The sequence below is a fragment of the Clostridium beijerinckii HUN142 genome, assembly GCF_000621745.1.
GTDB classification, from domain to species: domain Bacteria; phylum Bacillota; class Clostridia; order Clostridiales; family Clostridiaceae; genus Clostridium; species Clostridium beijerinckii_A.
In genome coordinates this window covers 57,672-173,014 of record NZ_JHXK01000008.1, presented here as the reverse complement: position 1 = coordinate 173,014, position 115,343 = coordinate 57,672, and the positions used below count along the sequence as shown (strand labels likewise).

100 protein-coding genes, 1 pseudogene and 1 riboswitch (2 of these 102 cut by a window edge) are annotated in these 115,343 nt (G+C 29.5%); of the genes and pseudogenes, 82 read left to right on the top strand and 19 right to left on the bottom strand.

Annotated elements, in window-relative coordinates; translation table 11 throughout:
* The 29 genes from T483_RS0102425 to T483_RS0102290 all read left to right on the top strand — a co-directional run.
* On the top strand, positions 1-680 hold the 3' portion of the coding sequence (locus T483_RS0102425) for a terminase large subunit (RefSeq protein WP_026885393.1). 985 nt of this gene lie to the left of the window's left edge; the window shows 680 of its 1,665 coding nt (coding positions 986-1,665); its start codon lies off the left edge, out of view; its stop codon occupies positions 678-680.
* A gap of 17 nt (positions 681-697) precedes the next feature.
* On the top strand, positions 698-1,906 hold the full coding sequence (locus T483_RS0102420; RefSeq protein WP_026885392.1) for a phage portal protein: 1,209 nt from the start codon (positions 698-700) through the stop codon (positions 1,904-1,906).
* Positions 1,872-2,465, top strand: a complete 594-nt coding sequence (locus T483_RS0102415; protein WP_026885391.1) for an HK97 family phage prohead protease — start codon at positions 1,872-1,874, stop codon at positions 2,463-2,465. The genes T483_RS0102420 and T483_RS0102415 overlap by 35 nt, the downstream gene beginning before the upstream one ends.
* Before the next feature lie 18 nt (positions 2,466-2,483).
* Positions 2,484-3,686: a phage major capsid protein gene (locus T483_RS0102410; protein ID WP_026885390.1), complete on the top strand. Its 1,203-nt coding sequence runs from the start codon at positions 2,484-2,486 to the stop codon at positions 3,684-3,686.
* Between the two features lie 129 nt (positions 3,687-3,815).
* Positions 3,816-4,706, top strand: a complete 891-nt coding sequence (locus T483_RS0102405; protein ID WP_155268446.1) for a hypothetical protein — start codon at positions 3,816-3,818, stop codon at positions 4,704-4,706.
* A 129-nt stretch (positions 4,707-4,835) separates the two neighbouring features.
* Entirely contained in the window at positions 4,836-5,120 is a 285-nt protein-coding gene (locus T483_RS0102400; protein WP_026885388.1) for a head-tail connector protein, read from the top strand.
* A complete protein-coding gene (locus T483_RS0102395) occupies positions 5,117-5,455 on the top strand; it encodes a phage head closure protein (protein WP_011968254.1) in 339 nt (112 codons plus the stop codon). Before T483_RS0102400 ends, T483_RS0102395 begins: the two co-directional genes overlap by 4 nt.
* Positions 5,456-5,459: 4 nt before the next feature.
* A complete protein-coding gene (locus tag T483_RS0102390; protein WP_026885387.1) occupies positions 5,460-5,915 on the top strand; it encodes an HK97 gp10 family phage protein in 456 nt (151 codons plus the stop codon).
* Position 5,916: 1 nt separating this feature from the next.
* Positions 5,917-6,408 (top strand): phage tail terminator family protein, encoded by a 492-nt coding sequence (locus T483_RS0102385; protein ID WP_026885386.1) that lies wholly within the window; start codon positions 5,917-5,919, stop codon positions 6,406-6,408.
* A gap of 10 nt (positions 6,409-6,418) precedes the next feature.
* Positions 6,419-7,510: a phage tail sheath C-terminal domain-containing protein gene (locus T483_RS0102380; RefSeq protein WP_026885385.1), complete on the top strand. Its 1,092-nt coding sequence runs from the start codon at positions 6,419-6,421 to the stop codon at positions 7,508-7,510.
* A 19-nt stretch (positions 7,511-7,529) separates the two neighbouring features.
* Entirely contained in the window at positions 7,530-7,961 is a 432-nt protein-coding gene (locus tag T483_RS0102375; protein ID WP_026885384.1) for a phage tail tube protein, read from the top strand.
* Between the two features lie 61 nt (positions 7,962-8,022).
* A complete protein-coding gene (locus T483_RS0102370; protein ID WP_011968259.1) occupies positions 8,023-8,433 on the top strand; it encodes a hypothetical protein in 411 nt (136 codons plus the stop codon).
* Positions 8,434-8,621: 188 nt separating this feature from the next.
* The gene (locus T483_RS0102365; RefSeq protein WP_026885383.1) at positions 8,622-10,730 is read left to right on the top strand and encodes a phage tail tape measure protein; all 2,109 of its coding nucleotides are present in this window, start codon (positions 8,622-8,624) and stop codon (positions 10,728-10,730) included.
* A gap of 15 nt (positions 10,731-10,745) precedes the next feature.
* A complete protein-coding gene (locus tag T483_RS0102360; protein ID WP_026885382.1) occupies positions 10,746-11,513 on the top strand; it encodes a cell wall-binding protein in 768 nt (255 codons plus the stop codon).
* 8 nt (positions 11,514-11,521) lie between these two features.
* A complete protein-coding gene (locus T483_RS0102355; protein ID WP_026885381.1) occupies positions 11,522-12,433 on the top strand; it encodes an XkdQ/YqbQ family protein in 912 nt (303 codons plus the stop codon).
* Between the two features lie 8 nt (positions 12,434-12,441).
* Entirely contained in the window at positions 12,442-12,762 is a 321-nt protein-coding gene (locus tag T483_RS0102350) for a DUF2577 family protein (RefSeq protein ID WP_026885380.1), read from the top strand.
* A 16-nt stretch (positions 12,763-12,778) separates the two neighbouring features.
* Positions 12,779-13,225, top strand: coding sequence for a DUF2634 domain-containing protein (locus T483_RS0102345; protein WP_026885379.1), 447 nt, complete (start codon positions 12,779-12,781; stop codon positions 13,223-13,225).
* A 1-nt stretch (position 13,226) separates the two neighbouring features.
* Positions 13,227-14,294: a baseplate J/gp47 family protein gene (locus T483_RS0102340; protein ID WP_026885378.1), complete on the top strand. Its 1,068-nt coding sequence runs from the start codon at positions 13,227-13,229 to the stop codon at positions 14,292-14,294.
* Between the two features lies 1 nt (position 14,295).
* The gene (locus T483_RS0102335; RefSeq protein WP_026885377.1) at positions 14,296-16,047 is read left to right on the top strand and encodes a pyocin knob domain-containing protein; all 1,752 of its coding nucleotides are present in this window, start codon (positions 14,296-14,298) and stop codon (positions 16,045-16,047) included.
* 1 nt (position 16,048) lies between these two features.
* The gene (locus T483_RS0102330) at positions 16,049-16,654 is read left to right on the top strand and encodes a YmfQ family protein (protein ID WP_026885376.1); all 606 of its coding nucleotides are present in this window, start codon (positions 16,049-16,051) and stop codon (positions 16,652-16,654) included.
* 13 nt (positions 16,655-16,667) lie between these two features.
* The gene (locus tag T483_RS28640; RefSeq protein WP_051560273.1) at positions 16,668-17,750 is read left to right on the top strand and encodes a hypothetical protein; all 1,083 of its coding nucleotides are present in this window, start codon (positions 16,668-16,670) and stop codon (positions 17,748-17,750) included.
* A 10-nt stretch (positions 17,751-17,760) separates the two neighbouring features.
* Entirely contained in the window at positions 17,761-18,195 is a 435-nt protein-coding gene (locus tag T483_RS0102320; RefSeq protein WP_026885375.1) for a hypothetical protein, read from the top strand.
* A gap of 2 nt (positions 18,196-18,197) precedes the next feature.
* Complete coding sequence (locus tag T483_RS0102315) at positions 18,198-18,404, top strand: hypothetical protein (RefSeq protein WP_026885374.1); 207 nt, start codon at positions 18,198-18,200, stop codon at positions 18,402-18,404.
* Between the two features lie 191 nt (positions 18,405-18,595).
* Entirely contained in the window at positions 18,596-19,489 is an 894-nt protein-coding gene (locus tag T483_RS28635; protein ID WP_035789944.1) for a right-handed parallel beta-helix repeat-containing protein, read from the top strand.
* 55 nt (positions 19,490-19,544) lie between these two features.
* A complete protein-coding gene (locus tag T483_RS0102305) occupies positions 19,545-20,066 on the top strand; it encodes a hypothetical protein (RefSeq protein ID WP_026885373.1) in 522 nt (173 codons plus the stop codon).
* 37 nt (positions 20,067-20,103) lie between these two features.
* Positions 20,104-20,295 carry a hypothetical protein gene (locus tag T483_RS30865; RefSeq protein WP_155268445.1) on the top strand — a complete coding sequence of 64 codons (192 nt, stop codon included), beginning with the start codon at positions 20,104-20,106 and terminating at the stop codon, positions 20,293-20,295.
* 180 nt (positions 20,296-20,475) lie between these two features.
* Entirely contained in the window at positions 20,476-20,712 is a 237-nt protein-coding gene (locus T483_RS0102300; RefSeq protein WP_026885372.1) for a hemolysin XhlA family protein, read from the top strand.
* A gap of 15 nt (positions 20,713-20,727) precedes the next feature.
* Positions 20,728-21,129, top strand: coding sequence for a hypothetical protein (locus T483_RS0102295; RefSeq protein ID WP_026885371.1), 402 nt, complete (start codon positions 20,728-20,730; stop codon positions 21,127-21,129).
* Between the two features lie 57 nt (positions 21,130-21,186).
* Positions 21,187-21,972, top strand: a complete 786-nt coding sequence (locus T483_RS0102290; RefSeq protein ID WP_026885370.1) for a GH25 family lysozyme — start codon at positions 21,187-21,189, stop codon at positions 21,970-21,972.
* A gap of 455 nt (positions 21,973-22,427) precedes the next feature.
* Here T483_RS0102290 and T483_RS28630 read toward each other — a convergent pair whose 3' ends face one another.
* Complete coding sequence (locus tag T483_RS28630; RefSeq protein ID WP_051560270.1) at positions 22,428-22,850, bottom strand: helix-turn-helix domain-containing protein; 423 nt, start codon at positions 22,848-22,850, stop codon at positions 22,428-22,430.
* A 36-nt stretch (positions 22,851-22,886) separates the two neighbouring features.
* On the opposite strand from T483_RS28630, the pseudogene T483_RS0102280 reads away from it, so the two are divergent.
* The 6 genes and pseudogenes from T483_RS0102280 to T483_RS0102255 form a co-directional block, all read left to right on the top strand.
* A pseudogene (locus tag T483_RS0102280) lies at positions 22,887-23,354 on the top strand (ABC transporter substrate-binding protein); the annotation flags it as partial.
* 34 nt (positions 23,355-23,388) lie between these two features.
* Positions 23,389-24,156, top strand: coding sequence for an ABC transporter ATP-binding protein (locus T483_RS0102275; RefSeq protein ID WP_026885368.1), 768 nt, complete (start codon positions 23,389-23,391; stop codon positions 24,154-24,156).
* 31 nt (positions 24,157-24,187) lie between these two features.
* Positions 24,188-24,979 (top strand): ABC transporter permease, encoded by a 792-nt coding sequence (locus T483_RS0102270; RefSeq protein ID WP_026885367.1) that lies wholly within the window; start codon positions 24,188-24,190, stop codon positions 24,977-24,979.
* 303 nt (positions 24,980-25,282) lie between these two features.
* Complete coding sequence (locus T483_RS0102265; RefSeq protein WP_026885366.1) at positions 25,283-25,639, top strand: CidA/LrgA family protein; 357 nt, start codon at positions 25,283-25,285, stop codon at positions 25,637-25,639.
* A 39-nt stretch (positions 25,640-25,678) separates the two neighbouring features.
* Complete coding sequence (locus T483_RS0102260) at positions 25,679-26,392, top strand: LrgB family protein (RefSeq protein ID WP_026885365.1); 714 nt, start codon at positions 25,679-25,681, stop codon at positions 26,390-26,392.
* Between the two features lie 312 nt (positions 26,393-26,704).
* On the top strand, positions 26,705-27,841 hold the full coding sequence (locus T483_RS0102255; RefSeq protein ID WP_026885364.1) for a hypothetical protein: 1,137 nt from the start codon (positions 26,705-26,707) through the stop codon (positions 27,839-27,841).
* Positions 27,842-28,016: 175 nt separating this feature from the next.
* On the opposite strand, the gene T483_RS0102250 is transcribed toward T483_RS0102255, so the two are convergent.
* The 5 genes from T483_RS0102250 to T483_RS0102230 all read right to left on the bottom strand — a co-directional run bounded on the left by T483_RS0102250 (position 28,017) and on the right by T483_RS0102230 (position 33,521).
* On the bottom strand, positions 28,017-29,066 hold the full coding sequence (locus T483_RS0102250; protein ID WP_026885363.1) for a galactose ABC transporter substrate-binding protein: 1,050 nt from the start codon (positions 29,064-29,066) through the stop codon (positions 28,017-28,019).
* Positions 29,067-29,240: 174 nt separating this feature from the next.
* Positions 29,241-29,825, bottom strand: coding sequence for a flavin reductase family protein (locus T483_RS0102245; RefSeq protein WP_026885362.1), 585 nt, complete (start codon positions 29,823-29,825; stop codon positions 29,241-29,243).
* A 109-nt stretch (positions 29,826-29,934) separates the two neighbouring features.
* On the bottom strand, positions 29,935-31,257 hold the full coding sequence (locus tag T483_RS0102240) for a D-alanyl-D-alanine carboxypeptidase family protein (RefSeq protein WP_026885361.1): 1,323 nt from the start codon (positions 31,255-31,257) through the stop codon (positions 29,935-29,937).
* A gap of 164 nt (positions 31,258-31,421) precedes the next feature.
* Positions 31,422-32,144 (bottom strand): type 1 glutamine amidotransferase, encoded by a 723-nt coding sequence (locus tag T483_RS0102235; RefSeq protein WP_026885360.1) that lies wholly within the window; start codon positions 32,142-32,144, stop codon positions 31,422-31,424.
* A gap of 18 nt (positions 32,145-32,162) precedes the next feature.
* On the bottom strand, positions 32,163-33,521 hold the full coding sequence (locus tag T483_RS0102230) for a Mur ligase family protein (RefSeq protein ID WP_026885359.1): 1,359 nt from the start codon (positions 33,519-33,521) through the stop codon (positions 32,163-32,165).
* Positions 33,522-33,795: 274 nt separating this feature from the next.
* Here T483_RS0102230 and zapA point away from each other — a divergent pair, with 274 nt between their 5' ends.
* The 4 genes from zapA to T483_RS0102210 all read left to right on the top strand — a co-directional run bounded on the left by zapA (position 33,796) and on the right by T483_RS0102210 (position 41,535).
* Positions 33,796-35,760: a cell division protein ZapA gene (gene zapA, locus T483_RS0102225; RefSeq protein WP_026885358.1), complete on the top strand. Its 1,965-nt coding sequence runs from the start codon at positions 33,796-33,798 to the stop codon at positions 35,758-35,760.
* Between the two features lie 14 nt (positions 35,761-35,774).
* On the top strand, positions 35,775-38,135 hold the full coding sequence (locus T483_RS0102220) for a DUF3656 domain-containing U32 family peptidase (RefSeq protein ID WP_026885357.1): 2,361 nt from the start codon (positions 35,775-35,777) through the stop codon (positions 38,133-38,135).
* A 153-nt stretch (positions 38,136-38,288) separates the two neighbouring features.
* Entirely contained in the window at positions 38,289-40,649 is a 2,361-nt protein-coding gene (locus T483_RS0102215) for an endonuclease MutS2 (protein WP_026885356.1), read from the top strand.
* A 157-nt stretch (positions 40,650-40,806) separates the two neighbouring features.
* Positions 40,807-41,535, top strand: coding sequence for a DUF523 domain-containing protein (locus T483_RS0102210; protein WP_026885355.1), 729 nt, complete (start codon positions 40,807-40,809; stop codon positions 41,533-41,535).
* Between the two features lie 288 nt (positions 41,536-41,823).
* Here T483_RS0102210 and T483_RS0102205 read toward each other — a convergent pair whose 3' ends face one another.
* Entirely contained in the window at positions 41,824-42,459 is a 636-nt protein-coding gene (locus tag T483_RS0102205; protein WP_026885354.1) for a hypothetical protein, read from the bottom strand.
* Between the two features lie 458 nt (positions 42,460-42,917).
* Between T483_RS0102205 and T483_RS0102200 the strand changes: the two genes are divergently transcribed.
* The 6 genes from T483_RS0102200 (at position 42,918) to T483_RS0102175 (ending at position 50,615) form a co-directional block, all read left to right on the top strand.
* Positions 42,918-43,823: a chitosanase gene (locus T483_RS0102200; RefSeq protein ID WP_051560268.1), complete on the top strand. Its 906-nt coding sequence runs from the start codon at positions 42,918-42,920 to the stop codon at positions 43,821-43,823.
* Between the two features lie 46 nt (positions 43,824-43,869).
* On the top strand, positions 43,870-44,670 hold the full coding sequence (locus tag T483_RS0102195) for a chitosanase (RefSeq protein WP_026885352.1): 801 nt from the start codon (positions 43,870-43,872) through the stop codon (positions 44,668-44,670).
* A gap of 1,081 nt (positions 44,671-45,751) precedes the next feature.
* On the top strand, positions 45,752-47,008 hold the full coding sequence (locus T483_RS0102190) for a PTS sugar transporter subunit IIC (protein ID WP_026885351.1): 1,257 nt from the start codon (positions 45,752-45,754) through the stop codon (positions 47,006-47,008).
* A gap of 49 nt (positions 47,009-47,057) precedes the next feature.
* Positions 47,058-47,366 carry a PTS sugar transporter subunit IIB gene (locus tag T483_RS0102185; protein WP_026885350.1) on the top strand — a complete coding sequence of 103 codons (309 nt, stop codon included), beginning with the start codon at positions 47,058-47,060 and terminating at the stop codon, positions 47,364-47,366.
* 13 nt (positions 47,367-47,379) lie between these two features.
* Complete coding sequence (locus tag T483_RS0102180; RefSeq protein WP_080696884.1) at positions 47,380-47,718, top strand: PTS lactose/cellobiose transporter subunit IIA; 339 nt, start codon at positions 47,380-47,382, stop codon at positions 47,716-47,718.
* 197 nt (positions 47,719-47,915) lie between these two features.
* Complete coding sequence (locus tag T483_RS0102175; protein ID WP_026885348.1) at positions 47,916-50,615, top strand: sigma 54-interacting transcriptional regulator; 2,700 nt, start codon at positions 47,916-47,918, stop codon at positions 50,613-50,615.
* Positions 50,616-50,818: 203 nt separating this feature from the next.
* On the opposite strand, the gene T483_RS0102170 is transcribed toward T483_RS0102175, so the two are convergent.
* Positions 50,819-52,297, bottom strand: a complete 1,479-nt coding sequence (locus T483_RS0102170) for an oligosaccharide flippase family protein (RefSeq protein WP_026885347.1) — start codon at positions 52,295-52,297, stop codon at positions 50,819-50,821.
* A gap of 180 nt (positions 52,298-52,477) precedes the next feature.
* On the opposite strand from T483_RS0102170, the gene T483_RS0102165 reads away from it, so the two are divergent.
* Positions 52,478-53,344 (top strand): helix-turn-helix domain-containing protein, encoded by an 867-nt coding sequence (locus T483_RS0102165; protein ID WP_026885346.1) that lies wholly within the window; start codon positions 52,478-52,480, stop codon positions 53,342-53,344.
* 173 nt (positions 53,345-53,517) lie between these two features.
* Here the strand turns inward: T483_RS0102165 and T483_RS0102160 are convergent, their stop codons facing one another.
* Together T483_RS0102160 and T483_RS0102155 are read right to left on the bottom strand one after the other, a co-directional pair.
* A complete protein-coding gene (locus T483_RS0102160; protein WP_026885345.1) occupies positions 53,518-55,734 on the bottom strand; it encodes a M56 family metallopeptidase in 2,217 nt (738 codons plus the stop codon).
* 146 nt (positions 55,735-55,880) lie between these two features.
* Entirely contained in the window at positions 55,881-56,276 is a 396-nt protein-coding gene (locus T483_RS0102155; protein WP_026885344.1) for a BlaI/MecI/CopY family transcriptional regulator, read from the bottom strand.
* Positions 56,277-56,578: 302 nt separating this feature from the next.
* Here T483_RS0102155 and T483_RS0102150 point away from each other — a divergent pair, with 302 nt between their 5' ends.
* Positions 56,579-59,518, top strand: a complete 2,940-nt coding sequence (locus T483_RS0102150; RefSeq protein ID WP_026885343.1) for a DEAD/DEAH box helicase — start codon at positions 56,579-56,581, stop codon at positions 59,516-59,518.
* Positions 59,519-59,702: 184 nt separating this feature from the next.
* Here T483_RS0102150 and T483_RS0102145 read toward each other — a convergent pair whose 3' ends face one another.
* Positions 59,703-60,569 carry a MurR/RpiR family transcriptional regulator gene (locus T483_RS0102145; RefSeq protein ID WP_026885342.1) on the bottom strand — a complete coding sequence of 289 codons (867 nt, stop codon included), beginning with the start codon at positions 60,567-60,569 and terminating at the stop codon, positions 59,703-59,705.
* 577 nt (positions 60,570-61,146) lie between these two features.
* Here T483_RS0102145 and T483_RS0102140 point away from each other — a divergent pair.
* The 3 genes from T483_RS0102140 (at position 61,147) to T483_RS0102130 (ending at position 63,547) form a co-directional block, all read left to right on the top strand.
* Complete coding sequence (locus T483_RS0102140; protein ID WP_026885341.1) at positions 61,147-61,974, top strand: Cof-type HAD-IIB family hydrolase; 828 nt, start codon at positions 61,147-61,149, stop codon at positions 61,972-61,974.
* Positions 61,975-62,014: 40 nt separating this feature from the next.
* The gene (locus tag T483_RS0102135; protein ID WP_023975260.1) at positions 62,015-62,800 is read left to right on the top strand and encodes a histidinol-phosphatase HisJ family protein; all 786 of its coding nucleotides are present in this window, start codon (positions 62,015-62,017) and stop codon (positions 62,798-62,800) included.
* A gap of 234 nt (positions 62,801-63,034) precedes the next feature.
* Positions 63,035-63,547 (top strand): GNAT family N-acetyltransferase, encoded by a 513-nt coding sequence (locus T483_RS0102130; protein WP_026885340.1) that lies wholly within the window; start codon positions 63,035-63,037, stop codon positions 63,545-63,547.
* Between the two features lie 99 nt (positions 63,548-63,646).
* Here the strand turns inward: T483_RS0102130 and T483_RS0102125 are convergent, their stop codons facing one another.
* Positions 63,647-64,879: an MFS transporter gene (locus tag T483_RS0102125; protein ID WP_026885339.1), complete on the bottom strand. Its 1,233-nt coding sequence runs from the start codon at positions 64,877-64,879 to the stop codon at positions 63,647-63,649.
* Positions 64,880-65,049: 170 nt separating this feature from the next.
* Here T483_RS0102125 and T483_RS0102120 point away from each other — a divergent pair, with 170 nt between their 5' ends.
* Positions 65,050-66,504: an MDR family MFS transporter gene (locus T483_RS0102120; RefSeq protein ID WP_026885338.1), complete on the top strand. Its 1,455-nt coding sequence runs from the start codon at positions 65,050-65,052 to the stop codon at positions 66,502-66,504.
* Between the two features lie 340 nt (positions 66,505-66,844).
* On the opposite strand, the gene T483_RS0102115 is transcribed toward T483_RS0102120, so the two are convergent.
* Positions 66,845-67,393, bottom strand: coding sequence for an ECF transporter S component (locus tag T483_RS0102115; RefSeq protein ID WP_026885337.1), 549 nt, complete (start codon positions 67,391-67,393; stop codon positions 66,845-66,847).
* A gap of 281 nt (positions 67,394-67,674) precedes the next feature.
* Between T483_RS0102115 and T483_RS0102110 the strand changes: the two genes are divergently transcribed.
* From T483_RS0102110 to T483_RS0102060, 11 genes are all read left to right on the top strand, one after another.
* Positions 67,675-68,904: an exonuclease SbcCD subunit D gene (locus T483_RS0102110; protein WP_026885336.1), complete on the top strand. Its 1,230-nt coding sequence runs from the start codon at positions 67,675-67,677 to the stop codon at positions 68,902-68,904.
* Positions 68,879-72,370 (top strand): AAA family ATPase, encoded by a 3,492-nt coding sequence (locus T483_RS0102105; RefSeq protein ID WP_026885335.1) that lies wholly within the window; start codon positions 68,879-68,881, stop codon positions 72,368-72,370. Before T483_RS0102110 ends, T483_RS0102105 begins: the two co-directional genes overlap by 26 nt.
* Positions 72,371-72,699: 329 nt before the next feature.
* Positions 72,700-73,269, top strand: a complete 570-nt coding sequence (locus T483_RS0102100) for a 50S ribosomal protein L25 (RefSeq protein WP_026885334.1) — start codon at positions 72,700-72,702, stop codon at positions 73,267-73,269.
* 311 nt (positions 73,270-73,580) lie between these two features.
* Positions 73,581-75,308 (top strand): phospho-sugar mutase, encoded by a 1,728-nt coding sequence (locus T483_RS0102095; RefSeq protein WP_026885333.1) that lies wholly within the window; start codon positions 73,581-73,583, stop codon positions 75,306-75,308.
* Positions 75,309-75,795: 487 nt separating this feature from the next.
* On the top strand, positions 75,796-76,896 hold the full coding sequence (locus tag T483_RS0102090; protein WP_026885332.1) for a tetratricopeptide repeat protein: 1,101 nt from the start codon (positions 75,796-75,798) through the stop codon (positions 76,894-76,896).
* Positions 76,897-77,017: 121 nt separating this feature from the next.
* Entirely contained in the window at positions 77,018-77,743 is a 726-nt protein-coding gene (locus T483_RS0102085; protein ID WP_026885331.1) for a WecB/TagA/CpsF family glycosyltransferase, read from the top strand.
* Positions 77,744-77,787: 44 nt separating this feature from the next.
* Positions 77,788-79,314 (top strand): murein biosynthesis integral membrane protein MurJ, encoded by a 1,527-nt coding sequence (murJ, locus tag T483_RS0102080; protein ID WP_026885330.1) that lies wholly within the window; start codon positions 77,788-77,790, stop codon positions 79,312-79,314.
* A gap of 11 nt (positions 79,315-79,325) precedes the next feature.
* Positions 79,326-80,615, top strand: a complete 1,290-nt coding sequence (locus T483_RS0102075) for a hypothetical protein (RefSeq protein WP_026885329.1) — start codon at positions 79,326-79,328, stop codon at positions 80,613-80,615.
* Positions 80,616-81,779, top strand: a complete 1,164-nt coding sequence (locus T483_RS0102070; protein WP_026885328.1) for a glycosyltransferase — start codon at positions 80,616-80,618, stop codon at positions 81,777-81,779. It abuts the gene before it with no gap.
* On the top strand, positions 81,763-82,986 hold the full coding sequence (locus T483_RS0102065) for an O-antigen ligase family protein (RefSeq protein WP_026885327.1): 1,224 nt from the start codon (positions 81,763-81,765) through the stop codon (positions 82,984-82,986). Before T483_RS0102070 ends, T483_RS0102065 begins: the two co-directional genes overlap by 17 nt.
* Before the next feature lie 55 nt (positions 82,987-83,041).
* Complete coding sequence (locus T483_RS0102060) at positions 83,042-83,692, top strand: cyclodeaminase/cyclohydrolase family protein (RefSeq protein WP_026885326.1); 651 nt, start codon at positions 83,042-83,044, stop codon at positions 83,690-83,692.
* Between the two features lie 235 nt (positions 83,693-83,927).
* Here the strand turns inward: T483_RS0102060 and T483_RS31455 are convergent, their stop codons facing one another.
* Entirely contained in the window at positions 83,928-84,080 is a 153-nt protein-coding gene (locus T483_RS31455; protein WP_011968334.1) for a clostri-philic family protein, read from the bottom strand.
* Between the two features lie 288 nt (positions 84,081-84,368).
* Here T483_RS31455 and T483_RS0102050 point away from each other — a divergent pair, with 288 nt between their 5' ends.
* On the top strand, positions 84,369-84,866 hold the full coding sequence (locus T483_RS0102050; protein WP_026885325.1) for a hypothetical protein: 498 nt from the start codon (positions 84,369-84,371) through the stop codon (positions 84,864-84,866).
* Positions 84,867-85,131: 265 nt separating this feature from the next.
* On the opposite strand, the gene pdaA is transcribed toward T483_RS0102050, so the two are convergent.
* On the bottom strand, positions 85,132-86,019 hold the full coding sequence (pdaA, locus tag T483_RS0102045) for a delta-lactam-biosynthetic de-N-acetylase (RefSeq protein WP_026885324.1): 888 nt from the start codon (positions 86,017-86,019) through the stop codon (positions 85,132-85,134).
* A 616-nt stretch (positions 86,020-86,635) separates the two neighbouring features.
* On the opposite strand from pdaA, the gene ychF reads away from it, so the two are divergent.
* The 14 genes from ychF (at position 86,636) to surE (ending at position 102,563) form a co-directional block, all read left to right on the top strand.
* A complete protein-coding gene (gene ychF / locus T483_RS0102040) occupies positions 86,636-87,733 on the top strand; it encodes a redox-regulated ATPase YchF (RefSeq protein WP_026885323.1) in 1,098 nt (365 codons plus the stop codon).
* Between the two features lie 353 nt (positions 87,734-88,086).
* Complete coding sequence (locus T483_RS0102035) at positions 88,087-89,901, top strand: tetratricopeptide repeat protein (RefSeq protein ID WP_026885322.1); 1,815 nt, start codon at positions 88,087-88,089, stop codon at positions 89,899-89,901.
* A 69-nt stretch (positions 89,902-89,970) separates the two neighbouring features.
* The gene (locus tag T483_RS0102030; protein ID WP_026885321.1) at positions 89,971-90,948 is read left to right on the top strand and encodes a type I phosphomannose isomerase catalytic subunit; all 978 of its coding nucleotides are present in this window, start codon (positions 89,971-89,973) and stop codon (positions 90,946-90,948) included.
* 500 nt (positions 90,949-91,448) lie between these two features.
* Positions 91,449-92,309 (top strand): undecaprenyl-diphosphate phosphatase, encoded by an 861-nt coding sequence (locus T483_RS0102025; RefSeq protein WP_026885320.1) that lies wholly within the window; start codon positions 91,449-91,451, stop codon positions 92,307-92,309.
* Positions 92,310-92,900: 591 nt separating this feature from the next.
* On the top strand, positions 92,901-93,998 hold the full coding sequence (locus T483_RS0102020) for an ATP-dependent 6-phosphofructokinase (protein WP_026885319.1): 1,098 nt from the start codon (positions 92,901-92,903) through the stop codon (positions 93,996-93,998).
* A 94-nt stretch (positions 93,999-94,092) separates the two neighbouring features.
* Complete coding sequence (locus T483_RS0102015; RefSeq protein ID WP_026885318.1) at positions 94,093-94,869, top strand: serine hydrolase; 777 nt, start codon at positions 94,093-94,095, stop codon at positions 94,867-94,869.
* Between the two features lie 532 nt (positions 94,870-95,401).
* Positions 95,402-96,328, top strand: coding sequence for an aspartate carbamoyltransferase (pyrB, locus tag T483_RS0102010; RefSeq protein WP_026885317.1), 927 nt, complete (start codon positions 95,402-95,404; stop codon positions 96,326-96,328).
* A 1-nt stretch (position 96,329) separates the two neighbouring features.
* Positions 96,330-96,761 (top strand): aspartate carbamoyltransferase regulatory subunit, encoded by a 432-nt coding sequence (locus tag T483_RS0102005; RefSeq protein WP_026885316.1) that lies wholly within the window; start codon positions 96,330-96,332, stop codon positions 96,759-96,761.
* Positions 96,762-96,780: 19 nt separating this feature from the next.
* Positions 96,781-97,977 (top strand): dihydroorotase, encoded by a 1,197-nt coding sequence (locus T483_RS0102000; protein ID WP_026885315.1) that lies wholly within the window; start codon positions 96,781-96,783, stop codon positions 97,975-97,977.
* 219 nt (positions 97,978-98,196) lie between these two features.
* Positions 98,197-99,069, top strand: a complete 873-nt coding sequence (gene pyrF / locus T483_RS0101995) for an orotidine-5'-phosphate decarboxylase (RefSeq protein WP_026885314.1) — start codon at positions 98,197-98,199, stop codon at positions 99,067-99,069.
* 35 nt (positions 99,070-99,104) lie between these two features.
* The gene (locus T483_RS0101990) at positions 99,105-99,848 is read left to right on the top strand and encodes a dihydroorotate dehydrogenase electron transfer subunit (protein WP_026885313.1); all 744 of its coding nucleotides are present in this window, start codon (positions 99,105-99,107) and stop codon (positions 99,846-99,848) included.
* 21 nt (positions 99,849-99,869) lie between these two features.
* The gene (locus tag T483_RS0101985) at positions 99,870-100,766 is read left to right on the top strand and encodes a dihydroorotate dehydrogenase (RefSeq protein ID WP_026885312.1); all 897 of its coding nucleotides are present in this window, start codon (positions 99,870-99,872) and stop codon (positions 100,764-100,766) included.
* Between the two features lie 99 nt (positions 100,767-100,865).
* Positions 100,866-101,540, top strand: coding sequence for an orotate phosphoribosyltransferase (gene pyrE, locus T483_RS0101980; protein ID WP_026885311.1), 675 nt, complete (start codon positions 100,866-100,868; stop codon positions 101,538-101,540).
* Positions 101,541-101,801: 261 nt separating this feature from the next.
* Positions 101,802-102,563: a 5'/3'-nucleotidase SurE gene (gene surE / locus T483_RS0101975; protein ID WP_026885310.1), complete on the top strand. Its 762-nt coding sequence runs from the start codon at positions 101,802-101,804 to the stop codon at positions 102,561-102,563.
* Positions 102,564-102,600: 37 nt separating this feature from the next.
* On the opposite strand, the gene T483_RS0101970 is transcribed toward surE, so the two are convergent.
* Positions 102,601-103,983: a DUF2334 domain-containing protein gene (locus T483_RS0101970; protein ID WP_026885309.1), complete on the bottom strand. Its 1,383-nt coding sequence runs from the start codon at positions 103,981-103,983 to the stop codon at positions 102,601-102,603.
* 542 nt (positions 103,984-104,525) lie between these two features.
* Here T483_RS0101970 and pflB (T483_RS0101965) point away from each other — a divergent pair.
* The 3 genes from pflB (T483_RS0101965) to pflB (T483_RS0101955) all read left to right on the top strand — a co-directional run bounded on the left by pflB (T483_RS0101965) (position 104,526) and on the right by pflB (T483_RS0101955) (position 110,345).
* Complete coding sequence (gene pflB / locus T483_RS0101965) at positions 104,526-106,757, top strand: formate C-acetyltransferase (RefSeq protein ID WP_026885308.1); 2,232 nt, start codon at positions 104,526-104,528, stop codon at positions 106,755-106,757.
* A 348-nt stretch (positions 106,758-107,105) separates the two neighbouring features.
* Positions 107,106-107,831 (top strand): pyruvate formate-lyase-activating protein, encoded by a 726-nt coding sequence (gene pflA, locus T483_RS0101960; protein WP_026885307.1) that lies wholly within the window; start codon positions 107,106-107,108, stop codon positions 107,829-107,831.
* A gap of 115 nt (positions 107,832-107,946) precedes the next feature.
* A riboswitch (ZMP/ZTP riboswitch) is annotated at positions 107,947-108,044 on the top strand.
* Positions 108,045-108,113: 69 nt separating this feature from the next.
* Positions 108,114-110,345, top strand: a complete 2,232-nt coding sequence (pflB, locus tag T483_RS0101955) for a formate C-acetyltransferase (RefSeq protein ID WP_026885306.1) — start codon at positions 108,114-108,116, stop codon at positions 110,343-110,345.
* A 239-nt stretch (positions 110,346-110,584) separates the two neighbouring features.
* Here the strand turns inward: pflB (T483_RS0101955) and T483_RS0101950 are convergent, their stop codons facing one another.
* Positions 110,585-110,746: a rubredoxin gene (locus tag T483_RS0101950; RefSeq protein ID WP_026885305.1), complete on the bottom strand. Its 162-nt coding sequence runs from the start codon at positions 110,744-110,746 to the stop codon at positions 110,585-110,587.
* Positions 110,747-110,906: 160 nt separating this feature from the next.
* Positions 110,907-111,536, bottom strand: coding sequence for a 3'-5' exonuclease (locus T483_RS0101945; protein ID WP_026885304.1), 630 nt, complete (start codon positions 111,534-111,536; stop codon positions 110,907-110,909).
* 535 nt (positions 111,537-112,071) lie between these two features.
* On the opposite strand from T483_RS0101945, the gene T483_RS0101940 reads away from it, so the two are divergent.
* The gene (locus T483_RS0101940; RefSeq protein ID WP_026885303.1) at positions 112,072-113,022 is read left to right on the top strand and encodes an L-lactate dehydrogenase; all 951 of its coding nucleotides are present in this window, start codon (positions 112,072-112,074) and stop codon (positions 113,020-113,022) included.
* 458 nt (positions 113,023-113,480) lie between these two features.
* On the opposite strand, the gene T483_RS0101935 is transcribed toward T483_RS0101940, so the two are convergent.
* Entirely contained in the window at positions 113,481-114,452 is a 972-nt protein-coding gene (locus T483_RS0101935) for a biotin--[acetyl-CoA-carboxylase] ligase (protein WP_026885302.1), read from the bottom strand.
* Positions 114,453-114,637: 185 nt separating this feature from the next.
* Between T483_RS0101935 and T483_RS0101930 the strand changes: the two genes are divergently transcribed.
* Positions 114,638-115,343, top strand: the 5' portion of a protein-coding gene (locus tag T483_RS0101930; RefSeq protein ID WP_026885301.1) for a phosphodiester glycosidase family protein. The gene runs 329 nt beyond the window's last position; only the first 706 of its 1,035 coding nucleotides appear in the window; it begins with the start codon at positions 114,638-114,640; its stop codon lies beyond the right edge, outside the window.

Here is a 115,343-nt window from a genome sequence, read left to right as displayed (position 1 = left end):
GTTGGGATGAGCTTAACAATGAAGCTATTTTTAGTCTTAAAGAAATGGGATTCAGATATGGAATTGGATGCTTTGACTTAGCAGAAACAACAGATTTAGCATCAGCTAAAGTTTTATGTATGAGACGCGATGATCCTAAGATTTATGTTATTCAAATGTACTTTGTACCAGAAGAAAAATTAAATCAAGAAGAAACTAATAAAGAGGATGATAATGTTCCATATAAGTTATGGGAGCAGCAAGGGTTAATAAGAGTTTGTCCAGGTAATAAAGTAAATAAGTATGACATGCTTGAATGGTTTAAGGAAGTAAGGGACCTTTATGATATTTATATACCTTGGATTGGCTACGATCCTTGGCATGTGGATGATAGTTTGCTTCAAGCATATGAAGATGAATTTGGAAAAGATGCAATGATTTCAGTTAGGCAAGGAGCTTATACATTAAGCTTTCCAATGAAGGAATTAAAAGCAGATTTAATTGCTGATAGAATTATTTATAATAATAATCCAATAGATAAATGGTGTTTATCTAATATGGAAATTAAAACTGATATAAATAACAATATTCAGCCAATAAAAGGTACTGATAATAGAAAGCGTATTGATGGAGGCGTTTCTCTTATTATTGGATATGTAGTACTTTTGGATAAAATGAGTGAATATGAAAATATGGTTTAAAAGAGAGGTGAAAATATTTGGGCCTATTTCAAAATATCTTTGGAAATAAAAGCTCTCCACAGCCTACTACGAGATTTGAAATGATTACTGATTCAGGAAATGGGTTTTATGCCTGGGATGGAAATTTATATAAAAGTGATTTAGTTAGATCAGCAATAAGGCCAAAGGCACAGGCTATAGGGAAACTGAATCCTAAACATATACTAGATTTTAATGGTAACTTTAAAATTAATCCGCAGCCATATATTAGGTTTATTCTTGAGGAACCTAATCCATATATGACTATGCAAATGATGTTAGAAAAGGTAACAACTCAGTTGATGCTTAACCACAATGCTTTTATTTATATTAAGCGTGATGAACTTGGATATGCAACTGAATTGTATCCAATTCCAGCAACGTCTGTGGAATTAATAGAAGGGAAAGAAGGAGATCTGTTCTTAAGATATACATTTATGACAGGTAAGAGAATGACAGTCCCTTATTCAGATATAATTCATTTAAGAAGAGATTTTAATGAAAGTGACTTTTTTGGCGATACACCACAAGAGACATTAAAGAATCTTATGGAAGTAGTAAATACTACTGATCAAGGAATGGTAAAGGCTATAAAAAATTCTATGGTTATTAAGTGGATTATGAAATTTAAATCTACTTTAAGGCCAGAAGATAGAGATATAGAAGTAAGTAAATTTGTTGATACATTCTTAAGCATTAATAAAGGAAAAGGTGTAGCAGCAACAGATCCAAGATATGATTTAGAGCAAATAAAGAATGAAAGCTATGTACCTAATGCAGCTCAAATGGATAGAGCAGTATTGAGGATATATAGCTTTTTTAATACCAATGAAAATATAATTCAAAGCAAATATACAGAAGATGAATGGAATGCTTATTATGAAGCTGAAATAGAACCTTTATCAAAGCAACTAAGTGGAGAGTTTACGAGGCGTCTATTTAGTAAAAAAGAAAGAGGATTTGGCAATTATATAATCTTTGAAGCTAATAGTCTGCAATATGCATCCATGGCAACGAAGCTTAATTTAGTACAAATGGTGGACAGAAGTGCAATGACTCCTAATGAATGGAGAGATGTTATGAATCTTGGACCAATTGAAGGTGGAGATAAACCTTTAAGAAGGTTAGATACAACAACAGTTGGTGATGACTTGGGAGGAGGTGAAGATATAGATGAAGGAGAAGGAAGTAAGGCAACTGACGACTGAAAAGATAGAAATTAGATCAGTTTCAGAAGGGCAAAAAAAGACTATTGGAGGCTATGCAGTAAAGTATAATTCACCAACATTAATGAGAGATAGATGGGGAGATGAATTTCTTGAAGAAATAGCTTCAGGAGCTTTTGATAAATCACTTCAAAATAGAAATCAAAAAGCATTATGGAATCATGATACTTCAAAGCCACTAGGAAGTGTTTCAGCAGGAACACTAAGATTTAATTCGGATATGAGTGGATTAAATTATGATATTGATTTGCCTAATAATACTTATGGAAATGATGCATATGAAAGCGTACAGCGTGGAGATGTTGATGGTTCATCCTTTGGATTCAGATGTAATGATGATGTATGGTCAAAGGTTCAGTATGAAGGTAAAGAAATATATAAGAGAAGCATTGTGGAAGCAGATTTATTTGAAGTAAGTCCATGTACATTCCCTGCGTATGACAGCAGTGATATGTGTTGTAGGAGTTTAGAAACATTTAAGGAAAGCTTAAATCAAAAAGAAGATCTAAGAAAAAAGTTAGTTATTGAAACTTTATTATAAAGAAGGAAGTGTTTATAAATGAAAACATTAAAAGAAATAGCATCAAGAAAAGCAGAATTAAGAACAATGTTAGAAGATCCTAAAGCTGATTTAGTAGCAATAGAAAAGGAATTAAGAGAATTAAATGAAGTTCAAAGCCAAATCGAAACAAGGGAAAGATTAATTAAGGAAGCAGGACAAATAAATGCAGGTAAAGCTGGAGAAAAGAGAGAAACTTTTATTCCAGGAGTTAAAAGAGAAGAAGTTGAAGAAAGAGAAGATAAATATTCTACTCTTGAATATAGAAAAGCATTTATGAATTATGCAAGAACTGGAGTTATATCAGAGGAATTAAGAGCAGATTCAACAACTATGACTACTGATATAGGAGCTGTTATTCCAACTACTATAATGAATGAGGTTGTTCAGAAGTTAAAATCTTATGGCCAAATTTATAGCAGAATTAGAAAAACTGCATTTAAAGGTGGAGTTAAAATTCCTACTGCGAGTGTTAAGCCAAAAGCAACTTGGAAATCAGAGGGCGCTTTATCAGAGAAGCAAAAGAAAGAAATAAAAACATACATTGAGTTTAGTTACTATAAGCTACAATGCAGAGTTGCCACAAGTTTAGAAGCTGATACAGTATCATTACCAGTATTTGAAGCAACTATAGCATCAGATATGGCAGAAGCAATAGTTGTAGCAATAGAAATCTCAGTTATTAAAGGGGATGGAGTTGGAGAGCCTAAAGGAATCTTAGCACATACAACAGAAATACCTGAAGCTCAACAAATAACAATCTCATCAACTGATATTGGTAAGTGGGATAAATGGAAAAAGAACATTTTTGCTAAAATCCCACTTGCATATGAAGGTAATGGAATTTGGATTATGACAAAAGCAACTTTTGAAGGATATATTGATGGAATGGTTGATAACAATGGACAACCTATAGCAAGAACTAACTATGGAATAACAGGATCACCAGTAAGAAGATTTGGAGGATATGATGTGCTATGTGTTGAAGCTGATTATTTGCCAAACTATGAAAATGCAGATGCAGATGCCGTTTTTGCTTTATTCGTAGATTTAAATGAGTATATATTTAACTCTAATTTACAAATGACAATGAAAAGATATTTTGATGAAAACACAGATGAATGGATAGATAAGGCTACTTTAATTGGTGATGGAAAGTTAAGAGATGCAAATGGAGTTCTTTTAATTAAGAAGGGGGCTTAAAAGAATAAGGGGATTTTTTATTAAAGTTTTAATTATTAGAACAGATAATGTGCAGAATATGTGTATAAAAATGGAATGGAGAACTTATTATGTGCATAAAGGAAAATTATTGAATGACGATAATTAAATATGGTTATATATGAAGGAGTTGTTAGGGGAGTGAAAGTAGATAATTTCAATATGCACATATCTAATAATATTTTATTAGGTTCAACAAACGCTAAAGCAAAAGGCATTAAAGCAGGAAATACAAGTTTAGGATCGAATGATAAAAAAAATAATCATATTACATCTATGATTGAGCAAAAACAGCAAATGGAAAAAAGATTGGATGAGATGAAAGATAATCAGAGGAAACATATTTTGGATTTGGAAAATCAAATTTCAGGTATTCAAAGTCAAATTTCCGATGTAAAAAAACAAATTACGGATATAAGTGTTCAAATCCAAGGTGTGGATGGAGAAATTTATGGTACAAATAATAAAATTGATAATTTAACAAATAAAATTGAAGATTCACAAAGTAACGATGAAAATTCAACTAATTCAGAAGAAAATACAGTTACAGAATCTAAAGGGGATTTGAAAAAAGGTGATAAAGTTACATCAACTAAAGAAGCGTTTTGTGATGACGATAAAGTAACATCTATAGATGGAGACGTAGAGGATGAAAAAGCTAAATCTATCAATAAGAAATCTAAAGAAGATTCATTAGAAGGTAGCAAGGCTGCATCTTCTAATGTAGATCCAGAGTTATCTAAAGCTTTAGAGGATCTTAAAAAAACTAAATCTTCGTTAGAAGCTACTAAATCTTCTTTAGAGAATACTAGAGATTCATTAAATTCCATTTTAAAAATGTTATGTGGGAATTTAGATATGTATAAAGCACGACTTGAAGAGTACAGAAAAACAAGTGAAGAAGAAATTGAAGATTATAAAAAGGAAATTGAAGAAAAAAATAAAAAAAATGGGGAGTTAAAAACTGACACTGATGGTCAAATTGTAGATTTATATGCCTAATATTATTAAATGCTCAATTAAAATAAAAAATATTTAACATAATTAAAAGAACCAGTATATAATATGCTGGTTTTTTGTGTTTAAATTTCAGAATTATAAGATAGAAATCAATTATAAGGGGGAGAGTGTATGATATTAGATAAAATCAAGTTAGCATTAAGAATAGATGATGACGATCTAGATGAAGAAATACAAGATTCCATTGATGCAGCTAAGGCAGATTTAAAGTTAAGTGGAATATTAGAAAGTAAGATAGTTGAAACTGATCCTTTAATAATTAGAGCTATTAAAACTTTTTGTAAATGTGAATTTAGCACAGATGATAAAGAAGCCGAAAGGTATAGAGATTCTTATGAAATGATAAGAGCTCACTTATCTTTATCTAATGAACATACAACAGAGGACACGCTATGAGTATAGAGGCTTTAAATAAAAGAATAGAAGTCTGGGGAAATGTAGAATTTGAAAATGAACTTGAGGAAAAAGATTTTAGACCAGGTAAAGTTAAGGATAAGCCTATATGGGCATCAATCATACCACAAACAGGTTCATTGCAAAAACAACAAGCTAATACAATGTTATCCAATGTAACACATAAAATTAAGGTTAGATATAGTGCGGGTAAGGATATTACCCAAGACATGTGGCTAATACATCAAGGGCGTAGGTTTGATATTAAATATATATTAGATCCTTATTTTGCTCACCAGTTTCTTGAAATATTCTGTGAAGAAATCATAGGAGGATAGATATATGAGTAATGATGGATTTGATTTCAGTGAATTAACTAAATTTGAGAAAAAACTAACTGAAAAAGTTAATGATACTATGCCAAAAGAGAGTAGAAAATTCATAAAAAAAGAAGCTAATAATCTTAACAAAAAAAATAAAGCGGTTTTTAAAAGTAAAGGAATAGGGCAAGAAACAGGAAATTTACTTAAAGGATTCAAGGCAGGTAAAGCTTATAAATATAGAGGTGTGTGGTCTGCAAGAGCTTTTAATAATAGTCCACATGCTCATTTACTTAATGATGGCTTTATGTGGGAACCTCATAAAAATGTTGCTAAAGGACAATCGAATAAGCAAAATGGTGAAGAAAAATTTATTCCTGGATTTCATTTTATGGAAGAGGCAGCAAAAGCATTTGAAAGTGGTTTTTATTCAGATGTTGAAGAATGGTTACATGAAGTATTTATAAAGGGGCTGTAATATGGTTACATTGAAACAAATAAATAAGACTATAAATAATACAGTAAAATCTGCATTAGTAGATACTGAGTTTGTTGATGTTGAAATTGTATCAGAAGATACCACAGAAGCATTAAAAAAAGAGACAGATGGATCATATATAAATGTTATAAGACCCTCTATAAAAGTTACATTTGATACTACACAATCAGGAAAATTTAATAGTCAATTAAAAGAAAGAACCCTTCCAGTGAGGGTTTATTTTTTTGCAAAAGATAAGAATAAACCTAAACTAGATAATTTGGCAATGCAGGATTTATTAGAGAATGCATTTCTAGAGGATGTAAAAGTCACAGATACATTTTATATGCCGATTGCTGAAGATATAGAATGCAGCACAACTGATGGAGTATTACAAGTTACTTTTGATTTATATTCTCTTGAGGAAATATATGATGATTCTAACTTAGAACCAATAGAAGAATTAAACTTCAATTTAAATTTAGAAGAGTAGGAGTGATGATATGACAGTTACAATGCCAAATATTGATGTGTCATTCAGTCAAAAGGCAGCTTCGCTTCCTGAGAGAAGTGAAAGAGGTTATGCAATATTAATAGTTAAAGATGATACAAGCGCAATGTTTAATTATAAAGAATATTCCGATATAACTGAGATAGACACTGATAAAGAATTATATACGGAAGATAATTTACAATATTTAAAAGATATATTTACATTTGCTCCATATAAGGCTTGTGTAGTAAAAATTGGTGGATCTGCAACTATTTCTGATGCATTAAAGATTGTTATCGAGAATGTAAAAACAGGATGGATAACAATGGCAGATGGTGAAACAGAAGATTTTACAACTTTATCAAGTTGGATAAAATCGCAAGTAGCTAATAAAAAAACTTATAAAGCGGTAGTATACAATGTAACTTCACCAGATGAAAAACATGTAGTTAATTTTGTTAATACAAAGATAACTTTTAGTGATAGCAGGCGCGAACAAACAGGAGAAAAATATTGTCCAAGTCTTATTGGGATTTTAGCGAAATGTAATATTACACAAGGATGCAATAACTTTAAATGTACAAATCTTAGTAAGGTTTCAGAGGTTGATGATAGAAATGAGGCTCTAGGTGCTGGTAAGTTTATTTTAATTAATGATGGTGCAGATGTTAGAATTGCACGTGGAATTAACAGTTTAACTACTACAAATGGGAAATCAGCTACAGAAGATATGAAAGAGATAGAAGTGGTTGAAGCAATGGATCTTATGCAAGATGATATTTCAACTACATTTAAAGAAGATTATCTAGGAGGTGGATATAAGAATAAATATGATAATCAAATTTTATTTATAAGTGCTGTTAATGGGTATTTCAAGAACTTGGCTAGTATTGATGTACTTGATATGGAATACGAAAATAAAAGCGATATAAATGTTGAAGCACAAAGAGCAGCATGGATAGATGCGGGAACAACTGAAGCTAAGGATTGGACAGATCTTCAAGTCAAAAAAAATACATTTAAGAGAAGTTTATTTAGCAAAGCAAATGTAAAAATACTACAAAGCATGGTTGATTTAGACTTTGAAATAAATTTAGCGTAATAAGGAGGCTGAATAAATTATGGGAAATCAAGCGTTAGCAAATAAAGTTTTGACAGGTAGCAGCGGTAATCTTTGGTTTAATGGACAACTTTTAGCTAATTTAAGCAAGATTGAAGCTAAAGTAAAAGGTAATTTTGAAACGGTTGAGTTTTGCGGAGATAATGCAACATATAGTAGATATAATGGGTGGTCAGGAGAAGGTACGCTTACAGTAAAAAAAGTTGATAGTACAATATGGAAGATTTGTGCTGATGCATATAAAAGTGGGGTCATGCCAGATATAAAATTAATATCAAGCTTAACTGATAAAGCAACAGGAAAAAGTGAAAAGGCAAGTATAGAGGGAGTGGTAATAACTGAATTCTTACTTGCTGGATTTGAATCTAAAAAAATAATTGAAGAGGAGTTTCCGTTTAACTTTGGAGACTTCGATGCCATTGAAACTATTTAATATTAAGATGCTTTTAATTAAGCATCTTTTCAATTTTAAAATAAAATTTTGGAGGAATATTATGAACAAAATGTCATTAGAGGATTTTATTAAAAAGGGATTAGAGAAAAGTGAAGGAATAAGGAAAGAAGCTGATATAGAGATAGAAGGATATGGACCTATAACCTTTATAAGACCTACAGAAGATAATATTTTAGAGTATTTAGATGCACAGGCAAATGCAATTAAAATGAATAAAAATGAAGAGATAATAGGTACAGATTATAAATTATTGGCCAATGCGTCTAAAGAATTTATTTATTTTTCTTGCCCATTTTTACAAAATCCAGAACTGCATAAAGCATGGGGAATAAAAGATCCTTTAGATGCACCAGTTAAGGCTTTTGGAGTTGAAAATTTAGCTGGTATAGCTAAAAAGATAAAGGAAGCTTTTGGTGATGGCAAAAAGACTAAAGAAAAATTAAAAAACTAATAAGAGGGAATGGCAAAGGAGAAATAGGACCATTATTTTGGCTAGGTTATTTCTTTGAATGTGGTCATTCCCTCGAATATTTATGGAGTTTACCTAAGTCTCAAAAAGAGCTTTTAATGGAATATGTTATTTATAAAAATGAATTAATGAATACTAAACCACAGAAAAATTAATATGGGGGTGATAATTTGTCATCAAAAGTAATTAATACCATATTAAATTTGAAAGATAATTTTAGTGATACTATTCAAAATGTTGCTAAAAATACTCAGGGATTTAAGTCTGGTATGAAGGATACAGAAGACCAGGCTGTTAAAATGAAAAAAACTGTTAGTGAAGCTTTTAATACTGTTAAAGAATCTATGCTCAGGGGAATTGGATTTGGTGCTGGTATGGATATATGGGAGTTTATGAAAGAAGGTATAGTTGAAACTGTTACTTTCGGAAATGAACTTCAAAAATCTCTAAATGGAGTTATGACATCTAGCGGACTTGCTGAAACTGGCATGGATAGAATGAAGAATGTCATGCTGGATATATACAATGATAATTTTGGAGAGAATTTCGAAGAGATAGGTGAAGCGTTAAAAGCAGTAGGAGAGCAGACAGGATATACTGGTGATGATTTAAAAGGACTAACTGAAAATGCAATAGCATTAAAAGACACTTTTGGATATGAGGTAAAAGAATCTGTTAGATCAGCATCAACTTTAATGAAACAATTTGGAATAGATGGTGATGAAGCATTTAATTTAATTGCACAAGGAAAACAAGGGGGATTAGATTTTAGTGGAGAAATGTTAGATTCTATCAATGAATACAGTGTGCAATTCAAAAAACTCGGATTAAATGCTGAAGATATGTTTAATATTCTTTCGGCCGGATCAGCAGAAGGTGCATTCAATTTAGATAAAGTCGGTGATGCAATTAAAGAATTCTCCATTAGAGCAATAGATGGAAGCAAAACAACAGCAGATGGATTCACTCAGCTTGGATTTAACGCTGATGATTTAGCATCTAAATTTGCTCAAGGTGGTGACAGTGCAAAAGATACTTTTGAGGATGTTATTACAGCTTTATCAAATATGAAAGATCCTTTAAAACAAAGCCAAATAGGTGTTGAATTATTTGGTACTCAGTTTGAAGATTTAGGTATAAACGTAATTGAAAGTTTAGGAAATGTTGATGGAGAGATAAGCAACACATATGATGCATTAGCACAAATAAATAAAATAAAATATAACGATGTAGGTAGTGCATTTGAGGGAATTAAACGTAATATTCAAACAAGCGTATTAATTCCAATTTCGGATGCTGCATTACCTCGTTTAAATGATTTTGCAAATTGGTTTAGAAATAATATTCCTGAAATAAAAGAAGATGTAAGTGGAGTAACTGACACTTTTTTAAGTGTTGGAGGTTCAATTATAGATAAAGTCGTGCCTTCACTTGGCGATTTAATAGGCTCTGCATCTAATTTGGAAAGAACCATTTATAATAGTGTTGTACCATCATTTTCAGCTGTAACACCTGATAGTTGGGATTCTGTAAGTGATGCAATTAAAGATATAATTGACGGAGCTACAGGAGTAGTTAATTTCGTAAATGATAATTGGCCAACAATTGAACCTATTGTATATAGCATAATTGGAGCAATTGCTGCATGGCAGTTAGCTATTGTTGGAGTTAATACTTGGATTGGGATTACAACATTCGCGACTAGTGCATGGGGAACAATAGAACTTATGATTTGGGGAATACAAAATGCTACTACAGCGTGGGAAGGAGCACAGTGGCTGTTAAATGTGGCGATGGATGCAAATCCAATTGGAGTTGTAACACTTGCAATAGCTGGTTTAGGATTTGCTATCTATGAAGTTGTAAAGCATTTTCAAGAAATATGTGATTGGGCAGAAAATGCATGGGGGAAGCTTAAAAAATTCCTTGGTTTAGATGGAGCTACAGTTGATATAACAACAAATGAAACAGTTACATCTGTAACTAATGAAAGTGGAAATACAGTATATTCAAGAACACCTATGAATGCAACAGGAACACATTATTGGTCTGGTGGCCCTACTAGAATGAATGAGTTTGGTAATGGTGAAATGGCAATACTTCCAAGTGGATCAAAAGTTATTCCAGCAGGTCAAACAGATAAGATATTGAATAATAGTGGTGCTTCAATAATTGTGCAATTGACAGTTCAAGGAAATATGATAGGTAATGAAGAGTTTGCAGATCAAGTAGGACAACATATTTTTAATAAATTATACTATCAAATGGTTAATTCTTAGAAAGGAAAGTAGGCTATGAGTAATTATAATATCTATATAAGTGATTACAACAGAACAAAAGTGTTGCAATTCCCAACAATACCAAGCAAACTGCCTGCATTTTCTAGTGAGAGTAAGAATGAAGAGTTTGAAACGTATTGGGATATTCCATATAACTTCATAGAGAAAAAGGGACTGCTTCAAGGATCATGGAGTGATTGGCTCCCAAGAGATGCGAGCAAGTATTATTTTTCTAAAAGTAAAGTTAATGCAAAGGAAATAATCGACTTAATTGAAAATGCTAAAACAAATACTGAGCCTATTCGCTTAGTTATAAATACTCCAGATGGTTACAATGTGAATGATACTTTTAGTATTGAAAAATTTGAACCTCAAATAATGAAAAATGGAGATTATGAATATACTTTAGGACTTAAACAATGGAGAGATTACAATACTACTATTGCTAAAGTTTATGCGGTTGGTTGGCAACAAGATTCAACTGGATGGTATTACTACACGGATACATCAGGAAATTATTATAAAGACTCTTGGCAGTTAATAGATAATGAGTGGTATAGCTTCAATACTGCCGGTTATGCTAGGCAATCTAGTTGGTTGCAAGACGGAGGATATTGGTACTATCTAAAAGATAATTGTATGATGGCTAGGAATGAGTGGATTAAATACAATGATAAATGGTATTACTTTGGTTCAGATGGCGCGATGTATTTTAGTGGAACGGCTACAATAGATGATGTTCAATATACATTTGGTGATGATGGTGCTTGGATTGAAAGTTAGGTGGTGTTATGTATAGACTTGTTGTTAATAATCAAGACATAATAAAAGATAGCAATACTATTTCATGGGGTGGAGACACTGATAATATAGGTAGTCAATTAACTTTTGATAGCATAAAAGAAATTCCAACAGGGACAGTCATACAACTGTTTAATGATTCATTAGAAATATTTAGAGGAATTGCATTCAAGCCAGTTCAAAGGAGATGGGCATGGAGCTATACATGCCAGGATTATAGTTTTTATTTAAAAAATAATAAGATATCAGTTAAGCAGTTTTATAATATAAGAGCAGATGAAGCAATGAAATCATTAGCTGGCGAAGCTTATTTAACTTGCGTTATAGCAGATATTCCTACTCAGATAAGTAAAACATATGTTAATACTACTATGGCACAAATAATTGATGATATTTTAGATCAAGCACAAAGTGACCAAGGAACAACATATTTTAAAGAAATTGAAGGTAATGTTTTATATGTTAGAAAACTTTCAGAAATGAAAATAACTCCTAGATTAATTTTACCTAAAGATATAGATATAGAAATGTCTATGGAGAATATGAAAAATAAAATAACTGTTACTAGCGGAAATGATGATAATGCAAAAGTAGAAGCAGTCGCAGAAGATACAAGTAAACAAGGCTTTTATGGTATTTTAAGCGATAATTTAACTGTAGATGATAAGAATGTTGCTCAGGCTCAAAATATTGCAAATAACACATTAGCTAATAGTAATAAAATAGAGTATTCATGTTCTTTAAATGATATGTTTGTTGTTGAAAATGGTGACTTAGTAAAACCAAATAGAATGATTTATTTAACTGCTGGTAAGAGATTAAATGGGTACTATAAAATAAAAAATGTAAATCATAAATTAGAAAATGGGATTCACAAAGTTAGTATTACAGTTGTTTGGTAGGTGATAAAATGGATAGATATGATACAGGCTTAATGAAATTATTAAGGGAAAGAGACAATAGAGATCCTAATGAGGCGAGGATTGGAAAAATAATTGCTTTAGATCCTATTAAAGTTTCTTTATTTGGCGGTGCTGCTATATTTACAGAAGATGATATTAATGCGCAGCTATATATATGTGAAAGCTTAAAAGGTATAGAAGGAAAAATCACTATAGAGGATCAGGTGCAAAAAAGTTTTTCTATTAATAGAGATTTAGGTGTAAATGATAAAGTTTTATGTATTCCTATTTCGAACGGTCAAGCTTATGTGGCAGTGGATAAAGTTTAAAGGCAGGTGATATCATTTGTTTCCAAATCAAGAGGCGGTTACTACAATAACTCAATTAAACAATGAAAATATAATAAATAGTGGTGGTAAATCTCCTAGTTTCAATTTTGAGCTAGGAGATTTTAATGTTAAAGATGGAAAAGTCGAAACAGTAAGCAAATATGAAGCTTTAAAGCAATGGATACAAAAAACTATAAGAACTGATAAGAATAAATACAAAATATATAATACAAATGGTTCTGAAAAATATGGCGTTGATTCATTACTAGATCTAATAATGAGTGAATATCCTTTGCCTTATAAGCAAGCACAGATTCAAACAATAATTACAGAAGCATTACTAAGAAATTCTGATATAAAATCTGTAAATAATTTTGTATTTAAAAAAGATAAAACGTTACTTAATTGTAATTTTGATGTTATAAGTGTTTATGGTACGAGCACGGAAAGTGTGGTGACGTAAAATGAGTGATAGCAGAGCTGTTATACAAGCTAGATTACTTAGCAATATAAGTGATGAATATAACAAAAGCGAAGGCGAGTTCATGTATGATGCTGAGAAACCAGTTGCTATTGAATTAGAAAATGCATATACAGAAATTGAAGGCGTATTAGATAAGAGATTTGCAGAAACAGCGACTGGAAAGGATCTTGATAAAGTAGTAAAAGATGTTGGATTAACACGTAAATTAACAACTCAATCTATTGGGAAAGTTACAATTATTGGAGTAGTCGGCTCCCCTATAAATAAAGGTGAACTCGTAGCCAGCGATAGTGTTAGCTTTGAATTTACAGAAACATTGGTTGTACCTGAAAGTGGGATTATAGATGTTTCAGTAAAATGTGTAAAGTACGGTGAAGTAGGTAATATACCAGTTGGAGCCATTAAATATTTTCCAAAGACACTTTCAGGACTACAAAAAGTAATTAATAAAGAAGCTATTTCTAATGGATATAATGAAGAGACAGATGAAGAGTTAAGAAAAAGATATTATGCCAAAATTCAGACTCCTGCAACGTCTGGAAATAAATATCATTATAGAAATTGGGCATTAGAGGTAACAGGCGTTGGAGATGCAAGAGTTGTACCACTTTGGGCAGGAAACGGAACTGTAAGAGTCGTTATTATAAATGCTAATAAGACTGGAGCTGATAAAACATTAGTGGATAGTGTTAAAAAGTATATCGATCCAGTTGATGGAATGGGTGAAGGACAAGCACCGATTGGGGCAACTGTAACAGTTGTTTCAGCGATTGAAAAAGCAATAAATATAACTGCAAATGTGAGTATAACTAATGGATTTAATCTTGGAATAATACAAACAACTTTTAAGACATTGGTACTAGAGCATTTACAAAGTATTTCATTCAATGCTTCATATATAAGTATAGCAAAGATAGGAAAAATATTATTAAGCACTGAAGGAGTTATGGATTATTCTGATTTAAAAATTAATGGTGCAACATCAAATATTAATTTAGCTGATGAAGAAATTGCAGTAATGGGAAATTTAAATTTGGGGGTGATGTGATTTGAATGTAACTCAATTTCATGAGAAGCTCAATAAACTTGAAAATAATATATATGTAATTGAAGAAGTTGTTAAAGTATTAAACGGCGTTTATGAATCAGAGCTACAACATGATAATGTAAATCTAAAGACTTTGAATGTTTATACAGGAAGTAAACTTACAGGAAATAAGATTGAAGCATATTTTACATCAACTCCATCATTAACTCCATGGAAAACAATAATTAAAATTTACTCTAATGTAAGCCCGATTTATATAAGCTATGAAACATTAGGAGATCAAGTTGAGGCAGAAGATGTTAATAAACTTCAGGATGCAGTCGTTGAGACTCAAGAAAATCTTAATAGTGAAATTAATAGAGCTACTGGGGCCGAAAAAGTTCTGACTGATAATTTAAATACAGAAATATCAAGAGCAAAAAGCGCTGAGTCTATTTTAACAACAAATCTGGATTTTGAGATAAATAGAGCTAAAACCAAAGAAAGCTCTATAGATGCAGAATTATCTAATAGATATACAAAGGATGAAGTATTACAAAAGATATCAGAATTAATAAATAACGCGCCTAATGTTTTAGATACATTTAAAGAAATTGCAGATGCACTTGGAAATGATCCTAATTTTGCTACGACTATGACTACAATGTTAGCTGGTAAAGTTGATAAAGTTTCAGGAAAGGGACTTAGCACCAATGATTATACAGATACAGAAAAAGCAAATTTAGCAGATACAAATAATAAGAAGCATGAGCATGGAAATAAATCTGTAATAGATGGAATAACAGCCACATTAATTGGATATTGGAATGCTGCTTACACTCATATTAGTGATAGTGTTAAACATATTACAAGTGATGAGAGAACCTTATGGAATACTGTGAGTAATAAGGTAGATAAAATGACTGGAAAGAGTTTATCTACAAATGATTTTGATAATAACTATAAAGGCAAAATTGATGGGATTAGTAGTAATGCTAACAAAGTTGAAGTAAGCACAACTAACGGAAATATAAAGATAGATGGTGCTGAAAAAACAGTTTATATACATCCCAGTGGAACTAATCCACATGGCACAACTAAAACTGATGTTGGATTGGGGAATGTAACTAACGACCCTCAAGTAAAAAGAAGTGAAATGGGAGCTGCTAGTGGAGTGGCCACTCTTGATAGTTATGGTGTAAATAGTCAAGCTCCAAAGCCTCATACTCATGATGATAGATATTATACAGAATCAGAAGCAAATTCAAAATTTGCAACTAAGGACGAAATATCTAATGCTGGATATGGTGATATGCTTAAAAGCATATATGATACTAATAGCGATGGGATCATAGATAATGCAGATAAATTAGATGGAAAACATTCCAGTGATTTTGCACCTAGTGGATATGGATTAGGAGGAAAAGGTCAAAGACTAAATACAAGTACTGATTTGAATAATATAGTAGCTAATGGATGGTATGATGTACAAAATCCTGTAAATGGACCTTATTCGAGTGGGTGGTTTAATTTTATGGTTATATGTAGCGGTGATGAAAGCTATTTAACACAATTAGGTTTTGGAATGACAGTGAATGTAGGTCATGTTTATATACGAACTAAAAGTGGAAGTTCGTGGTCAACATGGATAGAACTATACTCTAACTCAGTGAAGCCAACTCCATTTGATATTGGAGCAAGTCCAAGCACACATAATCATGATTCGGTTTATCTAAAAAAAGGATTGTCGTGGAATGATTTAGAGGGGGTATAGCATGAATTATGGTACAACCCAATATGGAATTAATGAAGAAGATAACATAGATGAAATAAAACTAATATCTCCTGATCTTATGCGATATATGCCTGATTATTATATTACATCTAAAGTTATGAAGGAATTAGAACATTCTAATTCGCTGGAGCTTGGAAGATTAAATTATAAAATTAATGATATAAAGAATCAACTTTGGATAGATACTGCAACATGGGGGCTTACCTATTGGGAAAATGAATATGGAATTGAAACTAATCTGAATCAAAGCTATGAACAAAGAAGAGAAGTTTTAAAAGCTAAAAAACGTGGACAGGGAACAGCAACGAAAGTAATGTTAAAAAATGCAGCTGAAGCCTTTAGTGGTGGAGAAGTAAATATACTAGAAGATAATGCTAATTATTCTTTTACAGTGCAGTTCATAGGAGTTAAAGGAATTCCGCGTAATATGCAAGCTTTCATCAATATGTTAGAGGATATTAAACCAGCTCATTTAGGATATGTATTTAAGTATACTTATACATCTTGGGATTATTTAGATAACAAAAGCCTATCTTATAACAATGCTGAAAGTATTAAGTGGGATGAAATAGAAGTATACGATTAAGGAGGAGGATTAAATGCAATTATCAACTAATTATGGCTTAAAATTGCCTGAAGGAACTGATAATGTAAAAAGGCAAGATTTTATAGATAATTTTTCAAAAATTGATTCTGTAATGAAAGAACATGATACGCACTTGTCAGATATGGTGTATCAAACAGCAGGAGGTTCAGCTACAGCAATAACACTTGCAATCAAAGGAACGTTAGTAAATGGATATCCAATAACTTTTATATCAAGTGCAAACAATGGGGGAGCTGCAACCACTATAAGTGGAAAAAAATTATATAAACCAGGAACGACAACATCACCAAGTTTAATATCAGGAAAGGCGTATACAGTTTGGTATAACTCAACTGGTGACTGTTTTTTTATCAAAGCTAGTGCGGAAGGAACTGCACTAGCGAAAGATGTGCGTAAGAATACGACCTTTAGTAATGATAATGATACTGGTATAACTGGAGGTCTTGATTTATCTTTATTAGTTCCAGGAAATATAAGAGCTGGCATTACTGTAGATGGAGTTACTGGTAAATCTTCAGTTGTAGATACAGTTGATGCATTAGCTACAACGTCTCAGTTATTGTCTGGTACAACTGCTTATGTTAATGGTATTAAAGTAACTGGAAACCTACCTGATTTAGGGGCATCACAGCACGCACCTGATACGTGGACAGATGGTAATGGGACATTGGTTTTTAGGGTTCCATCAATTGGAGCTTTTACCAGTGCGGTAAATGGCTATAAGCCTGAGCTATCTACCTGGGATGGAAATTTTGTGGCGAGTAATATTATCAGCGGAAAAAGTATATTGGGGGTAGCTGGGACAACGCAACAATTACATATTGCAGACGGTTCTTTTAGCAATGCCTGGTCTAATAATTATGCAACAGTAAATTTAGGATTTCAGCCTAAGGCTTTAGTTATTAAAACTTCAGATGGTGGCTGTTATATGTACACAGATAAATATGGTTGGATGTGGACTGTATATGCTGGAGATAAGTTGACAATAGGCTCTCAAAATATTTTTGGTATAACATCAACTGGGTTTAATTACCTTCAAAATGTTACATCAGGCACTTATTTTGCTGTAGGATAGGAGGGAAAATATGACTAAATTTAATCAAATATGTTCGAAGGTATATTATCAAATAGTAACAGGAGAAGTTCTGGTAATTACAACAGAATGTGAAAGTACTGAGTTGGAGACAACTAAAGAACAGGACGTTAATATTTACAATGAACTTAAAGATAAACAAATCAGTGACATTGATTTTATAAAATTAGAATATGGAACTTTGGCTAGTACATTAAATAATTCTAAATCTTATAAAGTTAATGTCACTGCAAAGAAACTCGAAGTAATCTATTATGCACAAGAAGAATTGAATGCAATACAGCAACAAGCCCAGCGAAATGATGATTTAAATGCTAGGGTTTCTGATATATCAACATATTTGGGCAACAATGTAACAACAATAGCTGATGTAGAAGATTTAATTCTACAATCAGAACAAAATAAAATTATAAACGGGGGAATGTAAAAATGAACGAAATAATAGTGAGAATTTTAAAAAGCAAAATAACAAGGGACAAAGCTAATAATACACTAAAGGTAGATGAGACTACAGCTAGGATAAAGATATTTTTAGCAGGCGGAGATATCACAGCAGAACAATATGGAGAATTTGTGGAAATGATAACACCAGTAACTGAAGACAATAAGTTGAATACAGAGAGTACCGCATCATAGGAAAAATATGCGGAATAAAATATTTTTGTCATAATTATTAAATACTGTGGATGTGATGTAGAAACTAATAAAAAGTATTTAAAATAACAAAAAAAAATGTTACCATAATATTGATATAAAGTATAATGTATGAAAAAATTAAAATTAAGTTAAATATAACTAAGCGATATAACATTTTAGGAGGCGATTTTATGAAAAAAATAAAGAAATTATTCTTAATTGCAGTTTTAGGAGTAATGGCTGCATCGGGAAGTTTATTTTTTAACAATTTACCCGTTTATGCAAGTAACACTATAGATGTTAGTAATTCAGGAACTTCTTTATCAAATGCATTAGCTTCAGCTAAATCTGGAGATATTATTAATATTATTGGAACTGTAAAATCAAATTCAGTAGATGTACCTGCAGGAGTAACAATAACAGGAAAGTCAGGTAATGGGAAAATAGATTTTTCTCAAACTTCTGAAGGCTGTGGGAAGGGATTTACAATTAAAACCGATGGTTCTACTATTATAGATTTAGAGATCTATGATGCTGTAGGTAATGGAATCTACATTGAAGGTTCAAATAATAATCTTGCAAACTTAAAGGTGCATAATAACCAAGATTCAGGAGTACAATTATCAAATGGAGCAGCTAATAATACCTTAACAAATGTTTCTTCTTATGGCAATGTAGACATAAGAAGAAATAGTGCTGATGGATTTGCAATTATCTCCTATGCAAGTGTATTAAATAAGTTAATAGACTGCACAGCAGAGGGAAATGCAAATGATGGATATGATTTAACTAATGCAGGTGGCGCTGTAACATTTACAAGATGCAAGGCTATAAATAATGGGATTTCAAACGGAATAAGAGGTGAGGGTGATGGATTTAAACTTGGAGGTAGAGGAACTGATGATGGTAAACTAAGCGTATCTCCATTAAGTCATGTACTTAATAATTGTACAGCAGAAGGAAATACCGAGATTGGATTTGATGGAAGATGGCAGACAGCGGATATTACATTAACAGAATGTATTAGCAGAAAAAATGATCAAGGGAATTATAGTTTCCCTAATGACAATGTTGTAATAAATTAATTACATTATAAAAGAGATATATGAATTTTTGTATTAAAATGAGGAGACGATAGTTTTGAATAAAAAGCTTAAACGAACAATGACCTTTGCATTTGCAGTAGGAATGCTTTTTACCATGAGGCCAGCAACAAAGCATACTAATTTATTTACTACAGAAGCATATGCTGCGTCAGAAAATGCTGATAAATTAAAAAGTTTGGAATTAGAAACTTTAGATGCAGATAGTTTAGATCTTTACGAAGATAGTAATTATAATGATAAATTATCTGATAATTTATATGTTGGAGATATATATTTTGTAAAAACTTCAGCAGATGATATTAAAATTACTGGTATAAGAGGAGCAAATACTAGTAATGTAAGAATCTTTGTGGGAAATTCTGATAAAGCGTATAATATAGGTAGTGATATTAGTCTTTCAAAAGGAACAACAACTATACTAAAGGTAAGAGTATATGATGAGAAGTATTATAAAGATCAATACCATTCTAAGTCTAATTATAATCCATATACAATCATTGTAAAAAATACTAATGCTGAAGTAGTACAACAAGCTAATCAGTTTAGCAGAAATTAGAAACTCAGCAATAATAATAGTAATGTAAAAAACAAGTTTGGCAGTAAATGTATGGATTGTGGTATTTATAAGCATAAGAAGCTATATGGTTTCAAATACAATGACAGGTGGCTATAAGTTAAGAACTGATGGGCTTAGATTTACATTAAATATGAAAAATACAAATTTAAATATCGTATTATTCAATAAAATGAATTTACGGTATTTTTGCTACGCCCTAGGAAACTAGGCGGTAATAACTAAGCAAAAAGGCCAGTAATGTATTTATATTAAAATTTTAGAAATCCTAAATAATAACTATAAAAAATTAATATTAGAATGATTTATAATATTAAGTGGGGTAAAAGACATCTACAACAATGTAGGTGTCTTTTGCTATATGAAAATAACTAATAAAAAGAGGTGTAATATGAATGAAGAATTAGTAAAAGACAAAATTGAAACTCACGAAAGAAGGCTTAATAATCATGGGGATAGGATTGATAAGCTTGAACAGGATGGGAGAGAACTAAAGACAGAGCTTAAAAATCTATGTGAAAATCTTAAAAACTTAACTAGCATGATGAAGTGGTTTATAACTGCAATGGGAGGATCTTTAATAAGCTTCTTTTTTTATGCAGTTCAAACAGGAATATTTAATAAATAATTGGAGGTATGTAAAATGATAAAACAAATTTTAGGACTAGTAATAAGTATATTAAAAAATAAAACATACATGACAGCAGCTAGAGAGGCATGGAGCATTGTAGATGAGAACTTTAGGATTACAGAAAAAATTGAAGATACATTTAGAAGTAAAACTGAAGAATTCGATAAATTATTGCTTGCTAAATTTCCAGAACTAACTAAGGAAGATGTTATATATTTTAGGCAAGCAGTTGCAGGAAGCGTTAATGTGGGGAAGGAAGCAGTATTAGATAATTCCGTAATTATGAAGGAATTGCAAGAATCAAATACTAAATTACAAGCAGAAAACGCAAGTCTAAAAGATCAATTAAGCAAATTTCAATCGCTTGCAGCAGCAACAGTAAACGTAGATGTGCAGCAAACAGTGCAAGCGTAATTTTGGAGTAGCCTTTAAGGTTGTTCTTATTTTTTTATTATAGAAAGGAAGATATAAATGAAAGGTATAGATATAAGTAATCATAACGGAAATATAAATTTTAACCAAGTAAAAACAGCAGGAGTAGAAGCTGTTTATATTAAAGCTACAGGAGGAACAACGTTTAAAGATAGCTATTTAGATACAAATTATTCTAACGCACATTACGCAGGATTAAAAACAGGGTTCTACCATTTCTTAGTTGGAACTAGTGAGCCAGAAACTCAAGCCAATAGTTTTTATAATGCTATAAAAGATAAAACCAGTGATCTCATTCCGATGCTAGATATAGAAACTAATTTTGATGGACCAGTGGATTATATTTTAAGATTTATTTCTAGATTTAAAGAGCTATCTAATATGCAAATAGGTATTTATACTTATACTAGTTTTATGGATAACTTAGATAATAGAATTGCTGATTATCCATTATGGGAAGCAAACTATAATAATGATCCATGGAAATTAAATTCTAATTTATTCACTAATAGAGTAGGACACCAATATAGCGAAACAGGATCTGTAAGCGGAATAAATACCGACTGCGATATGAATGAGTTTAATGAAGGAATATTTAATAAAAACACTGGATATGTTGTTACAAACTATTTACCTAATGGCTATCAAGGAGATAATAGTTTTAATGGTGTTGATGCTGATTATGTGCTCCAATATTTTAAAGGAGTTAGATGTTATTTTAGGGGAAACGAAAAAGGGGTATGGATTGAAACTCAGAATCTATCTATGAGCAAATGCCTAGAGCTAAAAGAAACTTTGGGAAGCTGGTTTTATGATATAAAGTAATATGGTATAATGATTATTACTAAATTGCATATACTCTGTTTAGTAAAGGTAGAATACTTAGTCTACCTTTTTGTTTTAATATAATAATTCTTATAAATCAGATAAAAATAGTCTTGTATAATTTATGAAATTATGGTATTATAATGTTACACACAAAGCTAACAGCGATAGTAGATAGCGTTAGACTCCCAAGATAATTACAAGATTCTTTTTTAAGCATTAAGTCTTGTAGGGTAGTAAAGAGAAATCTTTATTACCCTTATTTTTTGCACAAAAAAAGAGATAGCAAAAAAATATTAGGAGAGTAATGTCCAAAGCTATCTCTTTATTTATTAAAAAATAGGAAATCGTATCTTAATTCTTAACACTATTAAGATAAAATATACATGAAGTTATAAAAATATATTCCAATAAAATAATTGATTAACACGATTTTAAGAGAATAAATATTAATTTTAAGTATTCAAATAACTCCTCATCTTTTCAAATACATTTCTAGATGGCACATTATTTTCATAACAATATCTATATAAAGTTCTTTTAGATATACCCAAAGATTTACACAGCTTATACTTATTAATGTGGATATTTTTATTAAGTAAAGTGGATAAATATTGATGAAAGTTATCCATAGATTCTAGATACGGATCATAAAAATATTTACTATTAATATTGAAATAACTGGCTAGCCTCATTGATTGTTCTTTTGTGGGGAACAGCTCTCCACGCTCATATTTTGATATACTTGATTTGCTAATACCTATAATTAGTGACAATTCTTTTTGAGTTAAATTATTTAACTTTCTTAATCTAATCAAATTTTCAGCAATCGTATTTGCTGGCAGATCTTTAAATTCATTTTTTAAATCAATTCTCAAAATACAGTTTTCTAAAATCGCTTTTTCATGTACCGAGCATTTAAAGGTGGTACAGGAGATTATGTGGCTCTCTTTGAACCTACAGCTTCTGCTATTCAAAAAGAAGGAACTGGATATATTCTTACATCAGTTGGTGAAGAATCAGGTTTAATTCCTTATACTTGTTATTTTACAACAAAATCTTATATGGATAAAAATCCACAAGTAATACAAGGCTTTACAAATGCTATTTATAAAGGTCAACAGTGGTTTTTTAGTCATAGTACAGAAGAAGTTGCAAATAGCATAATTGACTACTTCCCAGGTACAGATAAAGACACAATTATGACAGTTATAGATAACTATAAAAAGATTGACGCTATAGCTCATACACCAGAAATTAAAGAAGAAAATCTAAATAGACTTATGGATATTATTACTGATTACGATTCAAGCTTAATGCCGCAAAGACCTGAATTTAGCAAGATTGTAGATAATTCTTTTGCTGAAAAAGCAGCTAAATAAAGGTCACATAAAGATGAAAAGGTGGTGATTTTATTTGAGCTTGTTAGAAATATTAAATATATCAATGAATTATCATTCTATTAAAGGAGAAACACAAGCTTTAAATAATGTTAATTTTCAAGTGGATGATGGCAAGTTTATTTCTATTTTAGGACCGTCAGGATGTGGAAAATCTACATTATTAAATATAATGAGTGGACTGTTAGAACCATCAAATGGTGGCGTGTTATACAAGGGGGAAGATGTAAAGAAGAACTTAGATAAAATAGGATATATGTTTCAAAAAGATCATTTATTCGAATGGAATACGGTTTGGGAAAATGTAATCTTGGGGCTAAAGATAAAAAAGCAGCTAAATAATGAATCAAAGGAAAGAGTAAGCGGATTATTAGATGCTTATGGGTTAACGAGATTTAAGAACCATCATCCGAGTGAACTCTCGGGTGGTATGCGGCAAAGAGTTGCACTTATAAGAACTTTAGCATTAAATCCAGAGATACTATTTTTAGATGAACCATTTTCAGCACTAGATTATCAGTCAAGGCTTTTAGTATGTGACGATGTTTATAAGATAATAAAAACAGAAAAAAAGACAGCAATAATGGTTACACATGATATAGCAGAGGCGATTTCTTTATCTGAAAAAGTAATAGTATTATCTAAGAGGCCGTCTAGTGTGAAAGTAGAAATTCCTATACATTTTAATGGTGAAGAATTAACTCCTTTTCAAAAGAGAAGAGCTCCAGAGTTTAGTGAGTATTTTAATAGATTATGGAAGGAGTTGAATGATGGAAATGGTTAAAAAACGCGTGAATGCGAATGAAGTAAGTAAGATGTCCAAGGAACATGAAATATATTTAAATAAGGTAAAGAGAACAAAAAGAAAAATTGTAATTACTAGAATTCTCATATTAGTTATCTTTATAGCCTTGTGGCAAATAGCTGCAAATCTAAAGTGGATTGATCCGTTTCTTACTTCTAGTCCAGTTAGAGTAATTGAATCTCTTGTATCTTTATATGAAAGTGGAGGCTTAATTAAGCATATTGCAGTCACTTGCTATGAAACTATATTAGGATTTTCCTTAGGAACAATAATGGGTTCGCTAATTGCAGTAATTTTATGGTGGAGTCCTTTGGTATCAAAAATACTAGATCCATATTTAGTAGTGTTAAATGCACTTCCTAAAGTTGCTTTGGCTCCAATAATAATATTTTGGATTGGAAATGGTATTCCAGCAATAATAGTGATTGCTCTTTTAATTTCAGTAATAACAACAATTATAAGCGTATTAACTGGATTTAATGAAATAGATAAAGAGAAAATTATGCTTATGAGAACTTTTAGAGCGACAAAGATACAGATATTAAGATATTTAATATTCCCGTACTCCATTCCTATCCTTATATCAGCTCTAAAGATAAATGTTGGTCTATCTTGGGTCGGAGTAATAATGGGAGAATTTTTAGTAGCTAAGAATGGACTCGGATTTTTGATAGTATATGGAGGACAAGTGGCTCAGTTAGATATGGTAATGATGAGCATTGTAATTTTATCAGCAATTGCATTTATCATGTATGAGGTGGTTGCAATAGTAGAAAATAAGCTTGTAAAGGATAGAAGTTGAAAATATACTATTAAAATCTACAAGTACCATCTTAAAACGACTTATTTATTAAAAAAATAAGTCGTTTTAATTTTTATAATGAATAAATTTAAACATATTTCTAGAAACTTATATTTAAAGTGCAATTGATATATAATACTGAAAATATAAGGATGTTTAACAAAAAGGTAACCTTTACTTAAAGTATAAGGGAATTTTACTTATCCATGTAATGATGGTAAATTAAATTGTAAAGGGCATATTAAGAATAGAGAGAAGTTGGTTTTTAAACAAATATGATTAAATAATTGGAGTGTGATGAAATTGAAGTTATTTAGAGAAGCATTAATTATATTTGGAATTTATCTGTTAGGAGAATTTATATCATCAATGCTTCATCTACCGATACCGGGAAACATATTAGGAATGATAATATTATTTATATTATTATATATAAAGGTAATTAAGGTGGATAGTATTTCAAATATAACGAATTTTTTACTGGACCATTTGGCTTTTTTCTTTATTCCGGCAGGAGTGGGTCTAATGACGTCACTTGGTATAATAAAATCGACATGGTGGCAATTATTATTAGTATGTATATTGACGACTACGATAGTAATTGGAGTGACTGGTATTGTCGTTCAGGCTATTTCAAGAAAGCCAAAGAAAAATATTTAGTTTACGTAAAGATAAAGTGATAAGAAAAGAGGAAGATATATGCAAATATTAATAAACAATGTTTTATTTGGACTAGTACTTTCACTTGCGGCTTTTGAAGTTGGTATATTTATTAACAGAAATACAAGAGTACCAATTTTAAATCCACTTCTAATTGCAATAGGAATTATAATATGTTTTTTGTTTGCATTTCATATTGATTTTGATACATATAATAAAGGTGGCCAATTTATAAATATGTTTCTTGGACCATCAACTGTCGTACTGGCAGTACCTTTATATAAACAGCTAGATCTTTTAAAAAAGAATGCTAAGGCTATTTTGACAGGTATATTTGTTGGAAGTGCTATAGGGATAATTTCTATAATAGGAATATCATATCTAGTTGGACTTAATGCAAGTGTAATAAAATCATTAGTGCCAAAATCAGTGACAACTCCTATAGGAATATCAATAAGTAGCCAATTAGGAGGAGTTGTTCCAATAACGGTCCTTGCAATTATAGTTACAGGTATAATTGGTGCTGTGTTTGGACCTACAATATGTAAGATTTTTAGGATAAAAGATAAGGTTGCAGTTGGCGTATCCATAGGAACGGCATCTCATGCTGTTGGAACTAGTAAGGCTTTAGAACTTGGAGAAGTAGAAGGGGCAATGAGTAGTCTTTCAATTGGCATTGCGGGAATAATGACAGTGATAATTGCTCCGCTAGCATATAATTTAGCATTATACATATATCATATAGTAAAATAGAAGCTTATAAATACTGCCAAAAGTATATATTAAAAGTAACGGATTATTTCGAAGAAATTATTTAGAAATAATCCGTTATTTTCTTATAAGTGGCAATATATGAACTAGAATAGGTAGATTATAAGGTAAATATAAGTATTAGAATTTACAAAAAATATATTTATACATGTATATTATAAATAATGGGACTATAAAAGAGGTTTAGCAATATTTACTTGTTGATTATGAGAAGAGAAGCAAATTATAATTAGGTAAGATAGAGTAATTATGAATAATTTAAAAAATTAATGCTGGTGTAGGAGAAGAATAAATATGGCTCACGATGATGAAGTACTTATAACTTATGGACTGGGGTATGCTTTTGAAAGAAGTAAATTGCTGATTATATCTGAAGTTGAAGAAAAGATTGTATCCAAAAAAGAAGTGGATATTATGGAAGAAATAAATATAGTTAACAAATTTAAAGAAAAGTTAGATAATAAATGTGCTTTGAAGTTTCCCAAAAGCTACTTAACTAATGTGGAAGAAGTTTTAGAGGAAAAAGTATCAAAGACTATACCTATAATTACATCAATAAAAGCTAAAGATATTGACAAACAGGATCATCTTATGGATGAGTATATAAAAAAAGATTTAAGCCAAATGAGGCTTAGAAAAGAAGGGTATATTCAAAAGGATTCAACTTTGATTAAAGAATATTTAGATAGTTGTAGTGAAAATACATATGCTAAGAATATTAAAGAAAAATCCTTAAAGTATAACAAAATGATTCTTAAGATAATTTTAACAAGCAGTTTCGGAGATGAATTTGGAGATTTTTTGAATAAACAAGGACAAGCTGCTATTTTAGAAGAAATAGATAAGAATGTGGGTGAGCAGTTAGAGAATTTGCTTAAGAATGACTATTTAGTAAAAAAGAAGTACGGTGAACTAGATTTTTTGAATATGTTATTATTTCTTGAGGAATGGCAAAGGAAATATTTTAAATGGAATGGAAAGTATACAGATTTAATGTTCTCAATAAACAAGGATGGAAGAAAATATAAGGGGAGAAAAGATGAAATAAAGGATTCTGTTATTTCATTCATTAAGGAAAAAAGATACTTATATCTTCCATTTGGAAAATATAACGATGATAATATTTTTATAAATTTAAGTGATGAAAGATATTGCAATATCACTGAAAGTAATGAGGATAGATTACAATATGTTGTCTTAGAAAAAAAGAAAGCTAATTTATATCAAATAGTATCTAATGAGTATAAAAAAATAGATTTGGAAGACAATTCAGAACTAGGATACTTACTTTCTTATAACAATGATACTGTTTATATTTCATTAGCTGTATACGACAAAAAAAATGAAAAAGTAATTTGTAAAAATAACAATAAGTTTGATACTTTTAAATCGAAAATGATTGAGGAATTAGAAAAACATTTTATATTATAAATAAGTTCATTAGTTCATATTAACTAGTTGCTCAGCGAACGCATGTGGTGAGTTGAGTTTAATTTAATTATCGAAATTTATAAGTTTTAAGTTACATAATTAGACTGCTTTAAAATAATTAAGATATATTCCTAATTATTTTAAAGCAGTCTTGCTAATTTAATAGAATAAGCCATTATTTTTGAGGAGTATATTCTTGATAGGGCATTTGGATTGTAACTCCTGTTTCGTCGAATTTATAATTTGTATTTTCAAGAGGATTTTTATTAGAAACTAAGTTCATTCCTACTGAATAAAGAGCTTCAGCTGTTTGGTCAGGATCTTGAAAAACAGTACCTGCCATAACACCTTTATTAATTAAGTCCTTAGCAGCTGGTATTCCGTCAATTCCGAAAACAGGTATATACTTTGACTTATCTTCTTTATTGTATCCATATTTCTGCAATGCTTCAATGGCACCTATAGCCATTGCATCATTATTTGAAATTATTGCTTCGATTTTATCTCCATACCTCAAAAATAGTAATTCAGTAGAATCTTTAGCGCATATTTGATCCCAATAGCAGAATTTAGATAAAATTTCTTGTGTTTTAATTCCAGCATTATTAATAGTTGATATAGAGTATGTGCTTCTTGCATTTGTTACAGTACTATTATTGGGGCCTTTTAACATGAAATATTGCAATACGTTATCACCATTTCTATCCATAGTTTTTTTATTAGAAGTCCATTCGCTAACAATTAAGTTTCCCTGTAAAATGCCTGATTGATCAGCATTTGTTGATATGACAAGAGATCTATTATAAGATTTAATAGGCTCAGTTTCAAATGGTACTGTATTAAATAGAATAACAGGGATATTTTTTTGTTTGGATTTTCTAACAACTGATTCCACAGTATTTTTATCTAAGCTGACTAAATTTATCAATAAAAGATCATAGTCACTTTGGAGAGCTGAATCTAATAGAGCATTTTGTATGCCTTGATTTCTTCTGCCATCCAGAAACGTAAAGTTAACAGAATCTTTATTTTTATTTTGAATCTCTTCTAAGCTATTTCTCACTAAAGAAATATATGGATCATCGAAAGTAAATAAAAGTGTGGCTACTTTTACTGGCTTTTTTGGAAGGACCTGTGCGCTTGTATATACAGTAGTTTTAATGTTATAAGTAGGTATAATAACTAATAAAATTATAAACGATAATATCTTTTTTAATATTCTCATTGCAATCCTCCATATGACAATTTCAAGTTGTAACATTTATTATTAGGTTGCCTTTTTATATTAAATTTATTCTACATTGAAAATATATTACACAAATAAGAAAGCAGTTACATAGCAAAAGACAATGTAACTGCTTTAAATTTAATGATATATATGAAAATAAATTGAAGATGATTATTTTTTATATGTCTTCTTTTTCTTTTTTACTGAATAACCAAATGTGCCTAAAGGCTTAGCGTTTAAGCCATAATACTCACCATGGCTATAACAAATCAAGTTAGCCTTATTAAAACATATCTTACCGTTTGAATCTATTAAGTCTTCATCAACCTTTACATTTATTACTTCAAGCAGGAATAGATCATGTGTACCTAGAGGTGTAATTGATTTTACTTTACATTCTAACGCTATTGGTGATCTTTCCAATGAAGGCGTGGATATAAGCTCGCCTTTATTAAGCTGTAAACCAAAATGTTTGATTTTATCTTCTTTCTTTCCAGAGCGAACTCCGCAATAATCAACAATCTTAACCATTTCTCTTGTTGGTAAATTGATAACGCATTCGCCACTTTCTTTTATGTAATCATAAGATAATCTCTCAGGGCGTATTCCCATAGCTATCATAGGTTCTTTAGTACAAACAGTGCTTACCCAGCCAACTGTAAATGCATTCACTTTATCATCTTTGTTTTTTGACGTAACAAGTACTACAGGTGTAGGATTAAGCATAACACTGCCTTTAAAATTTAATTTATTCATGTTAATTACTCCTTAAACAAAAGCATCTTCAAATATCTAGGAAGAATACAACCTATTTTTGAAGATGCTTAGATATATTATAGAAATTAAATAAGTTAAAGTTATTTAATTATCTTCTTCTTCTGTTAGAACGGCTATAGTAATTTTTATTCTTGCGTCTTGAATTAGATGCAGCATTTTTAATAAGAGCAATAAGAGTTACGATAATAGCCAAACCTACTAAAGTAGAAATGTAGATAATTAAATTATCTTTAATTATTGAACCTAGTGAAATATCAACTGAACCTGTAACTTCTTCAGAATGATTTCTTGTACTATAAGTAAGTTTAGTATTTTTATTGAATAGTAAACTCCATGCAGTAGAATCTGTTCCTTTATAAGCAATCTGAGATTCAGAATCGTTTATAGCATTTTTATAATAGTTCACATCTTGAGTCAATTTAATTGGAACAGAGATAGTTTTTGTAGGCCCAAATAATATAAATGGTTTATATTTTACATCAGCGGTTCCAACACTTTCACCATTTGCTTTATAAACTTCTTTTTTAGCACCATAGCTATAATCCATAATAGCATCCATATCATTAAATTTTGTCATATCTGCATTATCAATTTGTCTACTTTTAAGAACAATACCAATTAACTGACGCCCATCTCTGTCATAAACAGTCGCTAAACAACCGCCAGCTTCATTAGTTGTACCAGTTTTACCAGCAAGGTTACCATTTTTACCAAGTGTTAAGTTTCTATTTTCTAAAATTATTCTAGAATTCTTTAAAGTTATAGGAGCTTTTTCAAGTTCCATTGTTTCGCGTTCCCAAGGATTCGCAAAAGCTGCTTTCATGATTAATGAAAGGTCATATGCTGTAGTGTAATGATTTGGATCATGGAGTCCATTAGGAGTAACAAAGTTACTATTAGTAGCTCCAAGTTCCTTTGCCTTTTTATTCATTAATTCAGCAAATGATTTAACATCTCCGGAAATATTGTCTGCTATTACATATGCAGTATCATTACCAGAAAAAAGTAGCAAACCTTTCATTATATCGTCAGCAGTTACTTTGTCACCAGGCTGCATAGTATTATGCATATAATTTAAATTTAAAGAATATTCAGGTTGTTCCTTTGCAGATTTAGTATATTCAAGCTGATCTGCTTTATCTTTGCTTTCAGCTAATAATAAGCCAGTTAAAAGTTTTGTTGTACTAGCAGGATATCTCTTGCCATCAGCATCTTTGCAATAAATTATCTCTCCAGTTTCTAAATCCATAGTTAAAGCAGCTTCAGCTTTAATGTTTGGTAAGTTCTCTGATGAAGTTTCAGTCTTAGGTTTTGCAGAATTGCTTGCTGCATAACTTGCCATACTTAATGGACTAAATAAAGAAAGAGAAAGGGTTAATGCAAATGCTTTTAAAATTAAATTTTTTTTCAAGTCAAATCTCTCCACTTCTTTTAAGCATATAAAAAAATAATCGTTTTTAGACATGCCTTAAGTATAATAAAACATTTTAAGTATAACATTTATGTAATGCTATAACAATAAATGTTATGTAAAAAGTTACAAACAATATATGACAATTTACAATATTGCAATATTTACTTTAATCTTTGTATTATAGAACTTTTTGCTTTTAATTCAAAATTATCATTTAAGTTTTCTAATTTTACATCTTCTCCATACTTGTTCTTCAAAGCTAAAGTTAGAAGTCTATCTGCAAATTCTGGATTTTTTGAAAGGAAAGAACCATGAAAATATGAACCAAATGTATTTTTATAGATACATCCTTCATATCCATCTTCACCATTATTGCCATATCCGTGAATGCATTTTCCAAGGGGAGTATGGTCATTTATATATGTTCTTCCTGAATGATTTTCAAATCCCACATAAGTTTCATTAAATTCTTCGTTAAATATTTCTGTGTTTCCAATAAATCTAGTATCGCCACCTTCAGTATAGAGGTTTAAAATACCAAGTCCATCTATTTTTTCTCCATTTGGGGCAGTGTAGTATTTACCTAATAATTGATATCCACCGCATATAGCTAGCATAACTTTCCCATCTTCAATATAACTTGTTAAAGCATCTTTCTTTATCTCATTTAAATCAGTAGAGACTATAGATTGTTCATAATCCTGACCACCACCGAAAAAGATGATGTCCACATTTTCTTTATCTATATTTTCACCTATTGAAGTGTTTATTATATCTACATCAATTCCTCTAAGGGCTGCTCTATGTTTTAAAATGAGTACATTACCTACGTCACCATATACATTTAATAAATCCGGATATAAATGACAGATAGTTAATTCCATAATCTTATTCTCCTTATCTTACCAAAGTTTTTTAATATAACCTTTTGAATGAAGATATTTTCTATAGTTAATCATTGCAGTATAAGTGGCTAATATATATACTTTTTTAGAAGTAGATCCCTTAATTTTATCTGTAAGTTCTTCATAATCTTCTTTTAAAATAAATTTATCTACATTTAATCCAGCAACCTTTAATCTTACAGCCATATCATACATTCTAATTCCAGATACAAAAATATCTTCTATCTTTAAAGTAGATATTTTTTCGAAGTCTACATCCCAAATCCAAGAAACATCACGTCCGTCAGCGTAATTATCATTTAACATGAAAACTGCAGAAAATTCACTTGTATTAAGAGCGAGAGTGTCTAAAGCTTGGTTATATCCAGCAGGATTTTTTACTAATATAATTTGTACATCTTTATTGTCAATAGATATTTGCTCCTGTCTTCCGAAGCTTGAACTTTGATTTTGAAGAGAGGCTTTAATTATTGAGTCTTCTACTCCAAGTTCTTTTGAGATTGCAAATGCACATAAAGCATTGTAAATATTATAAGCACCTGATTGACTTATGAAAACTTCAGTGTCATTAATTAATACAGAAGAGTTTTCAGGTGTTAAGTCAAAAATTTTATTTACAGCATAATCAAGTTCGGAACGCTTGTAACCACATTCGGGACAGTAAAAATCTCCTAAGTGATTATAAGTAACTAGGTTATATGAATAAGGTGCCTTACAGAACTTGCAGAATTTTGCATCAGCATTTATTTCTAATTTAGTATCTTCTTTAATAGGTGTATTAAAACCATAATATACTACTGGATTTCTAACATCTAGCTTTCCAAGTAAAGATTCATCACCATTCAAAACCAGCTTTGACTCAGGAACTTTAGCTACACCTTCTAAAATTTTAACGAGAGTTGTATAAACTTCTCCATATCTATCTAGCTGGTCCCTAAATAAATTAGTTACAGTTATTATTTCAGGGGTTATATGTTCTGTAATGAATTTTACATTAGCTTCATCGACTTCTATTACAGCGTAAGGATTTTCTTTTTTCTTAAAAAAAGAATAGTTGGAAATAAAACAAGCTACGATACCTGGATACAAATTGGCCCCAGTACTATTTGTTATAACATGTAATTTATTTTCCTTTAGGATATTGTAAATCATGCTTGTAGTTGTTGTTTTTCCGTTAGTTCCGGTAACTAAAATTACTTTGTATCCCTTACTAACATGTTTTAAGATTGATTTATCAATTTTTAAAGCTATTTTACCAGGAAAATTACTCCCACCTTTTACAATATGTTTTGCAGAAAATGCAGTAATTTTTGATAGTAATATGCTTAAAATAGATTTAATATTAATTTCACTCACCGCCCAATTCTAGTTATATATAAGAATGATTAACACAATAAAGTAATATTAATCATTTTTATACAATTAAACAATAAAATAATCAAAATAAGTATAGCATAAAATTTAAGAAGTACGAAAACTTTTTTAGCAATTGAATAGATACAGGTTTTTTTTCGTAAATTTGAAGAAAAAGTGCAAGAATTCAAGGTTCAGTTAGTCTAACATAATTGTTTTATTGATGAATATACCCTATAATTAGAAGTAATAAAGAATTTTACGAGGTGCTATTATTATGATTAGGGTAACAGTTAATATAAATGGTATGAATTATAACTTAAAAGGGGAAAAAGACGAAAAATATTTGCTTGGGGTAGCAAATTTTGTTGATACAAGAATTAAAGAAATTCTGTCTAAGAAAGCTAGTTTTAGTACAACAGATGCTTCTGTTTTAGCAGCAGTAAATATAGCCGATGAACTTTACGAGTGTGATTTGCAATTAGACAAAGCGATTAAAGTCAAAGAAACTATTAGTAATGAAAATTCTTCATTAAAGAAGAAAGTGGACGAACTCAGTCTGAAGTTAGAAAATATAAATAAGGAAAAATCGGAACTTCAAAATAATTTCCAGAAGAAAGAAGAAGAACTGCATGGAAAATATAATAATGTAGAAGTAAGATTTAGTTCATTAAGTGATGAAATTAATAAACTTAAAATTGAGAATGAAAATCTGAAAAAAGAAAATAAATTAATAAATGATGAGAATAAGAGAAATAAGAATAGTAATGAGACTTTAACTAAAGACATTGCAGATTATAAAGAGAAGAGCAAAATACTTTATAAGAAGATAGATGAGGCTAAAAATAAGGAGCATAGATTAAACAAGCAAGTGCAACAAGCTAATGAACAAATAAGTAGTTTAACTAGTGATATTACTAAAGCTAATAAAGAAAAGGATATGGTAACTGAGCAATTAAATGAAATGACTGCTGTAAATTTTGAGTTAGATAAACAAATCAAAGAACTTACTCAAGCTAAGTTGAATTTAGATAATAAGATGCTTTTATTACAAGAAAAGAATATTTCATTAGAAGCTGATTATAACAATGTTTGTGAAGAATTGAAAAAAGTAGGCGAGAGTTTAAAATATGAAATTAATAATAAAGAAGTTATAAGTAAAGAATATACTTTATGTAAAGCAAATTTAGAAAAAATAAATGAAGACCATTATAAATGTACTAAAGAACTTTCGGAGTATAAGGAAAAGTTAGAAAATCAGATTACTACTAATAATGCAATAACTTCTAAAGCTAGAGAAGAAAAAGAAATACTAAAAAATAAAATTACAGAGTTGTTATTAAGTGAAGAAGAATTAAATAAGAAGATTAAAAATTTACTTGCAAGAGAGCAGGAATTAAGTAATAGTCTAAAACTTGAAAAAGATAATATTGTCAAGTTAACAAAAGAAATTCAAGATAACAATATGGAAAAAGCTGACCTTAATAAACAGCTTAATGATTTATTTGAAGAATCAGAAAAAGAAATTACGGAGTGTAAGCAAAAGTTAAGTAGGCTAAATAAAGAAAATGAAGTATTGGTAAATCAATTTGATGTACTAAATGAGGAAAAGGATAATTTACTAAGCGAAATCAATAAGCTAAAAAAAGAACAAGAGATTTTAAATAGTGAAATTAAAAATATCAATGATACTAACGATAAGTTATCACAAGAAATAGAAAATTCTGATAGAGAAAAAGAGCGATTAGAAGAAGAACTTAAAATAGTAAGAAATGATAACGAAAAGCTAAAACTTGAGCTTAAAGAAGTTCATGAAGAAAAAGAAGCAGAAGTTAATATCAGGATAAAAGAGATTGAAGACGTAAGCAATACATTAGAAAGTAAAGAGAATGACTTAAGAAGAATTAAAGAAGAATTGGCAAGTAGAGAGAGAGCTTTAGTTAGATTAGAAAAAGAATTGGAAGATAAAGAGGGAATTTTCCTAAAATTAAAAAGAGAAATAGAAGCTAAGGAAAAAGATTTGAATACAAGTAAGGAATCAATAGAGGATTTACGAGGAAAGATGTCGATACTATCTAAAGAGAAAGAAGAAATAGCTAATGAAAATGATAAACTTAATCAAGAAGCAAGGACTTTTCACAATAGGTTATTTGAACTACAAGCAGAAATAATAAATAAAGAAATAGAAATAGCAAAAGCTAAAAAAGAACAAGTAGGTCCTATTGTAAAAAAGAAAAGATAAAATGAAGGAGAAATATGAATAAGATAGAATTACTGGCTCCAGCAGGAAGCATGGAGAGTTTAATTGCTGCTATAAATAATGGAGCAGATGCAATATATCTTGGTGGAAATAAATTTTCAGCTAGAGCTTATGCATCAAATTTTGATAATGAAACAATGATGAAGGCTGTTGATTATGCTCATAGCTATAATATAAAAGTGTATGTTACTATAAATACAATTTTAAAACAAAATGAATTAAAGGAAGCTTTAAAATATGCTGGATACCTTTATGAAATTGGAGTAGATGCGATAATAATACAAGATTTAGGATTAGTAAAATTAATAAGAGATGTATACCCAGATTTTGAACTTCACGCATCAACACAAATGACAATTCATAATGCAGAAGGAGCTTTATACTTTAGAGAAAAAGGAATGCAGAGAATAGTTTTATCTAGAGAACTTACATTAGATGAAATTAGATATATTTCAAAAGATTTAGGAATTGAGACAGAAATATTTGTACATGGCGCTTTATGCGTATGTTATTCAGGACAATGCTTGATGAGTTCTATGATTGGTGGAAGAAGCGGAAATAGAGGAAGATGTGCACAACCTTGTAGAATGCAGTATACATTAAAAGGAGAGAATTTTGGAGAAAAAAAGGCTTATCTTTTGAGTCCTAAGGATACATGCTTTATTGATGATATGGACGCTATTATAAAGAGCGGAACAGCGTCATTAAAAGTTGAGGGAAGAATGAAAAAGCCAGAATATGTTGCTGGGGTTACAAGGAATTATAGAAAAGCCATTGATAAAGTAGTAATAAATACAAAGTTTGATTTACAAAAGGGAAGACAGGAATTAGCGCAACTGTTTAATAGAGAAGGTTTTGCTAAAGCATATCTATATAAAAATGTAGGAAAAGATATGATGAGTTATAATTACCCTAAAAATACTGGTGTATATATAGGGCAGGTATCAAACAATGGAGAAATTAAACTAGAATCTAGCGTATCTTTAGGTGATGGTATAAGGTTCAATGACGATGGATTTACTTTAAGCAAAATTCTAAATAACAATAATGAAGTCAAAGAAGCTTTTAGGGGTGAAACAGTCAAATTATTTCCAACTGGTGGATATAAAAAAGGCTATAAGCTATATAAGATGTCTGATAAAAAACTTTATGATGAGTTAAATGAGGATTTAAAACCTTATAAAAGGAAAATAAATTTAACTGGAGAAGTTGAATTTAAAGTTAATTCGCCTCTTTGTATTAAAGCAAAATACAATAAAAAAGAATACAGAGTTTACGGGGAAATAGTTGAAGAAGCAACTAATAAACCATTAACAAGGGAAAGAGTTGAGGAATCTTTAAGAAAATCAGGAGAAATTCCATATAAATTTGATAAGATAATTTTCGATATTTTTGATGATGGATTCATAAGAATTTCAGCTATAAATAATCTAAGGAGAGAATTATTTGAAAAGATTTTAAAAGAAGAGGTAAGTTCATATAGAAGGAAAAGAACTGAAGGAACTATGAAGGAAAACAATGCAAAATGTCAGGAAAACTTAGGCTATATTTATAGTTGTATTACAAAAGATCAACTAAAGGCATTACTTGAGGATAATAAAGCTCAAAATATAGCGCTAGAGATATTTTTCAGCAGACAAAAACATGCATTGAATAAAAATGACTTAAAGAATCTACATGAAAATTCAAAAGATAAAAATATATATTTAAAAGTTCCAAGTATTATTAAGCAGGAATTTAATAGTATAGTGAAGATAATAGATGAACTAAAACCTTATATAAAGGGAATAATTACATCCAATGCTGGAATAATAAAAATCTATAAAGATAAACTATTTATAATAGGAGATTATAAATTAAATATCTTTAATAAAGATGCAGCTGAATTTTATGCACAAGATGTTGATATTCCATTTTTAAGTATGGAATTAAATAGAAAAGAAATAAAAGAATTAATGAAAAATGTTAACTGTAATATAGGAATAAATATTTATGGAAAAACTGAGCTTATGGTTAGTGAGTATTGTCCTATAGGAAGTACTTTTGGTAATAAATCATCTAAAAAAGAATGCAGTGGTGCGTGCATGAAAGATAACTTTAAGCTAATTGATAGAATGAACGAAAGTTTTACTGTCTTAGGTGATAATAGCTGTAGAAGTTATATTTTAAATTCAATATCTACTAATTTAATTGATGAAATGGAAGAACTTAAGTCTTTTAATATTTCAAATTTTAGAGTAGACTTTAAAGATGAAAGTTATGATGAAGTAAAAGATGTTTTAAATCAAATTGCTCATAATGCAAAAAACGAAAATAATAAGTACACTAAGGGCCACTATAGACGTGGAGTAGAATAATACCAAGAAATAGTTGACGGCTTATAATTGATAATTAAGATGTAAATTACTTTGAGACTTCTTATATAGATTATTTTAAGTTTTATAAGTATGAACTCCTAATTATCTCTTATATGCTGTCAATTGTTGATTGATTGTTAGGATGTGGGATATATGAATGAAAGATCTCTAAGAATTTTAGAGTTTAATAAGATAAAAGAAAAAATTAAGAAATATGCAAGAACAAATGCTGCTAAGGCAAAAGTTGAAGAGCTTGAGCCTTACGACAATTTATATGAAATAAATAATAAGTTAGAAGAGACAAACGAAGCTCTTGAAATTTTAATATCAAAGGGAAATCCCCCACTTGAAGGATTATTTGATATACATGAAGGTATAGAAAGAGCTAAAAAGGGTGGGACTTTATCACCAGGACAATTATTAAAAGTTGGGGGAATGCTTAAGGCTACAAGAAATATAAAGGAATTCTTTAAAAGAGAAGAATTTGAAAAGGCATATCCAAGACTTGAAGACTTAGCTTATATATTAGTTCCAGTAAAAGCGCTAGAGGATGAAATAGAAAGAGCTATAGTATCAGAGGATGAAATTAGTGATAAAGCTAGCCAAACTTTGTATAATATCAGACGAAGCTTAAAAGAAAAGAATTCTTCAGTTAGAGAAAAAATAAGTTCTATTGTTAGAAGTAACTCAAAATATTTACAAGATGACTTGTATACTATGAGAGGCGATAGATATGTGATTCCTGTAAAATCAGAATATAAAAGCCAAGTTCCAGGACTTGTACATGACCAAAGTTCAACTGGAGCAACGTTTTTTATTGAACCTATGAGCTTAGTTAATCTAAACAATGAAATAAGGGAATTGTTTTTAAAAGAAAAAGCTGAAATAGAAAGAATACTTTCTGATCTTTCGTTGAAAGTAAAAATTAATGCAGACTCATGTTTAAGTAATTTAAAGGTACTTGTTGAGTTTGATTTCATATTTGCAAAAGGAAGATATGCATCTGCATTAAACGCTGTAAAGCCAATAGTTAGAGAAGATGGAGTATTTAGCATATTATCTGGAAGGCATCCATTAATAGAAAGTGATAAAGTTGTGCCATCAGATATATATCTAGGAGAAGAATTTCAAACATTAATGATAACAGGTCCAAATACCGGCGGTAAGACTGTTACAATAAAAACCGTTGGTTTACTTCATATTATGGGATTAAGTGGATTATTGATTCCAGCTAGAGATAACTCATCTATAGCCTTCTTTAAAGAAATATTTGCAGATATAGGTGATGAACAAAGTATTGAGCAAAGTTTATCTACTTTTTCATCTCATATGACTAATATAGTTAATATTATGAAGCACGTAGATGACAAGTCTTTAGCGTTATTTGATGAGCTTGGTGCTGGTACAGATCCAGCAGAAGGAGCAGCTCTTGCAGTATCTATATTAGAAACTTTAAGAAATAGAGGTGCAAAACTAATTGCAACTACTCACTATAGTGAACTTAAAGCTTATGCATTAAAAACAGAGGGGGTAGAAAATGCTTCTGTTGAATTTGATATAGAGACCTTGAGACCAACGTATAGATTATTAATTGGTGTTCCAGGTAAATCAAATGCCTTTGAGATTTCTAAGAGATTAGGACTTGTAGAAGGTGTCATTAAACGCGCAAAAGAATATATGTCTGAAGAAAATCTTCAATTTGAAAATTTAATTAGAGAGCTTCAAGAAAAAAGTATAATAGCTAAAAAAGAAGCAAGGGAAGCTAAGATGCTTAGAGATCAAGCAGAAGATCTTAAAAAGAAGTATGAAGAAAAACTTGAAAAATTAGAAAATACTAGAGAAAAAGCTTATATGGATGCTAGGCGTGAGGCAAAAGAGATAATTGAAAATGCTAAAGATGAAGCGGACGAGATCTTAAAAGCTATGAGAGAGCTTGAAAAGTTTGGCATAGCAGGTGGTGGAAGACAAAGGCTTGAAGAAGAAAGAAAGAAACTTAAAGATAGTTTAGAAGAAAGAGAAAAAGGAATTCATAAGATGAAGGAAAACGAAGGGGAATCTATAACTAGTGTAACCCTTGGTATGGAAGCATATCTGCCTTCATTAAACCAAAAAGTAATTATTGTTTCTATGCCAGATAATAGGGGCGAAGTTCAAGTTGAAGCTGGAATAATGAAAATAAATGTTAAGCTTAAAGAGCTAAGAAAAACTCAAATCACTAAAGAAGAAAAAGTAAGAAGAAAACGAGAAGTGAAGCTTAATCTAAGTAACGTGGAATCAAGGGTAGATTTAAGGGGATTAGATTCAGAAGAAGCATGCTACAAAGCAGATAAATATTTAGATGATGCATATATGGCTAATCTAGGAGAGGTGACAATAGTTCACGGTAAAGGAACAGGAGTACTTAGGAAAGCAATAAATGATATGCTTAAAAGACATCCACATGTAAAATCATATAGACTAGGCGCATATGGTGAAGGTGGAGATGGTGTTACTATGGTGGAGCTTAAGGGGTAATTAATATTTTTTACTTATTTAAGTTAAAAATGCTATTAAAATTATTATTAGTAAGAATATTATACAAATAATAATGTATAATTAAGTAAAGCTATAATTAAATTTCTCTTAAGGTTGTTTTATAGCGTTAAGTGTACGTTAGATAAGAGGTGATAATATGTACATAATAAGTGCATGCTTGTGTGGAGTTAATTGTAAATACAGTGGTAAAAATAATCTAAGTGATAGATGTTTAAAATTATTTAGAGAAGGAAAAGCAGTTTTAGTTTGTCCAGAACAATTAGGAGGATTACAAACTCCAAGAAATCCTGTTGAACTAAATAATACGGCAAGTGAAGTATTAGAGGGGAATGGAAAGGCACTAAGCAATAAAGGTGAAGATGTTACTAAGCAATTTATAGACGGTGCATATGAAACATTAAAGATTGCCAAAGAACTTGGAGCTACAAAAGCTATATTAAAAGAAGGAAGTCCTTCATGTGGATCTAACTTTGTCTATGATGGTACTTTTACAGGTAATAAAATAAAAGGGAAAGGAATTACAGCTCTTTTATTGGAGAATGAAGGTATAACTGTATTTTCAGATGAAGATTTAGAAGTGAATAATAGTAAGTTAGTATATCTTGATGAGTTTGATAGAGAGAAAGCTAAGAAAAGAAGACTTTTTGAACTAGGAGAAGAAGAAGAGTCTTATGGAGAAGAATATTTTGATTTAACAGAAAATTTAACTGATATGTCTGAACTCCCTCCAAGTGTTGAAGAAAATGTGAAAAAACTTATGATTTCCTTAGCTCGTGATTTAATGGGCTTTGAAGAAATTGATGAAATTGCAGAAGCTACAGGGCTGAGTGTAGAGGAAGTAGAAGAAATTTTAGAGGAAGAGTAATAAGAATCAAATATATATTAATTTATATATGTTAATTTTGTTAATTCAGATATTACTAGTATTTGTTTAATCACCATGATAGATTAAATTATCATGGTGATTTTTAGTGTGTGTAAGTTTTTGTATGTCTAATAAGGATTATAATGAATAATTAAGAATCGTGTTTAAAAAGTACTTTAATGTTATTTAAAAGAAAAGTTAAGCTGTTACATAAAGAATTCCTTTGTGATGTAACAGCTTTTTTTAGATCTTTTAGATGGAGTATAAAAACTAAGAAATATTTTTAATTTATCTTACATCAGTGTTATTGCAAGAATACTGAAATTCAGGTTGAGTTTGAAGATAAAATCCGTTTCTTACTTGGGATATCCAATTTTGAAATATTTCTAGCCACGCATTACTTGTAAAGAAATCTTCAAGTGGCCTTGTAGGATCCCACTCTAAAATTAGAAATGGACCTATACCAAAAGACCAAATCCCACTCTGTTCTACTCCAGCTTCTCTGATAAGAAGAATAGGAAGTCCAGATTGATAAGCCATGGCTGGTTCAATTTGAGCAAAAGGACTACCCTCAAGAGCAAACTGATTTTGAGGTTGACCAAGATTATTTTGAATTATATATACTTGTCGTTGATTAAGATTAAGTGAAATAAATCCATAACTAGATAGCATCATTCTTCTGATATTTGTTAATGGAGTTTCGGGATATTGTTCAGTTACTGGTAAGGTACGTGGAAATAATAAGGCCTCTCTTATTTTAGCAATTATGGCATCAACAAATTCTTGTTGAATAGAATTTAATCTACTTGGATGGCTTAGGAATACAGGAATTCTAAATAAAAGATTTGATGATTCCTGCATTAATTCGGTTGGCTTTACACTGGCATATTCGTTTATGGTTTCTCCTTCACATAATTTAGTCATTTGTTTTCCTCCATAATATTATTTTATCTTAAGATATATATTATTGAACTATTACTATGCATTATTATATGTAAACCAAAGTGGTAACGTTACGATAAAGTTTTTATTCTAGATGAAAATCTATGTTGAAAAATTCAAATATTATAACTGATATTATGGATGAGTGGAAAAATATTATATTGTAATAACTAAGTTTTGTGTTGAATTAATGAGACTTCAACGTATTCAGTAATTTAATATGAAGCTTTTGCTTTTTAGAACTATATACTATGGATACATTCTGTAATTAATACATGTATGTGTATCATTCATGTATTTTTAGAATACACATTAGATAATATGTATTATTTATCCATAAAAACATCTGTTTTCAATATGCATTATTTGTATTTTATAATTGGCATAATATTTGCTTTGTATATAGTTAAGGTAAAATAATTATTAGGGGGGATATTTTAATGAAGAGAAATAGTAGTCATCTTACCTCATTAGTTTTACTAGGAATAGTAACTCTATCATCATTTTCAACTTATTTTAATATGTCAACTGTTACTGCTAAAGCGGATACAGTTAATTCTATGATATCAGCTGAAAAGGGTGGAATCTACTGGTTAACAAAAGAACAAAAGCATAGGGCAGAAGAACTCACCAGTGTATTTGAAAATAGCACTACTGAATTAGATTATGCATATGGAGAAAACCTAGGGGATGGACGTGGAATAACTTGCGGAAGAGCTGGATTTTGTACTGGCACTGGGGATGCAATTTTAGTAGTAAAAAAATACACAGATAAAAAACCAGACAACATACTTGCTAAATATTTGCCAGCACTAACAGCGTTAGAGAGTAATAGGATACAAACAAAGCATGATCAGGAAGACGTAAGTAGCTTAGATAAAATAGGTGATTTTATTTCTGACTGGACTACAGCCGCAAAAGACTCGGATTTTAGAGCAATTCAAGATTCAATTGTAGATGAACTATATTATATACCATCTGCAAAAAAAGCTGATTTACTTGGACTTAAGTTTCCACTATCTAGAGCAGAATTATATGATGCAATAATTCAACATGGTAATGAACAAAATGATTTAGACTCTATAGATTCGCTTATTGCAAGAGCTACGGAAATGTCAGGCGGAACTCCTAGATCAAATGTAGATGAAAAAGTTTGGCTAGATAATTTTTTGAATATTAGAAAAGCCTGCTTATCATACTGCTATAAGGAGGGAAGTAGAGAAGAATGGGCTGATTCTTTTGGAAGAGTAGATGTATTTAAGAAACTTGTTAAAGAGGGAAATTATTATTTAGACAAGCCAATAACTATTGAGGGTACAGATTGGGATGGAATTGTTGTTCCTTAGAAAACTTAAATAACATACTAAATAACTTTATAGGAGGAATTTTTATATGAAAAATTTACGAAAATTAATTACCTTAGCAGTATCTTTGACTATGTGTATTTCATTTTCTTCAGCAGCATTAGCTATTACTGCAAATTCTGAACAAAAAGCAGTAGATCTTCAATTAACGACTGCATGTGAAAACAGTAAAACAAAATTTGTTTACAATTATGCAGAAAAACTTGGCTCTTTTGATGGAAGAGGAATTACATTTGGATGTATAGGATTTACTACAGGAACTTACGATGGAAATATATTAATACATTATTATACAAAGCTAAATCCAAATAACAGTTTAGCAAAGTATATTCCAGCATTAGATAGAATAGACAAAGAAGAGCATGATGAGGATGGCAAGAATAATGATATTAAAGGCTTAGATAATTTTATAAAAGATGTAAAGGCATGTAATGATCCGTTGTTTAAGAAAGCTCAATTATATGAACTTGATGAAATGTATTGGAACCCAGCAGTATCTTTAGCAACTTCTATTGGAGCTAAAAACCAACTTACGTTAGCATTCATATATGATATGTGTGTAAATCATGGAGAAGATGGGGCAAAAGAATATATTAATTCAGCTAAGAAGAAGCTGGGTGGGTTACCTAAGGATGGTATAGATGAAAATAAATTTCTTTCTAGTGTAATGGATTATAGATACGCATTCCTTAAAAATGATGATCCAGAGGGTTCAGATAGAGTTAATGCATATAGAAAATTACTAAAAGCAGGTAATGTAGATTTAAAAACAGATTTCAAGTTTACAGTTTATGGAGAAACTTTTAATATAGATGGTGATGTTTATTAGTATCAACTAATGGTTAAAAATAGTTTTTCTTAGATTAACGTATAATTGTTACTAAAATTAATGTAAAGAGCATAATGAGTATACCTTTATCTAGAAAACAAAATTGTATAAATAAAAATAAAAAACAGTATTAATATGGACAAGTATTAATACTGTTTTCTGGTGTATAAGGAGTTAAGTTTGAGTATTTTAAAGTAGTAATTTGTATGTACATATGTTGTGATAATAAATTTACATTTAAAGCTCTAGCAAGCCAAGTAATCAATTGAGACCATAATGTAGAGACTTAATTGTGCATAGCATATATATTTAGGCTTTTTATATTGTAAAAACGAAATATAGAAAAAATATAATACACATATGTGTATTATATTTAAAGAAAACTGTAAAATGTGTATTGATTTTATATTTAAGCACTTAAGTTTAAGGTTTATCAGTATTTTAGAGTATTGGCATAGTAATTGCTTATATAATTTATGTAAAAATAAATTCATTCTGTGAGTTGTCAGTAGGAAATAGTTTAATGTTTCATAAAAATTTTGCTATTTAGAAATTATATAATTTTGGTTTGATCTTACTTAAGCACTAAATCTAATAAACAATATTAGTTATTCATTATAAGCCTCAAATCTCTTGTATTTTATAGAAAATAAACTTAATATTTGTCTATATATTGAGTAAAAGTTTATATTCTGATAGTAATAAACAATGATTTAATTAAATATGTATTCCATATTTATAAAGATTAAAGTTATACTAGAACATATAAAAACGATTACTATTAGATACTGGAAATAATTATGGGATTTAATAATAATTATTTTTGAGTATTAACAATATTACGCAAGAGGTATGGAACTCATTTTTCATAATATATTGTTTGAATAATCATGTTTATTAAAATTAGTCTTATATAACTGTCGTAAGGTAGAAAATTTTTATGTCTGTTTTCTTCAGTTCTATTATTTAATACTTTAGCAGAGAGATTCGATGCTTAGCAAGCTTGGGATTACTACTTAAATAGAATTGATGATACTTATGCAGCTTAACAGAACGAAAAAATTATGGAGGAGAAAAAGTTATGGAAAGATTTATGGATTTTTTTCAAGAGAAGATGATACCGCCATTAGTTAAGGTTGGTAATCAAAGACACCTAATGGCAATTCGTAATGGTTTAGCTATCACAATTCCGTTCATTATTGTAGGAAGTATATTTCTTATTTTAGGTAATTTGCCATTTGAATGGTGGGCAGATTATATTGGAGAGCTTGGCCCAAAGATGAATGTGGTTGTAAATTCTTCATTTGGAGTTCTAGGAGTTTTAGCAGCTCTTGGAATAGGGTATCATTTATCTAAAAGCTATAAATTAGATCCAATTACAGGATCAGTAATATCTTTTGTAGCATTTTTGCTTACACAAGTTACAGAAGATCTCCAATTAGATACTAGTAAATTTGGAGCGGAAGGACTTTTCACTGCTATAATAGTTTGTATTTTTGCAGTAGAAGTATTAAGATTTTTCGTAAAGAGAAATATTGTTATCAAATTACCAGAGGGCGTTCCACCAGCAGTTGGAAATTCATTTATTGCATTAATACCTGCTTTTGTAGTTGTGATTACAGTTTGGGTAATAAGAGTAGTTCTAGGATTTAATATAACTGATTTTATTACTATGATATTTAGTCCAGTTGTATTTGCCCTTAATACTCTTCCGGGAATATTAATATATAGTGCATTAGTTACATTACTTTGGTCAGCAGGCATTCATGGGGATATGACACTTGAAGGTATAGCCGATCCTATATACATTCAATTTTTAACTGTTAATACAGCAGCTTTTATAGCACATGAGAAGATCCCATATATTACAGCATCAGGATTTTACTCATTATTTGTTAATGTAGGAGGAACAGGTGCAACTCTTTGTTTAGTTTTATTAATGATTCGTTCAAAGAGCAAACTTTATAAATCACTTGGAAAAGTTTCATTTCCATCTGCATGCTTTGAAATAAACGAGCCAGTTATATTTGGTTTTCCAGTAGTTTTAAATCCAGTTATTCTAGTTCCATTTACAGTGGTACCATTAGTACTTACTACTTTGTCTTATTTTATGATGTATTTTGACATAATTGGTAGACCAGTAGCCATGGTTCCATGGACAATGCCTCCTATAATAGGACCATTTATTGCAACTGGTGGAGATTGGAGGGCAGCAGTTTGGTCTGCTGTAGAAATGATTATAGCAGCAATAATTTACTATCCATTCTTTAAATTTGCTGAAAAACAACAATTAGAAGTTGAAGGAAAAGAAGAAAATCTAAATGCAGTACAAGCTTAGTATATTAATCAAAAAATATTTATAGAATAAAATTTAGGAGGAACTTAGCATGAAGATATTATTAATGTGCGCAGCAGGTATGTCAACAAGTTTGCTAGTGACAAAAATGCAAAAATACGCAGAGGAAATAGGGTGCAAGGATTTAATTATTAATGCTGAACCAGTAGAAGATTTGGATCAAAACGTCGATGATTATGATGTATTTTTACTTGGACCACAAGTTAAATATAAAGAAAAATGGGTCAAAGAAATAGTTGATGAAAAAGGCAAGCCCTATGCATGCATACCAGTACAACTTTATGGAAGAATAGATGGAAAAAGTGTTCTAGAACTTGCACTAAACTTAATGGATAAATAATGGAGGATTTGAAATGAATATGGAGTTAGAGGAAATAGTTTTCACTATAATTAGTCATGCAGGCAATTCACGCTCAGCTTGTTTTGAGGCCTTAAATTTAGCTAGAAGCGGTGATTTTGATAAAGCCAACTTATGTATGCAACAAGCTAAAGAAGAACTTTCATTAGTTCACAATATACAGACTGGACTAATTCAAGAAGAGGCTGCAGGTAATAAACAAGAATTATCTTTATTATTGATGCATGCAGAAGATCATTTAATGACTGCATCTTTAGCTAAAGATCTTATCTGTGAACTTATTAAAATGTATGAAGAAAAGTTTAAAGAAAAAGAAGTAACGTTCAATGTATAATAAGTCAAAATAGCAAATAATAAAAATAGAGTGGGTTATTTAATAAAACTTGAATAATCCACTCTTTGATATCTTTATTCAAATTCTATGGTAAATCATGTATAATAAGCTTATTAGTTAAAGATATTTAAGATTAACTTACATACACCTGGTGTTAACGTTAAGAGTTATGCAAATAGGATATGAGGTGAAAAGCAATGAGAAGGGTCGATAACATTTATAAAGTTTTAAGAAATATGTGTAGTAAGGAATATAATGAATGCGGATGCGTTAATGGTTTCTCAGCTACAGAAATTTCATTAATAATGAATATTCAAAGAACAAACGTATCTAGTGATTTAAATAAACTTTATAGAGATGGAAAAATAGAAAAAATAGTGAAGAAACCAGTACTGTACAAAATAAAGGATGAGGATATTGAGATAGAGGAATGTAATGAAAAAATTTTAAAAGATGCTTTTGACAGTATTATTGGAACAAGCTTTAGCTTAAAAAATGTATCACAACAGGCAAGAGCTGCCATAATATATCCTCCAAATGGACTTCATACTCTTCTTTTGGGAGAAACTGGTACAGGAAAATCAATGTTTGCAGAAGTTATGTATAAATACGCTAAAGAAATTGGAAAAATAAAAGCTAATGCGCCATTTATTTCTTTTAACTGTGCAGATTATGCAAACAATCCACAGCTATTAGTAAGCCATATTTTTGGTGTGAAGAAAGGTGCATATACTGGTGCCAGCAGGGATACCATAGGATTAGTTGAAAAAGCTAATGAAGGAATACTGTTTTTAGATGAAGTTCATAGATTACCATCAGAAGGTCAAGAAATGTTATTTTCTATAATTGATAAGGGCATATATAGGAGGCTTGGAGATTCTGAGGAAGAGTATAAAGTTAATCTCCTTATAATATGTGCTACTACTGAAAATGTTGAATCGGCATTATTGAAAACATTTACCAGAAGAATTCCTATGATTATTCGATTGCCAGCATTAAAAGATAGAACCATAGAAGAAAGGTACCAACTTATTAAAAATTTTTTAAAGATAGAAGTGAGCTGTATTAAGCAGAGTATCAGTATTACGGCAAATGCTCTGAAAGCATTCCTACTATACAACTGTTCTAATAATATTGGACAGCTTAAAAGCGATATAAAGCTAAGCTGCTCAAAGGCTTTTCTTGAGAATATGATGAAAAGAGATAAGAACATATGCATTCATAGTCAATACTTGCCTCAGTATGTACTTAGCGGATTATTTAAGTATAAGGAAAAAAGAAATGAGATTGATAGGTTTGTAAATCAAGATGTCATAAAGTTTTGTCTGGATGAAAATAATGTAAGAGAAGAAGAAGATATAAAAATAGTTGATTTTTATGGCGCATTAGAAGAAAAAAGAAAACTTTTGGAGTCTAATGGAATAAGTGAAAAGGACATAAAACTTATAATGAGTCTTGATATAGATACGTATTTTAAAAAATATATATTGAATATAGATAAAGATAATTTAGAAGAGCTATATAAGGTTGTTGATAGAAAAATTGTAGATCTAGTTAGCGAATTTTTGAATAAGGCTAGTGAAAAATTGTTAATGCAGTTTGATAGTAAAATTTTATATGGATTATCAATGCATGTAGCAAGTACAGTTGAAAGAATTTTAAAGGGAAAAGAAATTAAAAATCATCAACTTGAAGATATAAAAAAATTGCATTCTAAGGAATATGAAATTTCATGTGATTTGAAAGCAAAAGTTGAAAGTGCATTTCATATTAGAATACCAGAAGATGAAGTCGGATTTATAACTATGTTTTTATGTATAGATGAAGAGGATTATGAGAATGAGAGTAGTGTCGGAATTATTGTTGCTATGCATGGAGAGTATACAGCAAGTTCAATGGCTGATGTAGCTAATAGACTTTTAGGTGAGAAATATGCGATAGGTTATGATATGCCATTGGATCAAAAACCAGAGACTGCACTGGAGAATTTAACAGAAATAGTAAAAGAAATGGATAAAGGCAGGGGTGTATTGCTATTAGTAGATATGGGATCTCTTGTTTTATTTGGGGATATGATTTACGAAAAGACAAAGGTGCCGGTAAAAACAATAGAAATGGTATCTACCCCTATTGTTCTTGAAGCCACAAGAAAAGCAACATTAAAAGCCTCATTAGAGGAAATTTATGATTGCTGCATAAATTTAAATCCACATATAGTAAGAAGTTATGCAGATAACTTCAGTATAAATTCAACGCTTAAAAAGAAGGTAATTATAACAGCTTGCATTACAGGGCAAGGAACGGCTATAAAACTTAAGCCAATTGTGGAAAAGAAACTAGAAATCGCTAGCAATGACATAGACATACTTAATATTGATATAGTAAATAAGAAGAAATTCAATCATAATATACAGAAAATAAAGGAAGAAAAGGATATATTGGCAGTGGTAAGTGCTGTAAAACCAGATGATGACTCTTTATTATATATATCAACATCAGATATCTTTGATAAGGAAAAAATAGAACTACTAAAATCACGATTAAATCTAATAGAAGAGATATATGATATGAGAGAAGTAATTGGAGAAAATGTAAATATAGATTCATATAAGTATATTGAGTTCTTTAGAGGCTTTTATATACGTCTTGTAAATAATCAAGTTGAACTTAATAGTTCTGCTCTAATAGGGCTAATATTACACATTGGTTGTGTAATAGAGCGCATGTTAAGTGGAGAAAAAATTGTATATCGTAAGTATAGTGAGAAAATGCTAGATGATAATAAAGAAAAATATAATTTTCTTAGAGAAATACTAAAACCAATGGAAGAAGCATTTAATATAAAAATATCTGTAAAGGAATACTTGATTATTCTTGAAACTATATATTTCTTGTAAATTTCATAATATTAATTAGGATAATGCTTATAAGTTTATTAAACAAGGAAGAAAATAATATACATGAGCATGCATAAAAGAATCCCAATAAAAATGATTATACATTTAATGTTGGCTAGGAGGTATTGTTGAGCAGAACTCTAAAACATTTAAATGCTTTGGAGTTCTACCTTTCAGTGATTATTTTACTTAATTATAAAATTCTATATAGCCCTTTGATTATATAAAAATTTTAATTTTTTAAAGACTATGCTTAATAATCCAAAGAATACATTATCTCTTGTTGCTATAAGAATTATAAAGTAAATACTGCAACAAGCAAGTATATCAAGTATACATGATAATATAGTTCCATATATAAAGTTATTTATAACAAAGGTTATTGGGATGAATATTAAAGAGTAACATAAATACTTAAAATTCTCAAAAGCAAATAATTTTATATTTATGTTAAGTTCATTTTTTACTAATCTATATTCTAAAGCCATAACTACTAAATTTGAAACTAAAGTTGTTGCGATTACTTTTGTTGGTGTGAACATATTGGTAAATATTAAAAGCGCATTCAAGATTAAATTTAATATCCCTCCAATGAAAACTAACTTAGCATCTGTTTTTTCTCTCCCGAAAATATAAATTATCTGATCTGAAATAATTCTATCAATTCCAATAGTCAGCATATATATTGAAAACACCATTAGTATTGGTACAGCTGGAAGATAGATATCAGTACCTTTGCCCATAATTATAATAACTTGTTTAGAAACTCCAAGTAATCCTATTGAAGCTGGAAATAAGAATAAGAAATATATTTTAATTACCTTATTTAATAAATTCAAATATACTTTTTTTGAATGATTTTCTAAATAGTTTGAAAGTCTAGCCATGGAAACTTGAACTATTGTAAACATTAAGATATCTATCATTGACATTATCTTTTGGGCCACTCCATAATATCCTGCTTCTGTTGATCCTAAATTGCTATTTAGCATGTTTTTATCAAGCCAAGTATATAAAATATATGTGTTGGCAAGTATTACAACTGAAAACATAGGTTTTATATGTTTTTTTATCTGTAAATCTGAAAAGTCAAAGTGTATCTTCTTTTTTATATATATAAAACTGGATATGTTATTAATAAAATTTATACCACAAGTAAGATATATGTAAAATAAAAAATCACCCTGAGTCTTTACAAAACATATTGTTAATAAATTATATATTATTTTAATTAGCATAGTTTTTAATGCTATAAAATCATAATTTTCTAGAGCTTCATTAATCCATTCAACATTGAACATATTAAAGACTATGTTTAATCCCATAACCATGCAAGTATAAAAATATGCATCATTTCTATGGAATATAGTTAAAAAGATAGCATAAAAAATAGAAGTCACAGCTGTTGTTGTGGTGGTAATTACAAATAGACTAGTAATTGTTCTGGTTAGTTTATCCTTATCATCTCTTACTTTGCTTACTTCTCTTAAACCATATTGATAAACTCCAAAGCTTGCAAAAATCATAAAAACTGCAGTCCAGGTTTCCCCCATGGTCATATATCCATTTAATTTATCTTGAATTGCACTAAGAACTATTGGCATAACTATTATAGGCAAAATTATATTTGAAACATTTAATACTGCCTTAAAAAAAGCATTTTTAGATATTGATCTAGACATAAGTATCTCCTTAAAATATATTGTATTTTGAAGTTTGCAATATTATGGTAATATAGTAATTGAATTGTTTCAATTACTATATATAAATGTCTAAGATAATTGAAAAATATAAAATATTGAGTTGAATATGATTCAACTTACTTGATTATCATAATATGATAACAATATGGAGTGAGGAATTTGAATAAAGATTTATATGAATTTAAAGAAATAAATGAAAAGATAAAGAAGAAATTAAATTATATTAAAGCTGATTCAGATATTATGTATAACAATATTAATGAAGTAAAAGCATTAAAAAATGATATATATGAAAAGACATCTAAGGTTTTTACGTACAATCTAAGAAAATTAATTCAATTGGAATCAACACAAAAAAAGTTGGCTGGTAAAATTGGTATATCTGAGGATTTATTATCTAAATACAAATCAGGAGATGCTTTCCCATCTATAGAAACATTACTATATATTTCTGAAGTATATAATATAATAATTGAAAAGCTTATTTCTATACCGCTAACAGCAGAAGATATTGAGAACTTAGAAAATAATAATGAAATTGGATCCTATATTTTTGAAGAGAAATACTATGTTTATTTTTTTGTTACTAATATAGCTAAAGAAGGGTCTTTGCATGAAGGAATCATAGAAATTAAGAATGAAAATGTAAATTTTAAGATTTGTTCAGATGACAAGGTAATTAAATATTTTACGGGGAAGTATATTGTATCCGATAAAATGATATTTTTTAATTTAAGTAGCTCAAATGATGGGGTTACGTATATAAATATGATTAAACCAAACCTAAATAAAAATAAGTATACTGGTGGAGTTGCTATGATGATGCTTCCCTCAGATGCGAATAGTAAACCATGTGTTCAAAAGATTTTATTTAGCAAAATCAAGTTGGACAGAGAATTATATTACAATAACCTAAAAGAGATTTTAAATTTTAAAATTGATGGAGTTAATTTAGGTCATGTTAAGTTATCTCAGTGGGAAGATGAGGCGGCATATAATTTTATATTGAAAGTATTATTAACATAGCTTATTATACTCGTAATAAGCTAATATATTTTTATACGACAAAAAAGGGAGAAATAATGCATAGTTAAAAAGGTATTGAATTAACGCAATACCTTTTCAAACTATTTATTTTTTGTAATAAAAATATGATAGGAGATATTGATATATATTTTTGAAAGTAAGGAAATTATATTCTAATCTATAGGATTAGAAGTAATAAATTCTTTGGCTATTTCATCCGAATTACCAGTGTTGCCAAAAAAACATACGGAGTAGTAAATATTATTTTCTTTCCAGAAATATTCTCCATTGCTGACAGAAGTGCCATCAGGATAGTTTTCATCATATAAGTATTTAAATACGTCATTATTATTTATAGTTAATTTTTGAACGTTGATTTGTTCGGTTTTATTATTTTCGTTATTATATATAGTGGTATATCCATTTTCTTTCATATCTTCATACTCTTTTGAAGTTTTTTTCTGGTTGAAAGTTATTGAACCATTCTTATTTAAATATATGTTATTAAGTTCATAACTAATATTATTATTTTTTATATCTGAGTCGTCTGAAATTCCTACTGCTGACTGATTAATAGTTATATCTTCATTTATTTTTAACGGAAATTTAGGGTTAAAGCCTAGGTATTTTTTTGCGGACTCCAAATCTTCTTTGTCATAAATCATCATTGTAGCAATTTCTGTTGAAGGGGCATCTTTTTCTACAGAATATTTTACGTTCTTTATTTCGTCTGGATATACTATAGATTTCGCTATTTTTTCTATATTATCTTGCGAAATATTAGAGCCTTGATTAGCGTTTTTTCCTGAACTTTTAAATGTTGAATCATATCTTATGCTATACCATAATCCTTCATTTCTCCATGCGAAATATTTATCTACATCTTTTAGTTCAGGAGTTATATGGCCATCTTTTAAAGTTTGAGAAGGAGATGTTTGTGTTAAAGTTACATTGAATCCGTCTATATCTCCTAGCTTCATAGATTCTTCTTTACTTTCAATATAATTTTTTGATCCACCTTTTACAGTAGCTATTTTCTTCAAATATTCTAGTGGGTCTTTTTCAGAAACTTGAAATGTAAACTTAGAATCACCATCTAAGTATATAAGTAAAACATTATCTTGATCAGAAAGTTTTATAAGTTGAAGGCTGCTAGCTCTACTAAGCTGAGGAGAATCAGGTAGTTTAAATTTGAATCCAGCTACTTTTTCTACTTTTTCTATATCATAGTAAGATTTTTCAGGTGTATCAACAATAAATTTAGGGGGAGTATTTATTGCTGTACTGCTCTCAGTAGCTAATTTATTGGTGTTAATATCTAAAGCGTTAACATTTATGCTATTTGTAAGCATGATGATTGTGATTAATACACAACCTAATACACCAATTATTGAGATTCTATAAGAACCAGTTTTAAATTTTTTTATCATTTCAATTCGTCCTTTCATTTGATTGTTTGTTTCAAAAAAAATTGCTAAATTAGAGTGGTTAGTTTTATTTAAAAATATTTTTGAAAGATTTATTAGGCTCATACCATACTTTATTGCTTCTTTTTCTCCTAGTAATTCAAGAACGCAAGCATCACAGGCATATTCTCTATAAAGTTTTATTTTATTAAGAAGGAACCAAACAATAGGATTAAACCAATGTATTGAAAATACAATTGTGCTCAAAAAGTTACATAATAAATCTTTTCTTTTATAATGTAATAATTCATGCAAAAATATATGTGAAAGTAGATTATTATCATTTATATTTAAAATATGTTTAGGAAGATAAATCTTAGGTTTTGTAATTCCCAAGATACAAGGACTATTAAGGTTATCACATACGTAAAAGGAAATATTAGAACTTACATTAGCTTTATCTTTACATAAGTCTATTACTGATTGAATTTCGGGATACATATCTGTCTCTAAATGCTTAGTTTTGCGTTTAAAATTAAGCATAGATAAAAATAATATCAGATCTATGATTAATACACTTATTATCCAAATGCATGAGATTATTTCTAAAATAGAATTTTGTTTATTAGTGCTTTGAGTTTTATCTTCTGTCTCTATTTGAGTTTTTTCGTTATAGATGTTATTTTCTATACTTTTCTTAGAAACCTCTGAATCAAATTTTGCTAATTCCAAGTTAGTATTACCCTTGGATAGATTTAGAGTGTTTTCACATTTTTGATACAAAGTATTAAGAAAATTAGTATTCATGTCCGGAGTAATAGGCACAAGAAACCTTATAAGTAATAAAATAAGCAATATATTCTTAACTCTTATGCCAATATATTTATTAAATAATTTTAAAATAAAAATGATCAATAGTGCAGAAATACTAGCTGATAAAGAAATCTGTAAAGTACATAAAAAAATCTTTTCTAAGATTTCCACAAAAATATCACCTCCATGTAATTTGAATTTTTAAATATAAAGTTTAATTTTATAGGCTTTACCATACTAAATATGAATATTAATATTTAAAAAATATACGTGTTCTGTAGCTTAGTATCTTCTTTAAAATATCTTAATCATATTTGTTACTTATCTTTATTAGAGTTTTTTTCTTTTTTGTTTTTAAGAAGATTTTCGAGTTCTTCGATTTCATCATTAGATAAATTTTTTTCTTCTAAAAATTTAGTGAAAAGGATGCCTAATGCTCCATCATAAACCTTTTTTAGAAATGTTTCATTTTCAGATTTTATACATTCATTTTCAGAAATTAATGGATAGTAATTATAAACTCTTCCTGATTTTTCAAAACCTATTGCACCTTTTTTGATAAGTCTAGTTATAAAGGTTTTTATAGTTTGCGTTGACCAATTCATTTTATCTGATAATGAATTGATTATTTGCTCAGAAGTTAAAGGATTTGTTTTCCATATAAGTTTCATAACTTCCCATTCTGACTCTGATATTTTAGGAAAGATTTTCATTAAAAAACTCCTTTCATTTTTTAATCTACAATTGTAATCACTATTTCAGTTTACAATTGTAGATTAAATATGTCAATATAAATATTTACATCAAAACCAATTAATTACTTTAGGTGAAAGTTGGCCTAGTACTATTTGATAAAAAATCTAAACTACTATGCTATAATATATTTTATGTAAAAATAGCATTATTTGAATGCAACGATTAGATGTAAAAGCAATATTTAATTTATAATTTATAATTTATAGATTAAATAAATGGCTAGAATTTTATTTGTGCTTGTCATGAAAGAGGTGATTACTTGAAACTAGAAGAATTAAAGTCAATATTATTTAAATCAGTTTCATCTACTATGAAAAGAGAAGGAGCGGTTAAATTTAATAATGGTTTAGTCACTTATTTTAAGGGGAAAAAGATAGATAACATATATCATATTTATGGAAAAGTTACGGATAAAAATAAAATTAACGAATTTAGTACACATATTAAAATTAATCTTCAGAAGAAAAAACTAGAGAGTGCTAACTGTTCTTGTGATGAGTTTAAAGAATTTACTTCAAGTGGATATACATTAATGTGTAGTCATATAACTGCTACTGAATATAAATTTATTAGCTTACTTGAAAATGATAACAATAAAGAAGAAAATTCTGAAAAGAAAACTGCAGAAAAATATAAAATATGGGGAAATAATCATAGCACAAGGCTCATTCGTAAAATAGAAAATGATTCTCTATATTATGAGGTACAAACACCTTCGAGAGGTGGAAAGCTTATACTTAAGCCAGAGGAACTTAGAAAATTTTTAAAAGGTATAGAGGATAGAAAAATAAAATTTAAGTTTGATTATATTGAAATTACAGCACCAATATTACACAAAGATTTACCTATAACCTTTAATGTTAAGGAAGATAACGGAATGATAGTCTTGACGACTCATAAGCAGATTCCCATTTCATTAAATTCAAACAATGATGTTTATTATTTTAGGAATGAACTCTATTTACCTTCAAAAAATCAAATTGATAATTATGCTAGTCTGCATGAAAGATTATTAGTTAATGGCAGAATTACCTATAGAAAAGATATAGATACTTACACTAAACTAATATCTCATTTAAGTAGAATTTCGAGTAACATAAATATTGCGGAAAACTTAAGGAATTATGCATCTAATTTATCAAGAAATGAATTCTTTTTATATGAAGGGAACGGAAAAATTTATTGTGATATATTTCTTAGCTATGGTAATACAAAAATCAATATATTAGATGAGAGAAATGTTTCACATACGTTCATAAGAGATGATAAAAAAGAAGAAAAGCTTCTTATGGAAGTTGAAAAACTAAGTTTTGTAAAAATGGATAACAGACTTGTGTTTATAGGTAAAGATGAAGAGCTGTTTAATATACTAAGCAAAAAAGGAGAGACAATCCACTCGTTGGGAAATGTTGTGTTAGGAAACGGCCTTAGCAATAAAAAAATATATAATCTGGATTCAATTAGAGTTGATTTATATGAAGTGGACGGAAGTTATAATTTCTCTTATAGTATAGGGGAGTTAGGAACAAAGGAATTAAATAGTGCATTAGAGGCATATAAAGATAAAAATAAATTTTACAAAACAAGAAATAATAACTTTTTAGATTTTGAAGATAATGGTGTGAGAAGTTTTTTTAATCTAATTGAAGTGTTAAATATAAATCTGGATTCAAATAATGAAAAAGTTAAAATCGAAAAGAATAAAGCTTTATGTCTATATGAAAATATGAAGAATATAGGTTTAGGGATTATAGAAAATTCGAATGAATTAGATGATATAGAAAATAAGTTAGACAACATAAATAATAAAAATATATCAATCCCAAGTGATTTTAAAGGAATCCTTAGAGAATATCAAATTAATGGATTTAAGTGGCTCAAGACCTTAAGTGAAGTGGGATTTGGAGGAATATTAGCAGATGAGATGGGATTAGGTAAGACAATACAAGTTATAGCATTCTTATTATTAGAGAAGAACAAAAAGACTTGCATAATTTGTCCGACATCATTGCTTTATAATTGGAAAGATGAAATTTTAAGATTTGCACCAAGTTTAAGAGTTGTGCTGGTTCATGGAAGTCAAAGAGATAAAATTATGGAAGATATATGTGAATATGATGTAGTGCTAACTACCTATGGAACATTGAGATTAGATATAGATAATTATAAAGATATTATTTTTGATTATTGCATAATTGATGAGGGGCAGAGTATTAAGAATTCGGAAGCTCAGAATTCAAGAGCTGTAAAAGAAATTCAGGCAAAAATTAGATTTGCTTTAACTGGAACACCTATTGAAAATAATTTGACAGAGCTTTGGTCTATATTTGACTTTATAATGCCAGGCTATCTCTACGTTAAAGAAAAGTTTGAGGAAAAATTTATTTCAAGAAGGGAAGAGAATTTAGAGAATCTTAAGACTATGATAAAGCCTTTTATTTTAAGGAGAACTAAGAAAGAAGTAATGAATGAATTACCAGATAAAATAGAAAAAAATTTATTAGTTGAAATGACACCTTCTCAAAAAGCTGTGTATAGTAATTATGTAAAAAGAGTAAAAGCTGCAATGAAGAATAACAAAGATGGTAGAATCGAGATATTCTCATACTTAACTAAGCTAAGGGAGATATGTTTAGATCCTTCACTTATACTTGAAGACTATAATGGAGGAAGTGGGAAAATAGAAAAAGTGGCAGAAATCATTAAAAATCATATTGATTCTTGTGGGAAGATACTTCTATTTTCACAATTTACTTCTGCATTAGATAGGATTGGGGAACGCTTAAATAAGGAGAAAATAGAATTTTTCCATTTGAGCGGAAAAACAAGCCCTAAAAATAGAATAAAAATGGTTAAAGATTTTAATACTAATGAGTTTGTGAATGTCTTTTTGATTTCATTAAAGGCTGGAGGAACCGGACTTAACTTAACATCAGCTAATTTAGTCATTCATTTTGATCCATGGTGGAATCCAGCAGTTGAGGCCCAGGCAACGGATAGAGCTCATAGAATCGGTCAAAGAGATGTAGTAGAGGTGATTAAATTAGTATCTAAAGGAACTATAGAGGAGAAAATCATTTTGCTTCAAGAAGATAAAAAACAACTTATTGACAGTATTTTAACAGGAGAACTTAAAAATAGCGGTTTATTAGGCAGTTTATCAAAAGAAGATTTACAACAATTGTTTGAGAGAGATTAAATAGCTGTAATATAAATATAAAATTATCTGAAAAATATTTTCAGATAATTTTATTATTTAAAGCAATATTTGAAAATAAGTACCTGTTTTAAGTGCATGTATATAATTATCAATAGTTATCTACTATAATGTAAATGAACAAAATGTAATGCTAAGTACGAAGCATAAACGTCTAAAGATTAGGTTATTCTTCTACTTGTCGATGATCTAACTTATTAAATTCGTTTAGGCGATACTCCATATTTTTTTCATAATCTTTGTTAAAGATACAAGAGAATATGACATCTAAAACATATTGTGTAGCAATATGAGAAGAATAGTGAGAAATTTTCTTTTTTAAATTTTCTTTACTAGAAACAAATATATGATATTTAAATAACTTAGTTAAATAGTTTTCTTGAGCTGAACAGATAACTAAGGTTTCTATTTCCTTACGTTTTAGAACTAAAGCAATTTCTTTAATTTCAGGTGTCTTACCCGAATAAGAAAGAATAATTGCAACTTGCTTATTTTTATTATTGGAAGCGGCAGCACGGTATACTTGGTTCATTGGAATTAGTGAAACATTAACGTATCTACCGATGCTTTGCATCTTATCTTGAAAGTTCAATGCCGTTTGTATGTTATTTGTAACAGCATAAACATCGACTATCTCGGCATTATAAATTAGATCAACAGCATCTTCTAGCTGTTCGGAATTAAAGAAGGAAAAAGTGCTGGTTAAGGTATCAATATAAAGCTGCTTAATGTTGCTAGCAATTTGAAATTGTGTATCGTCTTTCTTGAAAGGAAAATTTATATCAATATTTTCTGGTCTATTCATTTTGGAGTATAGTTCTTCAACAAACTTAATTTTAAATTCTTTGAAACCAGTTAATCCAATTTTTTTACATAGTCTGTGTATAGTTGAGATTGATGAAAAAGATACTTTGGCTAATTCATCTAGTGACATACCAGCAACTTGCTCTTGATTTTCCAATATGTAATTTGCAAGTAATTTCTCTGTTTCAGTTAAATTATTAGCATATAAAAGTAAATTATAAATTGTCATGATGATAATTATCTCCTTGGTGAAGTTTACATTTTTAGATGAATTATTTTATTGATAAGTGTCGTGAATAAACAATTAAATTTGTCATTAATACTTTTTAAGGAAAAGTATTATGTATGTTGATAAAATAATTACTCATCATAATTCTAAAAATAATTAAAGAATTTTAGCTGCAATTATGAAATATGCATTAAGAATTGCAACATATATATTTATTTTAGCATTAATAAAAATTATTATCATCAAATTGAACTGAAGAATTATAAACTTAAAATATCAATGGAGTTAGAATATAAATTATATTGTGGAAATTATAACTGGATTTGAGCATCTATTATAAAGATGACTTTTAAAGAGTACAAGCAGTTTATTTTTTTATGAAGAAAATTATTAAGTAGAGTATATATTCACAGCACAAGATTCATACATTATTTAATTCTTTGGAGAATTACAATAAAATCAATTCTGCAAGTGACTTTTGAAAGTATTATAAATACACAGTCTTAGAAGCAGATTTTGTTTTAAATATTTTAGAAAAGTATATATAAAAATGCGCAATATAGGAGGAGGCAAAATTATGGCATATAAACTAATAGCTTGTGATATGGATGAGACATTATTAAATGATAATCATATAATTTGTCAAAGAAATATTGATTTAATAAAAAGAGCAAAGAAAGAGTATGGAGTAAAATTTGTACCAGCTACAGGAAGAGGTTATTCTTCTATTCAGAATGACTTGAAAATTTTAGACTTGTATGATCAGGCTGGGGAATATATTATTTCTTTTAATGGTGGCGCTTTAACAGAAAATAAGGATAACAAGCTACTGCAATTTAAAGGATTAAGATTCGATAAGATGAAAGAAATTTTTGAGTATGGATTAAATAAGGATGTTTGTATACATGTTTATACAAAAGATAAATTATATATTTATAATTTATCACAAAGTGAAAAAGAAAGAATTAAAAATCAAAAATTAGAGTGTACTATTATGAAAGAAAATACAGTGGATTTTCTTGAAGAGGAACCAATTGCAAAGATTATATATCAAAATATAAATGTTCCATATTTGATGGGTATTGAGCCAGATATGAGAAGTATTACAGAGGGGCATTGTGCTGTAAGTTATTCGTCAAATCGATATATGGAATTTAATTCATTAGGGGTAGATAAATGTAGTGGTCTAATTAATTTAGCAAAAATTTTAGATATAGATATTAAAGACACAATTGCTGTAGGCGATAACTACAACGATATGTCTATGTTAAAAGTAGCAGGCCTATCAGTAGCGGCGGGAAATGCAGTTGAAGATGTAAAAAGAGCTTGTGATTATACAACAGAAGCCGATAATAATGAAGGCGTTGTCGCCGAATTAATTGAGAAGTTTATATTAAAGAAATAGTAATAATAGTTGTAATAATATTTTAGGAGGAAATTTAATTATGTTAGCTGATTATCATATGCATACAAGTTTTAGCGATGATTCCACTTATCCTATGGAAGATGAGATCAAAAAGGCAATATCTTTGGGAATTGATGAAATATGCTTTACAGAGCATGTTGATTATGGAGTGAAAGTAGATATAAATTGCAATTATATAGATTATATAAATGAATTTAATAGGTGCAGAGAAAAATATAAAGATAAAATTACTATGAAACTTGGAATCGAATTTGGGATGCAAGAACATACTATTGATGAATTTCAAAAGGATTTTAATGAATATGACTTTGATTTTGTTATTCTCTCTTGTCATCAGGTAGATAATAAGGCATTTTGGACACAGGATTTTCAAAAAGGAAAGACACAAAAGGAATATAATGAGAAATATTATGAGGAAATATTAAAAGTAATAAAGAAATATAATGATTATAGTGTTTTAGGCCATTTAGATATGATTAATAGATATGATAAGATGGGAAAATATCCTTTTGAAAAGGTAAGAGATATTGTAAAAGAAATCTTAGTTCACGTAATTTCTCATGGAAAAGGAATTGAAATTAACACATCTTGTTTTAGATATGGGTTAGATGATTTGACACCTTCTAGAGAAATATTAAAGTTATACAGAGAATTAGGAGGAACTATTATTACAATAGGATCTGATTCGCATAAGGAAGATGATGTAGGATGCAAGATTTCTTATGTAAAAAATGAACTTAAGGAACTGGGATATAAAGAATTTTGTACATATAAGAAAATGGAACCAATCTTTCATTGCTTATGATAATAGGTGAATAATTAAAAATATTAGTAAGGTTCAGCGTACATGGACTATAGGTAAATAAGTTCATGTATGCTGTTTTTAGTTTAATTTTTTATTATTTAATTATTTATGATTTTGGGTTGTTTTATCACTATAAAAATTAATAAAATGGAGCTATTAAAAAAATAATTTTACATATTGCACATAGGTGTTAAAATATAGGAAGATTAGTTTATTTTGAAAGGGATATGAAAAATGATAAGAGAAGCAACGGAAAAAGATTTAGCAGATATTTTAGAGATCTACAATGATGCTATATTAAATACAACAGCGATTTATGATTATACTGCGCATAATCTTAAGGAAAGAAAACAGTGGTTTGATGAAAAGAAAAAAGATGGATGTCCACTATTGGTGTTTGAAAAAGATGACAAAGCTGTAGGATTTGCTACATACGGATCGTTTAGAACTTATCCAGCTTTTAAGTACACAATAGAACATTCTGTATATGTTCATAAAGACTATAGAAATTTAGGAATAGGGAAGATATTGTTAAAGGAATTAATTGATGCTGCTAATAGAGATGAGTACGCAACTATGGTTGCTTGCATTGATAGTTTAAATGACGGTAGTATCAAAATTCATGAGAAATTCGGGTTTAAATACTCTGGCACAGTAACTAAAGCAGGTTATAAATTTGGTAAATGGTTGGACTTAGTTTTTTATCAACTAGATTTAACAGGTCCTAAGCATCCAGTAGAAAAGTAATGATTTTTATATTTTTGAAATAAATAGAGGTATTTTAAGAATAATAAAGCACCACCAGATGTCATAATTTATAACATCTAGTGGTGCTTTTTCACTTTTCTATTCTGCTGAATCTATTTCCCTACTCATTGAGGTATTAAATATCAATGAAGTAAGCATTGCACCTATTAGAAAAAGTATGCCGGCTGAGATGTAGAGAATAGTAAGGGAAAATTGGCTTTTAAGCCATCCTGTAATTGACATTGTAATAACCATGAATCCCATAAACATTGGATTTAATACTCCGTTTACTCTTCCAACAAACTCAGATTTCGTTAATTGAAGAATTAGTGTGTTAATACCAATTTGGATGCAAGGCATAAAAAATCCATTAAGGAATTGGAATAATAGAATTATAATCCAGCTTGAAGATAATCCCATGCCAATCATTGAAATGGTGTTAACTATAAGTCCTATTGCAAGAAGCTTTTGAGGCATAACTTTCTTTGATATTGTCATAACTAATCCGCCACCAATAAACATTGCTGCTCCATTTACCATAAGTAATAATTGAAGATTTTCTTTAGGAAGACCAAGTCTTTCAACAATTAAGAAAACCCCAAGTGGTTGTATGATACCAACAGCAAGGCCTGATACCGCAAAAACAGATCCAAGTATAGTTAACTCTCTTTGCTGCCAAACATAGGCGAAACCTTCTTTTAATTCTTCTAAGAAATGATTTGTTTCTTTCTTCTCAATTATCTCATCAGCGGGTAATAGAGTTAATACTGAAGCTGATAGTAAGAAAGCTACACCCATTACTGATATAGAAATATCTATTCCAAACTTTTGAAAAACAATAGTACCTAATGCAGGTCCTATAATCATAAAAATAGACATAAGAGTTTGGAAAATAGCCATTCCAGTTTGCATAAACTCTTCAGGAACATGGACTTTAAATAATTTCATTGCAGAGGGCTGAGAAAACTGAGACAAAATAGATGAAATAAATGTTACAAAAAATACAGCTTCCCAAGTTGCAAAGATTATTGTAAGCAGAACGGCAAAAACAGAAATAGCACTTAGTAAATCACACCAAACCATAGTACGCTTCGGTCGCCATCTATCTGCAAAGGTTCCACCAATAAATGAGAATATAAATATTGGAGCAAATTCTGCAACTGAAATTAAAGAAACAGCAATGGGATTGTTATTAGTCTTCTCCATTACAAATAACAATATGGCGAAATTACGAACCCATATTCCTATTTGTAGAAAAATAGAAGAAGCTATAATTACTCGAACAAATCTATTGCGAAAAAATGAAGACATTGACATTGTCGATTTTGTCATATAATTACCCCTCTTAAATTATTGAATATTTTATTATATACTATATCATAAATCAGTAGCACATCAAGTTAAAATATTATTATAATGTTGTATAAATAGCTAAGTATATATATAATTATAAAGTTGACCTTAAAACAAACAAAGGAAATTTATAAGGAAGTGATTTAAAGATGAATTCAAGAAAAAGAAGCATTGCAGCAGCATTAATGGTAGCAATGTTTTTAGGAGCAGTCGAAGGAACTGTTGTAACGACAGCTATACCAACAATAGTGAAGGATTTACAAGGATTTGAAATTATTAGTTCAGTTTTTTCAGTATATTTACTAACTTCTGCCATTACTACTCCTATATATGGGAAACTATCAGATCTATATGGAAGAAAAAATATGCTTTCAATTGGAATAATAATATTTTTAATTGGAAGCTTTTTATGTGGATTATCGCAAACCATGTACATGCTTATAGGAGCTAGAGGCATACAAGGAATAGGTGCTGGAGCAATATTTACAGTTACATATACAATTATTGGAGATGTATTTACATTAGAGGAAAGACCAAAGATCCAAGGAATAATAAGTTCCGTTTGGGGAATTGCAAGTTTAGTAGGGCCATTTTTGGGAGGGATCTTAATAGATTTATTATCTTGGCATTGGATATTTTTTATAAACCTTCCCTTTGGAATAATATCAGTTGTACTTATTCAAAGAAATTTGGATGAAGTTTTCGAAAAGAAAAAACATAGCATAGATTTTGCTGGAATTATAACTTTATCACTGGCGATGGTTATATTTTTGAATATCTTCTTATCAAATGAAGATATGAGTTCTAGCAATAACATATTTATTTTATTATCGGTTATTGCAACAGTTATATTACTAGTTGCATTCTGTATAATTGAAAGAAAAGCAAAAGAGCCAATTATTCCTTTTGATATATTTACAAAGACAAGTTCAATTGTGAATTTAGTAAGCTTCTTGGCTTCAGCTATATTAATGGGTTCGAATGTTTACCTCCCAATATACATACAAAATGTACTTGGATATAGTGCTAAGATATCAGGCTTGTCACTAGCTCCCATGTCATTTGCTTGGCTTATAGCTGCAGTAATTTTAGGAAAGTGTATAGTAAAGTTTGGTGGGAAAATAGTAATACTTATATCTAATGTTATTTTACTAATTAGTACAGCGTTATTGCCTACATTGAATGCAGAATCTTCTATATTATTAGTAATAATATATGCTTCCATAATGGGATTTGGATTTGGTGGAGCATTTACAACTTTAACAATAATAATTCAAGAGTCAGTAGAATATAACAAGAGAGGTGCTGCGACTGCAGCTAATTCATTACTTAAAACAATAGGTCAAACTATAGGAGTAAGCATATTTGGTAGTATATTTAATATATATATAATTAAGTATTTTACTCAATTAGGAGTAAATGGAGTTGATCCGAGTAATTTGTATAATTCAGTGGTAACTGATGAACAGATAAAACTCTCATTAAATAGTTCATTACACTTTTTATTTATAATACTTATAGGAATAGCTGTTATATCGTTACTTTCATCAATGTTAATGCCTAAAATAATGGAAAGTTCTAAGACAGAGGAGAACAGAGCATAAAATAGAGGTTGAAAATTTATGAATTACCGTGACTGTATCATATTAAGTTTTTTAATTATTATGATATAGTCACTTTTTTATTATATAAGAGTTTGAATTGGAGTAAAATAGGTGGCATCTAGGTCACCCTGAAGCATAAATTATTAATAAATCTAATTCAGAAGGGGACATTTTAAAAGAGAACAAAAAGGAAAATATATTCATCACCTAGATATTTCTTAGTTGAATTTGAAAATGCAGATAAAGAAATCTCAGGATACGGAATCACCTGAGACTTTTAGTGATAGAAAATTTTAAAAATTTCTGTTATAAAAATTTCAATGATTTGTAGAAGCTAAATCTAATGAGCAAATACAGCTTGTTTTGCTTTTGATACAACTGCACTTAATGGTAATGCTATTATTACACCAGTAGATACTTGAATTATATTTCCAACTATATCTTTAGCTGAATATGCTATTCCTTGTATTAGCCCAATTTTTTCTGTTAAAAAGCCTGATATTATTATTCCAGCAAAAAAATATGCAATCACCATAAATATACCACTGGATACAAATGCAATTGTATACCTTACAGTAACTTTGTTTTCTGACATTTTTTCTAATATGGATCCTGCAATATAAGCCATTCCCCATTTAATAATTAGCGTAAAGGGTGCCCAAAAATAATATCCACCTAATGCATCAACAAGAAACATACCAAGAGCACTTGAAATTGCTCCTTTTTTCTTACCTAGAACTATTACTGATAAGAATACCATGCAGTCGCCTATTTGGACGAAGCCCCCAACTGATGGAATTTTAATTATGCTTCCTGCTATATAGGTTAAAGCAATCATTAGCCCCATTAATACTAGTTCACTAGTATTTAAAGATTTACTTCTTTCCATAAATATTACCTACCTTTTTTATAAATTACTTGCTGTATATGAATACAGGTTTTTATAGTCTTTGTTTTTTATATCTAGCATGCTTTATACAATAAAACTCAATACAAATGATAAAATCATTATATTAATATATCTAAAATTTATCAAATGTATGGGTACACCTAGAAATGATTAGAATAATTCAATCTAGACATATATATCCACAAAATAGTATTGGAAAAAATCTATTTAAGTAGGCTATAATGTAAATATAAATTGGGCCTAATGGGAGGAGATATAATTTGAGAATATTGCATACAGCTGATTGGCATTTAGGCAAGAATTTAGAGGGACAAAGCCGAATGGATGAGCAAGAAGAGTTTTTAAATGATTTTGTTAAGATTGTAGAAGATAATAATATAGATTTAATAATGATTGCGGGAGACGTTTATGATAATCCAAATCCTCCGGCAAGAGCAGAAAAAATGTTTTATGATACTTTAAAGAGATTATCGAAAAATGGAGAGAGACTTACTTTGGTTATATCAGGAAATCATGATAATCCAGAGAGATTGGTTGCGGCAGGTCCACTTGCTCGTGATCATGGAATCATTATGGTTGGAACTCCAAAAACTATAGTTCCTTGTGGGGAGTATGGAAAACACAAAGTTTTGTCATCGGGAGAAGGATATGTAGAAGTTGAAATCAATAATGAAAAAGCAGTTATCTTAACTGTACCTTATCCAAGTGAGAAAAGATTGAATGAAGTTATATATAACTATATGGAAGATGATGAGGAAAAAGCTAAATCCTATAGTGATAAGATATTTTCTTTATTCAATTCATTAAAAAGTCATTTTAGAGAGGATACAATTAATCTTGTAATGTCGCATTTGTTTGCAATGGGAAGTGAGGAAGGTGGTTCTGAAAGAAGTATTCAATTAGGCGGTACCTATATAGTAGATGGAAGTTGTTTTCCTGAGGAAGCACAGTATATAGCATTAGGGCATGTGCATAAACCACAAATAGTTCCAGGAACGGATAAAAGAGCAAGATACTGCGGATCGCCAATTCACTACAACAAGAAAGAGGTTAGCTTTGAAAAGAAATGTTATATAGTTGATGCAAAAGCTAATGAAGAATGTGACATACAAGAAATAAACTTAAGGGTATATAAACCAATAGAAATTTGGAAATGCTCAAGTATTGAAGATGCAATATTACGATGTGCTGAAAATAAAGACAAAGATTGCTGGGTGTATTTAGAAATAAGTACAGATAGATACATAAGAGAAGATGAAATAAAACAAATGAAAGAATTAAAAGCAGATATATTAGAAATAATGCCTAAGGTTAAAGGATTGGAAGAAGAGAGTGAATTAAACTTAAGTGAAAAATCGTTTGAGGAAATATTTAAGGAGTTTTATATTAAAGAAAGGGGGACTCCTCCAGAAGATGAAGTTATGGAAGTGCTTTTATCAATTATAAACGAAGAGGGTGAAACAGATGAGACCAATCAAATTGAGGATTAAGGGCTTAAATAGCTTCATGGATGAACAAATTATAGATTTTGATAAATTAACAGATAGAGGATTTTTTGGAATCTTTGGACCAACTGGAAGTGGGAAATCAACTATATTAGATGGAATAACTCTAGCCTTATATGGAAATGTATCAAGAAAAAGCTCCAATTTTATAAATACTAATTGTGACAGGTTAAATGTAAATTTTGAGTTCCAAATATCAGGTAGTGAAATAAGAAAATATATCATTGATAGGGAGTTTAAAAGAAAAAAAGATGGTGGAATAAGTTCTGGAAAGTGTAAAATTGTTGAAGTAACAAGTTCAGAAGAAGAAATTTTAGCAGATGGAGTTAAAACTATAAATAAGAAAGTTGAGGAGATAGTAGGTCTTAATTTAGAAGATTTCTCAAGAACTGTTGTTTTACCTCAGGGGAAGTTTAGTGAATTCTTAAAGCTTGAAGGCAAAGATAGGCGTGACATGCTTGAAAGGTTGTTTAATCTTCAACAGTTTGGAGACAATTTATCCAGAAAACTTAGTGCGAAGATAAGCAAAGAGCGAACTGATAGCAATATTTTGGCTGGACAATTAAGTGGATACAACGATGTAAGTCCAGAAAAATTAAAAGAAAAGGAAGATGCTTTTAAGGAATTAAAAAATAATCTAGAAGCTTTGAAAAAGGAATTAGATATAATAGAAAAGAAGCATAAAGAAAATGAAGAAATATGGAAGCTACAGCTTGATTTATTAGAGTATAAAAATAAAGAACAAACATTAAAGGAAAAAGAGGAAAAGGTAAATGCATATTTAGAAAAGATAAAGCTAGGTGAAGCAAGCGCAAAGGTGCTACCTTATTTAAATGCATTTGAAAGCACTAGAAAAGCCTTTGATAAAAATGAGATTGAGTTAGAAGAATTAAAATTAAAGATAGATAAGATAAAAGAAGAAAAAGAAAAAATCGAGCAACTTTGGGGTATAGCAAAAGATAAAAAAGAGAATAAACTTCCTCAATTAATGATGAAGGAACAAAAAGTTAAAGATGCTATTGAAGAAAAGAATTTGATACGTGAGATAGAAAATAAAATAGATTTATTAAAGGCACAAATTAAAGAATGTGATGCTAAAAATAATAATATACAGAGTGAGCTCATTAAAATAGAAGAAGAAATAAGTAATAAAAATAAATTAATAAAAGAAGACGAAAAAACATATGATAATTTGAAAATTGAAGAAAGTTTAAAGGAAGCAGTTCAAGAAGGAATAATTGTAGAAGAAAAGTTAGAAAAAATAAATGGAATTCTAGTTAAGGATAAGCAAAAGAAAGCAGTTATTGAAAAAGAAAATAGTGAAACTATACTTAAAGGAAAAGCTTTAAGAGAAGTTTTAGATAAAGAAAAAAAGAGTTTGGAATATAAAGATAAACAATATGAGTTTTTACTTAAAAATTCGCCAGGTGAACAAAAAGATTTAGTTAATTTAAAACAGTTGATAGTGGAAAATGAGCAAAAATGGAGCAGTTATGTAAAGCTGAACAAAGAAATAGATTTCTCTAGAGAAGAGATAAAAAACTTACAAATAGATATATTAAGTAGAAGAGAAGAAGAAAAGCAACTTGAAAAAGAACTAGAGGAAATAAAAAATACTCAAAAGGAGATTATGAGAGAAAATTTAGCACATACTCTTAGACAGGAACTTAAAGATGGAGATACATGTCCTGTATGTGGTTCAACTCATCATATGAAAGAAAATATCAGGATTTTTGAAGTTCAAGATGTGAAGAATGTAGAGGAAAAAATAAAACTAAAAGAAAATTCAATAAAGATTATTAGTAGCAAAATAACTCAAGGTGAAACTAAGGTAAATAGTTTTAACGAAAAAATTAAAGTTAATCTTGAAGAAATTGAAAAGCTCGGAACTGCGTTTAATGAAAAACCTTTGGAAGAGTTAAAACAGGAATTTATAAATTTAGAAAAAGCTTTAGAAAGTTATTCTAAAGATAAAGAAGAAATTGAAAAAAGTGTTAATAAGCTGAGGAATGAAATTAATATTAAAACCGGAGAAATAAATGAATTACGAGCAGTAGTTAGAACTAACCAAAGACAGCTTGAAGATCTGGAGAAGAGTATTACAGAAAATACAGAAGAATTTAATATTCTAAAAAATAGAGTGCATTCTCTAAGAGCAAAGACATTAGTAACTGATTTTAATAAAAAAAGCGAAGAAATTAAAGCTGTTGAAAAAGAGAGAGAAAGATTATCAGAGGTTACTAAAGTTAACAGGGAGCTAATAGAAAAGTTAGAAAAGAATAAAGAAAATTTAACTAGTGAAGTCATTTTAGCAAAAGAAAACTTAACTAGGTATAATACAGAATTAAGTAATTATGAAAAAAGTAAAGAAGAAAAAATACAAGCGATAAAGAACAAAGTCGATAATACAGATGATCTGGTTTCACTATTACATAAAATTCAGGAGAATATTGAAAATATTAATAGTGAGTTTAAGGAAAATGAAAACAATAAAAATAAAATAGAGAAAGAATTTAATGAAAACAATGAGCGATTAATTTCTGCAATCAGTAAATATAAAGAATTAAGTAAACGAAAAAAAGATGAAGAAGCTCAGTTAGAAGTTGCAATAGACAGTGAAGGTTTTAATTCCCTTGACGATGTCAAAAAAAATATAATTGGAAAAGAAGAAATTAATGATTATAAATTAAAAGTAGAAAGTTATAAAAGTGAAGTATCAAAAGTAAATGGAGCAATTGAAAGTTTACTTAATAAAATAGATGGTAAAGAGTTAAGTGAAGAAGAATATACAGAAATAAAACTCTTGAAAGATATTAAAGAAAAAGAGTTCAATGAAATTAATGAAGAAAAAATTAAGGTAGATGAAGAATTAAAAAACATAAAAAATAAGCTGGAAGAACAGAAAGATCTCTTAGATAAGAAGATGAAACTAGAACATAAATTGGCTCTTCTTGGTGATTTGGAAAAGTTATTTAAGGGAAAGAAATTTGTTGAGTTTGTAGCAGTAAGTAAGCTTAAGTATGTTTCAGTTGAAGCATCTAAGAGATTAAAAGAGATAACTCATGGAAATTATGGACTAGAGGTTGATGACAATAGCAGATTTATAATTAGAGATTATAAAAATGGTGGAGCCAAAAGAGATTCTACTACTTTATCAGGAGGAGAAACATTTTTAGCATCTTTATCATTAGCTTTGGCATTATCAGCACAGATTCAGCTTAAGGGAACAGCACCATTAGAATTATTTTTCCTTGATGAAGGATTTGGTACTTTAGATGATGATCTACTTGAAGTTGTTATGAATTCGCTAGAAAGGATTCATAATGAAAAATTAAAGGTTGGTATAATAAGCCACGTTGAAGCAATAAAGAATAGAGTACCAGTGAAACTTATGATTACTCCTGCAGAATCAGGTATGGGTGGAAGTAAAGTTAGAATTGAAAGAAACTAAATTTATAAAAAATAATAAGTTATTGTATTAATCTATAACTTGTTATTTTTTGTGTTAATTGGTGATTAAGTGCTATAATATAAATTGTAATTAAATTACGGAAATAAAAATTCAATAAATATCAGAGGCGATTTTAAATGTTTAATTGTAAGTCTAACTTGATTTTATCTTTTCATAATTCTTCAGATAAAATTAATATTAGAAAAACTATTAGACCTTGTAAATGTAATAGGCCTATTTATTTTATTCCAACGTGAATGTACATTCCTAAAATGTGAATTAAGCACATTGTAAGAAAATGAAAAATAAATTTTTAGGAGGTACTTATAATGGAGGAATTAAATTTAACTAAAAGAATAAAAACAGCTAGCCATGGCGCTAGAAAGGTAAGAAGAGAAGGTAAGATTCCAGGTGTAATTTATGGAAAAGAAATAGGAAATGAAATATTTACTGTAGATGAATCAGCATTACTAAAAGAAATTTCGGCTAGTGGAGAGCATGGAATAGTAAAATTTAATCTTGATGGAAGGAAAGGAAACGCTGTAATTAAGGAAATTCAAAGAAATGCTTTGGGAAATAAAGCAATTCATGTTGATTTTGAAGAAGTAGCAGCAAATGATACAATGCATACTGAAGTCTTAATTAAGATTGTTGGTAAAGGCATTTTAGAAAGCAAGGGATTAATATTACAAACTCAAAGAGATTTAGTAAAGGTATCTTGTAAAGCAAAAGATTTACCAAAGGATGTTGAATTAGATGTTTCTAATGGACAAGCTGGGACAGTTTATACTTTTAAAGATCTAAAATTTGCTGAAGGAATTGAAGTTTTAGATGATTTATCAACGGTTATAGGATCAATAAGTGAAGAAGAAAAGGCTAAGGAAGAAGAAACAGAATAGAATTATAGATAAACAGAGTTAAATTTTAAATATTATAATCAACCATTTTAATTGAGCATTAGATGGTTGATTTTTTGTTTTTTAGAGTATGTATAGTGAATTTATGATCATTATGAAAAATGACAGTGTTTCAAAGATATATTTTAGGATAATTTTAATTATTAGAGTTAATATTATAGATTAGAAGTGTAAAATGCTTGGCAATACATCCAAGTTTTTATATATGATGCAAAATATATAAAAGTGTTTTTATATTATGGATAAATATTGTATAATGTATAGGAGAAAAAACACAGAGAGGGGATCAGAAAATGAATTATAAGGAAAAGTATAACGTGTGGATTAACTCTGATTTTATTAATGAGGAAACTAAGAATGAATTAAAGAGCATATCTGACGAAAAGGAGATTGAAGATAGATTTTACCAAGATTTAGATTTTGGGACTGGTGGATTAAGAGGGGTAATAGGTGCAGGAAGCAATAGAATGAATATATATACTGTTGCTCAATCTACTCAGGGATTTGCTAATTACTTAAATGATAATTTTAAAGATCCTTCAGTTGCAATTGCATATGATTCAAGAAATATGTCTAAGGAATTTGCAAAAGCAGCTGCACTTAACTTATGTGCAAATAATATAAAAGTATATTTATATGAAAGTTTAAGACCAACTCCTGTATTGTCTTTTACAGTTAGAGAATTAAAATGTAATGGTGGTATAGTAATTACTGCATCACATAATCCGAAAATTTATAATGGATATAAAGTTTATGATGAATTTGGCGGCCAAGTAACAGATGAAAAAGCAAAAATGATAATTAACTCTGTTAAAGCGGTAGATGATTTCTCAAAGATTAAAAGCATAGATGAAAATGTTGCCTTAGAGAAAGGGCTATTAAAATATATTGGAGAAGATGTAGATAAGATCTACTATGAAAAAGTTAAGGGATTAACTATAAGGACAGATTTAGTTAAGGAAAAAGCTAGTAATTTAAATGTAATATATACTCCAATTCATGGTTCTGGTAATGTTCCAGTAAGAACTGTATTAAAAGAATTAGGTTATAGTAACGTTAAAGTTGTTAAGGAACAAGAAGCTCCAGATGGAAATTTCCCAACAGCATCTTACCCTAACCCAGAAAATCCGGACGTGTTTGAATTAGCATTAAAGATGGCTAAAACAGAAAATCCAGATATAATTTTTGGAACTGATCCAGATTGCGATAGAATAGGTCTTGTAGTTAAAGATAGTACTGGAGAATATAAGGTATTAACTGGTAATCAAACAGGATTACTATTAACTAATTATATATTAAGTTCAATGAAGGAAACTAATAAATTGCCACAAAATGGTGTTGTAATTAAAACAATAGTAACAACAGAAGGTGCTAGAAGTATCGCTGAAGATTTTGATATTGAACTTATGGATGTATTAACAGGATTTAAATACATTGGAGAAAAAATAAGAGAATTTGAAGATGCAGGAGATAGAAATTATATTTTCGGTTTTGAAGAAAGCTATGGATATCTTGCTGGAAACTTTGTACGAGATAAAGATGCTGTTATTGCAGCAATGTTAGTATGTGAAATGTGCTTATATTATAAAGAACAAGGCAAGAGTCTTTATGATGCATTAATAGATTTATATGAAAAGTATGGATATTTTAAAGAAACTCTTGTATCATTAGAACTAAAAGGAAAAGAAGGTCAAGAGAAGATAGCAAACTGCATTGAAGCATTAAGAAATAATCCAGCAAGTGAAGTTAATGGTGTGAAAATAGTTACAAGATTGGATTACAAATTAAGTGTTGAGGAAAACACTGTAAATAATACTAAGGCTCCTATTGACTTACCTAAGTCGAATGTATTAAAGTACATCTTAGAGGATGGTTCATATTTTGTAGTAAGACCATCAGGAACAGAGCCAAAGATGAAAGTTTATTTAGCAGTTAAGAGTAACAGCTTAGACAATGCTGAGAAAGATATTGCTACATTTAAAGAAAAAGTAATGGAAATAATTAATTCACAATTAAACTAAGTTTTCATAAGTAGATCACAAAACTACGATTTGGTGTTAATAAGTTAAGCAGACATCGAAATCTGTGATTTGATGATGGTCGCTTACTCTGTGAGTACTCAGCGAACGAATGTGAGTCGAGTTTCCTTAGAAATTGCTATCATCTTTTGGTGATAGCAATTTCTTTAATTATGAAATCAAAAAGTGAATGTCCACCAATTATTATTAATGAATACTTAAACAATTGATAAATTTAATGTAAACTGCACAATTAAGAAATAAATTCTTTTAAGAAATTTATAGAATTGTATTATTACAAATTTCCTGGGAAATCTGCTCAATAATTGTGCATTCTCAATTTTAGAATTATAAATTGATTAAGTATTGATAATGATAATTAAATATTTGACTTATTAGATAAACATATTTACTAGAACTTTAAGTTATAACATAAGTCTAAGTTATATGCTGTTTATCTATAAAGTGAGATTTAAATAAGAGGTGTAAAATGAGTAATTACAAGACAATGTATAAAGATAAATTAAGTAAGTTATTATTTTTGGAAATGAACAAAGAAGGATTTAAAAGAAGTCTTAACATACCAGAGTATGTTAACTTTAAGAATGATGATCTGTATTTGCCTATAAGTTCAGATTATGTTGTATCCAATGTTAATGATGAAGTTAAATTAAGTAATCTTCCTATATATTACTTTGTGGAGGGTATCTTTATTACTTTTGGTGCAGATAAAAATGTTAAATATAATGATGATTATGGAACCATTCTATCTTACATACCAGATGCAGAAGAATGTGTGAAGAGTCTTATTGCAGATAGAATAAAGAAAGATAGATTAGAAGATGCGTATCTTCTGTTAAAAGGTCTTTATAGGTATACAAGAGAAGAAGAAATTTTAACTAAACTTCTAGCTGTAGGTGAGACAATAAGAGAAAAGGATTCTGGATTTTCGGAAATTTTGTTAGAAGATATTGAAGAATTTAAGGAAAAATTTGAAAAATCTCCAGATCCACATCTTTATAATGCGTTAATACTTAAAGATGATGGTGATTATAAAGGTGCAGAAGTGGAAATAAATGAGTATATAAATAAGGGTGGTAAAAAAACGGATGAAATTGATAAGATAATAGGGGATATTACTAATATAAGTCATTTTGAGAAAGCGGTTGAATATTTAAAAGATGAACCTAAGAAAGCAATAGAATTGTTATTACCACTAAGTGAAGAATTCAATGAAAATCCTTTAGTTTATTACTATCTAGGTGTAGGTTATAGAAGAATTGAAAACTACAATAAAGCTATTCATTACTTGAATAAAAGTCTTACTATAGAATCAGGAAGCCTTGAAACAGTTAATGAACTTGGGATGAATTATGCATGTATTGGTGAATATGAGGAGGCAATAAAATATTTTAGAAAAGCCTTTGAAGCTTCTAAAGAAGTTGAAGTTTGTACCAATATAGTAATGTGCTATATAAACTTGGGGGATAAAGAGCAAGCAAAAATCCATTTAGAACTTGCAAAAAAAATAGCGCCAGAAGATGATATCGTAGTAGAAATAGATCAAATGTTAAATAGAACTGTAAAATAACATGGCAATTTATGTTTTGCAATTTTGAATTTTGGTTAACATAATTTTTTGGATGTTATTAGCCTTTAATTAATAATTGTAAATTCTATACTTTATATTGCTTAAAATTTAGGAGATAAATATGTTTACAAAAATACTTGAGTTTAATATTTTTAATAGGGATAAAAATGATTTGATGAACTATATTGAAAATTTTGAAAAGGTAAATATAATATCTGGAAATCCAGAAGTTCTCTTTAACGGATTAAGTAATCCTGTGCTTAAAAAGAATTTTGAAAGCGAAAGTTCAATTATTATACCTGATGGAGTTGGAACTGTTATTGCTTCAAAGATATTAAGAGAACCTGTTAAGGAAAAGATAGCAGGAATAGATATCTTTAGAGAGATATTAATTAAAGCAAATTCAGAAGAAAGATCTATCTATTTATTAGGTTCAAAAGAGGAGACTATTAAGAAATGTGTTGAAAATATAAAGAATGAGTTTCCTAAACTAAAGATATCTGGTTTTCATAATGGTTTTTTTGATTTAAACAATTGTAGTGATATAATTGAAGATGTAAAAAGTGGGGACCCATGGGCTGTTTTTGTTGCAATGGGGTCCCCAAGGCAAGAGATATTTATTGAAAAGATTATTGACAATTCAAACGTTCATATATTTATGGGTGTAGGTGGTGTTTTTGATATATTTGCAGGTGAGCTCAAAAGGGCGCCCAAATGGATGATATCTCTAGGCTTAGAATGGTTATATAGGGTTGCAAAAGAACCTTTTAGAATAAAGAGATTAACTGCTATTCCTAAGTTTTTATTATTAGTATTAAAATATAGGAATAAGCAAATTAGTATTTAATAGAAAAGCTTAAGATTATAACACAGAAATAAATAGGTGATTAAATGAAACAAAAAAGTAGCTTAATAAAATCTACATTTGTAATAATGATAGTATCATTGGTTAGTAGATTTTTAGGTTTTGCCAGAGATATGCTTATTGCTAAAAATTTTGGCGCTGGAATATATACTGATGCTTATAATATTGCAGTATCGATACCAGAAACAATATTCACTTTAGTTGGACTTGCAATTTCAACTGCATTTTTACCAATGCTTAGTAAAGTTCGAGCTGAAAAGGGACAAAAAGAGATGTACCATTTTGCGAACAATATAATAAATATACTTTTTATTATATCATTGTTTCTTTTTGTTATAACAAGTATTTTTTCGAAAGAAATAGTTCAAATATTAGGACCAGCTGAAGAAACAGGACTAATTGCAATAAAGTTATTAAGGATTACGCTTATAAATATTTTATTTTTATCAGTTAATGCATGTTTTACGGCATTATTACAAGTAAATGAAGATTTTGTAATTCCATCCATTTTGGGATTGTTTTTTAACTTACCTATGATATTATATTTATTGTTGTTTCGAAATTATGATATTTTAGGATTAACTATTGCTAATGTAATAGGGAATTTTTTCAGAGTAGCAGTTCAGGTACCATCGCTAATTACACACGAGTATAAATACAAACTTTTTATAAATCTTAAAGATGAGAGATTAAAAACAATTATGGTATTAATTCTCCCAGTAATTATCGGAGCAGGAGCCAACTCATTAAATATGGCAGTTGATCAATATATTGCATTGAAGCTCCCGGAAGGTTCAGTTTCAGCTTTAAATTATGCTCAGAAGCTGATTATATTTATAAATGCAATTATAACGACATCGGTTACCAGCGTAGCATATCCACTTATGGCTAATATGAGAAATAGGGGAGATGTGTTTGGATTTTTAGAGATTTTAAAGAAATCAATCATATATTTGTCCATATTATTAATTCCAATTACTGTTGGTGTTATGATATTTAGTAGACATATAATAACAATTGTTTATGCTAGGGGCGAGTTTACTGGTTATGCAATAAATATTACAACACTTGCATTGTTAGGATATGGAGCGGGAATATTCTTTACAGGGGTAAGAGATATTTTAAATTCAACTTTATTTTCTAGTGGAAAAACAAAAGTAACAGCAATAAATGGTATAATTGGAGTTGTTATTAACATAATATTTAGCATAACTTTATCTAAGTATATGGGAATTATGGGAATAGCATTAGCTTCAGTTATAGCTATGATAGTAACATCCGCACTGTTATTTATAAATATAACCAAATTAGAAAAAAGCTTTAACATAATAGAGATATTAAAAAAAGTAAGTACAATAATAATGAATTCAATAGTAATGGGAGTTATACTCTTAACGTTATTGATTTACTTTAAAGATAAATTTAGCCCAATTATCACCCTATTACTGGGAACAAGTATTGGAGCAGCTATATATCTTAGTTTATGTTATTTGTTCAAAGTTGAAGAACTAATGGAAATAAAAGAATTAATTTTAAAAAAGATAAAGAGATAGGAGGATGGTATATGAAGATATTATTTATTGCCTGCTATTCACCATTGATAAATAATTCAGCAGCTATTGAAACTTTACAATATCTAAATAAGTTAAGTGAGATTAATAATAATGAAGTACATCTTCTAACTGTTAATTTTCCTAAAGATTCAATATATTATGATGAAGTATTACGTTCTATGATGAATGATAAAATCAAAACTCATATTATTGATGGTGGACTTATCTTTAAAAAGTTTATGCCAAGGAATAGCGAAAGCTACAATAATTCGAATTCAAAAATAGGAAATACTAATAGAAGAAAAGTATTACGGAAAATAAAAAATGCATTAGCAATACCAGATATGTATTATTCATGGGCTAGGAAAGCGGGAAAGTATGGAATAGAGTTAATGGAGAAAGAAAAGTTTGATGTTATATTTTCTATGCATGAACCACCATCTTCCCATTTATGCGCTTATTATATAAAAAAGCATTATCCCAAGGTACCTTGGATTACTTATTGGAGTGATCCTTGGCTTAAAGATTCAACAAGAGAAAAATCTTTTATTGTAAAAAAGGTTCTAGAAAAGAATATGGAAAGAGATATTGTTAATCTAGCAGATAAATTTATATTTGTAACTGATGCAAATAGAGATGAGTATTTAAAGGATTATAATATTTTAGATAACAATAAGACTTTTATATTAAATAGAGGTTTTGATGCGAAATTATACGATAAATTATTTCATGAGGAAGCGCCTAAGCTTATAAAGAAAGACAAACTTAACATAATCTATACAGGAGAAATATTTTCTAAACTCAGAGATATAAGGCCTTTTGTTAAAGCACTTGAGGAAATAAAAGAAGAGAACTTAAAAATATATAATCAGTTAAATGTATTATTTTTTGGAAATATAGATGATATAGATGCTAGGAAGAAATTGCAAAACTTAGAAATAGCGAATGTATCCCCTAGAATACCATTTGATGAGGCACTTAAATATATGTTGAATGGAGAGGCATTGCTTTTATTTGGTAATAAGAATTCAAAGCAAATACCAGCTAAAATTTATGATTATTTTGGAGCAAGAGGTAGGATATTCGTTATTTATGGAGATAAGAATGATCCGATTAAAAGAGTGGTAGAAAATCATAAGAAATGTATTGTAACTGAAAATAATAGCGGAGAAATAAAAAATAAAATTTATAAATTAATAGAAATGCATAAAAATAATGAGGTATATTGTGAGCCAGATGTAAATTATGAATGGAATTCAATTGTGGAAAGGTTAAACAATATATTAGAAGGAAGTGAATAAATGCACATAATGGTTATTCCATCTTGGTATTCATCTCCAAGGAACAAAGTTCATGGAAGCTTTTTTAAGGAACAGTTTAAGGCTCTTTCAAATAGTGGAGAGAAGATTACTGTTGCATATAATGAAATTTGGCCTATTACTATGTTTGGAAAGATTCATGAGAAGAGAGGCATAAATTTTAATATAGAGGATAATCTCAGAACTTATAGATATAAAGATTATAATTATTTACCTAAAAGTCCATTAATGTTTAAGAGTTTCAATAAAAGAATGGATAAGATGTATCAAGAAATTGTTAAAAACGAAGGAGAGGTTGATATTATCCATGCTCACTCAGCTTTTTGGGGGGGAATAGCAGCTTCATATATAAGTAAGAAATACAATGTTCCATTAGTATTAACAGAACATTCATCTCTTAAGTATGCCAAATATGCTAGAGAAAGTTATAAAAAATATATTTATAATGCTTATGAGAATTCGGATTATTTAATTGCTGTTGGATCTGGATTAAAGAGAGAAATTCAAGAATATGTAAACAAACCTGTTGAAGTTATTCACAATATGGTAGATTTAGAATTATTTTTTGTGGATGAAAATGCTAAAAATAATTCAAATATCGATAAAGAATTTAGATTTTTTTCATGTGCTTTTCTTGAAGAAGGAAAGGGGATTGAATGCTTAATTAAAGCTTTTTCTAGAGCTTTCAAAAATGAAAATGCAAGCTTAAGAATTGGCGGAGATGGGACAATTAAATCATCTTTGGAATTACTTATTAGAGAATTAGGTATTGAAAAACAGGTAAAACTTCTAGGCGCTTTATCGAGGGAAGAAGTTTCAGAGGAAATGAAAGAATGTGATGCTTTTGCATTGCCATCTGAACATGAGACATTTGGAGTTGTATATATTGAAGCACTTGCATGTGGGAAACCAGTAATTGGAGCCGATAACGGAGGTGCAGAAGATATTATAAAGGAATATAATGGAATAATAGCTAAAAAGAATGATGTGGAGGATTTAGCCAAAGCATTAAAAAGAATAAAGGAAAATCATAAAATGTATGATAAATATAAAATTAGAGAACAAACAATTTTTAGCTATTCAGAAAAAGTATTAGTTGAAAAGCTAAAAGGAGTGTATAAAGAAGTATATGAGAGAAGCAATTAAAAAAATATATGATTTTTTAGATAATAAATTTTATTTTAAGTTATTGTACTTATTCGTAAGCTTAACAGTTGTAACTATGCTCAAGGATGTACCAGGCATAAAGATTCTAAATGCTATAACATTAGCATGGGGGATGCTTTTAATTTTATTCATGGTTATCGAAGGTTATAAAAGAAGAAAAATTTATAAATTTGATATTCCGCTAGCATTATTTATGATATTAACCTTAATATTTAATGTTTTTATTTATAGAAGTATTTATAACATTAAAGTTTGGATAGTTAATCTAATCATATTTGCAGTAATATTTACAGTTGATGTATTTAAATCAAAAAAGAAACTCATTAAAGAGATGAATATAATTACTTATTCTTATGTGACTTTTATGTTAGTTGCCTCTATTATATCACTGGTAATGAGATATTCGGGAATAAATATAGAAATAGGACAAGTGATATTTGGAAATACAAAAGGAGTTTTTGAAAATGAGAATGCTCTTTCAATAGCATCTTCACTAACTATAGTTATGTGTGTATACCTTAATTATATATCAAGAAGTCACAAGTTTAAGATGTTTTGGATAGGAAATATAATATTACAAGCAGTAACTATGATTGGTTCACATGGAAGAAGTGCATATTTGGTAATAATAGCTGTGATATATTTATCTATTTTTGTATACAGCAAAAGCAAGTATATTAGAGTTGCACTTGTTTTAATACCAATATTGTTTTGTGGAGTATTTTTTGAAATGGTTAAAAGTCATTTGGAGGCATTTACAACAGAGAGAAATATTATTTGGAATTCAGCATCTGTAGTGATAGAAAAAAATCCTTTGACTGGTGTGGGAAATAGCAATCTTATAGAAGCGGTGAGAAATGCAAGAATAGGGAGTTATTTACCGGGAATTGAATTTGGAGGGATGCACAATATATACGTGCAGATAGCAGCGGTAAATGGAATTATTTCGTTGCTCTTATTTCTTATGTTTATAGGAATGATTGTGATGTTTATAATACAACATTTGGATAAGTTAAATAGAAGAGAAAAAAATCAGATGACAATAATAACTTCGATTGTAGCAGGTATTCTTGCAGTAAACTTATTTGAAAGTGTATTAATATATACAATAAGTTTTATTTCAATGATATTTTGGATATACTTAGGGTATCTAGTGTCGATTCTGGATAATAAAAATATAGATTAGGGATAAGCAATAAGGAATATAAAAAATACGATTATAGATAGGGGAATAATATTATATGAAATTTTGTGACGAAACTATAAAACAATTTTTAGGTGAATTAGAATCAGATTTGCCAGCTCCAGGTGGCGGGAGTGTAGCAGGTCTTATTGCAGCATTATCTGGCGCATTAAATTCGATGGTTTATTCTCTGACAGTAGACAAAAAAGCATATATGAGTCTTCAAGATGATGAAAAAGAAAGTATAACAAAATTTCAAAAGGAATCCAAAGAGTTCACTGTAAGAAGTTTAGAGCTTATGGAAGAAGATAGAGAAAACTTTTTGAAGTTAATGGATTCTTATAAGTTGCCTAAAGATACTGAAGAAGAGAAGGAAAAGAGAAAATTAGCTATAAAAGAGAACACTATAAAGTCCATGGAAGCGCCTTTAATTTTAGCTAGAGAAAGCTTAGAGTTTTATAAGAATCTTAACGTTATGGCACAGTATGGAAATAAGATGTTGTTATCAGATTTAGCAATTTCAGCAATCTTGCTTCATTGTTCTATAGAAAGTTCTATAATAAATGTTAAAGTGAATTTAAATGGACTTAGAAATGAAGAATTTTTTGATAGACTTGATAATGAACTAGATACTATTATAGAGAAATCATCTAAGGAAAAAGAGCTAATCACAGAAACAGTAAATAAAATAATTTACCCCAAAATGTAGTGAGGCATAATCAAAAAAATAACTAGTGTATCCGCCAAGCCTATTTCCTACCATGCTGTGTCAGTAGACTGGTCTAATAGATCACTAGGAGACTAATTTACTTTCTTGCTTGATGGAAAATAATCATGGTATTTGGGATTTGTTATTTTCTTTCACATGACTAATGTAAAATAATTAATTATAATAAGAGATACTTACTAAAGGTTCAATTAAAGTAAGTATCTCTTATGTATTTTTATTCTACTGGTTCTCCATCAAAATTTTCATATTCTGGTCTATTTTTTGGATCACCCACATTATCTTGATTAGCATGAAGTCTTCTTCTTCTTACACCTTTTTGCATTGGATTACTTGATCCTGGTTTGTGCGGTCCATCTTTACGTGGCATATAATACACCTCCTTTTTTAATATTTTGTGCTTATATCAGGTTTTGATACGTTTAATTTTTTGGGCTTTATGGATTAATAAATGACTAAGGAATAATATTAACAAGTATTGAAAAAGATTGCATATATACTGTATAATATTTATCAGTATAAGATATATATTTTTAATATAAAAAGTATATAGAATGCTCTAGCTAATTATATATTGTAATTGATTTTCTAAGTTATATGTCGTTTATATATATATTGTTCAAACATATATTATAGTAATTTTAAGGAGGAATTAGCATTGGAAAACACAAAATTTCCTATTGTTTTAAAGAAAAAAAATGGTGTTATGATAGGTGTAGCAATAATAGAGATAGTTATAGGAATAATCTTTGGAGCATTGCAAGGTGGATTAAAGAGTGCTCCTATGTGGGTGCTTTTTTTTGCGGGAATAGTAACTGGGCTTTCAGTTTTTGTGGAATATAGTCAGGACATATTAATTAAAGAGGATGCAATAGAGTTTTATAGGAATAATGATTTGATAAAATCTATTAAGTATAGTAATGTAAAATCTATTTTCATAGGTAAAGGAAATGAGCCTAAAAATAAAAGAAAAGATTTTTTTGCAATTAGTTTTTATAAAAATGAAAAGAAGAAAAATAAGAATTCCGAGGATGATACATATTTAATTAATCCTATGTCATATAGTGCAGAGGATTTTAGGGTAATAAAAAATATTATTGTATCAAAAAATTCTTCTGTTAAGGTAAGCGAAGATGTAAGCAAATTTATAAAATAATAATTATATAAACGAGCAGGATAGGAGATATTTCTGAAAAAGTTCTTAACTTGCACTAATAACGAATAAATGACTATGGATTAAAAAATAAAAGTTAACACATTTTAGCATGTAACTAACAGTTACTTTAAACATGCTAAAATGTTATAACTTTTATAATAAAATATCTATAGTCATTCTTGTTTTGAAAGTATTTAAATAAATTCATCTATTTCATATCATATATATAAGAATACAATTATATTCTATTCTATATCTAAATTTACTATTCTACAGGTAAATCATTAAGTGATTTAAATTCATAACCTTCTTGCTGAAGTGTTTTAATAACTGATGACAATACCTTTGTATTTGTGCTTGAGACAGCGTGTAAAAGCATTATAGAACCTGGATGGGCACCTTTGCATATCTTCTCTACAGCATAACTTTCAGATGGCTGATTATTCACTAACCAATCTTTATAAGCAAAACTCCAGAATATAGTTTTATATCCCAAGTCCTTTGTCATTCCTAAAGATTTTTTTGAATACTTACCCATTGGAGGTCTAAAAAACTTAGGCATATCCTGACCAGTGAGTTCTTTAAAAGCATTCTCTACTCCAGTAAATTCAGCTTCAAATTTTTCTTTATCACGTATTTGAGCTATAGAAGGATGATGAACTGTATGATTACCAACTACATGTCCTTCGTCGACCATACGTTTAATTAACTCTGGTTGCGTGTCTATATATGGTTTTACAACAAAAAAGGCTGCAGGTACTTGACATTCTTTTAGTATATCCAAAATCTTTCCGGTGTTGCCATTTTCATATCCTTCATCAAAAGTAAGATATAGAACTTTTTTTGAAGTATCACCTAGATAATAAGCAGAATTTTCTTTTAGAAAACTAACAGATTCTTTTGGGCCTTCTGCAACTTGATCTTTTCCCTTGCCAACGTAATACCAGTTAAGTTCATCTTCATCACTAAAAGAAGAAAAAATATCTCTTATGTTATCAATATCTGAAATGTCCCCAAACACACCATCTTCTTGAAAACATTCATCTGAATCAGTCGCATTATCACTTGCAGCAATTGCAGGTTTTGGAGGAACAAGAGTAATTATATTTATTGCTAAAGAAAGAGCAATTAAAGATTTTATAGACTTATTCATTTTCTCACCTTCAATCTTAAAAATATATAAATTTAATGCAAATTTATTCAAGGAAAATATAAAGTGAATATTAGTTGAACTCATATAGGGTCGTGCAATTGTTATCTACCACTTAAAGAAGTAGTAATGTTACAGTCTCTAGACATCAGATAAAGTTCACTTGAAGACATTGAATAAATGTTTAACCAAGTATAGTATTCGAATCTTGTCTAGTAATAACCGTGGTAAATTATATATAATTTTAGTTCAAAAGGAATACTTGGTACATATGTAGCTTATCAGGTAAATCATATAATAATTAAATATGTAGTTTTGAATACCAATGTTTAATTATATAGCTGAAATTAGTTTTTTACAGTTTATTCGTAATTAAATACCTAATTCAATAGCATCCTAGATGTAAATATATTATTGAAATATATAAATAGTTATAAGCATTTTTACATTATAATATGTGTAGTATTTTTTTATTTTATTTTTTTAGCAATTTGATTATTACAAATCCCTGAATATGCCTTTTGTGATAATATAAAGTTGAAATAAAAAAGGTTCTAGAGTATAATTTTTAAAGGTATATTAAAAGTTAGAAGTTAAAAGTGAGAAAGGATGTACATAGATGAAATTAGGTATGGTAGGTTTACCGAATGTAGGTAAAAGTACGTTGTTTAATGCAATAACAAAGGCTGGGGCTGAATCAGCTAATTATCCATTCTGTACAATTGAGCCAAATGTTGGTGTCGTAAGTGTTCCGGATAAAAGATTAGATGTTTTAGAAAAAATGTATAATACAAAGAAAAAGGTTTATACAGCAATAGAATTTTATGATATAGCAGGATTAGTTAAAGGAGCTTCAAAGGGTGAAGGTTTAGGAAATAAGTTTTTATCTCATATTAGAGAAGTTGCAGCAATCGTTCATGTTGTAAGATGCTTTGATGATGGAAATGTTGTTCACGTTGAAGGTTCTGTTGATCCTATAAGAGATATAGAAACTATAAATTTAGAATTAATATTTTCAGATTTAGAAGTTTTAGAAAGAAGAATGGAAAAATCTATAAAGCTTGCAAGATCAGGTGATAAGACTGCTAAGTTTGAATATGGAGTAATGGAAAGAATCAAAGAACATTTAGAAGCAAGTAAACCAGTTAGAACTTTAGAAGTTACTGATGAAGAAGAAGCTTTTATAAAGAGTTTATTCTTAATTACATCAAAGCCAGTTTTATATGCTTGTAACATCTCTGAGGATGATGTTATGGAAGGCAATTTTGATAATGACTATGTTACAAGAGTTAAAGAATATGCAGTTAGTGAAAGTTCAGAAGTTATGGTTGTAAGTGCCAAGATTGAAGAAGAATTATCAGGTCTTGATGATGAAGAAAAAGCTGAAATGTTAGGCGAATATGGATTAGATGAATCAGGCTTAGATAAATTAATTGAAGCTAGCTACAAATTACTTGGACTTATGAGTTTCTTAACAGCTGGAGTACAAGAAGTAAGAGCTTGGACGATAAAGGAAGGAACTAAGGCACCAGCAGCAGCTGGGAAGATTCACTCTGATATTGAAAGAGGATTTATAAGAGCAGAAGTGGTTTCTTATAATGATTTAGTTGAATGTGGTTCAGAAGCTGCAGCTAAAGAAAAAGGTAAGTTTAGACTAGAAGGAAAAGACTATATAATGCAAGATGGAGATGTTGTTAATTTTAGATTTAATGTTTAATATCTAAAAAACAATATTTGAAGTATTTAGAGAGTAGGATTAATATCCTGCTCTTTTTTAGAATTATCGAATCCAGGCTAAGATTGTTTGATGTTTAAATTGAATATGTGGTAATATTTTGAAGGCGGAAGCTTCAGTTATATTTTCATGGTTTTTCGGAATTAAAATATTTATAAATCCGGTAGCTTATATGCCGTTTAGCTTATTTATTTAAAATGTAAAAGTTTTAATATATTTATGAATATATAGTTACAATTTAATGAATGTTAGTCAAAAAGTAGATTTTTATATCAAAGTTTGTTAAAATAGAGGACAAGTATGAATTGATTATAAAAGTAAGGTGTGATTTATTCGTGAAGAAATCAGTTATAGAATATATAAGCGATTTTAAAAAGAGCAAATATTTTACGTACATAAGTGATTTGAAAAAAAGTAAGTATTTTAAATACATAAGCGACTTGAAGAAAGACAGATATTTTACTCCACCTGTAATTATAGTAATTTGCTTAAGTGCAGTTATGATAACTAATGTAATCTCTAAATCTAGACTTGAGACATCAAAAGATAAGCTTACTATTGCAGCTAATAGTGCTGAAGAGAATTTTTACAATGATAAATATGATGCTGCAATTGAAGAATATAATAAGTATCAAGAAAAAGATGAATGGCCAATATGGAATTTAAAGATTGCAGAAATTTATTCTGTAAAAGGAAACTTTGCAGATTCAAATGAACTTCTTACCAAAGTTTATTTAGCTAGAAACAAGGTAATTGATAGTAAGAAGCAAAAAAATATAGATAATTTTGAGGCTAAAGATAGAGAACTTACCAATTATATAGTGTTTACATCTTTCATGAACGGAGATTATGACAAGGCTTTGCAATATGGTGAATTATTTTTGATGGACTATCCAACAGATAAGAATTTATTAAAAACAATGTTTACTATTTATATGGCAAATGACAAGAAAGATAAAATGAAAGAAATAGTTGATAATTATCCAAAGGATGATGAAAGTGCATCTGATCTGGCAGATTTGGCTAGAATGAATATGATGATGAATAATTTAGATCAAGGACTTTCGTTGTTAAAGGATGCTTGGCATAAAGATAAAAATGAAGTTAAGGTTTTTGATGTAATAACACAAATTGCAGAATATAATAAGAATGATATTTTAAATAAAATTTCAGCAATTGAGAAAAAGGATTCAAGTGAACTTGCATATAAGATGTGGCAAGCAGAGATTTATTCTAAGGATAAGGATTCGGCTAAAAAGGCTAATGATTTAATTAGTGAATTAGAAGATAAAGATGTTGGAAGTATAAATTTAGCACTTATTAAATCTAACACATATCAAAATTTAGGTGAATCAGAAAAAGCCAGAGATGTTTTAAATGAAATGATAAAGAACGATCAAAACTCATTTATAGGATATCACGCAATGGCATTGGAGGATTATAGTGATGAAAATTATGATGATGCGCTTAAGAACTGCGAGAAGAGTATATCCTTAAACAAAGATTATGCTGATAACTATGGATTTTTGATGCCTGAGATAATGGAGAAGCAAGATAAGAGTGAAAATGCAGAGCCATATTTTAGAACTGCTTTGTATAAGGAACCTTTTAATTATAATATATTAATTAAATTAGCAGAGTACTATGGAAATACAGTTAAGGATAGTTCTAGGGCATTATATTATTATACTCTGGCATCTAAAATGAATACTAACGACGCAGAAGTATATTATAATATGGCATTAATTAAAGTGGCGAATCAAAGACAAGATGAAGCTATAGATTTATTAAAAAAGAGCATAGCGATAAATGGAAAAGAGATCAAATATCATAGGGCTCTTGGAACTGTATACTTAAATAAAGAAAAAGGTGAGGATGCTCTTAAGGAAATAAAGTCTGCATATGCTATTGATAAAAATGATATATTAACTTTAAACAATGCTGGCTGTTATTATGTAGCTATAGAAGGAGATTTAAGCAGAGGTCTAGTTAATTTTAAAGCAGCGTATGATGGCATGAATGATAAAACAAGCGAAGAAGATAGAGATATAATAACTGAAAATTATAACAGGGTTAAAAATTTATCTGATGCATATAACAAAAGGAACGGGGCAACATTAAAAATACCAGATTTAAAATTATTTTATTAAGATAAATTATTTATATAATATAAACTTGTAAATAAATATAAGATAGTCATTTGATAGGGGGAGAGTAGTATGTATCCAATTAAGTTTGAAAACCTATATTACGAGAGAATATGGGGAGGAAAGCACCTAGAGAAATTTAGAGATAATGTGCCAGAAGGCGTAATAGGAGAAAGCTGGGATATAGCTTGTCATAAAAATGGAACTGGTAAAGTAGAAAATGGCAAATTAAAAGGAAAAACATTTGATGAAATAATAAATTTATATGGTGAGAAACTTTTAGGTACTGAAATAAGCACTAAAGAATTTCCACTTTTAATTAAATTAATAACAGCGGAAGATAAACTTTCAGTCCAAGTTCATCCTGATGATAAGTATGCAAATAGAGTTGAAAAAGATTCAGGAAAGACAGAAGCTTGGTATGTGGTTGATGCAGAAGAAAATGCTTCATTAATAGTAGGAACAAAAGATTGCGACAAGGAAAAATTTAAGAAAGCAATAGAAGAAGGGGAATTAGATAAGTATTTAAATAAAATTCCAGTTAAAAAAGGTGATTTTTTCTTTGTGCAAAGTGGATTAGTTCATGCTATATGTGAAGGGGTATTAATTGCTGAAATTCAACAAAATAGCGACACCACATATAGAGTTTACGACTATAATAGAGGACGTGAAATTCATGTAGAAAAGGCATTAGATGTAATAGATTTTTCTCTTAAGGGAGAAAATTCAAAAGGAATTCTAATTGAAAGAGATGGTTATTATAAATCATATCTTTGTTTAGATGAATACTTTACAATACAAAAATACAAAATTACCACATATGTAAAAGAAAAGAGCGATGAGGAAAGATTTTATCTATTCACATGTGTAGATGGAAATGGTCTAATTAAATATAATGGTGGAGAAGAAAAAATAGTTATGGGAGATAGTATATTCATTCCAGCAACTCTTGGAGATTACGAATTGGTTGGTGATTTTACAGTATTGAAGAGCTATGTACCAAATATAAAAAATGAAGAAAAAAATATAATGAGTGTAATAGAAAAATAATGATGATAAAGATTAAGGGGGAGCTATTAAGTTGCTCCTTAATTGTTTGAATAACCTTTAAGACAAGAATTTAATTAAAAAATAGTTACTATATATTGCAATAATAAATTTGTGTTTATAACTCTAGTAAGTTAAGAACAGAACGTAAAAACAAAATTTCAAGATATATTCTGAAAAAAATCTATAAAAAAACCTAATACTTATCCTTAGAAATATCTATATTTATATATAATAATTTTGCAAGCTATAAATTTAGCTAATTAGAATTATTATATAAATTTAATTTATAAGGAGTTTATAAGTATTGAAATTGGACAAGACGTTATTTATCTTAGAGATAGAAAATAAGGTAAACTGAGATTGGAAGTAAAGAGAAATATAGTAAGCTTATAAAAAATTAATAAATTTTTAATATGAAATAGAGTCTAATAGGTTTAAAATATATTAATGTGGTTAAAAAAGTAAATAAATAAACAAAATAGAAAGAGAGTGAAAATTAAGTGGGATTTGATATTTTATTTATAGTCAAAGCTATAATAATAGCAATAGTTGAAGGATTAACAGAATTTATTCCAGTGTCATCAACAGGACATATGATACTAGCATCAAGCATAATTGATTTTAAAGGTGACTTTGTTAAAATGTATGAAGTTGTAATTCAATTAGGCGCAATATTAGCTGTTGTAGTTTTATACTGGAAGAAGATAAAGGATAGTGTGATTGATTTTTTTAGATATATATTCACAAAAGGAAAAGAAGGTAAAACAGGTTTTGATTTTGGTATAAACGTAATAATAGGATGTATACCAATGTTGATTATAGGAGTGTTATTTTATAAAAAGATAAAAAGCCTATTTAATCCTGAAGCTGTGGTCATAGGCTTTATAGTTGGAGGTATTCTATTAATAGTAATTGAAAACATGTTTAGAAAAAGTAAAAAACATGCAATAAAGAGTTTAGATAGTATAACTCCGATGCAAGCTCTAAAAGTAGGAGTCTTTCAAGTACTTTCAGTATGGCCAGGAATGTCAAGAAGTGCATCCACTATAATGGGAGGATGGATTGCAGGTTTTTCAACACCAATAGCTGCGGAATTTTCCTTCTTTTTAGCTATTCCAGCTATGATAGGAGCGTCTGCAAAGGATCTTATGGAATTTGACTACTCAGGTATGAATTTGACTTTGTGGATTTCATTAATAGTAGGTTTTATCGTAGCATTTGTAGTGTCAGTCATTGTTATGGATAAGTTCGTTTCTTATTTAAAGAAAAGGCCAATGCGTGTATTTGCAGTGTACAGAATAGGCGCAGGTATAGTATTTGGAATACTTATGTTCTTTGGATTTTTAAATTTTACATTATAAAGAAAGAGTTGAATTAGCTATATGCTAATTCAACTTTTTTATTAATAAAAAAATCTTTAAAATTAACTGATAAAAATAAAATATGCGTGTTTAAATAATAGTTATTTAAATAGGTTAAGAGTTCGATTATGACCAAAATATAGAAATTCAATTGAAGCATATAATTAAAGATAAATGTAAATAAAGGGTATATTTAAGATTAATTATTGTAAGAAGTTAATTATAAGCTAAAATTTGATAGGATGCGGAATTTATTAATAAAAATAGAAATAAGACTTCTAAATATTGATTTATAAAATATAATACTTAATGTAAGTTTGGGTATAGTAAATAATGTAGGTAAAGTTCAAAAAAATTTTAAAATAATAAATTCGGATTAAGATTCCTAGGAATAATAATGAAAATTCGATAAAAACAACTAAATATTAAAATTAAAAATTTCAATTCTTATTTAAAGAATGAATATATTGTAAATTAATACTTTTCATAAATTAAAGTTTGTGATATCATTAAGTAAATAGTCAGAAAATAATGATAATTTAATCGGAACGATAATTTCCAATGAAGATTATGGTATAGGGGGATTAGAAGATGTCCAAAGATATTAAAAAGATAGCTCTATTAACTGGAGGAGGAGATTGCCCAGGCTTAAATGCAGTAATAAGTGCAGTAACGAAATCAGCAATTTTAAATTATGGATGTGAAGTTATTGGATATAAATTCGGTTACAGAGGATTATATAACAATGATTTTATTTCATTAGATTTAGCAACTGTATCAGGCCTTATATCAAGAGGAGGAACAATTCTTTATAGTTCAAATAAAGATAATTTGTTTGATTACTCAGTAGAAGAAAATGGTCAAATAGTAAAAAAAGATGTGTCAGATGTGGCAGTTGAGAATTTAAAAAAAGAGGGTGTAGACGTTTTAGTTGTAGTTGGTGGTGATGGAACATTAACATCAGCTAGAGATTTTTCGAGAAAGGGAGTAAATGTTATTGGTGTTCCAAAGACTATAGATAATGATCTAGGGTCAACAGATGTAACGTTTGGCTTTAATACAGCTATAGGTATAGCAACGGAAGCGTTGGATAGACTGCATACAACTGCAGAATCTCATCATAGAATTATGATTTTAGAAGTTATGGGAAGAAATGCAGGTTTTATAGCGTTAGAATCAGGAATAGCTGGTTCAGCGGATGTAATACTTTTACCTGAATTGCCATATGATATAAATAAAGTTGTAGAAAAGATTGAAGATAGAAAAAAACATGGAAAGTTATTTACTATAATTGTTGTAGCAGAGGGTGCAAAACCTAAGAATGGTGATGTTATAGTATCTAAGATAGTTGAGGATAGTCCAGATCCAATTAGGCTTGGTGGCATTGGAAACAAGATAGCTGCAGATTTGGAAAAGTTAGTTAAGGATAGAGAAGTTAGATGTACAGTTCTTGGTCATATTCAAAGAGGTGGAACCACATCAACATATGATAGAATATTATCAACAAGGTATGGTGTTGAAGCAGTAGAGCTTATTAATAAAGGTAAGTTCGGAAGCATGGTATGCTTAAAAGGTAATGAAATTACTTATGATAGTTTAGAAAATGTCATTGGTAATAACAAAAAAGTAGAGCCAGATGGAGAATTAGTAGCTGTAGCCAAGAGAATAGGTATATCATTTGCCGATTAGTTAACTTAGTATGGGTGCTAGATTATATTAATGATTTAGTACCCATAAGATACCTAATGACATTTAGTAGTATTTTTAGAAAGCGGTGGGTATTATGAAAGAAATAAAAAGATATTTAGAGTCCAGAATAGGAACATATTCATTTTTCTTTGAGGATTTAGAAAGTGGTTTTAGTTATGGATACAATGAAAATGTTCAGATGACAAGTGCAGGTTGTATGAAACTGCCAATAGCAGTATCTATAATAAAGCATGTTCAAGAAGGAAACAGCACATTTTTAGATAAAATAAAAATTGAAGAAGAAGATAAAGTTTATGGAACAGGAATACTCCATGAATTTGATAATAGAGAGTATACTATATTTGAATTATTAGTTGCAATGCTTATACAAAGTGATAATACTGCAGCAAACAAACTTATAGATATAGTTGGTATTGATAAGATAAATGATGATATAGAAGCACAAGGATTAAAAAATACCAGATTAAATAGAAAAACTTCAGATGAAAGAGCCGTAAGTAATGGAATTGAAAATATAACAAGTGCATTAGATTTATCAAAAATATGGAAACACTTATATAATTCAAACTTTTTAGATGAGAAAAATAGCAAAATGCTTATGGATATATTACAAAGACAACAAATGAAAAACAAATTAGCTCTTTATATACCTGATGATTTAAAATATGAAATATCAAGTAAGACAGGAGATAAGGCTAGTGTTGAAAACGATACAGCTTTGATCCACTCACCAAAAGGATCATTTACATTTACTGTTCTCTCAATGGGAATTCCTAATAGTGTTTATGGAACAGTTACTCTTGCTAAATGTGGAAAAATGATGTGGGATAACATAATAAACAACTTTTAGAAACATAATTAATAACTCCTAGAAAACTAGGAGTTATTTTTATAACAGAATTAAAATTTGAACTAATTTAGTTGAATTTTTTATAAAATAATTTTTATTGACACAACCTCAAAGAAATGTTATTCTTACACAAAGAATAACCTTTAATTTGATTCAGAGAAATCAATAAGGAAGTTATATAATACCAATCATCTAGGATTATTATGCCTTCCTTTATTTTAAGGAAGGTTTTTTTATTCTCTAGGAAATTATATTGTTGGATAATCTGTGGATAACTTATAAGAAAGGCTGATTTAGAAGGTTGGCTTTTAAAAGAGAATAAAAAAGAAAATATATTCGCCTGCATAAAATGTTCTTATATGCAGCATAGCTGCCAATTCTGATGTGCAGATTTTTCTCACATGCGTTCGAAAAGGCAGATGCGTAAAAAAATCTCCGGCTCCACAGTCGCCTACGATTTTGTCCTTATATAGTATTATATAATTTTTCCCTTTAAATTAACACAGAGAGGTTAAGAAGGAGTGATAATAAAATGATAAAAGATATTAAACATCTAATAGAACCTATGGATTTTACAGTAGAGGAATTAGATGAAATATTCAATTTAGCACATCAAATAATAGCACATCCAAAGGAATTTTCTCATATTTGTGATGGGAAAATTTTAGCTACATTATTTTATGAACCAAGTACAAGAACAAGATTGAGCTTTGAAGCTGCAATGATGAGACTTGGTGGTAAAATTCTCGGGTTTTCAGAACCAAATTCAACATCAATTTCTAAAGGAGAAACTTTAGCTGACACAATTAAAATGGTGTCAATATATTCAGATATAATAACAATGAGACATCCAAAAGAAGGTGCAGCAAAAGTTGCAAGTATCTATTCTAATGTTCCAATAATTAATGCTGGAGATGGTGGGCATCAACATCCAACTCAAACTTTAGCGGATTTACTTACGATTACAAGTTTAAAAAGCGGTTTAAATAACCACAGGATCGGAATTTGTGGTGACTTAAAATTTGGAAGGACAGTACACTCGCTTATAAAAGCAATGTCTAGATACAATAATAATAAATTTGTGTTAATATCACCAAAAGAATTAGCAATACCACAATATATAAGAGAAGAAATATTAGAGAAGAATAATATTGAATATATAGAAGTAGAAAAATTAGAAGATGTAATTGATAAGTTAGATATTCTATACATGACAAGAGTTCAAAAAGAAAGATTCTTTAATGAAGAAGAGTATTTAAGACTAAGAGATAGTTATATATTAGACAGAGCGAAAATGGATCTAGCTAAAGACGATATGATAGTAATGCACCCACTGCCAAGGGTAAATGAAATTGCTTATGAAGTAGATGAAGATAAAAGAGCTTCATACTTTAAGCAAGCCGAATACGGAATGTATGTAAGAATGGCGTTAATGATTAAGCTTTTGGGGGGGATGTAAGATGCTTGAAATAACAAGTATTAAGAATGGAATAGTAATTGACCATATCCAAGCTGGAGTTGGAGTTAAGATATTTAAGTACTTAGAATTAGACACTAACGATTGTAGTGTTGCTCTGATAATTAATGCAGATAGTAAGAAGCTTGGAAAGAAAGACATAATTAAGATAGAAAACTGTTTTGAACTTGATTATACGGTCTTAGGGCTGCTTTCACCTACAATAACAATTTGTGAAGTAAAGGATGAAATAATAATAAATAAAGTTACGCCAACGTTGCCTGATAAAGTAGAAAATATAATAAAGTGCAAAAATCCAAGCTGTATAACTAGTCAGGAAGAGTATGTACCTCATTCTTTTGTTTTAGTAGATAAAGGGAATGGAAGATATAGATGTGAATATTGCGATGAGATAACAAAGCTTTCAGAAATTTAAGAGAATTAGGAGGTGTTGTATGGAACTGTTGATTAAAAATGCGAGGATAGTAGATGTAACTCAAGATTTTATAGGGGACATTTATATCAAGGATGGAATAATTGAAGAAATAGGGCAAAAGATCTTTAAGAAGGATGTAGAAACTATTGAGTGTGAAGGAAAGATTTTGATGCCATCATTTATAGATACACATGCACATTTTAGAGACCCAGGTCTTACATGGAAAGAAGATATTCAAACGGGATCTAGAGCAGCACTAAAAGGTGGTTATACAGGAGTCTGCCTTATGGCAAATACAAATCCAATATGTTCATCAAAAAAGATTCTAGAGTATGTAAGAAATAAATCTAAAGAAATTAATTTAATAGATATTCACCAATGTTTATCAGTAACAAAGAACTTTGATGGAGTAACATTAAGTCATTTAGAAGAACTTTCAGGTGACAAGGAAATTAAAGCAATTTCAGATGATGGAGTTGGGGTATCAAACTCTAATACAATGCTTGAAGCAATGGAAATAGCTAAGAAGAATAACTGGGTTATAATGTCGCATGCTGAAAGTTCTGAATTCTCAAAAGTAGATATGAGAATAGCTGAGAATATGATGACAATAAGAGATGTAGAATTAGCTAAGTTAAGCAAAGCTAGATTGCATATGTGTCATGTCAGCACAAAAGAAGCGATAAAATGTATAATTGATGGAAAAATGAGCGGTGCAAATATAACATTAGAAGTTACTCCTCATCATATTGCGCTAACAAGAGATATAAATGATTATAGAGTAAATCCTCCAATTAGAGAAAAAGAGGACGTAGATGCGATAATAAATGCGATAAAATTAGGTATGGTCGATACAATAGGAACTGATCATGCACCACATACAGCAGAAGAAAAGATGAAAGGTTCTCCTGGAATGATTGGAATCGAAACTGCATTTTCAATTTGCTATACAAAATTAGTTAGAGAGAATAATATATCTTTAAATAAATTAAGTGAGCTAATGTCTTATAATCCTGCAAAGCTATTAGGAATGAATAAAGGAAAAATCAGCATTGGAGTAGAAGGCGATTTAGTACTGGTTGATGTTAATAAATGCTTAACAGTGAATCCAGAGGAATTTGCATCAAAGGGAAGAAATACACCATTTACAGGTATGGAATTCTATGGCGAAGTTCTCATGACAATAAAAGGTGGAGAAGTTAAGTATACACATTAGAAAAAACTCAGAGCGCAATAAAGAACCTTTATGTGAAGCCATAATTATAAATTAGAAAAATAATAAACATATAAAATAAAGAATTTTTAAGCGAGACTCAAATATTATCATAAGAAGAAAATGGAGAACGTAATTAAGAAAATTATAAGATATGAGTTCATAAGGAAATTCATACTGAATTCTGACTGTGCACTGAATAGGGTTGAAGGGAGATTTGAAATGACAAGTTACATAATTGATAAGTTATACAATAGGGTTGAAAAAAGAGGAGTGGTTTGTGTAGGTTTAGATACTGCATTAAGCTATGTTCCAGATTATATAAAAGAAGGTAGAACTGAGAGTGAAGCTATATTTGAATTCAATAAGCAAATAATAGATGCGACGTGGGATGTATCTGCATGTTTTAAGGTGCAAATTGCTTACTATGAAGCTTTAGGACTTGAAGGATTAATTGCATACAAAAAGACTTTAGAATATTTGAGAGAAAAAGATGAAATTATAATAGCTGATATCAAAAGAGGCGATATAGCAGCAACAGCAACTATGTATGCAAAGGCTCATTTTGAAGGAGACTTTGAAGCAGATTTTATAACACTAAGTCCTTATATGGGAATGGATAGTATCGAGCCATATATACCTTATCTAGAAAAAAGCGGCAAAGGTGTATTTAGCTTAGTCAGAACTTCAAATCCAGGTGCAGAAGATATCGAGTATTTAGATACTACTGAAAGTAAAAAAGTTTACGAAGTTGTAGCAGATAAGATAACTGAAATGGGGAAAAACTATACAGGAAAGTGCGGATATACTGCAATTGGCGGTGTTATTGGATGCACTCATGTTGAAGAAGGAAAGAAAATAAGATCAAACTATAGCAATATGTTTTTCTTAATACCAGGATATGGTGCGCAAGGTGGGAAAGCTGAGGATGTTGCACTATACTTAAACAATGGAAATGGTGGAGTTGTAAACTCATCAAGAGGAATACTACTTGCTTATAAAAAAGAAAATAGGGAAAAAGAGTTTGCACTATGCGCTAGAGAAGAAGCTATTAAGATGCGAGATGCGATAAGGGAAGCAGTGAAGAACGTATAAATATTACATTAAAGATAACTTAAGGAGGCATAGTTATGGCTATAACTTACAGAAATGCAAAAGTGATTTCAAATGAAGAAATCTCAAAAGATATATATAAATTAGTAGTTGAAGATGATGCAGAAATAAAGGCAGGCCAGTTTTATATGTTAAAACTAAATGGTACTACATTTTTGCCAAGACCAATAAGTATATGCGAAAAATCTGAAAATACACTAACATTTTTATATGCAGTTGTAGGAAACGGAACTAAGGAATTTACAAAACTTAAAGAAGATGATCAAATAAGCTTAACAGGGCCTCTTGGAAATGGGTTTGATTTAGAAAAAGAGTATAACAAGGTAGCATTAGTTTCGGGTGGAATAGGAACAGCGCCAATGCTGGAACTCGCAAAAAAACTAAGAAAGAGAAATCCAGATCAAAAAATAGACATATATGTAGGGTTTAGAGATGATGTTTACTTAATAGATGAGTTAAAAGAATATGTAAATGAAGTTTGCATATCTACAAACACAGGAAAGCATGGACATAAAGGATTTGTTACAGATATTTTAAAACCGGAAGATTATGATACAGTTTTATGCTGTGGACCAGAAATCATGATGAAAAAGGTTATAGAAATGTGTAAAGAAAAGAATGTGGCTGTATATGTATCTATGGAAAAACATATGGCATGCGGAGTAGGTGCATGTTTAGTATGTACTTGTAAAACAAAAGATGGTCATAAGAGAACTTGCAAAGATGGTCCGATATTTGATGGATACCATGTTGAATTATAACAACCAAAGGAGGAAAATAATATGATGAAAGTAACTATTAATAATTTAGAATTTAAAAATCCTGTAATAGCTGCATCAGGAACCTTTGGTTTTGGTGAAGAGTTTAATAATTTTTATGATGTTGGGATTCTTGGAGGAATATCTTCTAAGGGACTTACAATAAACCCTAAACAAGGTAATGAAGGAATAAGAGTATATGAGACTCCATCGGGAATGATGAATTCAGTTGGGCTACAAAATCCAGGAATAGATTCATTCATAGAAAATGAGCTTCCTAAAATGAGAAAGTACGGAACTAATATTATAGCCAATATTGGTGGAGGCTGCTTAGAAGATTATGAAGCTGCTATAAGTAAAATTGATAATAGTGATGTTGACATGATCGAACTTAATATTTCTTGCCCCAATGTAAAACATGGTGGTATGGCCTTTGGAATAAAATCAAAAGTAGCATATGATGTGGTTAAAGAAATTAAAGCTATGACTAAGAAGCCATTAATGGTTAAGTTATCTCCTAATGCAGAAGACATAGTAGATATGGCTTTAAAGTGCCAGGAAGCAGGAGCGGATTCTATTTCGTTAATAAATACATTAAAGGGAATGGCAATAGATGTATATAAGAGAAAGCCGGTATTTAATAATGTTACTGCAGGTCTTTCGGGACCAGCTGTGAAGCCTATAGCTCTTAGAATGGTTTATGAAGTAGCTAAAGCAGTAGATATTCCAGTGATAGGACTTGGCGGGATATCAAGTGGTAAAGATGCTATAGAATTTATGATGGCAGGAGCTAGCGCGGTGCAAATAGGAACAATTAATTTTGTGAATCCTATGGCAGGTAAAGAAATAATTGAGGAAATGGAAAGTTTCTTAAAAGAACAAGGAATTAAGGATATTAATGAGATTGTAGGAATAATATGAATTAATTATAGATCTTAATGTCAAACAGTGAAAAATTAATAACTGATAATTGAGTTTTAATAAATAATCAGTATAAAATACATATTGGAGGAATTTTAAATGAAGGCATATAAAAAAGAGTTTATTGATTTCATGATAGAATGTGGAGTACTAACATTCGGAGATTTTGTTACTAAGAGTGGAAGAAAGACTCCGTTCTTCGTTAATACAGGTAACTATCAAACAGGAAACCAGTTAAAAAGACTTGGAGAATTTTATGCAGAAGCAATAAAAGAAAACTTTGCAGACGATTATGATGTATTATTTGGACCAGCATATAAAGGGATTCCGCTAAGTGTTACAACATCTATTGCGTTGTCTAGCTCGTTTGATATTGATGTAAGATATTGCTCAAACAGAAAAGAAGTAAAGGATCATGGAGATACAGGAATTCTTTTAGGAAGTAAATTAAATGATGGAGATAAAGTACTAATAGTTGAAGATGTTACAACAGCAGGAACTTCAATTTATGAAACTATGCCTATCTTAAAAAGCCAAGCAGATGTCAATGTTAAAGGTCTTATAATATCTGTAGACAGAATGGAAAGAGGTCAGGGAGAGCAATCGGCCTTAGCCGAAATTAGAGAAAAATTCGGATTTAAAACTTGTGCTATAGTCACAATGGCGGAAGTTATAGAATACTTGTACAACAAAGAAATTAACGGAACTATACTTATAACAGACGAAGTTAAAAGTAGAATTGACGAATATTACAAACAATATGGTGCAAAATAAGGGTATTAAGAAGAACTCAACGTGAAACAATGAACAACCGAAAGAGAATACATATATGTTTCTCTTTCTTTGTTTTGTTAGTGCTTTAGTTCTTTTAGTAATACTCAATATAGAGAAAGAGAACTGGAGCAAACACATATATTCCATTTCGGTTGTTTATCAGGAAATTTAAATGTTCATAAGACTGCAAGTGTTTTTATATTTCGGTCATTCATTGCGTTACATTAAGTTATGAGCAAAATACAGTTATAAGGAGGAAATATGAATATTTTAATCACTAATGACGATGGAATAAATGCACCAGGAATAATTGCTTTAGCTAAGGAAATTTCCAAAGAGCATAAGGTTATAATTGTTGCACCAAAGGATCAAAAAAGTGCTTCTAGTCATTCAATATCTATTCATAGTCCAATTAAAATCAAAGAAGAGTTTATTGAAGGAGTAGATTGCAAAGCTTATAGTGTGGCAGGAACGCCGGCTGATTGCACCCAAGTTGGATTATCTTTTTTGAAAGAAAATATAGATATTGTAATATCAGGCATAAATAAAGGACCGAACGTTGGAACGGATATTTTATACTCAGGTACGGTTTCGGCAGCAATAGAAGGTGCTATATACGGAATTCCATCAATTGCGGTTTCAATGGATGTTGACTATGAGAAAGATGATGAGGATTATTCGAAGGCTGTAAAATGGGCAATAGAAGTTTTAAATATAGCAAAGGAAAAATACTTAAAAAGTGATGTGGTATTAAATCTTAACATTCCGAATTTAGATGAAAGAGATATAAAGGGAATTAAAGTTTGTAAGATTGGAAAATCCACATATAAAACGGAATACATACTTTTAGAAAATAATGAGGACGGAGATTTATATACAACAAAGGGAAGAAGAAATGATATAGAAAAAGGTGAAACGGACTTATATTATTTATCAAAGGGGTATGTTACAATGACACCGCTTCATTTTGATTTTACTAATTTTGGAATATTAAGTGATGTTACAAAAATATTTGAAAAATAAAAAGGCTTGTCATATGATGTATGGCAAGCCTTTTTCACTACTTGTTTATAAGATTATCAATATGAACAGTAGTATAATCATTATCTTTAAGTGCTTTTACTATTTGCTGCAAAGGTGAACGTGTATCGTAATTCACATTAAGTTTGTTTCCATTTAGGGTAAAGTTTATATAATCTATTTCTATAGATGGATGATAGTAAAAGCTATTAAGTGTATCAGGATCTCCTTCATTAATCTTATCTACCATACGAGTTGTATCTGCCGATGGATCAGCTATACGACCTAATGGAGTCGGAACAAATAAGTGAGAATCATCTGGCTTATAGATGTTCTGTTTTGTATAATCATATGGTTCGTATATGAATTGAAAATATTCACTAATTATTTTCTTTTGTTGCTCGGTATCTCTGTAATGAGGACTCTCGTAATACGAGATAGGAATGTTCAGAGCACTTGCAGTATCTATGCCTTTTTCGATTACTGCTCTAGTCTCGGCTTCTGTACTATTTACGTCTTTAGACATTTCTTCACCAGTTCCGCTTGAGTCATTACCAGATTGATGAGTATATCCGTGTAAACCTATTTCTCCACCTTTATTAAGAGCATAATCTAATACATCTACAAATCCTACATTTACAATGTTATCATTCATCAACAAATTATTATCAAAATTTGCTGAAGGAACTACAAATCTAGGTATCCATGAAATATGAAATTTCAGCCCTTGGGAAAATAGCAAATTAGCCATTATCTTTATTTTTGTTTGATTTTTATCTACTACATTTGTATAACCGCAACCAAAATCTTCAAAACGTATTAAACCAATTTTGTCGCTATATAGTATAGCTGAATCTTCTGGTTCCTTTACATCGTTAGGTATTAGGTTTATTTTTTTGTTCTGAAAGTCAAATACGGCAAATAAATCAAAAATTTCTTCTATATCTGAAATTGAAATATAATAGCTACCATTATTGTTAAGTAAATTACCACGAAGAGTACCTTTTCTAGAATTCTTTTCATAAGTGGATTCATTTAAGAAAATTTTATTACTATCATTATATATTGATATGGAATTATTAGAAGTATCTAAAGTATAATTGAGTTTACTGCAAATAAAAGTTAGAGGTATATAATACCTTTGGGCTTTTAGCAGTATTGGAACATTAGTTAGATTTCCTGTATTCAAAATATTTAGGGTTACATCATTGACTTTTGTTACAGGCTTGTCTGAAAACTTGATTTTTGGCGTATATGTACTTTTAAATTTTTCCTCTGGTAGCATATTTGAGTATAATGTTTTGTTAATGATAGTTAGATTCTTTCTAAAGAAATTAAAATAAGAAAGAACTTGATATAATATAAAGACAGATAGAGCTAGTGCTAAAAAAGAAAATAAAGATAATTTAGCATTCCTTTGCATATGTTTTCTCCCCTTTGAATTATGTATAAACAATTTTGTAAGAAAATTATAACATTATTTTGTGTCAATTATTTTGTACGAATGTTAAATTTGTGTTATAAATTCTAAAAAAAGTTGACAAAGAAAATTTCTTGGTATAATTTTATATTTTTATAAGCTAAACTATAAAATACACAAATATATTTGGTAAAGTTAAGCGAAATTTAAAATTCACAAGTATAGATAATATCCTTAATAAAAACGTTTTCTAATAATACTAATATGTTAATATAAATTAATTTATACACCAAAAGAAGAAATATTGCAAACAGAAGAAATGATAAAGATATAAAAAGTAGACTATAGTAATTTATATACTTGCGTACGTATGTATATTAGCTCTATTTTTTGATAATAACGGTTTTGTCAATAGAGGTGAAATTAATTGCTAATTGATAAGAGATATCATTGACATATACTTCATTAAAGTATACAATAATGGTATGAATTAATTGATTAAAAATTAACAAAGCTTTAATCAAAAGTATAAAGGAGGAAAACTAATGTTTAAACAATGGGAAGGCTTTAAAAACGGAACATGGCAAGAGAGTATTGATGTAAGAAACTTTATACAAAAGAATTATAAGTTATATGAAGGAGATTCGAGTTTCCTAGAAGGTAAAACTGAAAAAACAAGCAAAGTATGGGCGAAAGCTTATGAATTAATTGTAGAAGAAGTTAAAAAAGGAATTATAGATGTAGCAACTGATAGAGTATCAGGAATAGACAACTATGACCCTGGATATATAGATAAAGACAACGAAGTTATAGTAGGACTTCAAACAGACTCACCACTTAAGAGAATAGTAAATCCATTTGGTGGAATGAGAATGGTTCAAAGTTCTTTAAAAGAATATGGATATGAGTTAGATAAAAATATCGAGGAGTATTTTCCTAAATACAGAAAAACTCACAATGAAGGAGTTTTTGATGGTTATACAAAGGAAATAAGGCTTGCCCGAAGTGCTGGATTATTAACAGGTCTTCCAGATGCTTATGGTAGGGGAAGAATAATTGGTGACTATAGAAGAGTTGCTCTTTATGGTATAGATTACTTAATAGAAGAAAAGAAAAGGGATCTTGATAATCTAAATGGTGATATGCTTGATGAGTTAGTGAGAAAAAGAGAAGAAGTTTCAATGCAGATCAGAGCTTTAGGTGAAATTAAATCAATGGCAGCTAAATATGGAATTGATATATCTAAGCCGGCATCAAATGCAAAAGAAGCAGCACAACATTTATACTTTGGATACTTAGCAGGAATTAAGGAAAACAATGGAGCTGCAACATCATTTGGAAGAACTTCAACCTTCTTAGATATATACATTGAAAGAGACTTAGAGGCAGGAGTAATTACAGAAAAAGAAGCCCAAGAAATTGTTGACCAACTAATTATAAAGTTAAGATTAGTTAGACACTTAAGAACCCCAGAATATAATGAATTATTCGGCGGGGACCCAACTTGGGTGACAGAGTCAATTGGTGGTGTAGGTATTAATGGCAAGCCGCTTGTAACTAAGAATTCATTTAGATATCTTCATACTTTAATAAACTTAGGAACATCAGCAGAGCCAAACTTAACAGTTTTATGGTCAGATAAATTACCTGAAAGCTTTAAGAAATATTGTGCGGAAATCTCAATAAAAACAGACTCTATTCAATATGAAAATGATGAAGTTATGAGACCAGTTTATGGTGATGATTATGCAATAGCTTGCTGCGTATCAGCTATGAAAGTTGGTAAACAAATGCAATTCTTTGGAGCTAGAGCAAATATTGCTAAATCACTTTTATACGCTATAAATGGTGGAGTAGATGAATTAAAAGGCATTAAAGTAGTACCAGGAATTCCAAAACTTACAGATGAAGAAATTCTTGATTTTAATAAAGTTAAAGCAAACTACAATAAAGTTTTAGAATATGTTGCTAAGGTTTACGTAGATACAATGAATATAATTCACTTTATGCATGATAAATATGCTTATGAAGCAGGACAAATGGCACTTCATGATACAGCAGTGGAAAGATTAATGGCATTTGGTATTGCAGGACTTTCAGTAGCAATAGATTCATTATCGGCTGTAAAATATGCAAAAGTTAAACCAATTAGAAATGAAGATGGTATAACAGTAGATTTTGAAGTTGAGGGTGATTTCCCTAAATACGGAAATGATGATGATAGAGCAGATGATTTAGGTGTAGAATTAGTTACTAAATTCTCAAATGAGCTTAAGAAGCATCCATTATACAGAGATGCTAAGCATACATTATCAGCACTTACAATTACATCAAATGTAATGTACGGTAAAAAGACAGGAACAACTCCGGATGGAAGAAAGAAAGGTGAACCATTAGCGCCAGGAGCAAATCCAATGCACGGAAGAGATATAAATGGAGCATTAGCATCACTTAACTCAGTAGCTAAAATACCATACAATGAAATTTGCCAAGATGGTGTATCTAACACATTCTCAATAGTTCCAGATGCACTTGGAAAAGATGAGAACCAAAAGATTAGCAACCTAGTTGCAATATTAGATGGATATTTTACTCAAGGAGCTCATCACTTAAATGTTAATGTTCTTAACAGACAAACATTGATTGATGCAATGGAAAATCCAGATAAATATCCAACACTTACAATTAGAGTTTCAGGATATGCAGTTAACTTCAGTAGATTATCAAAAGAACAACAATTAGAAGTTATAAGCAGAACATTCCATGAGAGTATCTAATGAGAATTACAGTAATGTATATTAGTTAGAACTTACTATAAATAAATGAATTTTTGGAAGAAGGGGAAGGGTAACTTTCCCTTCTTTTGCCTTATGATGAAGAAATAGTAGAGGTAGATGATTTAAGTAAGTATATGCATGTGTAATATACAATTCCTTTAAATATTAATAAACTTATTTAGGGGAATAATAAATTAATATTATGTATTCTAAAGAGTGTAATTCAACAAGGTTTTCCTTAAAATTTCAGATGATGTCCAAAAATAATTTTATAAAGAATAAATTATATTATTTAGAACTTAGATATATTAATTTGAAGTATAATAAAAAGTATAGGGGGTGTAACAAATGGTAAAAGGTAACGTTCATTCAATAGAAAGTATGGGTCTTGTAGACGGACCAGGAATAAGAGTTGTAGTGTTTTTGCAAGGTTGTGCATTAAGATGTAAGTATTGTCATAATCCTGATACTTGGGCTACTAGTGGTGGAGAAGAATATACGCCAGAGCAGTTAGTTAAGAAGATTGAAAGATTTAAAACTTACTTTGCAAGTAGTGGTGGAGGAGTAACATTTTCAGGAGGAGAGCCTTTGAGGCAGCCAGAATTTCTACTAGAAACGCTTAAGTTATGTAAAAATAAAGGTATTAATACTTGTATTGATACAGCAGGTTATGGATTTGGTGATTATGATGAAATATTAAAATATACAGATTTAGTTTTATTTGATATAAAACATTTCACGCCGGAAGGATACAAAAATGTAACTCTAATGAATATAGATGAATCCTTGAAATTTTTAGAAGCGATGAAGAGAAATAATACAAAGATGTGGATAAGGCATGTTGTAGTTCCAGGATTAACAGATGATATAGAACATTTAAAGGAACTTAAAAAATATATTGATGATATACCTAATGTTGAAAAAGTAGAATTACTTCCATATCATTTATTAGGTGCAAATAAGTATGATGTGCTAGGACTTAAATATCCCCTTGAAAATGTAAAGGCTATGGATAAGGAGTTAATAAAGAAATATCAGAAAGAGATATTTGGAGATTATTCTCGTGATAAATAATATAACTTTATAAGGGTGATATTTTAAATTTATTACTAAAATTAACTTCATAATAGTAAGTGTAAAATTATTCTTATTGACAAACTAAATGCTTTAGTATTATTCTTATATTAGATATTGGTCATATGACTGACGGAAGTGGAGTTACCACATGAAGTATGACTAGGCGTATTATATTATATGCCAAAAGAGCCGACCGTCTGGGCAAAAAAGCCTGGATTGTGTCGGCTTTTTTTATGTGAAAAAATCACGTAAGCAAATTTAATTTAAGGGGGAAAAATTATGTTTAAACAATGGGAAGGCTTTAAAAACGGAACGTGGAAAGAGGGTATTGATGTAAGAAACTTTATACAAAAGAATTATAAGCTATATGAAGGAGATTCAAGTTTCCTAGAAGATAAAACAGAAAAAACAAGTAAAGTATGGGCAAAAGCTTATGACTTAATAGTAGAAGAAGTTAAAAAAGGAATCATTGATGTTGCGACAGATAGAGTGTCAGGAATTGATAACTATGATCCAGGATATATAGATAGAGATAACGAAGTTATAGTTGGACTTCAAACAGATGCACCTCTTAAAAGAATTGTAAATCCATTTGGTGGAATGAGAATGGTTCAAAGCTCACTAAAAGAATATGGGTATGAATTAGATAAAAATATCGAAGAATATTTCCCTAAATACAGAAAAACTCACAATGAAGGTGTTTTTGATGGATATACAAGAGAAATAAGAGCTGCAAGAAGTGCAGGGCTTTTAACAGGTCTTCCAGATGCGTATGGTAGAGGAAGAATAATAGGTGATTACAGAAGAGTTGCTCTTTATGGTATAGATTACTTAATAGAAGAAAAGAAAAAGGATCTTGATAATCTAAATGGCGATATGCTTGATGAGTTAATAAGAAAAAGAGAAGAAGTTTCTACTCAAATTAGAGCATTAGGTGAAGTAAAATCAATGGCAGCTAAATATGGAATTGATATATCTAAGCCAGCATCAAATGCGAAAGAAGCAGCGCAGCATTTATACTTTGGATACCTAGCAGGAATTAAGGAAAACAATGGAGCTGCAACATCATTTGGAAGAACTTCAACATTCTTAGACGTTTATATTGAAAGAGATTTAGAAGCAGGATTAATCACAGAAAAAGAAGCTCAAGAAATAGTAGATCAATTAATTATAAAACTAAGATTAGTTAGACACTTAAGAACTCCAGAGTATAATGAATTATTCGGTGGGGACCCAACTTGGGTGACAGAGTCAATTGGTGGTGTAGGTATTAATGGCAAGCCGCTTGTAACAAAGAATTCATTTAGGTATCTTCATACTTTAATAAACCTAGGAACATCAGCAGAGCCAAACTTAACAGTTTTATGGTCAGATAAATTACCTGAAAGCTTTAAGAAATATTGTGCGGAAATCTCAATAAAAACAGACTCTATTCAATATGAAAATGATGAAGTTATGAGACCAGTTTATGGTGATGATTATGCAATAGCTTGCTGCGTATCGGCTATGAAAGTTGGTAAGCAAATGCAATTCTTTGGTGCTAGAGCAAATATTGCCAAATCACTTTTATACGCTATAAATGGTGGAGTAGATGAGTTAAAAGGCATTAAAGTAGTGCCAGGAATTTCAAAACTTACAGATGAAGAGATTCTTGATTTTAATAAAGTTAAGGCGAATTATGATAAGGTAATGGAATATGTTGCTAAGGTTTATGTAGATACAATGAATATAATTCACTTTATGCATGATAAATATGCGTATGAGGCAAGTCAAATGGCACTTCATGATACAGCAGTGGAAAGATTAATGGCATTTGGTATTGCAGGACTTTCAGTGGCAATAGATTCATTATCAGCTATTAAATATGCAAAAGTTAGACCAATTAGAAATGAAGAAGGCATAGCTATAGATTTTGAAGTTGAGGGAGATTTCCCTAAGTACGGAAATGATGACGATAGAGCAGATGACTTAGGTGTAGCGTTAGTTACTAAATTCTCAACTGAACTTAAGAAGCATCCATTGTATAGAAATGCTAAGCATACATTATCAGCACTTACAATTACATCAAATGTAATGTACGGTAAGAAAACTGGGACAACACCAGATGGTAGAAAGAAGGGGGAACCTTTAGCGCCAGGAGCAAATCCAATGCACGGAAGAGATATAAATGGAGCATTAGCATCACTTAACTCAGTCGCTAAAATACCATACAATGAAATCTGCCAAGATGGTGTGTCAAATACATTCTCGATAGTTCCAGATGCACTTGGAAAAGATGAGAACCAAAAGATTAGCAACCTAGTTGCAATTTTAGATGGATATTTCACTCAAGGAGCTCATCACTTAAATGTTAATGTTCTTAACAGGCAAACATTAATAGATGCGATGGAAAATCCAGATAAGTATCCAACATTAACAATTAGAGTTTCAGGATATGCAGTTAACTTCAGTAGACTATCAAAAGAACAACAATTAGAAGTTATAAGCAGAACATTCCATGAAAGTGTTTAGTAAAATAAAATTGCTTGCTTTATAATGCCTGATAGTTTTAGATGAATTTTAATGAACTAAGCTCATAAAAAAGTACAAATGTTTTAAAGTTAAAAAATTAATTCCAAATATAAAAAGACTATAGGACATAATATATAAGTCCATATAGTCTTTTTGGTTTCATATGAAAAGATTGATTTAAATTATCTTTAAGTATATTAATTTTTACGAGATGAGTTATATATAATTTTTATAATACGTTATTCTAGTAAAGAAAAATTATCTTTGTTAAAAGCGCAAATAGGACACACCCAATAATCAGGCAAATCATTGAAATCTACATGTGGAGCAATTCCTCCATCTGGATCTCCGAGTTCTGGATCATAAATATATCCGCATACTTCACAAACATATTTTTTCATCTTATCACCTCATTTATAGTTTAAACAAGACAAGAATAAATTTTAAAATTGTTCAAATCTAAAATTTTAGATACCATAAAAAATATTTAGAGTAAAATCCACAAGTTATAGTATATTATATGATGTTTCTATTGAGGTGTTAATAACTAAAAATTATATTTTATTTTGAACCGTTAGAGTTCTTAGCTAGAACATTTGAAAAATATCCTTTGGGAAAGTATCCTTTCTTTAATCCCTCGATGACAGTTAAATATGTTGCAGCTGTATCAAATCTAGCATCGTGATAGTTTCCGCTACCTTCAAATAATTTTTCGGATGTCTCAACAATTTGGTCGTTTGATATTTTCAACCAATCTATTACTTCAGATAATTTTGGATTTTTGATTTCTCCATTGGCTTTTGGAATCTTACATATATCTCTATAGTAAGCCATAGTGCAGAAAACATTTTTTGGGTGAAAATCTTCTCCTAAAGAAAACAATTCATGTTTTAAAAATCTAACATCAAAATTAACATTATGGCCGATTAAGAAATCAGAAGTTATAAAATCATCAAGAAATTCAGCTACTAAATCCTCAAAATATTGTCCATCAGACAATTCATAAAGCTTTTCTAAAGAAAAACCGTGAATTTCTTGGGCAGAGGGATCCATCTCATCAACTGTAAAGAAGAAGTTTTTACCAGTGGTTACTTGAGGTTTTACACTAGCATCAACAGTTATGTAACTCAACTGACATATGCTGCCGGGTTTTATACTAGTAGTTTCTGTATCAAAAAATAATAATTTCATTAAAGTGTACCTCCATATTCTGCGTAAAGTGAAACTTTTTAGGTGGAGTTTATACTCCATTTGAATTTAGTTGAACTTATAACCACAAGGGTCACAATGTACCCACAAGGGGGACTTCGTTCAGGAGCGTGCAGCAGTTATCTTCCACTTGAAGAAAAGCAAATATTCCAAAAAGTGATGCTCCAAATCTTGTATTTGGTTAGCAGAACTTTCTCTGTGAGCTTTCAATTTGGTATAGTCGCTTTCGCACAGTGCAAGTGAGTTTTATGGCCGCTGGCTATCGGATAAAACATTTAAAAATAATTACGTCTATGTGCTTACTAATAAATTTATTATTAAGTTGCTAAATTTAATTATATAGTATTTACGAAAAAATTCAAATAAGGTATAATCGGATAATAATGATTATTAATTAATAAAATTTTTGTATGATAACTTTCATAATATTTAAAATGAGAAATTGTTAAAAGCAAATAATAAGATTGTTATCTGGAAATAATAGAATTAATATTGTATTAATTAGGAGGAATATATAATGGTAGAAAGAAAACGTAAAATATCTGTGATTGGTGCAGGTTTTGTAGGTGCAACAACAGCATATGCATTAATGAATAGTGGAGTAGCTACAGAAATATGTCTATTTGATATAAATATGGATAAAGCAATGGGGGAAGTTATGGATCTAGTACATGGTACTTCGTTTGTAAAACCTGTTAGCATTTATGCGGGAAGTATTGAAGAAACTAGAGATTCTGATGTGGTTATAATCACAGCTGGTGCTGCTCAAAAGGAAGGAGAAACTCGATTAGATCTTATTGAGAAAAATTATAATATATTTAAGAGTTTTGTTCCACAATTAGCAGCAGCAAGCCCAAATGCTATTTTATTAGTAGTATCAAATCCTTGTGATGTGCTTGCATATATAACTTATAAGTTATCTGGATTCCCTAAGGAAAGAGTAATAGCATCAGGAACTGTATTAGATACTTCAAGATTAAAATATGTAATTGGTAAATACTTTAATGTAAATAATAATAATATTCATGCATATGTTTTAGGAGAACATGGTGATAGTGAAGTTGTTAGTTGGAGTACTGCAAGCATAGCTGGAGAAACTTTTGAAGAATATGCTAAAAAGTTCAATTTAGAGTGGGATGATGATGTAAAATCAGTAATAGAAAGCGATGTTAAAAATGCTGCCTATGAAATAATAAGTAGAAAAAATGCAACTTACTTTGCTGTATCACTAGCAGTAAACACAATAGTAGAAGCTATATTGAGAGACGAAAATACTATTTTAACTGTATCATGCTTGATGCAAGGAGAGTATGGAATAGAAGATGTTTACTTAGCAGTTCCAACAATTTTAAACAGTAAGGGTGTTGTGAGAATTGTAAACCCTGTTCTAAATGATGATGAATTGGAAAAATTAAAAGAATCAGCAAGTGTTCTAAAAGGGCATATTGAAAAAGTTGTGAATAAATAATTAAAATTAACCAAAGTTATTGTACACTAAGCGAAATATAAAAATGCTTGCGGTATGAGTGGGGTCTAAGTTTACTGCTGAGCTCTCGAAAGGGAATATATGCGTTTGTTCTGGTTCTCAAAAGATTTTACTGGGTGATTCTAAGACCAGAAGTTGTGCCCAAAATGCTAGCCTCAAAAGCAAGTTTTGAACTAGCATATTTGGAACGACTTCTAATCTAAGAATCACAGCCAGCAAGATCTTCTAATGAACACTGCACAAAAGCATATATTCTCTTTCTTTATTTAGTAGTAAATCTAAACTAAATTCATATTCCTGCAAGCAGTTTTTATATTTCCTCGATAATCAATCTTTTTAATAAAAAATAAAAAAGTTAACATTCCAAGTTTTTTATCACATATATGTATTCTCTTTCGATTGGTTATCTCATCATTTTGAGTGTTTCGCAATAACGTTTTTTAGTTCATTCCATTAAAACTAATCTCTCCAGTAATTACAGCTTTTTCATTTCCGTTACTATCTATAACCATAAGGTCACCATTATCAGATACAGAAACACAGGTGACAATTTCTTCATTATTATATGTGATTAATTTTGCCTTTCGGCCCAAGATATTGGAATGATTTCTGCAGATTGAGATTGTCTCGGAAAGATCTAGTTTATTGATGAAGTTATTGTATAATACTTCAAAATTATTTAAGAAATCTGAAAGTATCTCACTTCTTCTAAACTCTTTATCATATTCAATCTTTAGTGAAGTAGCAATTGGTTTTATAATATCGTCAAAATCACCTTCATCTATATTGATATTCATGCCTATGCCTAAAACTAAATAATGAACACTATCCATGTCACATTTCATTTCAGCTAGAATTCCGCAAAACTTTTTGTCATTTAAAAGTATATCATTAGGCCATTTAATGGTTGAATTAATACCAAAATTACTTAGTGTCTTATAGACAGAAGCAGCAGCAATTTGAGTTATTTTAGGAGCTTCTGTTGGAGGAAGTTTAGGTCTTAATATTAATGAAAACCAAAGACCGCCATTTGGAGAAACCCACTTTCTGTTAAAGCGGCCACTTCCCAAAGTTTGCTTTTCTGCAATTACTATAGTGCCATGTTCAATGTCTTTTTGTGCAAGCTCTTTTGCTTTAATATTTGTAGAATCTATTTCATCAAAGTAAACTATGTTTTTTCCAATATCAGATGTTTCTAATAAAGGTAAAATCTCATTTTTATTTAATAAGTCAGGGGAATTAAGTAATTTGTACCCCTTATTAGAAATTCCTTCTATTATATAACCTTTTAATTTCAAGTTTTTCATATGTTTCCATATAGCAGTTCGTGAAACATTTAAAGTAGAACTTAGGTATTCGCCAGAAACATAATTTTGAGATTTTTTTAATTCATTTAAAATTTTATCTTCCATTTATATATACCTCCTAAGACTTATTATAACATAATGCGAGTATTTAAAAGCGAAATTTAAGTGTACGATAGAATAAAATGCTGGAAAAATGAAATTATTGTAATCTAATTGAAAATATTATATAATTAGGTCTGGTGTAATTTTTATAAATGCAATTAAAATGCATTTTTAGAGAGGATAATAAAATGGATGAAAATAGAAGAAATAAGAATATAAATAAGAAATCTAAGGTGAAAAAGAGTAAGAAAAAATCAAATAAAATTTCATTTAAGACATTAGCTATATTTTTTGCATTTGAATTATTTTTTACTGGATGTACATTCCCGTTTTTACTTTTATATGGGCCATTTGACAATGCGAAAAGTCAATATGTTGGAGCGGCAATGACTTCCATGAGCCATCAGTATTTGGCTACATGGTTTTTATCAGATAAAAAAATAGCAGAAATTATGGGGGAAAACTCAACTGAAGAAACTAGTGAAACCACTAATATATCTGATATTAAAGTTCCAAAGGTTAAAGATGATACTATAGAACTTCATGATATAGAGAATTCTAAGTATACTGGTTATTATTTAGTTGTAAAGGATCCAACAAGAGTTAAAATAGGAGTAAGTTCTAAATTAGGAGTTGAAGGTGAGACAACATCAACAATTGCTGAAAACAATGATGCCATAGCTGCTATTAATGGTGGAGCATTTACAGATCAATCATCTGCTGCTCAGTGGACAGGAAATGGTGGATTGGCATCTGGTATTGTAATGACTGGTGGAGAAGTGAAAGTTAATGATGTGGGAGATAAACCAACAACAACTTTTGGGATAGATAAAAATGGAGTAATGGTTGTAGGCGATTATACAGTAGATAAACTTAAAGAACTTGGAATTCAAG

Bases quoted from the DNA above. Each gene is read 5' to 3' on its own strand.
- T483_RS0102415 (WP_026885391.1), top strand. From the start codon at position 1,872: ATGAAGGAGAAGGAAGTAAGGCAACTGACGACTGAAAAGATAGAAATT.
- T483_RS0102410 (WP_026885390.1), top strand. From the start codon at position 2,484: ATGAAAACATTAAAAGAAATAGCATCAAGAAAAGCAGAATTAAGAACA.
- T483_RS0102405 (WP_155268446.1), top strand. From the start codon at position 3,816: ATGGTTATATATGAAGGAGTTGTTAGGGGAGTGAAAGTAGATAATTTC.
- T483_RS0102400 (WP_026885388.1), top strand. From the start codon at position 4,836: ATGATATTAGATAAAATCAAGTTAGCATTAAGAATAGATGATGACGAT.
- T483_RS0102395 (WP_011968254.1), top strand. From the start codon at position 5,117: ATGAGTATAGAGGCTTTAAATAAAAGAATAGAAGTCTGGGGAAATGTA.
- T483_RS0102390 (WP_026885387.1), top strand. From the start codon at position 5,460: ATGAGTAATGATGGATTTGATTTCAGTGAATTAACTAAATTTGAGAAA.
- T483_RS0102385 (WP_026885386.1), top strand. From the start codon at position 5,917: ATGGTTACATTGAAACAAATAAATAAGACTATAAATAATACAGTAAAA.
- T483_RS0102380 (WP_026885385.1), top strand. From the start codon at position 6,419: ATGACAGTTACAATGCCAAATATTGATGTGTCATTCAGTCAAAAGGCA.
- T483_RS0102375 (WP_026885384.1), top strand. From the start codon at position 7,530: ATGGGAAATCAAGCGTTAGCAAATAAAGTTTTGACAGGTAGCAGCGGT.
- T483_RS0102370 (WP_011968259.1), top strand. From the start codon at position 8,023: ATGAACAAAATGTCATTAGAGGATTTTATTAAAAAGGGATTAGAGAAA.
- T483_RS0102360 (WP_026885382.1), top strand. From the start codon at position 10,746: ATGAGTAATTATAATATCTATATAAGTGATTACAACAGAACAAAAGTG.
- T483_RS0102355 (WP_026885381.1), top strand. From the start codon at position 11,522: ATGTATAGACTTGTTGTTAATAATCAAGACATAATAAAAGATAGCAAT.
- T483_RS0102350 (WP_026885380.1), top strand. From the start codon at position 12,442: ATGGATAGATATGATACAGGCTTAATGAAATTATTAAGGGAAAGAGAC.
- T483_RS0102340 (WP_026885378.1), top strand. From the start codon at position 13,227: ATGAGTGATAGCAGAGCTGTTATACAAGCTAGATTACTTAGCAATATA.
- T483_RS0102330 (WP_026885376.1), top strand. From the start codon at position 16,049: ATGAATTATGGTACAACCCAATATGGAATTAATGAAGAAGATAACATA.
- T483_RS28640 (WP_051560273.1), top strand. From the start codon at position 16,668: ATGCAATTATCAACTAATTATGGCTTAAAATTGCCTGAAGGAACTGAT.
- T483_RS0102320 (WP_026885375.1), top strand. From the start codon at position 17,761: ATGACTAAATTTAATCAAATATGTTCGAAGGTATATTATCAAATAGTA.
- T483_RS0102315 (WP_026885374.1), top strand. From the start codon at position 18,198: ATGAACGAAATAATAGTGAGAATTTTAAAAAGCAAAATAACAAGGGAC.
- T483_RS28635 (WP_035789944.1), top strand. From the start codon at position 18,596: ATGAAAAAAATAAAGAAATTATTCTTAATTGCAGTTTTAGGAGTAATG.
- T483_RS0102300 (WP_026885372.1), top strand. From the start codon at position 20,476: ATGAATGAAGAATTAGTAAAAGACAAAATTGAAACTCACGAAAGAAGG.
- T483_RS0102295 (WP_026885371.1), top strand. From the start codon at position 20,728: ATGATAAAACAAATTTTAGGACTAGTAATAAGTATATTAAAAAATAAA.
- T483_RS0102290 (WP_026885370.1), top strand. From the start codon at position 21,187: ATGAAAGGTATAGATATAAGTAATCATAACGGAAATATAAATTTTAAC.
- T483_RS0102270 (WP_026885367.1), top strand. From the start codon at position 24,188: ATGTCCAAGGAACATGAAATATATTTAAATAAGGTAAAGAGAACAAAA.
- T483_RS0102260 (WP_026885365.1), top strand. From the start codon at position 25,679: ATGCAAATATTAATAAACAATGTTTTATTTGGACTAGTACTTTCACTT.
- T483_RS0102255 (WP_026885364.1), top strand. From the start codon at position 26,705: ATGGCTCACGATGATGAAGTACTTATAACTTATGGACTGGGGTATGCT.
- T483_RS0102250 (WP_026885363.1), bottom strand. From the start codon at position 29,066: ATGAGAATATTAAAAAAGATATTATCGTTTATAATTTTATTAGTTATT.
- T483_RS0102245 (WP_026885362.1), bottom strand. From the start codon at position 29,825: ATGAATAAATTAAATTTTAAAGGCAGTGTTATGCTTAATCCTACACCT.
- T483_RS0102235 (WP_026885360.1), bottom strand. From the start codon at position 32,144: ATGGAATTAACTATCTGTCATTTATATCCGGATTTATTAAATGTATAT.
- zapA (WP_026885358.1), top strand. From the start codon at position 33,796: ATGATTAGGGTAACAGTTAATATAAATGGTATGAATTATAACTTAAAA.
- T483_RS0102220 (WP_026885357.1), top strand. From the start codon at position 35,775: ATGAATAAGATAGAATTACTGGCTCCAGCAGGAAGCATGGAGAGTTTA.
- T483_RS0102215 (WP_026885356.1), top strand. From the start codon at position 38,289: ATGAATGAAAGATCTCTAAGAATTTTAGAGTTTAATAAGATAAAAGAA.
- T483_RS0102210 (WP_026885355.1), top strand. From the start codon at position 40,807: ATGTACATAATAAGTGCATGCTTGTGTGGAGTTAATTGTAAATACAGT.
- T483_RS0102205 (WP_026885354.1), bottom strand. From the start codon at position 42,459: ATGACTAAATTATGTGAAGGAGAAACCATAAACGAATATGCCAGTGTA.
- T483_RS0102200 (WP_051560268.1), top strand. From the start codon at position 42,918: ATGAAGAGAAATAGTAGTCATCTTACCTCATTAGTTTTACTAGGAATA.
- T483_RS0102195 (WP_026885352.1), top strand. From the start codon at position 43,870: ATGAAAAATTTACGAAAATTAATTACCTTAGCAGTATCTTTGACTATG.
- T483_RS0102190 (WP_026885351.1), top strand. From the start codon at position 45,752: ATGGAAAGATTTATGGATTTTTTTCAAGAGAAGATGATACCGCCATTA.
- T483_RS0102185 (WP_026885350.1), top strand. From the start codon at position 47,058: ATGAAGATATTATTAATGTGCGCAGCAGGTATGTCAACAAGTTTGCTA.
- T483_RS0102180 (WP_080696884.1), top strand. From the start codon at position 47,380: ATGAATATGGAGTTAGAGGAAATAGTTTTCACTATAATTAGTCATGCA.
- T483_RS0102175 (WP_026885348.1), top strand. From the start codon at position 47,916: ATGAGAAGGGTCGATAACATTTATAAAGTTTTAAGAAATATGTGTAGT.
- T483_RS0102170 (WP_026885347.1), bottom strand. From the start codon at position 52,297: ATGTCTAGATCAATATCTAAAAATGCTTTTTTTAAGGCAGTATTAAAT.
- T483_RS0102155 (WP_026885344.1), bottom strand. From the start codon at position 56,276: ATGAAAATCTTTCCTAAAATATCAGAGTCAGAATGGGAAGTTATGAAA.
- T483_RS0102145 (WP_026885342.1), bottom strand. From the start codon at position 60,569: ATGACAATTTATAATTTACTTTTATATGCTAATAATTTAACTGAAACA.
- T483_RS0102140 (WP_026885341.1), top strand. From the start codon at position 61,147: ATGGCATATAAACTAATAGCTTGTGATATGGATGAGACATTATTAAAT.
- T483_RS0102135 (WP_023975260.1), top strand. From the start codon at position 62,015: ATGTTAGCTGATTATCATATGCATACAAGTTTTAGCGATGATTCCACT.
- T483_RS0102130 (WP_026885340.1), top strand. From the start codon at position 63,035: ATGATAAGAGAAGCAACGGAAAAAGATTTAGCAGATATTTTAGAGATC.
- T483_RS0102125 (WP_026885339.1), bottom strand. From the start codon at position 64,879: ATGACAAAATCGACAATGTCAATGTCTTCATTTTTTCGCAATAGATTT.
- T483_RS0102120 (WP_026885338.1), top strand. From the start codon at position 65,050: ATGAATTCAAGAAAAAGAAGCATTGCAGCAGCATTAATGGTAGCAATG.
- T483_RS0102115 (WP_026885337.1), bottom strand. From the start codon at position 67,393: ATGGAAAGAAGTAAATCTTTAAATACTAGTGAACTAGTATTAATGGGG.
- T483_RS0102105 (WP_026885335.1), top strand. From the start codon at position 68,879: ATGAGACCAATCAAATTGAGGATTAAGGGCTTAAATAGCTTCATGGAT.
- T483_RS0102100 (WP_026885334.1), top strand. From the start codon at position 72,700: ATGGAGGAATTAAATTTAACTAAAAGAATAAAAACAGCTAGCCATGGC.
- T483_RS0102095 (WP_026885333.1), top strand. From the start codon at position 73,581: ATGAATTATAAGGAAAAGTATAACGTGTGGATTAACTCTGATTTTATT.
- T483_RS0102090 (WP_026885332.1), top strand. From the start codon at position 75,796: ATGAGTAATTACAAGACAATGTATAAAGATAAATTAAGTAAGTTATTA.
- T483_RS0102085 (WP_026885331.1), top strand. From the start codon at position 77,018: ATGTTTACAAAAATACTTGAGTTTAATATTTTTAATAGGGATAAAAAT.
- murJ (WP_026885330.1), top strand. From the start codon at position 77,788: ATGAAACAAAAAAGTAGCTTAATAAAATCTACATTTGTAATAATGATA.
- T483_RS0102075 (WP_026885329.1), top strand. From the start codon at position 79,326: ATGAAGATATTATTTATTGCCTGCTATTCACCATTGATAAATAATTCA.
- T483_RS0102070 (WP_026885328.1), top strand. From the start codon at position 80,616: ATGCACATAATGGTTATTCCATCTTGGTATTCATCTCCAAGGAACAAA.
- T483_RS0102065 (WP_026885327.1), top strand. From the start codon at position 81,763: ATGAGAGAAGCAATTAAAAAAATATATGATTTTTTAGATAATAAATTT.
- T483_RS0102060 (WP_026885326.1), top strand. From the start codon at position 83,042: ATGAAATTTTGTGACGAAACTATAAAACAATTTTTAGGTGAATTAGAA.
- T483_RS31455 (WP_011968334.1), bottom strand. From the start codon at position 84,080: ATGCCACGTAAAGATGGACCGCACAAACCAGGATCAAGTAATCCAATG.
- pdaA (WP_026885324.1), bottom strand. From the start codon at position 86,019: ATGAATAAGTCTATAAAATCTTTAATTGCTCTTTCTTTAGCAATAAAT.
- ychF (WP_026885323.1), top strand. From the start codon at position 86,636: ATGAAATTAGGTATGGTAGGTTTACCGAATGTAGGTAAAAGTACGTTG.
- T483_RS0102030 (WP_026885321.1), top strand. From the start codon at position 89,971: ATGTATCCAATTAAGTTTGAAAACCTATATTACGAGAGAATATGGGGA.
- T483_RS0102020 (WP_026885319.1), top strand. From the start codon at position 92,901: ATGTCCAAAGATATTAAAAAGATAGCTCTATTAACTGGAGGAGGAGAT.
- T483_RS0102015 (WP_026885318.1), top strand. From the start codon at position 94,093: ATGAAAGAAATAAAAAGATATTTAGAGTCCAGAATAGGAACATATTCA.
- pyrB (WP_026885317.1), top strand. From the start codon at position 95,402: ATGATAAAAGATATTAAACATCTAATAGAACCTATGGATTTTACAGTA.
- T483_RS0102005 (WP_026885316.1), top strand. From the start codon at position 96,330: ATGCTTGAAATAACAAGTATTAAGAATGGAATAGTAATTGACCATATC.
- T483_RS0102000 (WP_026885315.1), top strand. From the start codon at position 96,781: ATGGAACTGTTGATTAAAAATGCGAGGATAGTAGATGTAACTCAAGAT.
- pyrF (WP_026885314.1), top strand. From the start codon at position 98,197: ATGACAAGTTACATAATTGATAAGTTATACAATAGGGTTGAAAAAAGA.
- T483_RS0101990 (WP_026885313.1), top strand. From the start codon at position 99,105: ATGGCTATAACTTACAGAAATGCAAAAGTGATTTCAAATGAAGAAATC.
- T483_RS0101985 (WP_026885312.1), top strand. From the start codon at position 99,870: ATGATGAAAGTAACTATTAATAATTTAGAATTTAAAAATCCTGTAATA.
- pyrE (WP_026885311.1), top strand. From the start codon at position 100,866: ATGAAGGCATATAAAAAAGAGTTTATTGATTTCATGATAGAATGTGGA.
- surE (WP_026885310.1), top strand. From the start codon at position 101,802: ATGAATATTTTAATCACTAATGACGATGGAATAAATGCACCAGGAATA.
- T483_RS0101970 (WP_026885309.1), bottom strand. From the start codon at position 103,983: ATGCAAAGGAATGCTAAATTATCTTTATTTTCTTTTTTAGCACTAGCT.
- pflB (WP_026885308.1), top strand. From the start codon at position 104,526: ATGTTTAAACAATGGGAAGGCTTTAAAAACGGAACATGGCAAGAGAGT.
- pflA (WP_026885307.1), top strand. From the start codon at position 107,106: ATGGTAAAAGGTAACGTTCATTCAATAGAAAGTATGGGTCTTGTAGAC.
- pflB (WP_026885306.1), top strand. From the start codon at position 108,114: ATGTTTAAACAATGGGAAGGCTTTAAAAACGGAACGTGGAAAGAGGGT.
- T483_RS0101950 (WP_026885305.1), bottom strand. From the start codon at position 110,746: ATGAAAAAATATGTTTGTGAAGTATGCGGATATATTTATGATCCAGAA.
- T483_RS0101945 (WP_026885304.1), bottom strand. From the start codon at position 111,536: ATGAAATTATTATTTTTTGATACAGAAACTACTAGTATAAAACCCGGC.
- T483_RS0101940 (WP_026885303.1), top strand. From the start codon at position 112,072: ATGGTAGAAAGAAAACGTAAAATATCTGTGATTGGTGCAGGTTTTGTA.
- T483_RS0101935 (WP_026885302.1), bottom strand. From the start codon at position 114,452: ATGGAAGATAAAATTTTAAATGAATTAAAAAAATCTCAAAATTATGTT.